This is a genomic window from Actinoplanes sp. DH11 (assembly GCF_020873875.1).
Taxonomy (GTDB): domain Bacteria; phylum Actinomycetota; class Actinomycetes; order Mycobacteriales; family Micromonosporaceae; genus Actinoplanes.
In genome coordinates, this window is the sequence record NZ_JAHWGU010000009.1 from 1 (window position 1) to 111162 (window position 111162).

Here is a 111162-nt window from a genome sequence, read left to right on the forward strand (position 1 = left end):
TACGCTGTGGCTCTCGGCCACCGCAAGGTCTGATGTTGTGTCCACAACGCACAGACGATCATGCGGTGGCCGTCCTCGTTCCCGCGGGATCCGAGGTCACCTCACGAACGGCGGCTGCCGTACTAGCCGGTGCAGCGCCGGGATCGCGGCCAGGGGATCCATGTATCAAGTGATACAGCCTCGTCCGGCCGAACCACCTAGCCTGCCCCTATGTGGATCATCGACCTTCGTTTCCGGCCGGTCCCGGAACGTCTGGCAGCCCGCCCGGCACACCGCGACCGCCTGACCACACTGCACCGGGACGGCATCGTCCGGATGGCGGGCCCACTGACCGGCGACACCGGAGCGGTGATCATTGTGGAGGCGCCGAGCCGGCCGGCCGTCGACGCGCTCGTCGCCGCCGATCCCTATTTCCGTACTGACGGCGTAGAGGTCACCGGCATCCGGCAGTGGGAACCGTTCCTGCGTTAGCGCGCGCCCCGGGCCGGACCCCGCGCTCCTGGCCCGACCCAGCGCCCCCGGCCCGACCCAGCGCCCCCGGCCGGGCCACCGACCCCGGGCGCCGCGATCTCGGCGGTCCCGCCCGGCTGTGGCCCGGCCGCCGCCACTCGCGGCACGAAGGCCGCCGCATCGGCGCGACCGGTGCCGGCTCGTGCCTACGGTCCTCCAAGACCATTCTCCAACGACCGTGAGCGACAGCCGGGCGCGAGTGGCTGTCACTCACGGTCGTAGGAACGGCTCTCCAGCAACCGTGACCGACAGCCGGGGCCGTGTGGCTGTCACTGGCGGCTGTGGGAGGCGCTTCCCAGCGACCGTGGGTGACAGCTGGGTGTTGGGGCGAGTCCGGCTGTCACTCACGGCTGTGGGAGGCGCTCTGGAGCGACCGTGGGTGACAGCTGGGTGCGTGTGGCTGTCAGTGGCGGCTGTGGGAGCTGCTTCCCGGCGACCGTGGGTGACAGCTGGGTGTTGGGGTGAGTCCGGCTGTCACTGGCGGTTGCGGGAGGCGCTCTGGAGCGACCGTGGGTGACAGCTGGGTGCGTGTGGCTGTCAGTGGCGGCTGTGGGAGCTGCTCCCCGGCGACCGTGGGTGACAGCTGGGTGCTGGGGCGAGTCCGGCTGTCACTGGCGGTTGCGGGAGGCGCTCTGGAACGACCGTGGGTGACAGCTGGGTGCGTGTGGCTGTCGCCCACGGCTGTGGGAATTGCTCTGTGGCGACCGTGGGTGACAGCTGGGCGTGAGTGACAGCTGGGCCGGCGCGATGACCGTGACGTGGAGGCGACGCGCCGGCGGTGCGGGCCGGGTCAGGGGTGGGAGGTGTGCTGTTTCAGGTGGCCGTCGGTGGTGGGGGCCTCGGTGGGGCGGCGGGTGAGCACCTGCGGGCCGGCGTCGGTGATCGCGACGGTGTGTTCCGAGTGGGCTGTGCGGGAGCCGTCGGCGGAGCGGATGGTCCAGCCGTCCTTGTCGAACTTTATTTTGTCGGTGGACTTGCAGAACCAGGGCTCGATCGCGATGGTCAGGCCCGGCTCCAGCTTCATGCCCCGGCGGGCGCGGCCGTCGTTGGGGATGTGCGGTGCTTCGTGCATGGTGCGGCCGAGGCCGTGGCCGCCGAATTCGAGGTTGACGCGGTACCCGTACTCCCGTGCCACCCCGCCGATCGCCGCGGAGATGTCGCCGAGGCGGCCACCCGGCTGGGCCTCCCGGATGCCGGCCTCGAGGGCCATCTCGGTGGCCTCGATCAATTTCAGGTCGGTGGGGTCGGGCGTGCCGACGATCACCGAGACGGCGGAGTCGGTGACCCAGCCGTCGATGCCCACGGCCATGTCGATGCTGAGCAGGTCGCCGTCGCGCAGCACGTACTTGTGGGGCAGGCCGTGCAGCACCGCGTCGTTGACGGAGAGGCAGAGCACGTTGCGGAACGGGCCGCTGCCGAACGACGGCGCGTAGTCCCAGTAGCAGGATTCGGCGCCGCGCTCCTTGATGCGGCGGCGCGCGTGGTGTTCGAGGTCCATCAGGTTCACGCCGACGGCTGCGGTGTCGCGCAGTTCGGCGAGCAGTTCGCCGACGAACTGGCCGGTCACGGCCATCCGGCCGATCTCCTGGGACGACTTCAACTCGATCATGGAAACTCCCCTCGCCGTAGCGGTATTTTTATACCACGACCGGATCTGCCGCTATCCTGCTGGCATGGTTCGCCAACCGCTCACCCCGGAACAGATCGCAGCGGGCCGGCGCCTCGGTGTCGCACTGCGGCTCGCGCGCGCCGACCGCAGCCTCGGCGAGGTGGCCCTCGCGGCCGGGATCTCACCGGAGACGCTACGCAAGATCGAGGCGGGGCGGTTGCCGGCGCCGGCTTTCGGGACCGTGGTCGGGCTCAGCCTGGCCCTGGACGTACCACTGAACGAGCTGGCCGAGGTGTGGCTGGCCGGCATGCCGGTCCGGCAGGCGTCCTGACCACCCCGGCCCGGCCAGCGGAGACGACCGGGCGGGCCCGGCCCGCGGAGACGACCGGGCGGGCCCGGCCCGCGGAGACGACCGAGCGTGGCGGGCCTGCGGAGACGGCCGGGCGGGCCCGGCCTGCGGAGACGACCGAGGGCGACATCGTCGCGGCGCTCGGCGGGAAACTCGTCTCGTCGCAGGTGCTCGCGGGCGGGTTCTCGCACCGGACCACGCTGCTCACGCTCACCGACCGCCGGGTTGTCGCGCGCTTCGGCGGCGCGGATCCGGTGATCGAGGCCGGTGTCATGGCGGTCGCGCGCGAGCACGTACCCGTGCCGGAGGTTCTGCTGCTGGTCCCCGGCCAGGCGATGGTCATCGAGTACGTGGACGGCGTCCCGCTCAGTGCGGTGCTCGACGGCGGTGACGGGTCGGCCGAGCTGGGCGCCGAGGTCGGGCGGTGTGTGGCGCGGATCGCCGCCGTGACGTTCGACCGGCCCGGGTTCTTCACCGGTGCGGACCTCGCGGTCGCCGCGGAACGGCCCTGGTCGCAGCAGCTGGCCGAGATGGCCGGGGAATGCATGGAGTCGGTTCCGGCGGGACGGCTCGACGAGCGTACGCGCCGCGCCTGGGTCCGGTTGTGCGCCGAGCATGCCGGGGTGCTCACGGCGGTGGACGGGCACGCCCGGCTGGTGCACGCCGACATCAACCCGAAGAACATCCTGGTGGCCCGGGCCGGCGCCGGCTGGCGGGTCGCCGCGGTGCTGGACTGGGAGTTCGCCTATTCCGGCTGCCCGTACGGCGACGCGGCGAACATGGCCCGCTTCGGCGCCCGGTATCCGGCCGGGTTCCTCGACGCCTTCCGCGCCGGGTTCGCCGAGGGCCTGCGAGCCGCGGGTCTGCCCGCCGACCTGCGAGCCGCGGGTCTGCCCGCCGACCTGCGAGCCAAGGGTCTGCCGGCCGACCTGCGGGCCGAGGGGCTGATCGTGAGGCAGGAGCCGGCGGACTGGGCCTACGTGGGGCGGGTCCTGGACATGTTCGCGCTCAGCGACCTGGTCACCCGCCCGCCCGGCCACGCCGTAGCCGACGAGGCCGCCGAGCAGATCCGGCTCTGGGTCCGGGACGGTGTGCCGGCCCGATGAGGCAGGCCGCCGTCGTTCGAAACCGCCGTGGGCAAGGGGAGCGCTGATGGACGAGACCGCGAAGGTGCGCCGGGTGTGGGACCGGGCGGCGCCCGACTACGACCGGAAGATCGCGTTCCTGGAGCGGCACTGGTTCGCCGGTGGACGGGAGTGGCTCGGCGCCCGCGCCACCGGCCGGATCCTCGACGTCGGCGTGGGCACCGGGCGGAACCTGCCGCACTACCCGCCCGAGGCCACGGTCACCGGGGTGGATCTGAGTCCGCGGATGCTGGCCGTGGCCCGGCAGCGGGCCACCCGGCCGGTGGAGCTGCGCGAGGCGGACGCCGGGAACCTGCCGTTCGGGGACGGCTCGTTCGACACGGTGGTGTGCGCGCTGTCGCTGTGCACGATCCCGGACCCGCAGGCGGCGATCGAGGAGGCGCGGCGGGTGCTGGTGCCGGGCGGGCGGTTGCTGCTGCTGGATCACGTGGCGAGCAGCTGGCCCCCGGTCCGGGCGGCGCAGTGGCTGCTGGAACGGGTCACCGTGCCCGCGGCGGGGGAGCATTTCACCCGGCGGCAACTTCCCCGGGTACGGGCGGCCGGGTTCACCGTCGTCGAGGTGGAGCGGCTGAGGGCGGGGTCGATCGAACGCGTCCACGCCCAGCGCCCACGGGATTGATCCGCGCGGTCAGCCGGCGCTCTCCGGGGCGAGCGGGTGGATCGCCGGGCCGTGCAGGACCGCGCCGTCGACGCCGAAGCGCGAGCCGTGGCAGGGGCACTCCCAGGCCTTCTCGGCGTCGTTGAAGCTGACGATGCAGCCCAGGTGGGTGCAGCGTGCGGAGACGGCGTGCACGGCGCCGAGCTCGTCGCGGTAGACGGCGCACTGCCGGCCGCCGACGCGGACGACGGCACCGGTGCCGGGTTCGACGTCGGCGACGCTGTCGGTGTGTGCCGGGCGCAGGCGGTCGCCGACGAAGTGGCCGGCCACCTTGGCCTGGGCTTTCAGCAGGGAACCGGCCTCGCGGACCGGGTTGAGCCGGCGCGGGTCGTAGAGGCCGGCCCACGGCAGTTCGGTGCCGGTGATCGACGCGGCGAGCAGCCGGCCGGCCAGCACGCCGGTGCTCATGCCCCAGCCGCCGAAGCCGGTGGCGACGTGCACGTGGTCGGTGCCGGGGTGGAATCGGCCGATGAACGGCACCCGGTCGGTGGAGGTGTTGTCCTGGGTGGCCCAGCGGTAGGCCACCTGCGCGCCCGGGAACCGGGTCTGTGTCCAGGTGGTCAGATGTTGCCACCGTTCGGCGACGTCGGCCTCGCCCGGGGTGAAGTGCTCACCGGTGACGATGAGCAGGCGGTGGCCTTGCCGGTACGGCGCCGTCCGCACCGACCGGGTGTTCTGCTCGGTGGTGAGGTAGACGCCGCCGGGGTCCCGCCCGGCCGGGATGCTCGCGGCGACGACGAGTTCCCGGCGCGGCACCAGGCGGGTGAAGAGCAGCGCCCGGTCGAAGACGGGGTAGTGGGTGGCGACCACGATGTGCCGTGCCGTGACGGTGTGCCCGGCCTCGGTGGTGACGGTGTGGTCGTGCAGGCCGGTGACGCGGGACCGTTCGAAGATCTGGCCGCCGCGCCGGGTGAGGTCGGCGGCGAGTCCGAGCAGGTATTTGCGGGGGTGGAACTGGGCCTGGTTTTCGACGCGGACGGCGCCGCTCACCGGGTACGGCAGGCCGGTCCCGGTGACGAAACTCGCCGGCAGGCCGGCCCGGGCGGCCGCCTCCGCCTCGGCGCGGACCTGATCCGGATCGGACTCGGCGTAGGTGAAGGCCGGTACCCGTTCCAGGTCGCAGTCGATGCCCAGGCGTGCGGCGAGTTCGGCGACGCGTTCGACGGCCTGCTGCTGCGAGGAGGCGTACAGCTGCGCCTTGTCCGCCGGCAGTTCCTGATAGATCAGCGTGTGCAGCGCGGACAGTTTCGCGGTGGTGTACCCGGTGACACCCGCCGCGATCCGGTCGGCCTCGATCAGGGCGACCCGCAGCCCCGCCTCGGTGAGCTCCCACGCCGTGGAGATCCCGGCGATGCCGCCGCCGACCACCGCCACGTCGACGTCGATGTCCCCGGCGAGCGGGGGGTACGACGTCGGCGGCGTGGAGTCCATCCAGTACGACTCTTCGGTCCCTGCCAGCATGCCGCCGGACTACCCGCGCGACGGGTCCTTATGCCATCGTGGCGCGAATATGCTCGACGATCGCCCGGCGGCCCGCTTCCGCCTCCGGCACCGGCAGCAGCGGGTAGACGTGGATCGCGCCCTCCTGCTCGTGGTATGTCAGCGGCGTCCGGGCCGGGAGGCGGTCGCGCAGGAGCCGGCAGTCGGGCAGCGTGATGTCCCGGGTGCCGACCAGGATCTGCGTCGGGGGCAGGCCGCCGAGGTCGCCGTGGATGGGGCTGAGCCGCGGGTCGTCCAGCGCGAGGCCGCCGGTCCAGGCCGCCGCGATGGGCCGCAGACCGGCCCGGAACAGCCACGGATCGTGCGGTTCCACGGCGTCGATCCCCGGGTTCGACATGGTCAGATCCAGCCACGGCGCGATCATGGTGAGGCCGGCGACGGTGTCGGTGGCCTGCGTCGCCAGCAGTGCCAGCCCGCCGCCGGCCGAGTCGCCGGCCAGGTAACAGGGCCGGCCCAGCCCGCGCACCACCGCGGTGACCAGCTCCAGCGCCTCCAGGCCGTGGTGCCGCGGCGACAGGCCATAGATGGGTACGTGCACCTCCAGCCCGGTCCGCTCGGCGAGGTGACCGATCAGCGCCCAGTGCTGGCGCACGATCTCACTGGTGTAGGCGCCGCCGTGCAGGTAGACCACGGCGGGTTGCCGGTCGTTGTCGCCGATCTTGTGCACGGTGAAGCCGTTGACGGTGGTGCTGGTGTGCGGCAGCGACCGCGGCGGCGCCGACGGGCCCTTCGGCCGGTTCAGGGCCCGGATCCCGGCGGCCTCGGTGACGTATCTGCGCCGGTAGAGCACCCGCGTGGCGACCGCGACGCCCCTCATCTGCCAGCTGACCATCCCGGCAGGCTACCGGCGAGGCGTCAGGCGTGACGCGCCGATGCCGGGGTGACGCCGGTCAGAGGTGGCGCACCACGGAACCGGCCATCCGGTCGTGCAGGGTGCGCTGCCCGTCGCCGAGGATCATCAGCGCGTTCACCCAGAAGTAGACGCCGAAGGTGATCATGCTGAAGAGCGTGCCGAGCAGGGCCTTGACGCAGAACTCGCGCAGCACCATCCGGCCGAAGTCGAAGGGCTCGCCGGTCTTCTCGTCGGTGACCACGAAACCCATCAGCCGCTTGCCCGGTGACTGGCCGTCCGACCAGGTGAACAGGGCCCAGACGAACCAGCCGATCCAGAGGGTGACGACCGCCAGCAGGATGTCGAGCAGGACCGCGACCAGCCGGCCACCCGCGGAGACGCGGGGCCGGGCCTCGGCCGCTGGGTACGACGAGGCGAAGCCGGGGTGCGGGATCGCCGGTTGCGGCGGGGCGTACGGCTGGACGGTCGCGCCCGGCTGCGGCGGCGGGCCCGCCGGGGTGCTCTGCCCGGACCACTGCGTGGGGTACTGCGGTGTGTAGCCCTGCGGGGCGACGGCCTGCTCGGCGGGGTACGCCGGGTGCTGGTCGAATGATCTTCCGTTGTCTTCCCACGCCATGGGAACCGCCGATCAGAAGTTAAGATCACAATGGACATCCCGTTGTGCAGGCCCAGGTTCGCGGAATCCGGGAATGGTGACAATCGGGCGCACGGGTGGCCGGAGCATACGGTCGGGTGGGCGGGCCTGAACGTTTTCCGCGAGACGATTTCACCTCCAGGATGACGATCAAGGACCGGCTGACCTGGTACGGGCGACCGGCCGGTTGACTGTGGAGCGTCATAGTCGTCTATCCGACTGGGTGTGGGCCGTAAATCGGATGTGAAGCCACGGCACCTGGCGTGACCATGAGGCGTGGAATTCGACCGGGAACGAGTGGAGGCCTCCGCGGTGCGGCTGCGCGAGTGCCGCAAGCGGATAGAGCCGGACGTCGGCGAGATCGTGAACGGGTGGACGCCGGCCGAGAAGGAGATGGCCGAGGCGTGCCGCGTCCCGCCGGAGGACATCGCCGGGGTGGTGGCGCGTCTCAAGCTGCTCCAGCAGATCCTCGACGAGATGCCACCGAGCCCGAAGGCGCACCGGGTGGCGGCGTTCAACTCGCTGTACCTGACGATCACCGAGCGGGTGGCGGCGCATCTGGACGGCAAGGACGTCGTCGACCGGCAGTGGCTCGAGGTGCTCGACGTCGAGTTCGCGCGGCTCTACTTCACGGCCCTGTCGTCCTGGGGCGTGCCGGACCGGGACACCCCGGACGCGTGGGAGGTGCTGTTCCGCCGGGCCCAGGACTCGGGGGTGAGCGGCCTGGAGGCGGCGGTCCTCGGCGTCAACGCGCACATCAACCACGATCTGGCGTTCGCCGTGATGGCGACCTGGCGCCGGCTGGGGCACCCGGGCGACGGCCCGCAGCACCCCGACTACCTGCTGGTGAACCGGATCTTCTACGAGGAGATCCCGCCGCTGCGGCGCCGGTTCGCGAACGCGTGGCAGCTGGAGATCGACCGCTGCGTCGGCGAACTCGACGACTGGAGTCAGCGCGTCCTGGTGCGCACCACCCGGGCGATGGCCTGGGAGCAGGCCGAGCGGTTGTGGGAGCTGCAGGACGACAAGGAGGACTTCGCGCGGGCCTGCATGGTGATCGACCGGGCGGCGGCCATCGCGGGCGAGACCCTGCTCAGGGGTACGGGCATCGTGCGCGTGCTCTGGCTGACGATGCGCGCGGCCGCCGCCGACGTGTGGCGTAAGGTCCGCGGCCGGCGCACCGTCCGTCAGCTGGCGAAGGCCTAGACCCCGCGGCGTGGATGAGCGGGATCGGTCAGGAATGGAGAAGGCGTGGCCGGTGGCCCGCGTCTAACGTGGGCAGCATCCCGACGGACCAGAGAAGGGGGTACCGAGTGAGTCCTGCGTCCCAGTCCTCCGGCACCGGCATGTCCGCGGCCGAGCGCGCCGCCGTCAAGAACCGCGCGGCCGAGCTGCGGGCCGAGGCACGCCGCGGCAAGAGCGCGGGCAAGGCGGCCGCCGACGCCGCGGACGTGCTGGCGAAGATCGCCGAGATGGCGCAGCCGGACCGCGCGGTGGCCGAACGGCTGCACGCCCTCGTCGCGGAGACCACCACCGAGCTGACGCCGAAACTCTGGTACGGCCAGCCCGCCTGGGCCCGGGACGGCAAGGTGGTCTGCTTCTTCCGCAGCGGTCAGGGCGACAAGGAGCGCTACTCGACGTTCGGCTTCTCCACGGCGGCGAACCTGGACGAGGAGAACGGCATGTGGGCGACGTCGTTCGCGATCACCGAGCTGACCGAACAGGCCGAGACCCTGATCAAGAAGCTGGTCCGCAAGGCCGTGAGCTGACCGGCCGGACTGTGGTCGACCACAGGTGAGGTCTGTGTCGTGCCCCATGGGAGTGACAACCGCCGCTGCCTAGCGTCGGAGCCATGACTTCTGCTGACGAGGGCGGCATCACCGGCTGGGTCGTCGACCTGATGGAGACGCTCGGTGGTCCCGGTGCCGGGCTGGCGATCGCCCTGGAGAACCTGTTCCCGCCGCTACCGAGCGAGGTGATCCTGCCGCTGGCCGGGTTCGCGGCCAGCCGGGGTGACCTGAGCCTGGCCGGGGCGCTGTTCTGGACGACGTTCGGCTCGGTCACCGGTGCGCTGCTGCTCTACGGGTTCGGCGCCTGGTTCGGCCGGGACCGGATGCGCGCGGTCGCCGAGCGCCTGCCGCTGGTGCGGCTCGCTGACGTGGACCGCACCGAGGCCTGGTTCGCCCGGCACGGCGGCAAGGCGGTGTTCCTGGGCCGGATGATCCCGATCTTCCGGAGCCTGATCTCGCTGCCGGCCGGGATCGAACGGATGCCGCTGGGCCGGTTCCTGCTCTACACCACCGCGGGCAGCCTGATCTGGAACACCGTCTTCGTCGTCGCCGGCTACCAGCTCGGGGAGAACTGGGCGGCGGTCGAGCGGTACACGGGCCTGCTGCAGCGAACGGTGATCGTCGTGGTGCTGGCCGCCGCGGTCTGGTTCGTGGTGTCCCGGCTGCGGCGGGCCACAATAGACCGATGAACTCCTGGTCACGCCACCCGCAGGCGATCCTCGGTGTCGCGCTGGGCGCGGTGACCTGGCCGGTCGGCGCGGCGTACCTGGTGATCGCGATGCTGGCCGCCGTGGTGCCGGGCCCGCGCCGCCCGCTGCTGGACGGGGCCCGGTGGCTGGCGGTGCTCGACCGGCGGCGGGTCAACCGGTGGCTGGGCGCCGGGGCCGGCGGTGCGGTGGACGGCGGCCGGGCGATGATCTATCTGGTCGCCCGGGTCGCGGTGGGGCTGCTGGGCGCGCTGCTGTTCCTGCTGCTGTTCTGGGGCGCGGGCACGGCGGTGGCGGTGGTGGCCGGCTGGGTCGCGGGCCGGCCCGTCGACGGGATCGCGGCGGAGCCGTTCACCGTGACGTACCTCGCCGGCGCTGCGGCCGTGCTGCTCTTCCTCGACGTGCAGGGCATTCTCGCGGCCGGGCGGATGGACTGCTCGCTGGCCCGGCGGCTGCTGGTGCCGGACCGCCGGGCCGCCTACGAGTCGCGCATCGCCGAGCTGTCGCACGCCCGGGCGGAGGTGGTGGCCGCGGTCGACGCCGAGCGCCGCCGCATCGAACGGGACCTGCACGACGGTGTCCAGCAGCGGCTCGTCGCCCTCGGCATGCTGCTCGGGCAGGCCAGCCGGTCGGCGGCGACCGTCGACCGGGAGCGGCTGGTCACGCTGGTGCGGCAGGCCCACGACGAGGCCGCCGACGCGCTCGTCGAGCTGCGGGAGGTGGCGTGGCGGGTGTTCCCGGCCGCGCTGGACGCCGGGGGTCTGCCGGCGGCCCTGGAGATGGTGGCCGACCGGTCGGCGGTGCCGGTCACCCTCGACGTCGACCTGGGTCCGCAGCCGCTGACGGCGGTGGAGACGGTGGCCTACTTCGTGGTCTGCGAGGCGGTGACGAACGCGGTGAAGCACGCCGGTGCCGGCCGCATCGCGGTGCGGGTGCACCGGGCCGGGGCGGATCTGCGGGTGTCGGTCCACGACGACGGCGGGGGCGGCGCCGACCCGGCCGGGGGCGGGCTGACCGGCCTCGCCCGGCGGGTGGCGGCGCTGGACGGCCGGTTCCGGGTGGACAGCCCGGCCGGCGGCCCGACCGTGGTCGAGGCGGTGCTGCCGTGCGCCTGATGCTCGCCGAGGACTCCGCGCTGCTGCGGGCCGGCCTGGAACGGCTGGTCGCCGACGAGGGACATCAGGTGCTGGCGTCGGTCGGTGACGCCGGCGCGCTGCTCGCCGCGGTCGCCGCCGAACCGCCCGACGTCGTGGTGGTCGACGTGCGGATGCCGCCCACCCACACCGACGAGGGGCTGCGGGCCGCCCTGGAGATCCGGCGCCGCTGGCCGGGTACGGGCGTGCTGGTGCTCTCGCAGTACGTCGAGCGCCGCTACGCCGCGGAACTGCTCGGCAGCACCGCCTCGGGCGTCGGCTACCTGCTCAAGGACCGGGTGGTGCGGGTCGACGAGTTCCTCGACGCGCTGACCCGGGTCGGCGGGGGAGGTGCCGCGTTCGACCCCGAGGTGGTGCGCCAGCTACTGGCCCGGCCCGCGCACGCCGACCCGCTGAGCACGCTGACCCGCCGGGAACGCGAGGTCCTGGACCGGATGGCGCAGGGCTGGACGAACGGCCGGATCGGCCAGGAGCTGTTCATCTCGCAGAGCGCGGTCGAGAAGCACGTCAACGCCATCTTCGACAAGTTCGGGCTGACCACCGAGGGCGGGTACATCAAGCGCGTCCTGGCCGTCCTGCGACACCTGGGTTCGTGACGCGCCCCGGTGCGGCGGCTGCGGCTAGCCTGCCGTGCATGGGGAGAGCCGAACTGCCGGAACTGATCGTCGCGGACGCCGGGGAGTTGCGTGCGTGGTTGTCGGAGCACCACGCCACGTCGGCCGGGGTGTGGCTGGCCCTGACCAAGAAGGGCGGCGCCGTCACCACGCTCACCTGGCAGCAGGCCGTCGACGAGGGCCTGTGCTTCGGCTGGATCGACGGGCAGGCCCGCCGGCGTGACGAGGCCAGTTCGTGGATCAGGTTCACTCCGCGTACGCCGCGCAGCTCCTGCTCGCAGCGGAACGTCACGCACGTCGCCCGGCTGGAGGCGGCCGGGTTGATGATGCCGTCCGGCCGGGCCGCCGTCGAGGCGGCGAAGGCCGACGGGCGGTGGGCCGCCGCCTACGCGCCGCCGTCGGAGGCCGAGGTGCCCGCCGACCTGCTGGCCGCGATCGCCGCCGAGCCGGCCGCCCAGGCCATGTTCGACGTACTGACCAAGACCAACCGGTACGCTCTGATCCATCGGCTCGGTGCCGTCAAACGGGCCGAGACGCGCGAGCGGAAGATCGGCGAGTTCGTCGCGATGCTGGCCCGCCACGAGACGATCTACCCGCAGAAAGCCAGGCCGGCGCCGCCGCAGTGATCGGACGCTGGCTTTCCGGCAACCGCGAGGCGTTTACTGGCATCTATGCCTGCCCCTGGGGTAGGTCCTCCACCACACCGACGAAGTTGTAGGAGGAGACATGCTGGTCCGCTCCGCCCGCTGGCTGGCCGCACCGGTGGCCGCCATCAGCCTGTTCGCCCTGAGCCCGCTCGCCACCGGGGAGAAGGGCGACTCCCGGCCCGCCGTCCGCAACGTCATCTTCATCAACGGTGACGGCATGGCGGCCGCGCACCGCGAAGCGGCCCGCCTCTACTACGCGGGCCTCGACGGCCGGCTCACGATGGACCGGCTTCCGGTGTCCGGCCAGCTCACGACGAGCCCGCACGACCCGGAGTCGGCGATCACCGACTCGGCCGCCGGCGCGAGCGCCTGGGCGACCGGGGAGCGCACCTACAACGGCGCGATAAGCGTCGACGTGGACGGCAACCCGTTGCCCACGCTCGGGGCGCAGGCCAAGGCCGCCGGCAAGGCGACCGGCCTGGTCACGACGGCGCAGGTGACCGATGCGAGCCCGGCGGCATTCTTCGCCAACGCGGTGGACCGGGCCGCGCAGGACGACATCGCCCGGCAATACCTCGAGGTGTCGAAGCCGGACGTCATCCTCGGTGGCGGCGAGGACTGGTGGCTGCCCGCGGGCACTCCGGGGGCGTACCCCGACAAGCCCGCCGAAGACCCTGCCGAAGGCAGCCGCGGCACCCGGGGCAACCTGATCGACCAGGCCCGGCGCGACGGCTACCAGTACGTCTCCACCCCCGCACAGCTCGCCGCCGCGCGCCCGGGCAAACTGCTCGGCCTCTTCGCCAACCAGGAGATGTTCCAGCAGCGCCCGGAAGGCGAGGGCGACGTGTACGACCCGGTGGTCGACCTGTCCACGATGACGAAGAAGGCCCTGGCGAACCTCTCCACCGACCGGGACGGCTTCTTCCTGCTGGTCGAGGAGGAGGGCGTCGACGAGTTCGCGCACAACAACAACGCCCGCCGCACCCTGCAGACCATGGGCGAGCTGGACAAGGCGGTGGCGGTGGCCCGCGCCTACGCCGCCAACCATCGCGACACCCTGGTCGTGGTGACCGGCGACCACGAGACCGGCGGCCTGGCCGTGGAGGACGTCGACGCCGAGGACGAGTCGGGCAGCGGCGAGTCGGCGGAGGACGGGCCGTTCCCGGTCAAGGGCACGAACTTCCAGTTCTTCATCGACTGGACCACCACCGGCCACACCGGCCAGAACGTGCCGGTCAGCGCGTACGGCCCGCTCGCCGAGCGGTTCACCGGCGAACACCCCAACACCTACGTCCACGAGGTGCTGCAACCCCTGCTGACCCGCTGACGCGCGGCCCTCAGCACCGCCGGACGGACGTGTTCCCGCTCGCAGCGGACACCCGTGACATGATCCCCGCGTGGATGCGGTGAATACAGCGGATGCCTGGGCCTACAACGAACGTCCCGCCGGTCTCCGGTTCCTGCCGGAGCGGATCGCCGAGCCGGCGCGCGCCGAGCTGGAGAGCGAGATCTGGGACTGGGTGGTGCTCGGCGACGACGACGCCGCGGAGTTCGTGGAGTACCTCGACGACGACGAGGAACGCCACGGCCTCACCGATGAGGAGCTGGCGGCGGCGTACGAGAAGGCGCTCGACGCCCGCCGCGCCCAGCAGCGCGGTTTCGGCACCGTGCGCAGTAACCTGACGGCCGCGTTCGACGAGCTCAACGCGGCCGGGGTGCTGGCGCGGGAAAACTTCAGCTGCTGCGGCACCTGCGCCTCCGCCGAGATCCACGACGAGCGCGACGACTCCCGGCACTGGAGGGGATACGTCTGGTACCACCGGCAGGACACCGAGTCCCTGATCTCCAGCGAGGGCGGTTCGGTCTACCTGGGGTACGGCGTCTACCCACCGGCCGGTTTCGACGAGGACGCCTACGCGGCGCTGCCCGAGGCGGAGCAGCAGGCGTCGTACCAGAAGGATCTGGAACTGCTCCTGGACGAGACCGTCTTCCCGGCGCTGCGCCGGCACGGCATGAACATCCAGTGGAACCGCAGACAGACCACCCGCATCCTGGTCACCGGCGCCCGCTGGTACGCGCCGCTGACCTGAGAGCCGCTCGGGACAGGCCCTCCCGGTGCGCTGCCCGGGCGTACCGTGATCGCGGGGCGAAAAATCGCCGGGCCGCGGCAGTCCGGGGCCGGCTCGGCGCCGAATGACCTTCCGGACGAGTGATTCCGGGAGAGCGGAGAGCCATGGCAGAGCAGGGCCGGCGCGACCATCTGACCCCGCTGCCGGGCGGGGCCGGGGCGCCACCGGATGCGGGTGCGCTGCTCAAGGCCGTCGCCCGCGGTGACGAGGCGGCGTTCGGGAAGCTCTACGACCTGGTGGCGCCGCGGGTCTACGGGCTGATCCGGCGGGTGTTGCGCGACCCGGGGCAGGCCGAGGAGGTCGCGCAGGAGGTGCTGGTCGAGGTGTGGCGCACGGCGGCGCGCTTCGACCCGGAGCGGGGGTCGGCGACGGCCTGGGTGTTCACCATCGCGCACCGGCGGGCCGTGGACCGGGTGCGGGCAGAGCAGGCCGCCACGGACCGGACGGTGCGGGTGGGTGCGGCGTCGGTGGACACGCCGTACGACGAGGTCGCCGACGAGGTCACGGTCCGGCTGGAACGCCAGCAGGTGCGCCGCTGCCTGGACGACCTCACCGACCTGCAGCGCCAGGCCGTCACGCTCGCCTACTACCAGGGTCACACCTATCCGCAGGTCTCCGAGCTGCTCGACATCCCGCTGTCCACGGTCAAGACGCGGATGCGGGACGGCCTGATCCGGTTGCGGGACTGCCTGACGCCGGGGGTGGCGGCGTGAGCGCGGACATCCACGCCCTGGTCGGCGCGTACGCCCTCGACGCCCTGGACGAGCTGGAGCGGACGGCTTTCGAACGGCATCTGCGTGACTGCGAGCCGTGCCGCCTGGAGGCGGACGACCTGGGGGAGACGGCGGCGCGGCTGGCCGACGGCGCCTGGTCGGTGCCGCCGCCGCGGCTGCGGGAGAACGTGCTGGCCGCGGTGGCGACCACCCGGCAGGCGCCGGTGGCGGTGCGTTCGGCGCGCTCGGTGCGGCCGGCGCGCCGGCTGCGGCTGGTGGCCGCGGCCGCCGTCGTGGTGGCACTGGCCGGGGCGGGTGCGGCAGCGATCACGGTGCAGGAGCAGAGAGTACGCCGGGCCGAAGCCGTCGCCGAGGCTGCCCGGGACACGGAGTCCCGCATCCGGGCGATCCTGACCGCCCCCGACGTGGTGCTGCGCGACGAGCCGCTGACCAGCGGTGGCCGTGTCACGGTGGCGAGTTCCCGGCTCAGCGGCGCCGGCGTGATCATGCTGGCCGCGGACGGTGCGCCGGCCGCGGACCGGGTCTACCAGCTGTGGACCATCCGGGCCGGTGCGCCGCGGTCGGAGGGCCCGCTCGCCACCGGTCAGTCGACGGTGACGCGGGTGGTGGAGGGCCTGCCCGGCGCGTCCGCGGTGGGTGTCACGGTCGAACCGGCGCCGGGTTCGGCCACCCCGACGACCCCGCTCGATGCGCTGGTGACGATTACCTGAGCCGCGCACCCGTCCGCCGTCGTCCCCGCTCCGAATCCCCGTCAGTCGATGGATCGGGGTGGGGCGATGACCGGCACGGACCTGGTCGGTGGCCGGTACCGGCTGCTCGAACTGATCGGTTCGGGTGGCATGGGCCAGGTCTGGCAGGCCCGCGACGAGCTGCTGCAACGCACGGTGGCGGTCAAGGAGACCGCCCTGCCGGCGAACGGACAGACCATGCGGGAGGCGCGGGCCGCGGCCCGGCTGGAGCATCCCGGCGTGGTGAAGGTGTACGACGTGGTCGAGTACGACCACCGGTCGTGGATCGTCATGGAGTACGTCGATTCGCGGTCCCTGCACCGGGCGGTGCGCGACGACGGCCCGTTGCCGCCGCGCGAGGTGGCCCGCATCGGCCTGCACGTGCTTGCCGCGTTGCGGGCCGCGCACACCGCCGGGGTGCTGCACCGTGACGTGAAACCGGACAACGTGCTGCTCGCCCGGGACGGCCGCGTGGTGCTCGGTGACTTCGGGCTGGCCACGATCGGTGCGGCGGCGCCCGGGCACGACGGCGGGCCGGATCCGCGGCTGGGTTCGCCGCACTACATCGCCCCGGAGCGGCTGCTGTCGCAGGACTCCGGGGTGCCGGCGGATCTGTGGTCGCTGGGCGCGACCCTGTATGCGGCCGTCGAGGGGCGGGCGCCGTTCGCCCGTACCGGTCCGGAGTCCGCCCTGCGTGCCCTGCTGTCGGACGCCCCCGGCGTGCCGGAACTGGCCGGCCCGCTGTCGCCGCTGCTGCTGGACCTGCTCGAGAAGGATCCGGCACGCCGGCCGTCGTCGGCGGAGGTGGAGCGGCGGCTGCGCGCGGTCCTGGCCGGCGACGGCCGGTTCCGTGGCCGGGCACAGGTCGCGGTTCCGCGTACCCGATCGAGGTCCCGTCTCTCGCCTCTCGCCGTGGCAGCCCTGCTCGCCCTGGCCGCGGGTGGCGCCGGCGTCGCCGCCGCCGCCCGTTTCGGCCTCCAACCGCCGGTCGCCGCCGCCTCGCGTCCCTCCCCGCCGGCGTCGCTGTCCGAGCCGTCCCTGTCCGAGCCGCCCCTGTCCCGGCCGTCCCCGCTCGTGCGGGTCCCGGCCGCGCAGCCGCCCGTCCTGCCCGCCGCGCTGTGCGGATCGGGCACCGGCTCGGTGACCGGACCGGTCGTGGCCGCCACCGGCAACGTCCCGCCCGGTCTGCCCGGCGGCTGGGTCTGGTTCCGCGACCCGGCCGGGTTCGCGCTGTCACTTCCGGCCGGCTGGCAACGGTCCACCAGCGGCAACGTCGTCTGCTTCACCGATCCGCGCGGCCACCGGGCGTTCACCGTGAACATCGCCGCCGTCGTCACCCGGGAGCCCTTGGCCTACTGGCAGCGCCGGGAGAAGGCGGAACGCGCCGACGGCCGGCTCCCCGGCTACTCCCGGATCAGCATGGGCGTGCTGCTGCTCGGGCGCGGCGGCGCCGACTGGGAGTACACCTGGCGATCCGATTCGGACACCACCCGGCACGACCGCCGGGTCCTGATCGCGGTCACGGATCGCAGCTCGTATCTGCTGCGGTTCTCCACCACCGACGCCGACTGGCCGGCGTCGGTGCGGTCGCAGCGCCAGCTGGTCGACCTGTTCGGCTCCGCCCGCTGAACCGCCCGTCTCCCGTCTCCGCCCGCTGAGCCACCCCGTCTCCGAGGAGAAATCTCATGAGAGCATCCCGCATCCTGCTGGCCGCCCCCGCCGCCGCGATCCTGCTGCTGACCACCCCCGTCGCCGCCCGGGCGAGCGAGTCCGTGCACGTCCGGCTCCTGGAACTCAACAGGTCCCAAGCCACCGGCACCGCCACTTTGACCGCCCTGGACAACGGCGACCTGCGGGTACGCATCCGGGCGGCGGGCCTGGTCCCGAACTCCCCGCACGCCCAGCACCTGCACGGCTCCAGCGACAGCATGAACTTCCACTGCCCGCCCATGTCCGCCGACGCCGACGCCGACGGCTATCTCACCACCGAGGAGGGCTTGCCGTCCTACGGCGACATCTTCATCTCCCTGACCACCCGCGGTGACTCGTCGCGCGCCAGCGGCCTGGCCGTCGACCGGATGCCGGCCGCCGACAAGAACGGCGACCTCGCCTACGACCGGACCATCGCCGCCGCGGACCTTCCGCCCGGCACCATCACCCACCTCAAGGACCTGCACATCGTGCAGCACGGCATCGACGTCAACGGCAACGGCAAGTACGACCTCGGCGGTCGCGGCGAATCCACCTTCGCCGCCGCTGCGGGCCTCGACGGCATCCCGCAGGAGGCCACCGACCCGGCCCTGTGCGGCATGGTCACGGGGGCGGCGGCCGGTTCGGTGCCGGTGGGCGGGGTGGCGACCGGCGACGGCAGCGCCCGCGAGGACCGGAACACCTGGATCGGGTACGGGGGTCTGGCCGCGCTCGCCACCCTGGCCGTCCTGGTCGTCACCCGCCGCCGCGCCTTCACCCTGCCCGGCCCGCCGTCCGCCCGCCGCACCGGCCGATGATTCCGGTGCCGCGCCCGGCTCCGGCCCGCATCGTGCGCCGCGGCCTGGTGATCGCAGTCCTCGTCGTGCTGGTGGTCGCCGGGGCCGTTGCGTTCCGCGGGACGCGCGACCACAGCAGGCCCGCCGCCACCCCGGCCGCCGCCACCCCGGCGGTCCCGCCCGGCAGTTCCGAGGCCGTGCCCGAGCTGACCACCGGCGAACTGCTGCCCACCTCGGTGCCGACCCGCGTGGCGATCCCGGCCCTGGACGTCGACGTGCCGGTGATTGGCCTCGGCCTGCAGGCCGACGGGACGATGCAGGTTCCCGGCGACGCCCGTACCGTCGGCTGGTTCACCAAGGCACCGACACCGGGTTCGCTCGGCCCGGCCGTCCTCGCCGGCCACGTCGACTACCGCGGCGCCGCCGGCACCTTCGCCCACCTGACGAGGTTGCGCCCCGGCGCCGAGATCCGGGTGACCCGCGAGGACGGCCGCACCGCCGTCTTCGCCGTCACCGCGTCCGACCGCTACCCGAAGGACCGGTTTCCCTCGGACGCCGTCTACGGCCCGATCGACCACGCCGGCCTGCGCCTGATCACGTGCGGGGGCGATTTCGACACCGGAACCGGCCACTACACCGACAACGTCGTCGTCTACGCCGCCCTGCGTGGCACAAGATGAGCACGACGGTGATCACTATGCTGCGGGCATGGAGGACACGGGGGAGCTGACCTTTCAGGCTCAGGGGGATGCCCGGCTGACCAAGGCGTTCGTGGTGCGGCTGTTGCTCCGCGTCTGGGGCCCGATGACGCTGGGCGTGCTCGCGGTGGTGGTCGTCCTGGTGCAGGCCGGGGTGGTCACGACGGCGAGCGCTCTCACGTTCGGCGGCGTCTGGCTGGGCATGGTCGCGTACCAGTTGTGGCGCACGCCGCGGCAGACCGTGGAGCAGAACGCCCACAAACTGGGCCGGCCGACCGCGTACCGGATCGATGCCACAGGCGTGCACGCCGCGACCGCCTTCGGGACCGAGGACCTGGCCTGGTCCACGATCACCGGAGTCGGCCGGACGGGCGGCCAGATCGTGCTCTGGCTGGGCTGGAACAAGGCGTACGGCATTCCGTCCGGTGGTCTCACCCCGGCGGAGCAGGACCGGGTGCTCGACGTGCTCCGGTCCCGGGGCCGGAGCCTCGGGGACCGACCGGCGTCACCGCCGGACTGACGCGCCGTCGATGCGGCGGGTGACCCAGAGCAGCAGGATCGCCAGGACCACTTCGAGGCCGAGGCCGGTGCCGACGCCGAGGGCTTCGACAAGCGAGAAGGTGTCGAAGTGGGTGACGTGGAAGGTGAAGTGCGTGCCGGCGTAGACGAGGTACCCGATCAGCGCGGCCGTCGACACCCGGTTGTCGCGGGTGATCGCGGCGTAGAAGAGGACGGCGCTGATCGCGAGGCCGAGGCCGCCGACGTCGGTGACGAGGTGCTCGTTGTAGGGCGGGTCGAGGCTGACGGTGGGGAAGTTGTCGTAGAAGGAGCGGGGCAGCACGTACTGCCAGAACGAGACGAACGTCTGCAGGCCGGCCAGGACGAACAGGCCCACCCGAAGCTGCTTTGTCAGCGCGGTGACGGCGGGGGCGCCGGTGGTGTCAGGGGTCATGCTGGAGAAGACTGGCCAGCCGCCCGTTCTGTGACAGCCGAGGCGTAAGGATCACCAGCGGGATCTGCCGGGTGGTCGCGGCCTGGTAGTCGCGGTACACCGGCATCGCCGTGATCAGCCGCTGCCACAGGCGTGCCCTCTCCTCTTCCGTGGCCGGTCGGGCCCGCGCCGGGACGGTGTCGGTGCCGACCTGCACGGTGACGTCCGGGTCGGCGAGCAGGTTGAGGTACCAGGCGGGGTGGTGGCCGGCGCCGCGGTTGGAGGCGGCGACGATCCAGGTGGTGCGGTCGCCGGTGTCGTCGCGCAGGTGCAGCAGGGCGGTGCGGCGCAGCGTGCCGGTGCGCCGGCCACGGGTGGTCAGCAGCAGGTCGTCGAACCCGGGGCGGGGCCGGCCGCCGGTCTGTTCGAAGCGGCGGATGTGGCCGGCGACGAAGGGCAGCGGACTGTCGTGCACCTGCTCGGGCATCAGGCGGCCTCGACGCCCAGGTGGGTGCGGTGGTGCTTCGGCCGCTCGATCTCGTCGAGCAGCGCCACGGCCAGGTCGGCGTAGGTGATGCGGCTCGCCGCGTCGCCGGGCGCCGTGCGGTAGCGGCCGGTGCGGGCGCCGGTGTGGTCGAAGTCGCCGGCGGGACTGAGGAACAGCCAGTCGACGGTGGTGCCGGCGGTGGTGAAGACGTGCAGGCCGGCCGCGTGCGCCAGGAAGAAGGACCGATACTCCTGCGGGTAGCCGGGGGTGTCCATCAGCGGGGTGCCGTCGCGCGCCGGCAGCAGCGAGGCCAGGCCGACCACCAGCAGCCGTGGCACGCCGGCGGTGCGCAGGCCGTCGAGCAGGGCGCGGGCGGCAGTGGTGTGGAAGACGTGCGGATCGGCGGCCGGGTCGTGGACGGCAGCGATCGCGGCGTCGTGGCCGGCGGCGGCGCGGGCGATGCCGGCCGGGTCGGTCACGTCACCGGCGATGGCGCCGGGGTGCGCGGCGGGGTCCCGGACCACGGCGGTCACCTGGTGACCACGGTCGTGCGCTTCGGTGACGGCCGCGCGGCCGGCGCGTCCGCCCGCGCCGAAAATGACGATTCTGCTCATGGCGGCGACGGTACCGAGGGTGCCGGTATCCGATCGGAAACCCGCGATGCCGTCGTGACCACCACCGGACGGCACCCCTGAGGCCGACGAATCCGTGCCGGACGATTCCGAGGACTTGATGATCCTCAGCCCGGAGCAGTACGAGGAGCTGGCGCGGAGACCCCGCCGCGCAGGGTGAGACTGAAGCTAGGCTGGCGGTGTGCGGACGACTCTGGACCCCGACATGTTCGACCCGGTGTGCCCGTCCGGCCTGTCGCCGATCCGGGTCGGCGACAAGTGGGCCGGCATGGTGGTGCGGTGCCTGGAGGACGGGCCGCGGCGGTTCTCGGAGCTGCGGGTCCCGTTGCGGGGCGTCACCGCGAAGGCGCTCACCAAGTCGTTGCGGCTGCTGGAACGGGACGGGCTGGTCGAGCGGGTGGTGCGGGCAGGTGCGACGGCGTACGCGTTGACGCCGCTGGGGCGCAGCCTGCTCGCGCCGATGGACGCGGCGTGCGCCTGGGCCCGGGACCACTGGGACGAGTTGCTCGACGCGCGCGAGGCGAGCGCCTGATGGAGATCACCTCGGGTGGTACGCCGGGGCCGCGCCTCGACGGTGAGCTGGCGGTTCTGGACAACAACGTGTACGGGCTGCTGCGTGACCTGCCGGACGCCTCCCGCATCGCGCAGCTGTTCGCGGGCTCCGGCTGGCGGGCCCGGTCGAGTTCCTTCACCGCGTACGAGGTGGAGCGCGAGTGGGCCTGCCTGGAGTTGCAGCAGCTCCCCGACGGGGTGATGTTCAGCGGTGTGGTGGACCCGGCCCGGGTCGATGAGCTGGGTGGGGTGCTCACCGGCCTCGGGCTGCGGTACACGGTCGAGTTGTGGGATCCCGCGGGCACCGAGATGCTGCGCGAACTGGTGGGCTGACCCGGGCCGACCGCCCGGGTCAGCCCACCCCCGGCTGACCGCCCGGCGCTCACTCCTCGGTGGGCAGCTGGGTCTTCGCCTCGTCGTAACCGGCGGGCGCGGGCGCCTCGGCCGGCGTGTAGATCACCCGGATCACGCCGGTCGGGAAGGCCTCGGTCGTGGTGACCTTGAGGTGGTACGCGGTGTCGCCGTCGTCGAAGAGTTTGCGCCCCTTGCGTGCCGCGACCGGGTGGATGAGCAGGCGCAGCTCGTCGACGAGGCCGGCGGCGAGCAGCTGCTGCACGATGGAGATCGAGCCGGGGATGAGGATGCCCTTGACACTGTCGTCGGCCTTGAGGGCGGTGACGGCGTCGACCAGGTCGCCCTGGAGCAGTTCGCTGTTGCGCCAGGTGAACTCGAGGGCCTGCCGGGAGGCGACCACCTTGCGCATGTCGCCGATCTGCTTGGCGAACGGGGCGTCGTCGCCGCCGGCCTGCTCCCGGTCGGGCCAGGCGCCGGCGAAGCTGTCGTAGGTGTCGCGGCCGATCAGCAGGGTGTCGGCGGTCTCGTAGTCCTCGCTGACGGCGCGGCCCATGTTGTCGTCGAAGTACGGGAAGTGCCAGTCGGGGTCGATCTCGGCAACGCCGTCGGCCGAGATGAACAGGGTGGAGATGACCTTCGCCATGGTGGTGTGTCCTTCGCGTTCGGGTGTGTCGCGTTCGTCGGTGTCGTCAGGTAGACCGGGCCGGCCGGCGGAACTCATCGGCCGGAGGGAAATCAATTCCGGCGGGCCAGGTGGGCGATGATGTCGGCGTCGATCTCGACGGTGGGCGGCAGGGCCCGCTCGATCGCCCGGTAGGCCTGTTGCTGCTGCTCGGCGGGGAGTTGCAGGTAGGCCGAGACGGTCGACAGCTGGCCCACGTAGTCGATGGCGGTCACCGTGATGCGGCGCGGGATGACGTGCTGCTGGACGTCGGTGAACAGTGCGGACTTCTCGAGTTCGGTGCCGGGCCACTGCATGGCGCTCTCCGGCGGGGTGCCGTCGGGGGAGGGGAATTCGTCGGTGGCCAGGAACGGTTCCCGGGCCGCGCGGACCGCTTCCCGCACCGCCGGGTCGGCGAGTTCCGCGGGGCCGCCGAAGCTGGCGACGACACCGCCCGCCTCGAGCAGGGCGGCGATGCGCGGCCAGCGGTCGTGCGGGTCGGTCCAGTGCAGGGCGGCCGCGGCGTAGACGAGGTCGTAGGTCTGCCCCGGCCGGAGCTCCTCGAACGGCGCCTGAACGGTCCGCACCGACGGGGGTACGTGCCGGCGCAGCTCCGCGAGCATCGCGGCGTCCGGTTCGCATGCCGTCACGGCGATCCCGCAGGCGGCCAGCAGGCGGGTCGCCTTGCCGGTGCCGGCGCCGATCTCCAGGGCGGTGCGGATCGGCCGGCCCGCATAGTGCAGGAGCAGTTCGGCGACGGCCGCCGGGTAGCCGGGCCGGTAACGTTCGTAGGCTTCCGCCACGGATCCGAAGGTCAGGGCGCGAATGGGCATCCGGAGATCCTGGCACGCCCGGCGTCCGGCCCGCACCGGATTACCGGGGCGCGCCGGCGGCCGCGGCCTGGAAGCGGATCTCGTGGACCGGGCGGAAGCGGTCGTCGAGCAACGTGATCAGGCTGAGCAGCAGGACGAAGAAGAAGGCCACGCCGGGGTCGAGGTCGCCGCCGGCGCGGGGGAGCAGCCGGTCGGCGAGCAGGACCAGGCCCAGGTTCATCACGACCCGTCCGCCGAATGCGAGCGGGGCGCTCTCCACGCTGCGCGACGACCGTGCGGACCAGAGGCTGATCGCGGTGTTGGCGGTGACGAAAGCGGCGGTCACCAGCAGCCGTTGCGTGGTGGTGAAGGTGGCGCTGGGCAGGATCTGGGCGTACACCACCCAGATCAGGCCGACGAGGGCGACCTTCTCCAGGGTGGCCGGTGACCAGATCCGGCCGTGCTCGGCGACCCAGCGGTTGCGGTCGGCGACGCGCCGCGCGCCGTCGGGCAGCGGGTCGGCGGCGACGTGCCAGGACCAGTCCGGGGCGGGTTGGCGTGGCCGGATCGCGAACCAGTAGGTGAGGGCGGCGCCGACCAGGGCGACGACGACCAGCGGGCCGAACCAGGGCACGTCGGCGACCGCGTCGGTGAAGTCCAGCTGGGCGACGTGGATCCACCATTCCTGCGGGAGCTTCACGAACACCCAGATGACGGCCGCCGTGGCGATCCAGGAGCGCAGGGTGACGCGCGCCGGGTTCCAGAAGAGCCGGTAGACCTCGTACGCGATGAAGAAGTATTCGAAGGTGTTGGGGAAGATCAGGAGCAGCGTGCGCCACTCGGTGAGCTCGAAGGCGACGACGCCGATCAGGCGGTAGAAGTAGAGGAACCGGGCCACCAGCACGGCGGGTCGGCTGCTCCAGTTGCGCATCGTGGACAGGTAGGCGATCGCCAGGTAATAGACGTCCATCGCCTTGTCGTAACCCTGGTAACCGGGCGGGTCGAAGCCGAACGACTGGAACACGGTCTGGTCGACGGCGTCCAGGACCAGCGCGGCGACGATGGCGGGCAGCGGGAAGCGCGGGATGAGCAGGGGTACGAGGAAGCGCGCACCCACCACCGCGAGGAACACCAGTGTTGCGGTAGTCGTCATCGAAGTCCCTTTCCCGCCGGACCCCATGACATCAGCTCACCGCATGGCGCGGATCATCCGTGCGGTATGAGGCCCGCCCGGGTGAACGGTGGCGCGGAGCCCGGTGGAAGCCGGGCCCCGCGCCGGAGCGTCACGTGGCGGTCAGGCCGGCAGGGTCACCTGTGCCGGGAGGGGCCGCTGGGTGGTGGTGCCGTCGCCCTGCTGCCCGCTGTTGTTGCTGCCCCAGCACCACAGGGTGTCGTCGGCGCGGACCGCGCAGGAGTGGTAGCCGGTGCGGTGGTCGTCGGTCCAGGTGGTGGCGGTCCCGACCCGGGTGGGCACGGACCGGTGCACGGTGCTGCCGTCGCCGGCCTGGCCGGCCTTGTTGTTGCCCCAGCACCACAGGCCGCCGTCGGTGCGGCGCGCACACGCGGTGTTGAAACTGGCGTCGACGCTGGTCCAGGTGGCGGCGTCGCCGACGCGGACCGGCGCGTTCGCGTACGTGGTGCCGGTGCCGAGCTGGCCGTACCCGTTGTCGCCCCAGCACCAGAGGGTGCCGTCGGTGCGGGTGGCGCAGTTGAAGGCATACCCGGCGGTCACGCCGGACCAGGTGGTCGCGGTGCCGACCTGCGCCGGGCTGGTGGACGGGGTGAGCCGGCCGAGGCCGAGCTGTCCGTCGCCGTTGTCGCCCCAGCACCAGAGCGTGCCGTCGGTGCGGGTGGCGCAGGTGTGCCCGAAGCCGGCGGCGACGCCGGCCCAGGTGGTCGCGGTGCCGACCTGGATCGGAGCGGTCGCGGTGTAGACGGTGGAGGGGTCGGTGCCGAGCTGGCCGAGGCGGTTGAAGCCCCAGCACCACAGGGTGCCGTCGGTGCGGGTGGCGCAGGTGTGTGCGTCGCCCGCGCTGACCGAGGCCCAGGTGGTGGCGGTGCCGACGCGGACCGGGCTGGTGCGGTTGGTGGTGCTGCCGTCGCCGAGGCCGCCGCGCAGGTTGCTGCCCCAGCACCACAGCGTGCCGTCGGTCTGCACGCCGCAGGTGTAGCTGGTGCCCGCGTCGATGCTCGCCCAGGTGGTGGCGGTGCCGACCCGGACCGGTGCGGTGCGGCTGGTGGTGGTGCCGTCGCCGAGCTGGCCGGCGCCGTTGCCGCCCCAGCACCACAGACTGGCGTCGGCGCGGATGACGCAGGTGTGCGAGTAACCGGTGGCGACGCCGGCGCTCACCGGGGCCGCCGATGTCACCGGAGCCGCTGGCGTGGTCGCCGGGGCCGCGGTGGCGACGCCGGCCATGCTGCCCAGGGCGAGGGCGATCGTCGCGGCCGCGGTGGCGGCGGCTGCCGCGGCACGCCGCCAGGGGGATCGCCGGCCGTTCGGGAGTTCACTCATCTGCGCGCCTCTCCAAGCCACATCGAATTGTGGGAGCGCTCCCACAGTGTTACAGAGTTCTTACCATCCGTTGTCGGTATTGAAAAGCGGCGATCCGATGTGCGGTCTGCCGACCGAATGAGACTCAGATCAACAGCAGCGGGGGTACGGGGCACAGTACGGTGGGAGCGTGCCCTTGAAAGAAGCTCTGACCAGCGCAGACATTGAAGAGATCCGGCAGTCCGTCCTCGGGCAGGCTGATCCGCTCGGCGTCGCGGCCGAGTTGGCCGCCGCCGCGGAGGCCGGTCGCCTGGCTGACCCGCAGGACGCCGGCCAGGCGCTCACCCTCGCCGCCGAGATCGCCGAAAGCCGTGCCAAGCTCGACGCCGCCCTGCGGTACGTGGAGTCGTCGCTCGCCGTCTCCGGAACCCGGGACGACAACCAGGTGATGGCCGCCCACGCGGTGCGTGCCCGGATCCTGTTCCGGCTCGGCCGCGCGGACGAGGCGATGGCCGAGCTCGAACCGCTGCGCCCGTCGCTCAACCAGCACGCCGACGCCCCGGCGTACGTCAGTGCCGCCCTCGCCGTCGGCGGCCGTCACCGGGTCGCCGAGGAATGGCTGACCGAGGCCGTGAAGACGGCGGTGGCCGAGCGCGGCGGGCCCGACCCGGCCACCGCGGACGAGGCCGGTCTGCTGTTCTTTCTGCTCCAGCAGCGCCACCGCATCCGGCACGCGATAGGCGCGCAGCACGACGCCTACGACAACATGGCCGAGCGACTCGAGACCCGGCTCGCCAACGCCTCCGCCAAGGCCGCCGGCGTTGCGACCGACCTGCTGTTCTGGCCGCAGGCCGAGTTCGGCCGGCTGGTGGAGCGGTGGCCCGCGCTGACCGAGGCGTACGGCGCGACGTGGGACGAGCACCGCGCCCGCCTGGAGACCGAGCTGGTGCGGCTCACCGGCACCGGACGCAGCAACCTCGCGGTGCTGCCGGCCACGGTCGACGGCCTGGTCGCGTTCGCCGGCAGTGACGGCGACCCGGCCGACCCGCAGACCCGCACCGGCTACGCGCAGCGGCCCGGCGCCACCACCGGCCAGATCGGCTGGCCGCCGGAGCGCAACGGTGCGTGCTGGTGCGGTTCCGGCAACAAGTACAAGAAGTGCTGCCTGCCCCGGTCGCGCCGCTGACCCCGTACCCCTTCGTGGCCTGGCCCGGTGCTCGCCCCGCCTCCGGGCCGGCCTCCCTCCTGCCTTCGGCCCGGTCGCCGCACCTCGGTGACCGGGCCGTGGCGTAGCCGGATCAGGCCGGTTCGCGCACCCTGGCGACGGGGTTCTCCGCCGGCTTGCCGCGCCGGCTGCCGATCAGCGCGTCCACCGAGAAGGAGCCGGCGCCGAAGACGGCGATGAGCAGGAACGTCCAGGCGTAAAGGGCCGGCGTGACGCCGCCGTTCTCGATCGGCATCAGCCCGTCCGGCTGGTGCACCACGAAGTAGGCGTAGGCCATCGAACCCGAGGCGAGGATCGCGGCGGGGCGGGTGAACAGCCCGGCGAGCACGAGCAGGCCGCAGACCAGCTGGATCAGGGCGGCGTACCAGTTCGGCCAGGTCCCGACGGGGATCGCCTCGCCGGTGCCGCGGCTGCCGCCCAGCAGTCCGAACAGGCCGGACAGTCCGTGGCAGGCGAACAGCAGGCCGACGACGACGCGGAACGCCGGCCAGGTGAAGTGGGCGAAACGTGCGGAAGACAATGGACACCTCCGTCTGAGTGGTTGATCCGGAAAACGACATTAGGTGCGTCGCGTGTCGGCATCCATCGACGGACGTAAGTCTTCTCTAAGAACTGCGTGGGGGTTCTCTTAGGGGTGTTGTCACCGGGCCGGGGGCGCCGAACGCGCCGCCCATGGCGAGATGTTGATCTGCTGGCGCTACGAAATCGCTGTGATCAAGGGGTCAAAACCGCGATTCCGCACCGCTAGCAGATCGACACCGCCCCGCCGGATCCAGCGCAGCGACCGCGGCCACTTGTCCAGGGACCGCACCGGAGCAGAGGTAGGTAACACCTCGCCGAACTCCTCTGCCTCGCCGCCGCACCGACATCCGGCGCGCCATGCGCCAGCCGCTCAGGCCGGGCTGGCGATTGTCGTTGTGCTGGTGGGGCAGTGGCAGCCACCAGCACAGACCGCTCGGGCACGCCTGCGGTTCCGGTTCAGCGGACCGGCCCGACCGCCCGCCGGCGCTAGCTCTCCTCCGACTGCGCGGCCATGACGCGGCGCATCGCGGCGGCTCCTTCCTCCTGTGTGATCAGGCCGGCCTGCTGTTGCCGCACCAGCTCCTCCAGCCGTGCCAGAGGCGAACCCGGCGGTGGCGGACTGTCCGTGAGGTGCGCGCCCGTCATCTGTTCCATGAAGATCAGGCCCTCCCGTTGCTTGGCGGACAGGCCTTCCCAGAACTGATCACTGAACTCGAGCGGCATGCCGGCACACTATCCCCGGGGTACGACATTCCCGGCCGAGGCTGTCCCGCCCATGGATGCCCCGGGGGGTGGGCCCGGGCCGGGCGTGATCGATATGTGCCCGCTACAGTGACCCGCTCCGGCGCTTCGACGGGGGCGCACAGGTGACGGGGAGCATTGTGAACAAGCGGATGACGCGTGGTGGGCTGGCATTGACCCTGGCTGTCGCGCTGGCGATGAGTGGCTGTGGTGGCGACGGCGAGGCCGGTGGCGGCGCCAAGCCCGCCGACGCGCCGAAGGACGCCGCCGCGGCGCTGGCCAGCGCGGGCAGCAAGATCCAGGAGCAGTCCTACAAGAGCGTGATCGACATGGGTGCCGCGGGCACCATCGACGGCGTGATGGACCCGAAGCGTAAGACCGGCGAGTTCGTCATGTCGGCCGAGTCCGAGGGCACCAAGGTGAAGACCGAGACGCGGATCGTCGACGGCGTCAACTACATGAAGATGACCATCCCGGGTGCGGACATTCCCGGCATGGACGGCAAGACGTGGCGCAAGATGTCCGGCACCGGCGGCCCGGGCACGCTGGGCAGTTACGACCCCACCGACACGGTGAAGGCCCTGGAGGCGGCGGCCGAGGTCAAGTGGGCCGGTGACAACGCGGTGACCGGCAACATCGACCTGGCGAAGGCGGGTCAGCAGCTGGGCATGGGCGCCGGCGACGCGGCCAAGCTGCCGGTGGCGACTGTGCCGTTCGAGGCGGCGTTCGACGGTGAGGGCCGGCTCACGAAGTACACGCTGACCATCCCGGCGATCGGCTCCGAGCCGGCGACGAAGATGACGATGACGTACTCGGACTTCGGCACCCCGGTCGACGTGCAGGCGCCGACGGGTGCGGAGCTCGCCGGCGAGTAGGACGCGCTGCCCGGCCATGCGGGAACCGGCCGGCGCCGTACCGTTGCCGGCCCGGTTCTTGATGGTGCTGAGATGCAATCGGGTGGTACGCGGTTGCGGAAAGGTTTTTCCCTCGCCCGGCATGGTGCCGTGCCGATGGGCGGGCCGTGATCGAACAGGCGGAGCGATTCCCGCTCACCACGGGCCCCGACGGACGGGCGTTGCTGACCCTCGCGCTGCGGCCGCACCCGCGGATCAGTGCCGACAAGTTCGCCCGGGCGCGCCGCTACTGGGCGTGCGCGCCCGGTGGCGGTCAGCCGCGCTGGCTGGCGCTGGCCGGGCACGCCCAGCACGCGCAGCACGCCGACGACGCGCGGGAGGTGGCGGAGGTGCACTCCGCCGCGGCCGCCTACCTGCCGGGAGTCTCCTGCTCCGGGTGCGGTGACCGGCTGTGGAAGCCGATGAACCGGCGGGCGGTGACGCAGTACGTCCTCACCGGCTTCACGGACGGCTGCACGACGTGCCGGACCCCGTCGAGCGTGACGGTGGCCGCTCCTGCGCCGGCGACTCCGCCCGTACCCAAAGATCTCGCGCCCCCGCAGACCGTCCAGGCCCGCAGTCTGCCCGCCGTGACCCTGCGCATCGACGGCCCGGTGGCGGCGCTGCTGTGGAGCGCCACGGGTGGGGACGCGGAGACCATGTCGACGCTGGTCACGGATCTGCTGTCGCGCAACTTCGGCATCCGGCGTCCGGTCGGCGACCTTTCCTGAAACGCCGGGCGCGCTCTTTCGAGGCGCGCGGCGAGCATGATGGGTGAGTGCGGATCGAGGATGTCAGTGCGGAGACGGTACGGCCGGTGCGGCGCTCGTTGCTGGTGCAGCGCTGGGTGGACCTGAGTTTTCTGCACTGGGCCGTCGATCCGGCCCTGGTCGCGCCGATGCTGCCGGCGGGAACCGTCCCGGACACGCTGGACGGCGTGACCTATGTCGGGCTGATCGGGTTCCGGATGGTGGGGCTGGGCTTCCTGCGCGGACCCGGCATTCCCTACCTGGGCACGTTCTGCGAGACGAACGTGCGCCTCTACAGCGTCGACGGCCGGGGCCGGCGCGCCGTGGTGTTCCTGTCGCTGGACGCGGAGCGGCTGCTGCCGGTGCTGACCGCGCGGGCGTCGCTGCGGCTGCCCTACATGTGGTCGCGAATGCGGCTGACCCGCCGCGGCGACGTGCTCTCCTACACGAGCCGGCGCCGGTGGCCGGTGCCGCGACCGGCGGTCAACCGGATGCGGGTCCGGGTGGGGGAACCGGTCGCGGAACCGACCGCGCTGGAACACTTCGTGACCGCCCGGTGGGGCCTGCACACCCACGCGTGGGGACGTTCGCTGCACCTGCCGAACGAGCACCCGCGCTGGCCGTTGCGGCGTGCCGAACTCCTCGACCTCGACGACACCCTGATCACCGCGGCCGGGTTGCCGGCGCCGTCCGGTCCGCCGGACAGCGTCCTCTACTCACCGGGTGTCCCGGTCACGTTCGGAGCCCCGGACGTGCTGACGGCTCACGGGGGCGAGTCGGCTCGACTCGGCTCACGGGACGACTCGGCTCACGGGGGCGACTCGGCTCACGGGGACGACTCGGCTCACGGGGTTGGCTGACGGTGATCCGGCGCCCGGGAGCGGCCGCCGAAACGGCTCCAGGCCACCGCGCCGATCATGAGCAGCAGGCCGGCCGCGCCGACGAGGTACCACGGCCGCCATTCCGAAGGGCCGGACCAGGCCTGGAACGCCAGGTAGGCCGCGAAGACCAGGTCGGCGACGAGGACGACAGCCGCCACCGCATCGTTTCTGATCAGCGGCTGCCGGTCGCCGGGGGACGGGCGGTGCCGCGACTGCGGGTCAGTCACGGAGGAGCCGCCAGCCGTGCCGGTACATCCGCCAGGTCCAGACGGCGGCCATGAGCACACCGGCCACGGCGGCGACCGGAGCCGGCGGCAGGGATTCAGTCCGCGGGCCGACCAGATAGATGACGGCGAACGCGACGGCGCCGGCCACGATCCCGACCGCGAGGGCCAGCGGAAGACTGCCGGCACCGGAGGGGCGCACCGGAGGGTTGGTCATGACTACCGTCGATACCCGCATCGGCCCGCGGTGACACGGACGCATCGTGCCGCCGCGGCGGGGCCGGTGAACAGCGAGTGCCTCAACCTCGGGGCGGAACGGCAGTGATGGTGATGTTCGAAGAGCTCCGGGCTTCCGATGAGGTCGTGGCGGCCTGGCACGATGTGGCGCGGCGGGTGGGTGAGGCGTTGGACCGCGCCGGGATTCCGCACCATCCCGAGGACAGCTACCCCCGGCCGGCCGGCGCCGTGATCGGTGTCGACCCCATGAATGACGAGATGGGCGGGGTGATCGTCGACTGGAGTCCGGGTGCGGCCCTCGTCGGCGCTGTCATGGAGTCCACGCGGACCGGTGATCGGGATGTCTCTGCCGAACAGCTCTACATCGCTGTCACCACGGCGATGCGTGACGCCATGCTGGACATCCTGCGTGCCTCCGGGTTCGAGGTGGCCGCGATCGACGACTCGCAGCGGCCGCCCGCCGTCCATGTCCTGCGCGGACCATAGGGCATGGTCGCGGGTGGCGCGGCAGCGAGGCACGGCCTGACGCAGCGGCGGGCGCGACCGACTCGGTCGCGCCCGCAGATGCTTGCTCCGATGGTGCTCGCGCTGATGATCAGTGGGTGCGCGGGTCGACGTCGCTGCTGCGGCTGCCGGCCTTGGCCAGACCGCGACTGATCATGTATCCGATGGTCAGCAGAGTGATGTACCACCATGCCTTGTCGGCGGCGAAGTAGTCGGCGCCGTTGTTCGCGGACCCGTCACCGACGGTGTACGACGCGATGAGTACGCCGATGACGGCGAGCACATAGACGACCAGTTCCGTGGTCTTGAAGGAGGGTTTCGTCTCCTCACCGCGGAAGCGCACGTTCTTCGCGGGGACGTGCTCGTGGGTGGTGTGAGTGCTGGTAGCCATCGTATTCTCCTTGGGGGGCTTGCTGATCGACTGTCCGGCGCCGGTGAGAAGTGACTACCCGCCCCGACAGCACCGCACTCCAAAAATCCTCAGCTCGTTTTCAGACCGTTATCAGGAAAGAGCGGATTCATGTTTGTCGGCCGACCATCGGCCGAGGGGCCCGGCAGGCTACTTTGCTCGGATGAGCCTTGAGGATGTAGGCAAGCGCGACGGCTGGCGATGCTGGGTGTGCGACGAGCCCGTCGATCCGGACATGTCCGTGAACGATCCGCGTGGTCCCAGCGTCGACAGCCGTACCGCCGACCGGAAGGCGAAGGTGGCCGAGCGGCTGGCGCACCGCGCCTGCAACACCCGCAAGGGTGCGGTCAAGGTCGTCATCGCCTGGCCGGATCGGCTCAACGTCGTGGAACCCGCGCCGCTGATCACCGTCGCGGACCGGCTGGAACGCAAGGGCGGCCGGGAGCTTGTTGCGCGCTGCCCCAGCAAGAAGGACGCGCAGGAGGCGGCGGACTGGCTGGTGGACCGGTTCTCCCGGCTGGTGCCGGGCCTGCCGGTGACAGCGAGCGTCGACGCGGGCGGCGGCCAGTTCCTCGTCGCCCTCTCCACCGGGCGCCGCTGACCGATCCGGCGCCGCCGCCGCCCCTTCCACCGCGCGCAGGCGTCGCTGCGCGGGCACCGGCGTACGCGCTGATCGGTCTACGGTGGATCGGTGGTTCTTCCGCGTTTCGCCGCGATCCGCCCGTCCGCGATCCTGACCTGCGCCACCGCGGCCAGCCTGGTGGTGACCGCGCCACCGGAGCCGGCACGGCCGGCCAGGGTGACAGTTTCCGGTGCTGCGCCGGCCGACGCCACCGGTCAGTCGCCGCCGGAGCCACCCGAATCCGCGCCGCCGCTTTCCGCCAGGCCGGCCCAGTCGGTCTGCTCCGGCGGTCCGGTGGTCCGGCGGTACGGCGCCCGTACCCGATCGGCGAGGGCGACCGAGGCGATCAGGCTGGCGATGCAGGCCAGCATGAGGGCCAGTCCCGAGAGGAACATGGCTGTCCACGGTGGCTCGGTGGTTCCCACGCCGAGCAGGTAGAGCAGGAACGCGCCCGGGAGGAACTTGAAGATCCACGAACCGCAGACGACGAGCACCGCCATGCCCTGATGACTCTCGGCGTCGTCGGGACCGCCCCCCCGGGGCCCACCGCCGCGATCAAGGAGATCGCCTGGCACAGCAGGCAGGCCAGCTGGACGATGACGTAGGCGGCGAACGAGTACGGGCGGGACCAGAAATACACCAGCGCGACGACGGCGGTGATCAGGGTGCCCACGTTGCCCGCCACCATGACCATCGAGCGGGACCGCAGGTAGTAGCCTACGTTCCTCCAGAACCAGGGATTGGTGATCCATCGCAGACGCTGGTGGTTCCTGATGCCGTCGAACATGTGGCGCCCCCGCATGCCGGTACCATCTCTGGCTTGCATCATGGCCGGGGCGGTCAACCCCGCCTTCCCGAGTGTGATCGGCTCCGCCCCGCCCTAGGATCGCGGGATGCGCAAGCGGCTGCGGTGGGTGCTGGGCGGCGTCGTCGGCGTGGTGCTGGCGATCGGTGGGTTGGCCTGGGCCTACCCGTCGGTCGTGGCGACCACCTGCCCCGGCTGCTACGGATTGACGCAGGTGAGTGACGGCGTCTACGGCGAGCGGGGCCTCGACGCCTCGCAGGAGGAGGGGTTGACCGGACTCGCGGTCGACGCGCGCCGGCGGGTCGAGACGTTCTACGGTGAGCGCCGGTCCGATCCACGCCTGGTCGCCTGCGCCACCGACGGCTGTTACTCCCGGATCGGGGGCGGCGGTGAGAAAGGTGTCGCCGTGCTCAACCGGGCGGTCATGCTGTCCCCGCGCGGGCTGGACGCGGTGATCGCCTCGCACGAGATGGCCCATGTGGAGCTGCACCGCCGGCTCGACGGCGAGGTCCCGCAGTGGTTCGACGAAGGGCTCGCCGTCGTCGTCTCCGGCGATCCCCGGTACCTGGGTGCGGCCTGCCGGGTGCCGTTCGACGGCGAACTGCCCGGGACGCTTCCCGGGTGGCTGGACGCCGCGAGCGCCGACGAGCAGGTGTACGCGAAGGCGGCGTGCCGGGTCCAGCGGTGGCTGGACGCGAACGGCGGTCGCGACGCGGTGCTGACCCTGATCGATCAGCTCAACGACGGGGCGGCCTTCCCGGCGATCAAGTGAGGGCAAGGGGTACGCCGGTCGGCGTACCCCTTGATCAGAGGTGTGCGGAAAGGTCCAGGCCGACCAGGTCCGCCGCGTGCTACGGGAGCTGGCAGCCCGGGCCGTGACCGTGCCCCGGCGATCGCCTCGGGAGGGCGCTCAGCGAGGGGTGTCGGTCCGTTTCGCCTTGCGCATCTCATGGATGCCGATAGCTGCGGCGATGCCGACGGCCGGGCCCAGGGCGAGCCCGATACCGATGTTGTCGAAGAGGACCAGTCCGACGATCATGCCGAGGGTGATGCCGAGCGCCACGCCCAGGCCCAGCAGCCGGTCACGCTCTTTGTTCTCCGGGTTCGACATGATCCTCCTACCGCCGACGGTCCGGTCCGGTTCTCGTACCCGTCCGGCTGGTCCGGAAAACGGCGGCGAGATGCCGAGCAGCCTCAGCCGGCCCGGCCGAGGCGCGCGAGCAGACGTGTGGTGCGGTAGTCGTCGGCCGCGGTGAGAGGCGACCGGCACATGCCGTCCATGTGCAGGGCGTCGCCGAAACTGTCGGCGCCCCGCTCGATGCGGCCGGGAGAGCTCCGCGTGCTGCAGCGGGACCAGCACCCGGCGGACGGCTGACACACCGGCGAGGACGCCGGGTGTGGGGGTGCACCCGGCGGGTATGCGGAGGCTTCAGCTCGACGACGATGCCGAACGGGGTGAGCCGATGACCACCGGACAACAGGACGCCGGACTTCGCCAGATCGGCGAGACCGTCGCGCGGTCCGGCGTACACCTCCAGTTCGTGCCGCAGCCGGCGCTGCTGGAGACATGCTGGTACACGATCGGTCTGACCGGCCACGATCACCCGGAGCTGATCCTGTTCGGCATGCCCCCGGATCTCGCCCGGCCCGTCCTGCACGACATCGCCGGTGACGTCATCGCCCGCCGGCGGACGTGCACGGCGGGGCAGTTCGCCGGCGACGTCCTCGGCGGGCACCAGGCCCAGTTCGTCGCGGTGAGCGAGCCGGATCGCCACCTGCCGGTGGCGGCGCAGTTCTACGCCACGACGGGTACGGCGGTGACAGCGCTGCAGATCGTGTGGCCGGACAGGTACCAGCGCTGGCCCTGGCAACCCGGTTCCCGCGTGTCGGACATGCCGGTCCTGGGCCGGCCCGCGCCGCCCACGTGACGAGCTGTGCTCGCCTATTCGCGCCGATCCCCGGCGAGCATGGCGTACGTGTATCCGTCCACCCACCCCAGCTCCGCGTGCCAGGAGTCCCCGACACCGTGCTGCTCGCGCCGCATGCCGACCTTCTCCAAGATCCGCACCGAGGCCAGATTGTCCGCGAAGCAGCCGGCGGTGATCCGCCGCACGCCGAGCCGGTCGAACGCGTACGCCACCATCGCGGTGACCGCCTCGGTGGCGTAGCCCCGGCCGCCGTACGCCGGGTCGAAGGTGTAGCCCAGGTCCGCCTCCGTCCGGGGCGGCATGTCCGGCTGCCCCATGCCGTCGAGGACGGTCAACGAGACCGTGCCGATCACCAGGCCGTCGAGGGTCACCGCCACGCTGTGGTCGTCGGGGTTCTCCGCCGCACGCCGCCACGCCGCCCGCAACGAGGCCGCGTCGACCTCGGTGGTGAGCAGCCAGCGAGTGACCGCCGGCAGGTTGCGGTACTCCAGGATCCGGTCGACGTCCTCGTCCCGCACCGGCCGCAACTCGAGACGTTCGGTGCGCAGATTTTCGCTCGGCATGGTTTCGCTGGGCACGGTTTCGCTCGGCATGGAGCTGCACTGTAGTGGAGGAGCGCAGCTGTGGTGTCCCTCCCGGATCATGGCAGGGGTGAACGCTTCTTCGGGCGGGCCGACGTCGAGTCCGCTGGACGTACCGCCGCTGTTCGCCGCTCTGCACGGAGCTCGCCGTGTGCTCCTGGCCGGCCTCGTGACCCCGGATGCCAAGGGCCCGGACGACTATTTCCCGGAACGGACCCTGGCCCGCCGGCTGGCTGCCCACGAATTGCCGCCGACGCTCAACGGGCGACTCCGATGCGGCCCAGCATCGTGCAGGGGCAGATCGCCGCGGCCACCGAAGGCGCTTTCGGCGACGTCCAATTCACCCGCCGGACGGCCGGCAGCACCCTGTTCGTCAACCCGCTGATGGCCGCCTATTTCACCGTCGACCTCGCCGCACTCGCCGCCCGATGCCTCTACCTGGACCGGCTCGAGAACACCGTCGGCATGCGCCAGGTGGCCACCCGGGTCGAGGCCTTCCGGAACGAGATCATCACTCGTACGCCTCGCGTCTTCCCGCACTGACAACAGCGCTGTCCCTCGGTCGCCGGCAGCAGCGCTGTCCCTCGGTCGCCGGCAGCAGCGCTGTCACCCGGTCGCCGGCAGCATCCCCGGTGCGGGGTTGCTGACCTGCTGGAAGATGACGGAGGTGCGGAAGCCGGTGACCTCGCGGCGCTTGCTGAGCCGGTCCAGCAGGAAGGCGTGCAGGGCGTCGAGGTCGGGCACGCCCACGTGCAGCAGGAAGTCGTCGCCACCGGCGAGGACGAAGACGTGCAGCACCTCGGGCATTTTCGCGGCGGAGGCCTTGAAGGTGTCGATGACGGCCCGGCTCAACGGCCGCACCTGCACGGAGACCATCGCCTGGACGCTGCGGTTGAGCGCGGCGGGGTCGATGTCGGCGTGGTAGCCGCGGATCACGCCCCGGCGGGTCAGGGCCCGGACCCGTTCGAGGCATGTCGACGGGGCGATGCCGAGTTGCCGGGCGAGCTCGCGGTTGGAGAGCCGCGCATCTGATTGGAGAAGGGCGACGATTCGCGCATCCAGTTCGTCCATCCACCCATTCTGGCGGCAGATTCCGACCGTGCGTTCGGTGAGCCCATCATTTGACCGAACGGCTGCTTAGCGTCGGCGCATGACAGGGCATCGTTTAGGGGTGTGGCAGGGCACCGCAACCGTCCTCGGCGGCGTGCTCGGGCCAGGCATGCTGGTGTTGCCGCACCTGGCCGCGGAGGCGGCCGGGCCGGGTTCGGTGCTGGCGTGGGCGGCGCTGCTGATCGTCAGCGTTCCGGTCGCGTTCACGTTCGCGCTGCTCGGGTTGCGTCATCCCGACGCCGGCGGGGTCGCACATTTCGCCGGGATGGCGGCGGGCCGATGGGCGTACGCGATGGTCGGCTGGTGGTTCTTCGTGGCCGTGCCGATCGGCACGCTCGCCGGCGGGCTGGCCGGTGGCCTCTACGCGGCGGACGCGTTCGGCTGGGACGGCCCGGCCGCGGCGGCCATCGCCTGCGGTCTGCTGGCGGCGGCGTTCCTCACCAACGCGGCCGGACTGCGCACCAGCGGCCGCACCCAGGTCGTGATGGTGAGCCTGCTGCTCGCGGTCCTGACCGCGGCCGTCGTGGCGAGCCTGCCGGCGGTGCGAGCGGAACGGTTCGAGCCTTTCCTGCCGCACGGGATCGGCGGCGTCGGCAGCGCCGTCGGTGTGCTGATCTTCGCGTTCGTGGGCTGGGAGGCGGCCAGCCACCTGTCGGCGGATTTCGAGGGACGGCGCCTGCTGACGGCCACCGCCCTGACGCTGGCGGCGGTGACCGTGATCTACGTGAGTGTGGCGGTCACGGTCGTCGGTTCCGGGGCGGCGTTGTCGCCGGTACCGCTGACCGCGATGATGGCCACGACCATCGGCACGGCGGCCGGACCGGTGACCGGGGTCGCCGCCCTGGTGCTGGCGTTCGGGGCACTCAACACCTACCTCGCCGGCGCGTCCCGCCTCGGCGTGGCCCTGGCCGAACAACGGCTGCTGCCGCACCGGTTCGCGGCACCGCACCGCATCCTGATCCTGCTCGGCGCGGCGATCGCCACGCTCGGCGCGGTCACCGTCGCGCTGCCGATCAACCTGGACCCGCTGCTGCGCGCCACGTCGGCGTGCCTGGGCGCGGTCATGTTCGTCGGCGCCCTCGCCGCCGTGCGGCTGCTGCCCGGCGGCCGGATGCGCGCGGTCGCGGTCGCCGGCACCGCCCTGACCGGCGTGACACTGGCCCTCAGCGGCATCTACCTGCTCGTGCCCGCGGTCATCGCGCTCGCCGGCTTCACCACCCGAGCCGCCCACTCCCGGCGCCGGGCCCCACGCGCCCTCACGCGGCCAACTCCGCCAACTCCCGGCGCCGAGCCCTGCGCGCCGCCGCGCCCGCTCCTGGCGCCGAGCTCTACGTCTCCGCGCCGGTCGGTTCCGGTTGAAGCGGGCGCCACTCGCCGAGGTCGCCGGCCTGCCCGGTGCGAGTGAAGGCCTGCACCACGTCCCAGGCGCGATGGACCTCCAGGACGACGTCGCCGGTGAACCGTGCCAACTCGTCCCTGACCGGTACCTTGACGTAAGCATCGGCGGGCACGCTGCCGTCCCCGCCGAGCACGAAGAACCGCGGGACGGGGGCCGTGACGACCATGTGGACGACCGCGTACTCGCCGCGGAACCCGATCGTCACCCGCGATGACCCGCCGCCCGGGATCTCGACCTCGACGTAGCCCCGAATCCGGCGGCGCCGCAGCCGCCGGAAACGGTCCTCCAACTCCGCCGGCTCGGATCGCACCGGGGTGGGGCAGAAACGGCGCGACCCGAGTTCCGTCGCGGACCAGACCACATGCATCGCCGGAGTGTAGAGGTCGCACCGCCTGCGGCCGCAGCTCGCGTCCCGCCGCACGCCATCCCCCTGGAGGGCCGTCGGCTATTCCTCGGAGGGTGGCCTGTCCTCGGAGGGTGGCCTGCCGATATGGCCGAGGCCGTCCAGCAGCCGTTCGCGAGCGTTGTGCAGGCGGTCGGTGTAGTCCGGCATGAAGATCTCGACGAGCGTCCTGTCGAGCGTGCCGGCGATCGCGTACAGCGGCGACCAGACCGCACGCTCCTGGTTGACGAGGTCGTCGAACGGTGCCGTGCCCATCATCCGGTAGAGCCAGTCGGACAGCACGAACGCCTGGTCCCTGCTGAGCTTGATCGTAAGGTCGTCGTCGGCCACGCGGCGAAGGCTACGGGGATCCGGTATCCCCGTCATGCCCGCTCAGGGTCGCGGTAGAAGCTATGGGGATCCGGTATCCCTGTCATGCCCGCCCGGGGTCGCGGTAGAGCCGGACGACCAGGTCCCCTGTTCCTCAGCGGCCGACGACGGCCCGTCAGCTGTGCGGGCGGGGTGCCGAACCACCTGGACGAGGTTGCCCACGCCCACGGCGGACAGGGCCGTGATCGCGATCCAAAACCCGTATTCGTAGCTGAGCAGGTCGCCGACCTGGCCGTAATGCTCCCATCCGCGCAGCTCCGAGACCGTTGGCGCGGGTGTGGAGGCCGGGGTGGTGACCCTGCTCAACACCGTCGCCACCGCGTCCGTCGCATCACGCCGTGCCAGCATCGTCGCACCGAACAGGACAACCGCCGCGGGAATGGCAAGCCCCGCGGTGCCCGTCGCACGCCAGTTACGCGACGGCAGCGCCGTGCCGGCGAGCGCCGCCGTCATGAGAGCGGCCGCCAGCCAGGCCATGGGCCGCCGCGGCAGGGGCGGAGGCGGCTCACCGAGCACTTGCCGTTCCCCGGCGTCGTCAAGCCGGTGAACCGGTCGCCGGCCGACGTCGTCGGTGAAGGCGATATCAGGCCGTCCACCAGTGAGTATGTCAGCGCCGGTGTAGGTGACCCGCCAGTGCACAGGTGACTGCTCGCTCTCGCACGACGCGCTCATGAACGGCAGCAGCAGGCAGAACCCCGCCATGATCAAGCCTGCGGGACTGGCGAGTCGCCGCGTCAGCGGTCCCGCGAATCTCCGCGCCCGTGCCGGCCCGCGGTGCGCATCGTCATCACCCACCGGGTCAGCCTGTCCCAGATCCGGGCCGGGCGCCACCGTGCCCCAACGCCGCCCACCGCCGTCCACCAGGCATCACCGGATCGCCACTGCCTCCGTTCATCGATCGAACAAATCCAGCCGGCCTACGTGGCGGGTCCCAACGGTCTGATCCGCGTGTTCTGGAAGGACGTGTAGAGCCAGCGGCCGTGGCGCTTCACGGCGACGTTCGTGTTGACGGAGAGAGCCTCCTCGGTGCAGGCCGTCTCACCCGGCCAGAGGACACAGCCGGTACGCACGATGACGGCCAGATCGGGCTCGGGGAAGCGGATGCGCTGGTCCCGCTGGAGAAGACGCGTGCCGCGCAAATACGTCGTGAAGTAGTAACCCATGCCTTCCTCGATGCCGGCCCGGGTGCTCAGGTGGTCACCGTTGAACGTCACCACATCGGCATCGGAGGTGTAGAGCGCGGCGTAGGCTCGGGCATCGCCGCGCGCCCACGCCTGGTCCTGGCGCTGACGCAGCTCCTGCAACGCGACGAGATCTCTGTCCTGGATGGAGCTGGCCGAGGGCTCGGCAGCCGCGGGGCCGGCCGCGGCGCCGAGGGCGATGGAGGGCACGGCGACCATGGACACCAGGGCTGCCCGCCACCGCGGAGCGCGCCGGGCCGTGCTGATCATACGGTTCAGGTATCGGCTCATGTGAGAACCGTAGGAAGCGCGAGCCCTTCGCAAAAACCCTCTTCGGAGGCATCTCGTAATCCTCCTCAAGAGGTATGGACGTGGATGGCTCGCAGGCTTTTCGATGGACGCACAGATAACTGCCGGATCACCCCTACCAGTAACCCGTTTCAGGATCGACCTTGGAGAGGAAATCACGAATGGCATCCTCATGCTCCCGCATCGTCGGTGTCCGGCGATCCGAGAAGGCCGAAGTGAAGCCATAGTCGGGGTCTCGGCCCGAGATCCAGTTGTAGTGGTAGGCGCCCGGGTTGTCATCCTCCCCTGCGACCACTTCGAACACTTCACCGTCGACCTCAACGCGCACTGACGCTTCCACCTCTCAAGACGGGACGTAATCTCATCAGGCCGGACGTTTTAGGTGTCGTATTCGCCGAGGTCCCAGGGCGGCGAGAAGGCCATGTAGTCGCCCGGCTCGGCGGTGACCCACCAGATGTCATCACTGTTCTCCGGCTCATCGCTGATGAGGCCGGAGGTCTGGTCGAACCGTTCGACCTGGAAGGGACCGACAATGATTTGATCGAAGGTCGCCGGGTTCAACTCTGTGAGCCGGCGTTGGTAGAGCTCCTCGGCGAAGGAATCGATCTTCGCCTCGAGGTCATTGCGATCGATGGCGATGCGCTCCGGCCGCCCCTCGAGTGGGTAACCGAAGCTGGCGCCCTGGGCACGCTTCGCCTCGCCGGCCGTGACCGGCGACCCGCAGCCGGCCAGCAAACTGGCCGCCGCGATGACCAGCACCAGTTCGGGCCGCCTTCTGAACACCATGATCCATAAGGGTAGACGCTCGGTTGAAGCGGAGGTGCGAGCCGGCCGGGGCGCCGAAGGGTGCTCCTTCAGGCCGCCGAGGGTGGCTTCGGCAGGCACCTCGATGCCACCGTGGAAGCTGCGGTCCTGACCATCCCACTACGATTCGCGGCGCGAGAAGCGGGAGCCGGTTCACCCGCATGCGATGTCACGGAGTGGAGACTCAGCGGGCGACCAGTTCGCGGCGGCGGACCTGTGCGATCAGCGGGGAGATCAGGTAGGCGCCGCCCAGTGCCGTTGTCACCACTCGCACCGGCAACGCCACCGACGCGAGCAGTACCTGCGCGATCAGATCAGCCCCAGGGAGCAGGACCGCGCCGGTCAGGGCGGCCGGCACCACCGGGATGCCGGGTCGGCCGGCGGCGACGACGCGGGGCAGGCACCATTCGAGGACGACGACGGACAGGCCGCCGCGCGCGGGCGTTGCTGCGGGATCCGGCGGATGCGACGAGCCTGGCCGAGTGGGCGGCGCGGCTGCACATCAGCAGCAAGACGTTGCATCGGGACTTCGCCCGGGAGTACGGCTGCACTCCCGGCGACCGCTACCGGCGGACGACAGCGGTCGGTGGCGTACGCCCGCCGCGGTGACCAGGGGCCTCGCACTTGGCGGCCTTCTGCGCGTACATCGCCAGGTCCGCCTCGTGCAGCAGAGCGTCACCGGTCTGCCCGTCCCGGCCCAGCGCGATGCCGATGCTCGCCCCGACCCGGAGCTCCTGACCGAGAACGGTCATCGGCAGCTCGATCGCGGCGGCCAGGTCCGCCGCCCGGGCCCGGGCCTCGTCGCCGGTGAGCGCGGCTCGGCTCAGCAGCGCGAACTCATCACCGCCGAGGCGGGCCAGCACATCGTCCGCCCCGGCGCCCGCCCGCAGCCGCACCGCCACCGCGACGAGCACGGTGTCACCGGCGGCATGGCCGTACGTGTCATTGACCGGCTTGAAACCGTCCAGATCGATCAGCAGCACCGCGCCCGCGCCGCGGTGTTCCGCCAGGTGGCGCTGGAACAGCGCCCGGTTCGCGAGCCCGGTCAGCGCGTCGTGGAACGCCAGGTGCTCCAGCTCCGACGCCAGCCGGTCCCGTTCGGCGAGCGACCCGTGCAACTCGGCCACCTTCGCGTCGAGCAGCTCCAGCAGGCGGGCGTTGTCCGCGAACGCGGTCCACTGCCGCACCACCACCAGCGCCGAACTCACCGCCGAACCCGCCACCACGATCCACGTCGCCGGCTGCCAGCCGGTCACCGCGAGCACCCCGATCAACATCACGAAGGTGCCGACGACGGCGGCATAGGGCAGCAGACTGTACGGGCGGCGTTGCGGCCGTGACCGTTCCCGCCCACCCGAGCGGAGCTGCAGGTATTGCACCCGGGTCCCCGCGGCCAGCGCCGCCACGGCGACGACCGTGGCGGCCTGCTGCCAGGAGACGTGCCCGTGGGTGATCAGCAGCGGCCGGAACCCGGTGGCAGCGCCCTCGATCCCGGCGGCCAGCGACAGCAGCGCCCCGGCCAGCGGGCGGAACGGCTTGACCGGCATCAGCAGTAGCTTGACCAGCGCGAACACCGCCACCATGTAGATGGCCGGCCCGAACAGCAGCGAGATCACCCGACCGGCCCCGGCGACGCCTGCCGCGCCCGCCGTCACCGTGAAGTAGCAGCCCAGCGTCGCCGCGAACGCCAGCACCGTGGCCGCGTCCAGCAGGAACCGTCCCCGCTCGGCGCGGGTGGCGAACCCCAGCGGCATGGTGAGCAGGGCGAGCACCATGCAGAGCGAACCGAGGAAGATACCGGCGCTGTACACCGGCCCGCCGATCGCCGAGTCCATGCTCGCCGGGGCGCGCAGGTAGACGACGAACTGCCAGACGTCACTGAGTAGGAAGATCGCCCCGGCGAGGCCCACCGCACCCCACATCCGCCGGTCATCGGCGTCGGCCTGCGGGTTGCGCCACGTCCAGAAGCCGTTGACCGCCGTCACCCCGGCGAGCACGACCAGCACCGGCCAGGCCACCGCGCCCACGACCCGCCCGCCGGTGTCCACGACCGCGGTCACCACCATCGCCGGCACCAGCAGGCAGAGCGCGAGCAGCACAGGGTCACGACGCAGCGGCGACGGCACAGGTGTCACAGCGTGTCTATCGGCCCGCCCCGGTGGCCCATGAGGGTCTTGGCCACGCGAGCGTCAGCTCGCGCCGGCGCAACCCGCGCGCCTGCTCGCGGTCCACGGCGTGCCGTCGAGGGCTACCGGTGAGACGTGCCGGACCTGCTCGTCGGCCGTCTCCGCGGTGACGGAAGCGGCGAGGGTGGGGGGCTGGTTGGCGTCGCAGTACCACTCGATGACCACGTCGACGGGCAGGGCCGTGCCCGGCGCGATCTGGCGTTCCCTCTCGGCGCTGCGTACGGTGACGCCCGGCTGGTCGACGCGGACGGCGACCACGTTCACCGGTTGCGGGCCGGCGCTGACGACCGTCACCTGGGACTCGACGGTCACCCGCCGCTGCTCGCTGCGGACCGCCGTCGCGTCGGAGGCCGCGAAGAGCAGCACCGACACCGCTGAGTTTCCGGCCTGGTCCGCCTTCTCCGGTACTGAGCCGGCCGGTCCAGATCGATCACTGCCTGCACCTCCTGGCGACACCCGGCCGCAGCCTGCGGCCCGGCGGCCGGCACTGGTGGCCGTCGCGCACGGGCGCAGCGTACCCATCGACGTCAATTCTTGCCGCTGTCAGGCCGAAGCCGTGGAGGTGCTGGAGTCCCGTCCCGGCGCTCGCATCGGCCGGTAGGCGGTGCCGTTCTGTGGATCCCAGATGGTCAGCCCGTACTCGATCGCCAGCTCATGGATCGCCTGCAGGGCTGGATCGCTGCGCTCGCTGTAGCTGAGCAGCATGAACACGTGGTCGATGCCGATATCCAGCGGTGTGCTCATCCATGGGTTCTTCGACGGGTCCGTGATGGGCGGGTGGTCCGGGAACTGCGCCCGCAGCCGCTCGTAGAACCCGGCGATCCGGTTGTCGAGGTCGCCTTCGACATGGTCGTCAGCGTGGCAGCGATCGACCATCGCGAGGACGTCGGACACGTCGGTCCACCCGTCGATCGCCAGGACACCGAGACCAAGACTCACCTGGACCCCTCCCCGAAGCTGTTCAACGGCGGTATCCCATCACACCGCGTCCGTGGTCACGGGAAGAGGTACAGCTCGGGGGAGAGTGCCAGCTGGACGGCCTGCTCCGCGGAGAGTACGGGCATCGGCCGGGTCGCCACCGGGGGACCGTCGCCGACCGCCTTCCGGTCGGTGTTCGACGCCTGCACGGAGATTTCGCTGTGACCGCGGTAGACCCGGACGACGAAGTTTCGCGGTTCCGTCGCCGACAGGCTGTCGTCCTCGGTGCTCAGCAGCACGATCTCCCGGTTCGGTCCGGTCCGGACGGAACAGGGAAACCACTCGGAGCGCCGGCAGTCGTCCGCGGCTTTGGCGCCGAGCGACCGGTCCACCACCCCGACCGAGACGGACAGGTCACCGGTTCCGGCCGCGTCCCGGATCAGGGCCATGGCGTCCACCCGGTTGCCGATCGGGGGTTCGCCGCCGAGGCTGAACCCGGCCAAGGGCGCGGCCTCCACGCCCGGGGCCTGCGCGTACTCGGCGGCCGGCAGGAGCCGTGGCACCTCTGTGGTGAGGTGGCAGGTCACGCTGGTGGCGGCCCACTCCACCAGTTCCGGCGGGAGCGCCCGGTCGGCGGCGACAGTCCCGGCGGGGCGTGACCCGGGCGGGCTCGGGCACGGGCTCGCGGCCGCGAAGTTCGGGCCGAGAAGGCCGGTGCCGGTCACCACGGCCGCTCCCGCGCCGGCCAGCGCCACCGCCAGTCCTGCCCCGCCGACGCCGGCCAGCCGCCGGGTCCGGCGCGACCGGCGTCCGGCCGTGAGCATCGCATCGGCGGTCAATCCCATCGCCGGCTCGCCGTCAGTGACGTACTCCTGGAGGGCGTGCCGTACGTCCGTCTCCTGCATCGCCTACTCCTTGGTGAGCGTGGTGGCGCGGAACACGCCACGCATGGATTGGACGGCTCGTGCGGTCTGGCTCTTCACCGTGCCCTCGGTGACCCCGAGAATGGCGGCCACCTCGGCCACCGGCAGATCCTCCAGGTACCGCAGCACCACCGCGGCTCGCTGCCGCGGTGCCAGAGCGGCGAGCGCGCGGCGCAACTCCAGTCCCGCGGTGGGGTCGGCGCCGGTCGCTGCCCGCTCGGGCGGGTCGGCCATCAGGGACTCACGCCGCCGGGCCCGCCGATGTGTCAGGAACGCGTTGACCACCATCTGCCGGGCGTAGGCGTCCACCGATTCGTCGCGGAGGCGAGGCCAGCGCCGGTACAACCGGACGAAAGTGAGCTGCACCAGATCCTCGGCCGTGTGCCAGTCACCGCACAGCGAATAGGCGAGTCGGCGCAGCGGTTGCGCTCGTACGCAGAAGTATTCGACGAACTGGTCTTCCCAGTCTGCTCGGACCACCACGCCCCCTTTCCGTCGGCCACCCGTACTACTCCTCAGCAGGCGGAAAGGTTGCATCCACCGGCGGAAATAATTGGCGTCGGCCACCTTTGAGGTAATCCGCCCGGCCCGGACTGCCCGCCATTGCGGCGAATGGTCCGCTGTGCCGTTGTGGTCTTGATTGGTCCTCGAACAGGCTGATCGCGTCACCGGAACGCCTCACACCTGGGAGATCGCGATGAGAAAAATCGGCATCGGCATCGTCGCCGGCCTCCTCACGGCGGGGGCCGCGCTGAGCGGTTCACCGACGGCTGCGAGCGCCGCACCCCAGCATCAGAACGCCCACCTGTACGCGTACTGGAACTTCCACGGCCGCACCGGGTTCTGGAACGTCGACCAGCAGGTGCGGGTCGCGAAGAAGGCGCCCGCCAGTTACTGGGCCATGAACTTCGGGTTCACCGCCACCCCGAACGAGGGCGGGTACATGGGGTTGCAGACCAACGGCCGGCGATTCAACGGGACATCCGGCGACACCGCGATCTTCTCGCTGTGGAACGCGACAGCCACCCGGGGGCCGAACTGCGGCCGGTTCGGTGGTGAGGGCACCGGCATGAGCTGCCGGGTCGGGTTCACCATCAACACCGGGACCTACTACCGGTACCGGGTGTGGCGTCTCGATGCCGACTCGCGCGGCCAGTGGTGGGGTGCCTGGATCGCGAACCCGGTCACCGGCAAGGACACGCCGATCGGGCAGATCCGGGTGCCGCGGAACAAGCGGCTGATGACCACGCCGATGAACTTCAGCGAATACTTCGGGCCGGCCAGGACCTGCAACACGGTGCCGGTGTCGAAGGCCTACTTCACGCAGCCGGCGGCGAACTCGCGCGGCGGAGGCTCGTACGAGCACGGCTCGGTCTTCGCCTCGTCGCACCGAGGTCAGTGCACCGGTGGCTCGGTGCGGGTGGTCCGGGTCGGTTCCACCAAGGCCGCCGCGATCACCATGGGTGGCCGCCGGTAGCGCTGGTGATCAGAGAACGACGTACCCGGCCCGTCGGCACGTCACGACGGTGCCGGGTGCGTCGTTCGTCAGGTCGTGCACGCCCGGATCAGTAGCGGCGCTTGCTCTGCAGCCGGGTGAAAAGCCCACGCAGCCGGCGCTGGTTCTCCGGCTTGGCCAGCTGGCGACGGCCCTGGTCGACCAGCCGCCGACCCTGCGGGCCCTGCAGGAACGTACGGACACGGTTGGCGAGAGTTGTCATGTTGGTGCCTCCTCATCAGCTGTGTCACTGCTTTACCCATTCACCGCGTACGGGAATCCCGCTGTGACTTACCGTGCCCGGGCCGCGCTGTGCGAAGGTGCTCAGCTCTGCATGACCGACAACTGACCGGCGCCCGGCCGGATCAGGTGTTTCGCCAGGTAGACGACGGTGTCCTCGAGCCGGGCCGTCTGGGTGAGGATCAGGGCGGGCTCGTCGGCGTCGGCACCGAGGGCGGTCGCGCGGGACTCGCCGAGGATGCCGGCGGTGAACCGTACGACGCCGGTGCCGAGCGCGGGCCCGTACCGCTCGATCAGCAGCGACAGCAGGCTGCCGGTGACCGGGCCGTCGGTCATCCGCGCGGTGACGGCGGCGGTCTGTTCCGGGTCGAGCGCCCCGGCGGCGGCGAAGTGTTCCTGGCTGAGCGCGATGGGTTCGCCGTCGCGGCGGATCACCGTCTCGAAGAACCAGGAGCCGTCGTCCGGGGCCAGGCCCAGCTCCTCGATGACGAACGTGGACGTTCTCGGTTGCAGCATCGCCAGGGTGCGGTGCAGTCCGACGATGCTCCCCGGGGTCTCGAGCAGCTGCTCCAGGGGGCGGATGCGTTCCAGCCCGATCTGCGGCAGGGTGTCGGCGACGAACCGGCCGATGCCGCGTCGCGACACGATGAACCCGTCCTCGTCGAGGAGCATCAGCGCTTCGCGGACGACGGTACGGCTGACGCCGAGCAACCGGCCCAGGTCGGCTTCGGTGGGCAGCATCGAGCCCGGGGTGAGCCGGCCGGTGCGGATGCCGTCGAGGATGCGGCTGTGCACCTGCGCCCGCAACGGCATGGTGCGGTCACGCGTCAGTGGCGCGGACAGGAAGGAGAGCCGGTCGGCCACGTCTCTGATCGCTTCCGTGGGGCGGTGTTCGGTCGTACGCATCGTAGGTGCCTCAACGCAGGACCAGCTCGCGTGCCTCAACCGGCGCGGCGGGCCGCAGCACCGCGGGCCGCGCCATGATCGCGCCGGCCGCGGTGAGCACGGAGGCGCCGATCACGGCCGCGGCGGTGCCCGCGTTGTGCCAGTGGTCGGTCATCAGCCCGGCCACGTAGGTGCCGGCGCCGATCCCGACACTGAACGCGCTGACCACCCACGCGTTCGCCTCGGTCGCCAGCTGCGGCGGCGAGGTGCGTTCGACGACGGTGAAGACCAGGGTCAGGTACGGCGCCAGGCAGATGCCGCTGACGAAGGCGGCGCTCAGCCAGTAGACCGGCGGGGCCTGCACCCACGCGGTCGGCAGGTACAGCAGCGCGAGCAGGAACATCGCCGGGCGCACCAGGCGTTCCGGCGGGGTCGCGAACGGATGGCGGGCGACATGCACCGCGCCGGCGAACGCGCCGAGGCCGTTGAGGGCCAGCCCCCAGCCGGACAGCGCGGACACGCCGGCGTCGGCGGCGTGCGCGGTCGCGGTGATCGCCAGCAGACCGACCGGGACACCGGCCGCGACCTGCGCGCCGACCAGGGTGCGGATGGCGGCGACCCGCAGCGGCGACCCCCGCTTGCCGGTGTGCGTGGTGACCGGCGCGGCGTGCGCGAGAATGCGGTGCGAGCAGAACAGCACCGTACCGATGAGACCGAAAACGCCCATCGTGATCAGCGCACCCCGGGCACCGAAGACCGCGATGCTGATGGCACTGGCGAGCGGCCCCAACACGAAGATCATTTCCTGTACGGCGGCGTCCGCGCTGAACGCCTGCACCAGCTGCCGGCCCGGCCGCATGATCCGCGGCCAGAGGCTGCGCAGCACCGGCTCGACCGGCGGCGCCGCGAACCCGGCGATCAGTGCGAAGGCCGCGGCCGCGAATCGCATGCCGGGGGCGGTGAGCGCGATGCCCAGGAACGCGACGCTGGAGACGGCCGCGGAGGCGAGCAGCACCCGGCGGGCGTGGCCGGTGCGGTCGATGATCCGGCTCAGCCACGGCTGCCCGACGGTGCCGGCGAGGATGTAGAACGAGGTCAGCAGCCCGGCGAACGCATAGTCACCGCCGGCGTCGAGCACCACCCGCAGCAGTGCGAGGGAACTCATGGCCTGCGGCATCCGGGAGATCAGCGACGACGTGAGAAGCGTCCCCGCCAGCTTCACCTGCCGCGGACTCATCGTCTCCGGTTCGCCCATGGTGCCCTGCATCCCGCGCCCTCGTGTTTCAGTCATCGGTTGTTATACACGTGAAGAGTACTTGCCTGTCCGATGCGATGTCGCGGCGGTTTTCGCGTTGCCCATCACCACGGGACAGCCGGGTATCCCTCCTGCTGGCTGGGTGACCGGTAGCCCGTACTCCGGTGTTTGTCGGCCGCAAGAGGGCAGCCCTGAGCGCTCCGCGCGATGCTGCAGGGGTACGGGTGCGCGCCGAACAAGCGGCAGCCAGGAATGCGTTCGTGGACGGCCAGTCGCCGTCCTCGACCGCGCCGATCTTGCTGATGTCGAACGGCTCGTCGTCCTCGCGGCCGTGGCCGCTGCCGTATTCAGGATCGGCCGGGTTGTAGGAGGCATGCCGGACATCGACCTTGCGTGCCTCACCGCAGGTGCGGGTCGTGGCGATCGCGACGATTTCCCGTGCCGCCGGGGTCAGACGTCTGCCGGGAAGTTCGCCTTGGCCGCGCGACCGACCAGGGCGGTGAGGGTCGCGTCCACACCGGCTCCGATGAGGCCTCCCGCGATCGGGATGCCCTTGGCCAGGGTGAGCGCCGACCGCTGCGTCCCGTACTTGGCGATGAGCATGAAGCCCACCCGCGCATTGATCTTCCGGATGACGGCGATCGGGATGGCCGCGATGACCTGGGCGGTCAGCTTCGTCCCGACCTTGACGCCGACGCTGTGCAACGTGCTCGCCAGGGTGCCGCCCGCCGTGGCCAGGGTGACCACGGTCTGCACGTGCGGGTCGGAGATGTCGTAACCCCGCAGGTACGCGATCGCCCCGACAAGTCGCGCGTTGATCACCAGTGCTCCCGCCACGTTCGCGGGGAGCGTGACGGGCATGGTCACGAAGCCACCCAGGCCGGTGAGGAACCCGTTCGTGGAGGAGGCGGCCACCGACTCCTTGATCAGTCGATCGATCACCTGGTCGATCGCCGCCTCGCTCACGTGATCACGCAGCGGCCCGCCGTCAGCGGCGGCGAGCGGGCCACGCATGTCCGCGGCGACCCTGCCGAGGCGGGCCTCCGCATAGGCGATCGAACCGGTGATCGGCCCCACGCCGTCCTCGGTGACCTTGACGACCAGATTCTGGAAGTAGCGGACCAAGGCGTGGGAAGCGCCCTCGCCGTTCCCGGCATTGTCCGTCTCGTTCGTGTCCATGCTCATCTCCGTTCTCAGTACTTCCACGTGAGCTGTCGGATCGCTCAGGCGCTCTTGCGCCCGAGCCGCTGCCGCGCCACCTGCAAGCGTGCTCATCGTCTACCGGGCCTCGATCGAGTCGACACTGAGCCGCGGTGCCGTGGTGTTGCCCCCGACCTGTGTGTCGTAGCTGTAGCTGCTGAGGGTCCGGACGGTCACTTGAGGCTCACCGTCACGCCGCCGGAGAAGATCGAGTCGTGCAGCTCCAGTGAGGTGAGCTTGGTGCCCGCCGGCACGTCGAAGATCAGCTTGCCCTTGGCGGTGTTACCCGGATTGATCTCCTCCAGGAACAGCTGGCTCTCGCCGTTGACGTAGATCGCGGCCGCCGAGTCCACCGAGTACTCGACCTTCTCGGCGTCGAAAGCCTTCTGCGCCGAGTCGGCGAAGGTCTGCGCCTCCTTCCCGATGTTCTTCACCTTGACGTCGATCAGGCAGAACTCGCCCTGCGCCTTCTCGCCGACGAGGTCCGAGCCGACCTTGCCGACCCCGCACTTCACCTTGCTGACCGTGAACTCGAACTTCCCGTCCCGGGCACGATCCCCAATGCCGGGCGCCTTCTCCTTCTTCTCCTCCTTGGTTTCGGTGGTCTCGGCCTTCTCGGTCTGCCGCTGGGCGGCGGTCGCGGAGCCGCCCTCGGCGGTGGTCGCGGCGTCGTCGCCACCGCCGCCGATGGCGGCGACACAGCCGACCAGGACGAGGGCGACGGCGCCGCCGGCGATCCAGGGGAGTTTGCGCTTGCGCTTGGCGGGAGCGGCGGCGGGTGCGGGGTTCGGGGGGTACGTCACGGAAGCACTCCAATACGAGATGAGTTGTACACAGCGGGTCAGCCCTGCAACGCCGACAATGAAAGCACTTCCAAAGAACAGTGTCAACAAGCGCTCCCGTGAAGGGCTGTGTACACTCCAGGTGTGCAGCAGAAAGCGAGAGTCACCGCAGCCGACATCGCCCGTCTGGCCGGCGTCGGAAGAGCTGCGGTGACCAACTGGCGTAAGCGGTACAACACGTTCCCGGCCCCGGTCGGCGGCACTGCCGCCAGCCCTCAGTTCGACCTGGACGAAGTTGAGCACTGGCTGGCCCAGCAGGGCAAACTCCCGTCGGTCACGGAGGAGGACCGCCTCTGGCGCAGCCTGCTCGCCACGGCCGGTGATCCGTCGGAGGCGTTGGCGCTGGCCGGCGAACATCTTCTCGGCAACCGCCGACTGCCGTTCGAGGCGTTGCGCGGCGATCTCGACGTGCTGGCCGAACGACACGGTGTCCGTGCCGCCCTGGAACAGCTGTGGACGCGCTTCGCCGACCTGCCCGGCCAACGCTCCGCCAGCACACCGGACGCCCTCGCGGACTTGATGGCCTCCCTGGGCAGGGTTTCCGGCGGAGTGGTCCTCGACCCTGCCTGCGGCACCGGACGGATCCTGCGAGCCGTCGCTCGCGCCGGTGCGGCCGCCGTCTACGGCCAGGACAACGATTCCGCGGCCACCCGTCTGGCGTCGCTGTGGATTGATGCCAACGGCCTGACCGGTGAAATCCGTACCGGCGATTCGTTGCGCCACGACGCTTACCCCGACCTTAGCGTCGACGCCGTCGTCACGAACCTCCCGTTCGGTCTCGCCAACTGGGGCCAGGACGAGCTCGGCTACGACGATCGTCGTTGGGTCTACGGCCTGCCACCGCGAACCGAACCGGAACTGGCTTGGGTGCAACACGCGATCGCGCATCTGAAACCGGGCGGAACAGCCGTGCTGCTCATGCCCCCTTCCGCAGCCGGCCGGCGCGCGGGCCGGCGCATTCGCGGCGATCTGCTCCGCGGTGGGGCGATTCGCGCGATCATCGCGCTACCCCAGGGAGCTGCCGCGCCGCATGCCGTCGGCCTTCATCTCTGGGTCCTGCAACGGACGGGCAAATCAGTCCAGGATGTGCTGATCGTCAACGCGGGCGAGCTGGAACTGGAGGCCGCCTATCGGCAGACGAAGGAGGCCTACTCCCGGTTTCTCGCCGGGCAGGACCCGGCCGGCGGCATCGCGGCGGCGGTGCCAGCGATCGACCTGCTGGACGAGGACATCGACCTGACTCCGGGCCGCCACCTGCAGGGCCGCATGGTGTCGGCTGATTCCGCTGATGATCTGCGCGAGACCCGGGAGCGGCTGGCCCACATCGTCAACAGCCTTCCCTCGTTGCTGCCCTCCCTCAGATCCGAGGTTCCCGCTGCTGTGGATCATCCGATGATCTCGCTCGGGGAACTCGCCCGTACCGGAGCGCTGGAAATCCTCGGTCCTGTTCGTGGAGGTGCGGAATCGGGTGCGGCCGGCCGGATCTTGACCGCTCAGGATGTGTTCCTCGGGCGCCCGGCGACGGTTGTCACAAGTGCCGAGGACCGGGTGAATCAGGAGATTCCGTTGCGCGCCGGTGATGTGGTGCTGCCCATGATCTCGCGGGAGTTGCTCGCTCGGGTGCAGACCGAGGACGGTGTACTCCTCGGGCGCCAGCTCTGTCTGCTACGGCCCGTTCCCGACCAGCTGAACCCTTGGTTCCTGGCGGGACATCTGCGCACGTCCGCGAACGAACGGCTGGCAAGCAGCCTGTCCGGCTCCATGCGGCTTGATGTCCGCCGGGCTCAGGTGCCCCGTATCCCGATCGCCGAACAGATGGCGCACGGCGAGATCTTCCGGCAGCTGACCGAGCTGAATGACGCTGTGCGGCAGGCCGCCGCACTCGGTGCGGATATGACCCGGCTGACGGCGGACGGACTTGCCTCCGGCCGGCTACGTCCCGTGGCTGAGGAAAAGTAGGAACAACCCCACTGTTCGTGCCGGACGACAGTTCCCGGATGATCAGTCCTCCCGCGAAGCGCGGGGGCGTCCGGCAGCCTGCGCACCGCGGACGGGGAGGGACAGTGGAACTCGGTGATGGTAGGTACGAGCTGCAGCCACTGCCGCTCGCCCGCGGCGGAATGGGGGACGTCTGGCTCGGGCGCGATATCCGGCTGGATCGGGAGATCGCCGTCAAGTTCCTGCGCTTCCCGAACGGTGTCCCGGACGACGGACTGGTACGCCGTTTCGATCGGGAGTCACGCATCACGGCCAGACTCGAACACCCTGGTGTCCCCGCGGTGTACGACGTCGGTGTCCACGACGGCCGACCGTTTCTCGTCATGCAGCGCATTCACGGCATCAGCGTGGCCGACCTCATCGCGGAGCAGGGCCCGTTACCGATCGGCTGGGCAAGCGCCGTCGCCGCTCAGGTTTGCGCTGTGCTGATGGCCGCACACGGTGCCGCGCTCGTGCACCGGGATCTGAAGCCGAGCAACCTCATGCTGGAACCGGACGGCTCGGTGAAGGTTCTGGACTTCGGGCTGGCCGTAGCGCCGACACTTGCCGACTTCTCCACGATCACCAATACCCACCAGTCGTTGGGCACACCCGCCTACATGGCGCCGGAGCAGGTGGAGGCAGGTACCAGTGAGGCCGCCACCGACCTGTACGCGCTGGGCTGCACTCTGCACGAGATGCTCAGCGGCGAACGGGTCTTCAGTGCGCCTACCTCGTTCTCGGTCATGATGAAACAGGTGCGGGAAACTCCGCCGCCGCTCCGGTCGCTACGCCCTGAGGTTCCGGTCGAGCTGGAACAGCTCATTCTCGATCTGCTCCGGAAAAGGCCGCGGGACCGCCCTCGCAGCGCCGACGTCGTCTACCAGCGGCTGCTGCCGTTCGTCGCCGGTCTTGTCCCGTTACCCGGCGCCTTGCACCCCGCCGGAACCTCGAGCCCGGCTCGCTCCTATGCCGGCGTCCTCGCGAAGATCCCGGACAAGCCGGCCGTGACATCCGGCGACACGAGCGATCCTGACATGCTCCTGTTCCGGCATCACCTGGCCACCACGATGATGTCGCCGGAATGGCGCGAGATGATTCGGCACGCGGAGCAAGGGTTTCCGGATGTCGTCGAGTTGCTACGCGACCTGGCAGTACGGGAACTTCCCGTCCCCGTTCCCGGTCTCCGGCGGGACGGCAACTCCCGCCAGCCGGCACTGGCCTGGCCGGATCGTCAGATCGCGATGGTGCTGCCGCCCGGTGCCAACGCCGTCTGGGACACCCTCGCGGCAGTGGTCACCGTCGCCGCCGATTGGGACACGCGGCCCGCGGGCGCCTGGACGGCCGAAAGCCTGGAACAGCGGATCTCCCTGTGATCGACGCGGCCATCCGGCGTTCTCGGACACCGGATGGCCGCCTCCACGGTTACTGCCGCTTGACCACGGCGAGTTCGTCCCGGGCCCGCGTCGCGGCCACATAGACCAGGGAACGGGCACGCAACTCGGCATCCTGGCGTTCGATGTCGTCCAGCATGCTCAGCCGGGCCTTCTCCCCCGGCGACTGGAATCCGACATCGGCCAGCACGACCTTGGAAAACTCCATTCCCTTGGCCCGGTGCATCGTCATGACGAGCACCCGGTCCCGGCCCGGCGGCTCGCGATCGACCGCGCGGGCCCGCACACCGCGCTCGTTGAGTGCGGTGACGACGCGTTCCCGCTGGAACTTGTCCTGCACGAGAACCGCGATGGTCTCCGGTTTGGTGCCCTGCTCCAGCCACGTCCTGGCGTGCTCCGCGATGACGTCGAGCTCAGAGATCAGGGAGTCGGCGTTCCGGACCGTGGGGCTGGGACCGGAACGCGCCGAACGGTAGCCGGTCGCCTCCGGCTCCTCCTCCAGATCGACGTAGTTGCCACCTTCGAGGACCGCCATCGCGTACCGCAGGTTCTGGGCTGTCGTCCGGTAGTTGAGCGTGAGCCGCCGGGAACGCCCTACGATCCGGATGCCGTACCGGCTCAGCACGGTCCGGCTGCCGTAGATGCGCTGATGAGAATCCTCGGCGATGAAAAGGTCGTCCCCGCCTTCGGCGACCATCGCCCGCAGCATCTGCCAATGCGTGGGGGAGAGGTCTTGTCCCTCGTCGACGAGCACATGGTCGGCCTGGCTGCCGGTGGCGCTGAGGTGTGCGGCCGCCACAGCCGCGGCCTCGGCGAAGTCGAGCGTGCCGTCGAGACGGCTCTGGGCGCGGTATGCCGCGATCAACGCCCAGACCGCGTCCCGCTTCGCCCGGTCGAGCGCCACCCCGCGTCCGGGACGGCGCACCCGGCGATACTCAGCCTCGTTCGTCACTCGGTTCGGCAGGATCACCAGGGCATATTCGGTGCTCAGGAACGCTTCGTTGGCGATCTCCGGCGGCAGGGAACTGCCCGCCGACTCGACGATCTCCCGCCAGCGAGTGGTCGAGGTTCGCGCGGTGGGCGCAGAACGCGTATCACCGAGAACGGCCCGCACCGCGTCGGCGACCGACGCGCCCGCGGAGCGGATGATCGCCGAGGCCAGGGCGTCGACACCGGCTACGTACACGCCCGGCTGGCCTACCGCGGTGGACTGGGTGACGTGGGGGTCGAGCAGCGCCAAATTGTCCCGTAGCGACTCGGCGAGGTTCGTGGTGAACGTGGTCAGCACGATCCGAGCACTCTCCTGCGACGTCGCGAGAGCGCGAGCACGGTGGATGAGAACCACCGTCTTACCGGTACCGGCGCCTCCGGAGAGCCGGAACGGCCCGCTGTACGCCCGCTCGACGTACTGCCGCTGCTCCGGATGAAGGAAGACCCGCCAGGCCGGGAAGTCGTCCGCCTCGATCACACGACGCAGCTCGTCCTGGCCTTCGATGAACGCGAACTGTGCCCGCGCCGCTGGTTGACGCAGCGACTGCAGCAGGTCGACATCGTCGTCACCGGACTGCTGTGGCGCCTGCAACTGCATCCGAGCGGCGATGTCCTCGATCGAATCGTGAGTGGCGAGATCGACCAGCAGCAGTCCGAGCCAGCCGTCGTGATGCTGCGCCAACTCCAGCACGGCGTCGTCGTCGGGGGCGGCCATGGCCTGGTCGGCGACCTCTTCGGGGATGCCGAGGCGCTCCACCAACTCCTCGCGCGTGCGACCGAGCTGGACGAGCCTGGGCTCTACCGGCGCCGGTGTGACCGGTGGCGGGATCACCGGTGCCGGTGCCGGAGTGGTCTCCTCGATCTGCGGCAGGCCGTTGATCGGGTTGACCTTGAGGCGGACCCGGCCGGCCACGGCGATGGCGTCGTCATGGGGCCACACCCCGTGGATGACGTAGTGGCTCTCACCCTGTCCCTCGAGCCGGAACATCACGGCACGCCAGAACTGGTCGACACGGCCGGTACGAACCCTCGCATCCGCGGCATTGCTGATCGGCTCGACGTGCAACCCGGGAGTGGTGTCGTCGGCAGACAGTTTCTGCAGGAAGGTCATCGCCTTGGCCTTGACCGACCCGTCGAGCCGGACGGGCCATTTGGTCATGATGATGGTCGGCATCACAGCTCCCCGCTGTCAGTGTTCGCTGGGTTCTTCACCTGGTCCACCAGTGCCGCGGCGACGGCATCCGGATCAGCGGCCATCACCTGCCATCCGGCGGCGCCCAGGTCGGCGCGGTCCTCGTCCGGCATGCCGGCAACGGCCACCGCGATCCGCAGCGCCGGCCACGAGATGTCCAACGGGATGCCGTCCGGGCCCTCCGCGCCGATGCGTGGTGCCCGCAGCCCGCCATGCGTCGCGAGCACCCGGAGGAACGCCCGCTCGTCACCCGGCGCCGCAGCCTCGTACGCGGTGACCCAGGCGACGTCCAGCCCCTCGGGCAGAGCGTCGCTGCCCGGCTGCTCTGCCGGTCGCGACACCGTCGGCTGCCCCACCCGGCTCGTCGTCGTGATGACTGTCGGCCAGTCGCGAAGGGCAAGCGAGTTGGACAGCTGCAACCACATCCGCCAGGCGGTCGCATGCGAGGAATCGAGGACACTGTCGCGGTCGTCGAGTACTACGGCCACGTCCAGCCTGCCGTTGACGGGCTCCACGACGACCGCGAGGGCACCGAACTTCTGGATGACGATCGTCCGGCCGCCGGTGGGCAGCGCCTCGCCGAGCAGCGCGGCGCGCCCGGCCGCAGCAAGTGACATGCCGTCAGCGCACCGGTGCTGGTGTTGCTTGCCGGCGAAGAACATTGGCACGGCTCGCGCCACCACACTCAGGTCCCCCGGTTTCGGCGCGGCAACCCAGTTGAGCAACCAGGAGATCGGACCGGCGCGCAGACCCTCATAGGCGCTCGGTGCGGTGAGGAACCGCGGCATGGTCAGAAGCCGGGTCACCAAGGCGGGGGAGAACCAGGGCGGGTCGGTGGTGACCCGGCGCTCCGCCTCGGTGACATCCTGGGCGGTGACAGCCAGCACGATCCGCCCGGTGCCACGGAGGATCTCGCGTTTGTCCGCGTCGTCGGCGAGCCTGTTCCGGGCCGCCACCGCGTGGAAGGCCCGGCCGTCGGTGAAGATGGCAACGGTCGGGACCGTCGTGTCGTTGGACTCCAGGACGAAGTCGGGCCGCGAGTTCTCCAGATTCACCTGTGGTGTCAACGTCCACTGGCGGTGGGTGCCCGGAAGGGTGAAGCGGAGGGCGTTGCCCCATGCCTTGGGCACCTCGGTCAGTGCCGCACCGGCGGCTTTCAGCCGCTCCACGATCAGCTTGCGGAACCGTTGTTCCAGGTGCGACTCAGGATCTTCCCGCGGAGGGACCTCGGTAACGGTCCACGGCGGCCCGTCCGCGTTCTCCGCGTCGTCCGGTAGTCCCAGAAGCCGCGCGAGGTGCCGCACCGCCGAGGCCCGTGACGTCCGGTTGACCGCCGAGTAGGGCGCGAACGGCAGCAGACACCGGTGACAGGCGAGGCGTTCCTCGAATTGGCATTCGCAGGCCGTCACGCGTTTCCAAGCGAGAACGAGCAACTCTCGTAACTGCTCCGGAGAGGAGAGGTCAGCCAGGTAACCGGTGCCGCCGGGCACCACGTCGTGCAGCAGCAGCGCCTCATGATTGTCCGTGCCGTCGCTGCGGGTGGGGTCGACGACGTGCTCGATCCTGATGTGATCCGGATGCCCGCCGATCTGCTCACGAAGGCCGAGCAGCAGTGCGGCGCCCAGGCTGGGCACCGCGAAGTCGTCGCCCAGGGTGATCGCGTGCGGAAGCCGCACCAGCAGACCCTGGGTACGCAGGGTCCGCGACAACGCCACAGTGGTGGTGTTCTCGTCGGCCGACGTCCGGTAACGGCACCACGCCCGGTGTTCATGGGCCCGGTTGCGTCCGGAGTCCGTGTCGAGTTTCCCGCAGCCGCTGCACACCCGGAACAACGCGCCTGCCCGCTCGTCCGCCGAGATGATCCGCGACGCGCCGTGCCCGGGCACCCCGATGTTGATCCAGCGCAGGTCCATCATCCGCAGATACGTGCAACCCAGCCCGGTGCCCTCGACGAACCACTGCCGCCCGACGTTCGCCGGATCGATGTCCGCGGCGGTGATCACCTGGAACGCGATGCGATCGCGCTGATCCCGCCGGTCGGAGATCATCACCTCGTCACGTCGCACCTCGGCGGAGACGTGTGCCAGTTCGACCACGTCCAGCCGCTGGCCCGTGTCGGAGATCCCGGGGCTCCCGCAGCGCTCGCAGGCGTCGATCTGCTTCTCCTGCCCGGACGCGGTGAGATCCGCAGCGAAACCGCAGGCCGGGCAGAACGCCCACGGCCGGATCGACTCGCCGTCAATTCCCAGGTCGATCGCGTCGATCGCGATCTCGAAGCCGCGCGCGTAGAACGTCGCACCCGGAGCGAACTCACGGATTGCCTGAGCGGAACCCCGCTGGAACTGGGCGTGCTCGCTGCGGAACTCGCTGGTGTCCGGATCGATCCAGCTGATCCCGACGTCCAGGGTCACCGTGTCGTCGAGCAACGTGTAGTTGGGCAGCAGCCCGTATTCCTCCAGGACGCCGATCCAGTACTCGCCGCGCAGATGGGCCAACTGACCACGGGTCAGCGCCAGGGTGGCCTTGGCCGACCGCCATGCCCGCTTGTCGTCGTCCGTCGCCGCCGGCGACTCCTTCTTCGCCTCGAGCTCGGGAAGCACCTTGCCGATGTCGGCTTCGCGTCGCTTCAGCGTCTCCACGGTCTGCTGCCACCGACGGCTGGCCGCGTGGACATGGGCGGCGAACAGACTCGTCCCCGCACCCGCGACCGGGCGGACCCAGGTTTTCAGGCCGTTCACGACGTCGGCCGGCAGCGGGCCGAGAGTGTCCGCGAACTGCTTCACAGCCTGATCACCGCCGGCTTCGGCCGCGCTGATCAGCTCGCCGAGGAACGAGTCCGGGTCACTGGACCCGATCGCTGTGCCGGCGCTGTTCGGATGCTTCGCCCGGTAGTCGCGCGCCATGCCGTCGGCCAGCGCGGCCGTGAACTGGCGACGCAGGATCTCGTCGGCCTGAAGATAGGTGGCCGGTGGGCGGACCTCGCCGTTGATGACCGACAGCGGATCGCCCAGTTTGGGCAGCTGGTCTCCACGCCCGGTCAAGTAGGCCAGATTGAGGGCGTTACCGGTCAGGCGCCCGGCGCGGCCGACACGCTGCAGATAGGACGCGACGGTTCGTGGCAGTGAGGAGAGGAACACGGCCGAGAGATCACCGATGTCAATACCCATCTCCAGAGTGGGCGTGGCGACCAGTACGTTCGGAAGGTCCGGCTCGGTGGTCGCGCTCTTGAAGCCCTCCTCGTACCTCAGCCGGGTTGCGTCGTCCAGCAGGCTGGTGTGCTCGCGAGCGACGATCCGCCGCGCCTCCGCCGACGAGTAGAGCCGCCGGTAGAAGTTGTCGGCCAGCGGTTCACGCACCAGCCGCCCACCGCAGCGCACCAGCATGCAGGGGGCGCCTTCGAGCTGATCGACGACGGTCACCGAGCCCGGGGTCAACGACCGGCAGGTGTTGCAGGTCAGCAGATGCCGGCCGGCCTGAAGATCCTCGATCCGGGTCGGCGAGACGACGATCCCCGACGGCGGGATGGCGAACACGGTCGCCCCGCTCTGGCTGGTGGTGGCGGTCATCACCCCGTCCTTCACCAGCCGGTCGAGCAACAGCCGGGCGAGCCGGCCACCATCCGCCGGACTGACCGGAAGCACCCGCGAGGTCCACTGGGCGTACCAGGACTGAGCGGATGTGATGGCATCCAGGCTGCTGTCCCGTACCGGGTTGGCTGATCCGCCGACGCGCGGGTAACCGGGCGCCGGACGCCCACGAGGGAATGCCGGCATGCCGTCCGCCCGCGGGCGGCCGCCCCAGATCGACCAGCGGTTCCCGTCCTCCTGCCGATAGGTGACGAACCACGGGTGATCGATGGCGCCTTGCGCCCGCATCCGGTCAAGCACGCCACGGACCCACTGCACCAGCGATTCGTCGTCCGGCTCCGTGTTGTCGGAGCCCAGCGTGTTCTGCACGCCGAACCCGCGGAGCACGGTGCGTGCCGCACCGGCCATGCGTGCCGGTGAACCGGCTTCGACCCCGGCCGCCACCGCACCGGTCAGTTCGAGCGTGCGGCCGATACGCGAGTTGAGGCCGAACTCCAGGGCCACATCGAGAGCCAGGCGCTTGTGCACCCGTGACATGACCGGGATCTCCCCGCGCAGCGTCGGAGACTTCCAGAAGGCGCTGAACGACTCCCGGTCGGCGCAGTCGGGTGCGAGAAGCATGTACCGCTGGAAGGGGTCGGTGCCGGTCTGCCGGATCGCCTCGTCGACCAGCCGGTCCAGCGTGATCGGTCCGGGTGCGACAGCCGTGTTCAGCGCCGCGCGCAACGTCAGCGTGTGTGAGCGGGCCTGCACAAAACCCGCCCGATGCGCGGCGTCCTGCACGGAGTCGGTGAAGACCAGGGCCTTCTTCTCCCGTACGTCCAGCGCGGCCGATCCGAACAGCGTGGACAGCGACACCGACAGCAGGGTCGCGATAGCGCTGCCCAGGAATCGGATGCCGTCCGCCTGTGCGCACGAGGGACAGGTGTCGTCCCGTGCCGCCTCGTCGGCATCGCGACCGGACGTGGTCAGCACCGGCAGGATCCAGCCGTCCCGCAGGTCCGGGTCGTCGTCCGGCGGAGGCCCGTTGAGCAGCTCCCGCCCCCGGACCGAGAACCAGGCCAGACCCTCCGTCCGTTCGTCACCGTGGTAGACCGCGTCGGCTTCGGCCGGCGCGTACAGCAGCGCCCGGAAGCGACCCTCGCGGGAGGCGTGGTTGCGGCGGATCGTCTCGTCGTTCACGGAAAGGCTGGAGCCGACCGGCGCGAGAGCCACACCCCAGCCGGAGCGGCCGCAGTGCCGGCAGTAGATCGCCGGGAACGACGGCCTCAGGTCCTCACTGTCGCCGCCGCCCACGGGCGGGCCGTCGTCACCCCACCGGAACCTGGCGGTCGTGTCGGCGGCACGATCGATGCGAGTCAGTTCGCGAACCCACATGTGCACGTCCACCGAAAGCGCGTCACGCCCGGCGACCGCCCGCACATGCCCGAGCATCGCGACGATCGCCGAGATGGCCTGCCGCCATTCGTCGTCGACACCGCCGGCGGCGACGCTCGACGTGGTGCGCCTGCTGTCCCGCCCCACGATCCGGCGAACCAGATCGTCGATGCTGACGGCGTCCCGTGTCTCGAAGGCGAGTTCCTGCACCAGCGGGTGAGCCTTCGTCAGCGCCAGCAACAGTTCCGGGCCGGCTTCGTCGACGGCGCTTTCCGCGCCGGCCCAGAGCCAATCCATCACGGTACGGGCCAGGCGTGCCCCGTCCGGGTCGGAGCCCAGCGCCCGAACCCGCTCACAGACATCGGCCACGTGGAAATCGTCGGGAAGCGTGAATCCGGCGGCCCCCACCAGGGCATCCGCGTCGCCCACCCACTCCTCGAGGTCCTGCCGCGACTCGGTGACCACCGCGTCCGCCGGGAACGACTCGCCGAAGACGGTCTCCGCGAACTCCAGCATCACGGCGGGGTCACCCCTGTCACCGAGGGTGGCCGAGGTGGCGATCGGCGTGATCCGGCCCAGCGGCCGGCCCCGGTCCTCGCCGGTCAGAATCGGGTCGTCCGCACGCCAGTGACTCTTGAGTGTCAGCCCGAGCCGGCGCAGCAGCATGGCAACGTCGGTGCCTTGCGCGCCGTCGTAGGTGTGGAATTCGTCCAGGACGAGGTACCGCAGGCTGGTCGCCGACCTCTGCCAGAGATTCTGGTCCTGGTTGCGCAGCAGCAGCTGGTCGAGCATTTTGTAGTTGGTGAGCAGGATGTCCGGTGCCGAGTCCCGGATCACGCCCCGGTCGGTGATCAGCCCATCCTTGCTGACCATGGTCCGCGGCGCGCCCTTCTCACCCGTGTAGATCGCCGCCGTGATCGACGCCAGCTCCGGATGGCTGGTCAGCATGTCAGCGAGACGTTTCGCCTGGTCGTTGGCGAGCGCGTTCATCGGGTACAGGATCAGCGCCTTGGTGCCGGTGACACCTTCCAGCCGCGCCCGGCGCACGTGATCCAGGATCGGGTAGAGGAATGCCTCCGTCTTACCCGACCCGGTCCCGGTGGTGACAAGCGTCGGCTGCGGGCGCCGCCCGCCCATCGACGACAGCCTCGCGAAAGCCGCGGCCTGATGGCCGTACGGCGGAAAACCCGCGTACCAGCCCAGGTGCTCGCGCCAGCCGTCCGCCGCCGGCCGGAACGGCAGCCGGAGCCGAACATACGGGCCCTTGAACATCCCGGTCACCGGGTCGGACAGGAACTGGTCGAGCGCGTCGCGGGCGTCGGTGTCGGTGAGCGCGAACGTCGTCGTCAGGTAGGCGGTCAGACTCTGCCGGACGTTCCCCGCCTGAACAGTAGGCAGCAGCTCCGTCACGAACGCTCCCGCAGCCGCTGCTCGAAGAGCGCATACGCCTGCCGCATGTCCGCCTCCCGATCCAAAGTGACGAACGGCAACTCGTAGGTCGTTGCGGAGTCCGCCACGGTCTGTTCCTCGACGGTGATGCGGCCCCCCTTCTTTCGCCATGTCGACAGGATGCTCTGCGGAACGATCCTGCCGTTCTGGTCGAAACGGGTGACCCGGCGGTCGTATTTGGCCAGGACCGAGAACTGGGTCCGGTACAGCGCGCACAACTCGTCCACGGTGATGTCCGCCAGGATGGCCGTCAGCACGTCGATCTCGAGTGCGGCCTGCCGCCGATCGGCCGCGACCCGCAGCGGCACGTCCGCCGACCACTGCCGGGTCACGGCGGCCAGAGGCGTGCGTGACGGATGGTCGAACCCGCCGGCCCAGGAGCATCCGAGCAGCGAGTCGTCGAAGGCCGACTGCCACAACTCCGCGTAGGCGTTCGTGACGCAGTTCAGCCGCATCACCCTGAGCCGGATCTCCGCGGTGAGCGGGCTGTCGGTCACGCAGGGTATCCGGTTGACGATACTGCGCGGAATGCTCGACTTCGGGGCGGCGCGAACGAACGAGTCGGCCAGCAGGCTGCCCATCCAGCCGGCCACGTCGATCAGGTTCCGGGCGTCACCGTCCGGGAAACCGGCGGCATAGACACTCTGCGTCAGGTGCGTGGGTCCCGGCGGGATGATGCAAGGGATAAGTGTTCTCTCGTTCCCCGGGTCGGCCATGCTCCGCCAGGCCACCCGGTAGAAGTCAGCGGCCGACACGGTCGAACCCGCGACGGTCCACTGGGGATAGGCGGCCTGGAGGGTGGATCCCCGCCCGGCGCCGAGCGCGAACCGTGACGCCGGGACAAATCCAGCCGGCAGCGACTCCAGCGGGAGCGGCGACCAGTCGTGGCTGCCGAGCATCGTCTGGTTGGGAACCTTCGCCAACGGCGAGTGCACCCAGAAGTGTGGTCCCTGCAGGACCACGCTGGGCCAGGACGCGGGCTGGTGCCAGCCCTTGAGGATTCGCCCGCGCTTGGCGTCCGCCGTCTCGTCCCATCCCAGCGAGTGACTCGGGCCGAGGTCGCCGATCCGCGGAAGCCGGGTGATCTTCTCCAGTACCAGGGCGGAGGACTCGTTGACCGTGTAGATCATTCGCGGCGCCCCGCTGCCTTCGCCGTCGGACTCCAGCAGCTCGCTCCAGGTGTCGAGCATGTGCGCGTCGACGTTGATGATCCGTCGGCGGTGAGGGGTGACGTCCCAGCGATCCTGGTCGTCCTTGAGCCCCGGCTCGGGACCGGAACCGTCGTGATGGAACGAACGGTCGACGGTCACCGGGCTGTACAGCGCTGCTCCCTGGATGAAGCCGACCGTGCCGGTGGGCGGGGCGTAGATGTGCACACCGAAGCTCACGTGGTGATGGACCTCGAAGAGGTTCAGTTCGTTGCGGAACTGCCAGTGGCGCCTCAGGCGGTCGTAGGTGGCGGCTCGCAGGTCGCCCGCCTTCTCGTCGGTGAAGTGGGTCTCGGGATGGATCAGGCCGGCTCGCCCGCCGCTGTTCATGTGGCGCCACACCTGTTCCATGAAGCACCGGTACAGGTCGGGGCGCAGTGCGCGCAGGTGAGGGTACAAGGCTGACGAGGTCAGGGTGGCCCGGAGCGCCACGATCTCCCCGAACTCGGAGATGTACTGGTCCTGCTCGGCGACGTCGAGCGCGTCGAAGTCGCGGAAGGCGGCGTTCTCCTTGCCCGGTCTCGCCAGCATCCATCGCGGGTCGAACTCGCCGAGGGTTTCCGACGGCTTCCAGTCCGGGCGGACCCAGGGTGGGTTACCGACCTGGAGGTCGAAGCCGCCGCGGGCGAAGACGGTGGCGAAGTCAAGGTTCCAGTGGAAGAAGCCCTGGCGTTGGGCGATGCGTTCGCAGACGACGAGCCACGGGTGCTCGCGGAGAACCGTTCTGATCTCCTTGGCGCCGGCGAAGCCGATCTCCATCTTTTCGGCGTTGCCGAGTTCTTCCCACTCCATGGCGGAGATGAGCGTCTGTCCCGGCGCCGTACGTTTGCGCACGTCGGGATTGCGGCCGAGCAGTGCCTGCAGGCCTGCGATCCACTGTGCGGTCGTCGGTGGGGCTATCACCTCGCCGTCGACGGTGGCGGACGCGTCGGTGAGCGGCCAGAACCACAACGCCGTCCAGGCGTCCATCGCGCGGCGCAGGCGGCGGTAGGCGCCTTCCTCGTCGGCCAGCGCCTCCTCGATCTGTTCGCGCGTGACCTTTCCGCCCACCGGTAGCTCGCCCGCCTCCCACAGGGGAATCTGCCGGCGGACCTGCTTCTCGGCGATGTCCAGGCGGCGGAAGGCGATCTGCCACACCGACTCGACGCGGTGCGCCAGTTCGGCGTACGCCTCAATGGTTTGCTTGGTGGGTTTGGTTCTGGTGGAGCTTCGCCAGGCCTTGAGCTTCTTCGCCGCCTCGGGGGCGAGGGCGGCGGCTTCCTTGGCGTCGGCGGCGGAGCCCCAGCCGTCGGCCGGGAGCAGGAAGTGATGGATGCCGTCGGTGGCTACCCGGTCTGCCTTCATGTCCTCGACCAGGGAGGTCAGCGGGACCTCGGTGGGTACAGCGCCGAACCACGACTTGTCGGCTACCTGGCTGCGACGGTAGACGGCGCGGCGGGCGCCGATCAGGGAGTTGCCGCGGCGCAGGTGCAGGCCGAACCACGGGGCGGACAAACCCTCGACCATGGTGTCGAGCCAGAGGGAGATCTCGGCGAGTTCGACGGCAGTGGCGTTCAGGTCTACGCCGTAGACGTTGTGCAGCGCGAGGTACGCCTTGACTTTCTGCAGCTCGCGCGGGTAGTCGTCGGGGTCGATGCGCTTGCCCTCGTGCTCCAGCTCCTTCTGGCGGCGCTTCAGGTACTGCTCGGCGAGCTGGCGGACCGCTTCGATGGCGAACGCACCGGAACCCAGCGCCGGCTCGCAGATCGTCATCTCGAGGATCTCTTCGGCGCGGGTGTCCTCGGTGAGTAGCTCCTCGAGGGCCTGGCCGACGGTGAACTTGGTCAGTACCTCGGGGGTGTAGTAGGACGCCGACTGCTGGCGTTCGCGACCGGCCAGCCGGAACACGAACGAGCCCTGCTCGTGCAGGACCGGGCGCATCTCGCCGGTCACCTTGTCGGGCAGCCGCACGAAGTCGTTCTCGTCGATGCCATCGGCGCGGTCGACCGGGACGACCCAGGAGCCCTTGCTCCCGTCGCCGCCCTTGGCCACCTCGTACAGGTCGGTCTCGGCGAAGAAGCCGGTGTACGACATCAGCCCCTCGTAGACCGCGCCGAGCTGGTTGATGCCCAGTTCCGCGTACGAGATGAAGCCTCTGTCCTTGCCCCTCTTCTCCTTGCTGAGCAGCAGGTGCGTGAGCACCTCCTGCAGCGCGGCGTTGCCGAGCCCGACCTCGTCGATGTGCGTGGTGGCGCTCGGTTCGAAGAGGTCGGCGCGCAGCGGGTTGAACCGCAGACCCTCCGCCGCGACGCTCTCCTCCTCGCCGATCCCGGTCGGCAGGTGCCCCTCGTCGACCAGGCGGAACAGGGTGCTGAGGGACTCGTAGAGGTGGGTGCCGCCGCGGGCACGCGGGGTGGCGAGCTGCACCTGGACGAGTTCGCGCAAGCGGTCGAGGCTGTAACCCTGGTCGTAGGCGGGTTCCCCGATGGGCAGGACGCTCAGCTCGGGGGACGCTTCGGCGTACAGGAGGAAGAGGATGCGGTAGAGGAAGCGCAGGGACTGCTTGGCCAGCGGCTGCGCCTCGGAGCCGGGCAGCGGCTCCAGGCCTTTCGCCCGGCGCCGGGCGACGACCTCATTGGCGATGATCTCGATGGAGAGGCGTACGCCGTCGCGCAGGTCCTTGGAGACGCCGACCGTGTGCTTGATCGATTCTTCGAGGACGCCGCTCCACCACAGGTTGCCGTCGGCGTCCGGGGCGACCGAGGCGGCGCTGAGGCAGGTGAGGGCCCGGTCGATCTCCCCGCCGCGCTTGGTGTCGTTGCGCTCGCAGATGAGCTGCAGATCGATGGCCAGGTAGCGGCCTTCGGCCCAGCGCGAGGCCTCGGTCAGAACAACCCAGCGGCCGGCCAGGATGAGCACCAGGTCGGGTGCGTCGTCGTCGACGAACAGGGCGGAGACGAGCCGGGCAGCCGAGGTCAGCTCGTCGCCGTCCTCGTGGAGGCGCACCGGCCGGGCCAAAGTCGGGGCGTCCTTCGCGATGACGTCTTCGACCCCGCTGACCGGCTGGGCGAGGACGACGACCAGAGGCGAACGATCGGTGATGCCAGGCGCGGAGATGCGCAGCACCGGTCCCTGACTGTCCGGGTTCTGTTCGTCCGGCACCTGTCCGTCAGGCTTCGGTGTCCGGACGGACAGGCCGTGACCCCGGAGTTCCAATATGTCGATGATGCGTTCGTAGATCGATGCGACGGCGTCGGCCATCGTGCGCGTGTCGGTCGCGCCGACGCCGGCCTCCGTCTCGGCCAGCTCGGTCAGTTTCGCCAGATCGGCTTCCAGTTCCTGGCGAGCCTCGGTGAACCGGCTGCGCGGCGTCGGGCGCTTCTCGGCCGCCTCCGCGTCCCACTCCTTACGGCGTGCGAGCACGCGCGCCTGAAACGACTCCTTGGTGACGTCGGTCGTGAAGTAATGCTCGGAGATCCAGCCCTCACCGACCAGGATCGCGTCGGAAACACTCATGCCTGCACCCCCGTGGTCGGCGTGACGACCAGCAGCGGGCGCACCAGCTGCCGGTCAGGATTCATCTCGGCGACCAGCTTCTGTTCCTGCTCGATGCTGACCCGGCGTTGTTTGAGGTCCGGGCGCTGGGCCTGTTTGTCGGCGGCCTGCTGCCATGCGCTCAGCCGTCCCGACCACTGCTCGATCCGCTCTGCGACGTCCTTCTCCGCGGCGGTGAACACGCCTCTCATCTGTGCGCGTGACCGTTCCACCGCCGGCTCGATGAAGGCACGCAGCGTTGCGGCGTGGGGCACTGGACCGGGATTCGCCCGAGTGGTGTTCCAGCCGAGGTGAGCGAGTGCCGCAGCCGCTGACTGATGCACCTCCATCAGCGCGAACGACAAGTCGTCCGGCATCGGGAAGGCCGCGGTCAGCCAGGTCGCCGAGACCACCTGGCCGCGCCGGTTGGTGAGGGTGCCCAGCAGCAGGACCGTCAGGTCCTCCATGTCGCCGCGAACGGCGAACACCTGGTTGCGGCCGAGTCCGGCCAGCGCGCGGTCGGACGCCCAGTCGAGCACCGGGTGCAGCGGGCTCAAGAAATGTGCGTCCGGCCAGCTCGACCCGTTGTCGTCGCGCAGCGCCTCGCTCAGCCGATCCTGGCCTCGCGCGAACGTGGTCGCCAGCACCAGCTTCTCGATGACCCGCCGGTCGGCGAGATAGCTCTGCGGCAGCACGTCGAGTCGTTGCGCGAGGTCGGGTGGCGGTGTCAGCTCGGCGGTGCCGAAAGCGGCGTTCCGGCGCCAGGAGACACCGTTGTTGCTCAGCGGCTTCGTCGGATCGATGAACGCCGCGTGCAGTGCCTCGTCGAGGTAGGAGATGTCGTCCGGGTAGAGCCCTGAGCCGGCCGTTTCCGTCTCCGGCGCCGCTGGTTCGTCCTCGCTGTCCTCGCCGCCTTCGTAGCTGAGGAACATCGCAGTGAGGTCGTCACCGTCCAGTACGTCGTCCGGTGCCCGGACGACCTCGTCGAGCTTCCGTTGTCCGGCAAGCACGGCCCGGATGGCTTCCTCCTCGCCCTTGACGTCGTACTTGCCCATCAGGGAGGCGACGTCGCCGAGCGCCCGGTGTGCCTCGTTCTCCTTCTCGACCAGCTTCGCCAGGACCCGGATGTCGCCGGCGAAGTTCTCACTCGTGGGCTCCAGAAGGAGCGCGGTGATGCGCGGCGGGAACTTCTGCCCGTACCGGTCGATGCGGCCGTTGCGCTGCTCGATCCGGATCAGGCTCCACGGAATGTCGAAGTGGATCAGCTCATGGCACTGGGCGTGCAGGTTGACGCCTTCCGAGGCGACGTCACCGGTGACGAGGACGCGTACCGGGGTCTGCTCCTGCTTGAACGCGTCCACGATGCGTTGTTGTTCGTCGTCGGGAAGGCCGCCGTGCAGCATCTCCACGGCCCCGGGCGGCATACCGAGCGCCTTGGGGAGCTGCTTGTGCAGGGCGGTGAGAGTGGCGACCCGCTCGGCGAAGACGACCACCCGCTTGGGGGAGCCGGCTGCCACACCCATGGTTTTCAGCTGTTCGAGCAGGCGAGCGAATTTCGCGGAGCCCTGGGCACCCACTTCCTCGTTCAGCGCTGCCAGGCGTTCGAGTGCGGCACGCTCGGTTTCCCCGGCCGCGTCCTTACCCAGGCGGTCGATGCGCTGCCGGATCGTCTCGGCGAGTGCGGCCGGTGATGACAGGAATGCCTTCGCCAACGTCCAGGGGAACAGCGACGCGTTCTGTCCGGAGTACGGCGTGCGGTGGCCTTCCGGCCACAGCCACACGCTGTCGAGTTCGTGCGCGACCGCGTTCTCGGCAGGTGTCGCCGGAATCAGGATGTTCTCCGGTTCCAGCCGCTCGGCCCAGTCGGCGCCGACCGCGCCGGCGACCTCAGGGCTGTGCCGGTGCCGCCGGATGACCAGGCGCTCGACTTCCGCGGGCACGAGATCGCCGCTCGGCGGAATGGCGGACGGGTCCAGCAGCCGAACCAGTTCCGCGAAGGAGTCGGCGCGGCCGTTGTGTGGCGTCGCCGACGCCAGGATCAAGGCCTCGGTGTTGCGCGAGAGAAGACGCGCCAGCTTGTTGTTCTGCGTCGACGCGTTGGCCAGATTGTGCGACTCGTCGATGACAACGGCATCCCACCGCTGCTTGCGCAGGCTGGCGACGTAGCGCTCCGACTTCAGCGTGTCGATCGAAATGATCGCCCTGCGGAAGTAGGTGAAAGGATTGCGGTTGGCCGGAAGCTTTTGGCGTACGCGCTGGATGCCGGCCGAGTCGAGCCGGACGAAAGGCAGGGCGAACCTCGACCACAACTCCTGCTGCATCTGTTCCAGCACGTGGCGTGGAGTGACGATGAGGATACGGTCACCGCGACCGCGCCGCACGAGTTCCGACAGGATCATGCCGATCTCGAGCGTCTTGCCCAGACCCACGGCATCGGCCAGCAGGATGCGCGGCCGGAGATTGTCCGGGTCGAGCGCCTTGCGCACGGCGGTCTGCTGATAGCTCAGCGGCATGGCCAACGCCTGCGTGGAGACGGCCAGGGAGCGGTCACCGAGGGGTACGGCTGTCTTGCGGAAAGTGGACTCCAGCCAGAGCCGGGCCTTGCGGTATTGCGGGCTGTCGTCGGCGACCACGTCGGCGGACGCCGGATCCAGTGGCTCGATGTCGTCGAGGCTGTCGAAGAAGCTGGCAGTGGTGTCACGGACCAATTCACTCAGTCCGCGAACACGGACCAGCGGCCCGTCCGCGGTTTCCTCGACCGCATCGACCAGCCATTCCTCGTCACGGATGACGACGACTGACCCCGGCGCCACATCGAGCTTTGCTCCGGAACGGACGTCTTCCATGGTCGTCCCCGCTCTATCGAACCGCTGAACCGCGCGGCTGATCGTATACTGATCGCCCCGCTTGGATGAATGCGCACGCACTATCGGTGAGTGTTTCCGGAAACTTGATCGGCCTATTTTTCAGACTTTCGGATATGTGAATCTGGCCGATCGGAGGAAGTTGGAAGTCGCGGCGGGAACTGCCCGAAGCGTCGTCGTCAGTGAGTGTCCTGTCTGGACTGCGATTCTTGGCTCGCCTCTCTTCTGAGGATCGTCCGGACGGCCGACTGTGCGATTCCGCCACCGCATCTAAATTCGAGCGGATCTACATGGACGCACCGTCATGCCGAGCGAACGTCGCATCACAGCGCACCTCCGCGAAATGGCGGTGAGTCGTCCGGTAATCGCCACCGGTCATGACGACCACCACCTGAGACACATAGTAAGGATGGAGACGCTGGATGGCCGGCACGACCGAGAATTCCGCGGCGCAGGATCGGCTACTGCAGGCCACCATTCATCAATGGCGGGACAGCCTGATCAATCTCTCCGGTACGAACCGCCTGCTCAACTTCCGGCTGAGCAAATCGGGCGCGGTCCGGCTGCTCGCCCCCGCGGCGGCCGAGATCCTTGCCGGGCTGGGCGCCGACCGCTACTTCCGATTCCGGCCCGCGGCGGACGACGACGAGCCCGGTGAGCCCGCCGTGCTCACCGGGCGTCCCAGCAGGGCGCGGCCGGTCGAAGTGCTCCAGACCGACAAACCGATCGCCGACCTCAGCGGCGCGCTGCGCAATCTCCTGCGCCGGTCGAACCAGGAGTTCCTGGACCGTGGCCTGTGGATCCTCTATCTGGCGTTCGGATCGCTGACCTGGACCGATGCCGACAAGAAGCAGTACACCAGCCCGCTGCTGCTCGTCCCGGTCCGGCTCGTGGCGACCGCACCGAAGCAGCTGCCTCTGCTGCAACGCGCCGACGAGGACCCGGTCGTCAACCCCGCGCTGTTGCTGAAGCTCACCCAGCTCGACGTCGGCCTGCCGCCGGTCGACGATCTGGAGGATTTCGACTACGCCGACTATCTGTCCGCGGTGCGGGCGGCCGTCGCCGAGCACCGCGCCTGGCGGGTCAACGACGAGGTCACACTCTCCTACTTCTCCTTCGCCAAGGAGGCGATGTACCGGGATCTGCTCGACAACGAGAGTGCGGTCGCCGGCAGCCCGATCGTCCGTGGCCTGGTCGGTGGGGGACGGGGAAACGGCGACAGCGGCTTCCTGTTCGACGAGCTCACCGAGGACCGCGTCGACGAGGAGATGCCCGCCGAGCGGATTCCGCTGGTCCTCGACGCCGACTCCTCCCAGCGGGCCAGCGTCGCCGCCGCCCTCACCGGACGGTCCTTCGTCATGGACGGGCCGCCCGGTACCGGCAAGTCGCAGACCATCGCCAACATGATCGGCGCGCTGCTGCACGCCGGTAAGCGGGTGCTCTTCGTCTCCGAGAAGGCGGCAGCACTCGAAGTGGTCCGGAACCGGCTTCACGACGTGGGACTCAGCGCCTACCTGCTGGAACTGCACTCACACAAGGCGACCCGCAAAGAGGTCGCGGCCGCTCTCGGTCAGGGTCTGGAAACCGTGCCGGTCGCGCCGGCCGGGATGAGCGACATCGACATCGACCGGGCCCGGCGCAGGCGGGAGGAACTCAACGCGTACGCCGAGGCCATGAACCTGCCGCGGGCGCCGCTCAACCACTCACTCCACGATGTTCTCGGCATGATCGCCGGCCTGCAGCACGTGCCCGCCGCGCCCAGCAGTGGCATCGCCCCGGTCGATCTGACCGTCGAGACGTTCGGGACCGTACGCGCCACTGCCGCGGCCTTGTCCCGCGCCTGGCGTCCCGCAGCCCAGGGCCGATCGTTCGTCTGGCGCGGCGTCACCCATCGCGGGTCACTGGACTCCCGTCTCTACGCCGCCCAGTCGGCGCTCGACACACTCGCCGGGATCACCGACGTCCACGCACCCCTGGCGACGGCGTTCGACGTGGGCCGGCTGTCCCAGGTGAGCGAGCTGGTCCGCATCGTCGCCCACCACGGTGCGCGCCCGGCGGACGTGCCGCAGCACTGGCTGACCGCCACCCGGCTCGCCAAGACGATGAAGACCGCCGACCGTCTCGCCGCGAACCTGCGGACGCTCGCTGAGCGGCAGACCACCGCAAGCGACGCCGCAGGGGTGCCCTGGTCCCAGATCCCTGCCGCCGCCGACGTGCCCGACGTGGACACCTCCGAGCTGGCGACGCTCACCGTCGCCCCGCTGAGCATCGATTCTCTGACCGCGCGGCAGGCGACTGTTCTCGCCGACACCTTCCACCTCGACGCCGAGATGCTGAGGGCAGCCGGTCGTTCGCTCAGTGGCGTGGCCGCCATGCTGGGGCTGCCGCCGGTCGTGTCGTTCGAGGACGCCGAGGCGACCCTCGACGTCGCGCTTCTCGCCCGGGCCGAGGACCGTCCCGAGCGCGCCTGGCTGTCGGCGGCGGGGCACACCGCCGCGTCCGAGGCCGCACAGGCCCTGCGTCAGGCGATCGCCGCCCTCCGGGAGGCCGAGGACACGGCCGTGACCCACTACACCGATGGCCTGCTCGTCGCCGACGTCGAGAACCTGACTCATCGCTTCACCCACGAGCACCGGGGACTGAAGAAGCTCACCGGCGCCTACCGCGCCGACAAGCGGGAGCTGGCGTCGTTCACCCGGGAGGGGATCGACAAGCAGCAGGCGCGCGGGCACCTTCCCCAGGGCATCGCCTGGAAGCGCGCGGCTGCCGCCTTCACCGAGGCAGAGAAGAGGTACGCGGCGACGCTCGGCACCTACTATGACGGCCGCGCCACCGATTTCGACCGGTTGTCCCGCGCACTCGCCACTGCCGCCACCGCGCTCGAGCATGCTCGGACCACGGAGTTGGGGAAACTCGCCGACCACATCGCTCAGGACGCGACGCCCCATGAGGCCGTCCTCGGCGTTGTCGATGACACCCGGACACGGCTGCGGGAGTGGCGGTCCCGCCTGGCGCCGGAGCCGCTGCCCGCGGCGCGGCCGGAGATCGCCTTGCTCCCGATCACCGAGGCGGCCGGATGGCTGCACCACCACCTGGATCCACTGCGACAGGCCGCGACCCTGGCCGCCACGGTCAGCCGGGCGGTCAGCCGGGAATTGACCGTTACCGAGGCTCGTCACCTGGTCGAACTCCGGGCCGCCGTCGACGCCGTCTACGACCTGCTCGCCAAGCACGAGGAGCGCGACTCCGCAGTGCTGGGAGCCCTCTATCGGGGTGAGTGGACCGACATCCCCGCAGTTCAGGAGGCACTGGCCTGGGCGGCGACAACGCGTACCTTCGCGGAAGGCGCCGACCAGCCGTTGACCCCGGCCCAGTCGGTGGCGCTGGACCACGTCGTGCCGACACCGCAACTGGACGAAGTCGCTCGCCGATGGGCCGAGGCCCGATCCCGTCTGCTCGCCGCCTTCGGGCCGGACCGGCAGGCTGAGCTCAGCACCGAGCTCGACGACTTCGAGGAAGCCGCCGACCTCATCGCAGCGCTGCGCGACGACAGCGCGGGGCAACAGGAATGGTTCGCGTACCAGAGCGCCCGTGCCGATCTTGTCGCCGTCGGCCTCGAGACCGCCATCGACTTCTGTATCACCGAACGTGTCGGCGCGGCGCAGGTGCCGGAGGTCCTCACCCGTGCCCTGTTGCAGGAGTGGGCCGACCACCACCTCCAGCGCGACGCCGCCCTCCGTGTCGTTCGCGCCGAGGACCGCGACTCGCTCGTGGCGGAGTACCGCACCCTGGACCGCGGGCTCATCGCCGCCGCGACCTCGCGGATCATCACCGCTTGCAATCAACGGCGGCCGCGTACCCATCTGGGTGAGTCGGGCATCATCCGGCGGGAGGCAGGCAAGAAGAAGAAGCACATGCCGGTACGGCTGTTGCTGGAACGCACTCGCAACGTCACTCAAGCCATCAAGCCGTGCTTCATGATGTCGCCCCTGGCGGTCAGTCAGTACCTGCCGTCGGACATGCGGTTCGACGTCGTCATCTTCGACGAGGCGAGTCAGGTCGCTCCGGCCGATGCCATCAACTGCATCTACCGCGGCGACGCTCTGATCACCGCCGGCGACCAGAAGCAGCTGCCGCCGACCAGCTTCTTCACCGCCGGCGTCGCCGACGACGGTGACGAATGGGACGAGGAGGCCGAGGACGGCGTCGACTTCGAGTCGGTCCTCGACCTGATGAAGGGTTCCGCGGCGTTCCGGGCGCTAACGTTGCGCTGGCACTACCGATCCCGGCACGAGGCGCTCATCGCCTTCTCCAACACCTCGTTCTACAAGGGGCGGCTCATCACGTTCCCGGGCGCCGAGGACGTCGGGCCCGACGTGGGCGTGGCGCTGGTGCCCGTCAACGGCGTCTATCGGCGTGGCTCGTCGCGGGACAATCCGGTGGAGGCCGCCAAGGTGGCCGAGCGGGTCATCCACCACTTCACCACCCGGCCGCACCTCAGCCTCGGCGTGGTCAGCTTCTCCGAGTCACAGGCCGCGGCCATCGAGTACGCGGTGGAACAGGCTCGCCTGGAACGGCCGGACCTGGACGAGTACTTCACCGATGACCGGCTCGGCGGCTTCTTCGTCAAGAACCTGGAGTCGGTCCAGGGCGACGAACGCGACGTCATGATCTTCTCGATCGGGTACGGCCCTGATGAGACCGGCAAGACGACGATGAACTTCGGCCCACTGAACCGGGCCGGCGGCTGGCGCCGGCTCAACGTGGCGATCACTCGGGCGCGGTTCCGCAACGAGGTGGTCACCAGTGTCCGCGCCTCCGACATCACCGCGTCGGCCGGCAGCGAGGGTTTGCGCCACTTGCGCCGGTACCTGGACTATGCCGAGCGCGGCATCGCGGCCCTGGCCCTGGACACCAGCACCGGTGGTGACGCCGAGTCGCCGTTCGAGGAATCAGTGATCTCGGTGATTCGCTCCTGGGGGTACGAGCTGACACCGCAGGTCGGTGCCGCCGGCTACCGGATCGACATGGGCGTACGCCACCCGGATCGTCCCGGGGTCTACGTGCTGGGCGTCGAGTGCGACGGCTTCCAGTACCACTCGTCCCGAGTCGCCCGAGACCGCGACCGGTTGCGCGACCAGGTGCTGCGTGGCCTGGGATGGCGCCTGCACCGGATCTGGGGTACCGCGTGGTATCGCAACCGGCTCGGCGAGGAACAGCGCCTCCGTGCCGCGATCGAGGAAGCGGTCGCGGCTCCGATCCGCGGCCTGCTCTCCAGCGTCGACGACATCATCGAGCGGCCCGCCGTCAGCACCGAGACCGCGGCCGTCGATCTGCGGCCGGAATGGGTGACGCCCTACCGGATCGCGGCCGTCGACCGCCTGCCGTACTGGGTGGACCCGGGTGAGCGCGGAAATTCGCACTCCATGAAGGGCGGAGTCGCGGAGATCGCCGCGGTCGAAGGGCCCGTGCACATCACGGTTCTTCATCAGCGGCTGCGCGACAGCTGGGACATCGGCCGGATCGGCGCACGGATCCGGGACAACATCGACGCCGCGATCCGCGAGGCCGGCCTCGAGCGCGACGGCGATTTCGTACGCCTGCCCGGCACCGCCATCACCGAGGTCCGCAGTCCCGTCGACGAGTGTCAGCGCACCGTGGAGCAGGTCCACGACGACGAATTGGTGCTGGCCCTCACCAACCTGGTGCGGGATACCGGGGGAGTGTCCCGTGACGAGCTGAGCGCTCACGTCGCCAAGCTTTACGGGTGGACTCGGCGCGGGGCTGACATCGCGCGCCGGCTCGAACGGCTCATCGATCGCCTTGTCCGGAGCGGTGCCCTGAGCGGGAACGGACTCAGCCTGACTCTCGGCCCGCATACGCGGTAGCGGCTCGCAGGCCCCCCGTAGCGTTGATCGATCGCGGAGACCCGGACTGTTCCGGCCGGGTCTCCGCGCCGGTGCGAGACGGCAGTGGTCACGGCGGGCCGTCGGTGCCCGCGCCTCCGGTGAAGCGCTCCGGACTTTCCGGTTCGCCGTCCTTCTCCTCGTCCGACACCTCGGTCAGTTCGTGCTCCTCGGCGAAGTCGCCGACCTCTTCGTCCGGGTCTCCGATGGGCTCCATGTCCTCTCTGTCCCCGCGCGGCGAACCGGCAAACGCCCACGTCTGTCCCGCGGCGGACGGCCGCGCTTGTCCTGCGGACCGACCTGTGAACGCCCGCGCCTCTCCCGCGGGAAACTGCGGACGCCCGCGCCTGTCCCCGCGGGACCAACCGGCGGACGCCCACGTTTGCCCGCCCGTGCCCGGGGAAGTCGCCGGGCATGACCGACAACACGAACCGCCCCGAGGACTCCATCGAGCACGGCGCCGCCGAGGACGCCACCGGCACCCCGGTGACCCCGACGGACGTCGAGACGAGCCGGCGGCCGGCCAGCGAGCCTGCCGACGCCGGCGACGACGACCGCGAGACCGGGAGGGAGTGACGCTGTGAGCGACCAGGAGGCCGCCGGCAACCCGATGTTCGAGGGCAGCGAACCCACCGGCATCGGCACCGGGGACGTCGGTGAACGCAAAGCCGGTGCCGACCCGACCGCCCAGGACGCCACGCGGGCCGGCGGCAAGGATGACGACGAGCTGGCCTACGACCCGGCGCAGGAGCACCGGCCGCAGGCCGGTGAGCAGGGCGGCCAGCCGAACCTGTCACCCGATCCCGCGGTCGCGGGCCGCCGCAGCAATCTGGGTCAAGGCTCCACCGACGACAGCCCCGGCACCCCGTCCGGAATCTGACCACGGCGAAGAGATCGAGCCACGGCAAAGGGGCCACGGCAACGACGCCACGGCAACGAGGCCCCGGCAAAGGGGTCCCGGCAACGAGGCCCCGGCAAAAGGGATTTGACGAAGGCGGAGGGGAACATGGGCAGAACCGTCGTGATCACTGGCGCGTCCTGTGGCATCGGGCTGGCGACCGCCCGCGAGTTCGCCCGCCGCGGCGACAACGTGGTGCTGGTGGCCCGCGGGGCCGAGCGCCTCGCCGAGGCGGCACGCCAATGCGAGCGGGTGGCACGCGACCGCGACGACACGGCACTGGTGTACGGCGAGTCGCCGGTCCTCGCCGTACCGGGTGATGTCACCGACGCCGCGCGGATGCGTGAGGTCGTGGCGCGGGCCGCGGACCGGTTCGGGCGCGTCGACGTGTGGGTCAACAATGCCGGCACCAGCCTGTGGGGGCCGTTCGAGGACATCCCCGCCGACGCCGACCGGCGGCTGATCGAAATCGACCTGATCGGGGCGATGAACGGTGCCCACGCTGTCATTCCGCATTTCCAGGCGCACGGTGGCACCGGCGTACTCATCAACGTGGTCTCCATCGCCGGGCGCATCCCGACGGCCTGGACCACCGGGTATTCCGCGGCGAAAGCGGGGCTGGCCGGCTTCACCGACGCGTTGCGCGCCGAACTCGGGATCCGGTCGAAGATCGCGGTCTGCGGCGTGTACCCGGCGTTCGTGGACACGCCGACACCGATCAATTCCGGTAACTACACGGGGCGTACGCTGCGCCCCGTCCCACCGGTGGTCGCTCCCGAACGGGTCGCCACCGTCATCGCCGGCCTCGCCGACCGGCCGTGCCGCGCCACCCGGGTGGGCGCGCTGAACGCCGCTTCCGCGCTGTACGCGCTCGCCCCCGGCACGGTGGGCCGGTTGGCGGCGCGGGGCGGGCGGCGCTACTTCCTGCACGCCGGGGACCACGCCGAGCACACGCCGGGCGGGTTGTTCGACAGCCGGCCTGGTCCGGCGGCGAGTCGCGGCGATTGGGGTCAGCCGGGACGCACCGTCGCGCGGGCCGCCGTCGGGGTGCTCACCGCCGCGGCGATGATCCGCTGGTTGACCCGCTGAGCTGGGCCCGGGCCTTGCGCACGTCGGCGAGCTGTAACGCCAGCTGAACGGCGAACTCGAGGCCGGCGATGCGCACGGCCAGGGCCCGGGTCGGGTGCGGGTGACCGTTCTGGGTCAGCCGGGCCAGCCACCGCTTCTCCAGCTGGCGGCGCCCGGCGATCGCGGCCACCGACAGGGCGACCACGCCGGCGCCGATCAGGGCCTTGCGCTTGTCGAACGGAACCTGCGGCGCGTCGTCGCGCACCGCGCCCTCGGCCGCCGGGAACGGGTTGGCGCCGACGACCAGGTCGACCTCGGCCTCGGCGTCCGACTCCTCCGTGGAGGGCGCTGTCAGGTACCCGGCGGTCAGCACCGCCGCGACCGTGCCGGCCCGGGCGAGCCGCCGCTTGGCGGGCGAGAGTTCCCGGGCGACGATCCACGTGCTGCTGAGCGCCGCCTGCAGCGCGGCCGTCGCGACGGCTCGGGGGTACGAAGCAGAAGCCATGAAACGACCGTAACCCGGCACGTCAACAAGATCAGTCCGACGAGGGTGTACGGGGGATGCGGCCGTTTCGTACCTTTGGTGTCGTGACGGCCCGGCCGAGGCGCCGTCGAACCCGACTTCCGGAGGGCGCCGTGATCAAGAAGTCCGTGGCCGTTCTGATCACCACCGCGGCGCTCGCCACCGCCTGTTCCGGTCCGTCGACGCCGGCACCCGAAGCGACCGGGCAGCCCGGCCCGCCGTCGGCGCCGGTCACCGCCCCGCCCTCAACCGCGCCGCCCTCGATCGCGCCGACTCCCACCGCGCCGACCGAGCAGACCACGACCGCAGTCCCGACCCCGACGCGACCGACGACGGCACCGCCCCGGAAGATCGGCGGCAAGGACCTCAGCTCCTGCCCCAACGCCGGCCAGAAGACCCAGGTCCAGGAGCAGATGACGAAGGACGTGACAGGCGACGGCGTACCCGACACGCTTGTCGCCCGCACCTGTGAGGCCAGCACCTCCTACATCCCGAGCACCGTCGAGGTCTTCGACGGCGCCGCGGGCACCGGGAGACCGCGGCGCATCGGCACCCTGCTGAAGGATGTCGGCCCCACCGACCTGCCCTGGTACCGGTCGATGACGGTGGACGGCGAAACGATCACCATTGAGGCGTACGGGGTGAGTGAGGGCGGCGTTCAAGCCTGTGCCGACCTGAAGTTGACCTACACCTACGCGTACGCCGGTGACTCGTTCCGCCGCACCGCCCGGAACGCCGCCAAGGTCGACGACCTGTGCCTGCCGGTCGGCTGACCTCGGCGGACCGCTCAGACGCCGGAGGCGCGTACCCGATCATGCAGTTCGGACGCCTTGTCGATCAGTTCGCCGACAGTGCGCACCGCTGCCGGCAGCGTCACATACACGTGGTCGGCCCCCGCCTCCGCCAGCGCGGCCACGTCCTCGGCCAGCTGGGCCACATTGCCCGCGTACGCGGGCCGCGGCGACGCCGTCGACTCGGTCAGGTCCAGCGTCCCGATCTGCACCGTGCAACTGATCGACTGCGGGTCGCGCCCGGCCGCTTCCGCCGCCGCCCGCAGCCCACCCAGGGTCGCCTTCACCTGCTCCGGCGTGACACCGCTGGCCACCCACCCGTCGGCCCGGCGCACCACCCGGGCCAGCGCCTTCTCGCTGGCGGCGCCGAGCAGGACCGGGATCCGGTGCGCCGGCTTCGGCCCGATGTCCGCACCGGACACCTCGAACCGGCGGGTCTTGAAACTGACCGGGTTCGGGCCCCACACCTCGGCCGCGATGTCCAGGAAGTCGTCCAGGGCGCGCCCGCGCCCGGTCAGCGGCACCGCGCCCACCGCGGCGAACTCGTCGGGTGACCACCCCGAACCGAGCCCGGCGATGAGCCGCCCGCCACTTGCCGCGTCGAGCGTCGCCAGTTCCCGGGCCAGCCGCATCGGCAGGTGCAGCGGAACCACCAGCACGCCGGTGCCGAGCGCGATCCGCGACGTCACCGCGGCGGCCGTCGCGAGCGTGACCAGGGCGTCGGCGACACCGCGGTACTGTTCCGGCCAGGGCAGGCCGGGCACCCCGTACAGCCCGTGCGGTCCGCTCTGATCTTCCGGTACGAGCACCCGCTCGAACACCCACAGGCTGTCGAAGCCGATCTCCTCCATCGCCCGGGCCGCCGCGACGACGTCCTTGCCCGGGGTGAAGTGCTGGAACTGGGGCAGACTGACACCGAGTTTGAGCATGCGTCCCAGAATTCCACATTCGACAGTGCCGGTGGGGTGAACCTGCGGGCCCCGGGACGCGGCGCCGCGGGGTAGGGGTTGCGCTCCCTCCTGGGACCGGGGAAAGCTACACGCAACCGCCAGTCCGGACCCGTGTGTGACCTGCTTCGAAGGATTCCCGTGACACATACCGCAGACGACCGCGTCGCCCTTCCCGCACCGGGCGGTTACACCATCGACGCCGGACGCAGCACTGTCACCTTCGCCACCCGCCACTTCTTCGGTCTGGGCGCGGTGCGCGGAACGTTCTCCCTCTCCTCGGGTCAGGTGCACGTCGCCGCCGACCCCACGCAGTCGTCGGCGACCGCCGTCATCGACGCCGGCAGTTTCGCGACCGGCAACGACACCCGTGACAAGGTCGTGCGCTCGTCCAAGTACCTCGACGTCGCGACGTACCCTCGGATCAGCTTCGTGTCCACCGCCGTGCGCGAGGCGGGCGCCGGATACGTCGTGCTCGGTGAACTGACCGTCAAGGCCGCGGCGCGACCTGTCGAACTCGCCGTGGAGAAGCCGGCGCCCGAGGCCGGGGGCATCAGGTTCAAGGCCACCACGAGGATCGACCGGTACGAATTCGGCATCACCGCCGACAAGGGCATGACCGCCCGGTACCTCACCCTCTCGCTCGACATCCTCATCGCGCCTGCCGCGGCCTGAGCCCTCCGTCGCGGTGAGGTCATCCCCGCGGCGGGCTTGACTCTCCAGTGGCTGGAACGTCGAGGATTCAGCCATGGACGACGACATCGACCTGCTCACCATCGGCCGGCTGGCGCGCCGCACCGGCATCGACGTGCGCACCCTGCGCTTCTGGTCGGACGAGGGAGCTGTCCCGCCGGCCGGTCGCTCGGTGGGCGGATACCGGCTCTACGACGCGGCGGGTGTGGCCCGTGCCGAGCTCGTACGCACGTTGCGGGAACTCGGTTTCGCGCTCGACGAGGTGTGCCGGGTGCTCGACGGCCGGACCACGATGGCCGACGTCGCCGAGACGCACGTGGCGGCGCTGGACGCGCGGATCCGTTCCCTCAAGGTGAGCCGGGCGGTGTTGTCGACCGTGTCGAAACGTGGTTCCACGGCTGAGGAGACAGCACTGATGAACCGATTGGCGCGGCTGTCGGCCGCCGAACGGGTGCAGATCATCGACGATTTCAAGGCGGACGTGATGGGCGGCCTCGGGCTCGAACCGCCGCTGCGGGAAAAGGTGCGCCAGCTGCGGATCGAGCTGCCCGACGATCCCACGCCCGAGCAGGTGGACGCCTGGGTGGAACTGGCCGAACTGATCCAGGACCCGGACTTCCGCGCGCGGATGCGGGTCTTCCTGGAACTGAACACGCCCGTACCGGGCCGGGCCAAACCGGCCGGGTCGAACATCTGGTGGACCAGGCAGGTGGTCGAAGCCGTCGCCGAGGCCCGGCAGGCCGGCGCCCGGCCGGACGGATCCGTCGCGGCTCAACTGGTCGCCGACATGTTCGGCACCACGGCCCTGACCGCTGCGCTCGCCTCCCTGGAGGCGGGAATCGAGGCGGACGCGGACAGATACTTCCGGCTCGTCGCGCGCGTGCGCGGACACCGCCGCGCGCCGGACTCCACGGAGCATCTGCACTGGCTGGCGGCGGCCCTGCGGGTTGCCGGCGCGGGAGCGACCGGCCGGCGCTGACGCGCGGCGGTCAGCCCGGCGGCCTCCGGAGATGACGGAGCTGCGGCGCTTGACCTTGTCACTGTGTCAGGGTCTTCACTGGTGGCCGAGGAGGTGGTCACAATGACCGGTCTGACAAGCGACAACCCGTCGGTGCGCCTGCAAGCGGCGCTGGCGGCGGGCACGACGGGAGGCCCCGAGATGGTGGGTACGCTCATCGAGAGGTGCGCCGCGGAGTCCGATTTCTTCGTGCGCGACATGCTGACGTGGGCGCTCACCCGGCACCCGGCGGCGGTGACGGTTCCGGCGCTCGTCGCGGAACTGGGTTCGGCCAACCCGCAGGCCCGCAGTCAGGCGCTGCACACGCTGTCCAAGGTGGGTGACCGGCGTGCGTGGCCGGCGGTCACCCGGGCGCTGCTGACCGACGCGCACGACGAGGTGGCGCGCTCGGCGTGGCGGGCGGCGGTGGTGCTGGTTCCGGCGGGGGAGGAGGCGGAGCTGGCCGGGGTGCTCGTCACGCAGCTCGGGCGCGGCGACCGGGAGACGCAGCTGAGCCTGAGCCGGGCGCTCGTCGCGCTCGGCGAGGCGGTCCGGCCGGCGTTGCAGGCCGCGGCGGACGACCCGGAGCCGCGGGTGCGCGGGCACGCCCTCGCCACGCAGCGGTTGCTGCGGGACCCGGACGCGAGTTTCGAGTACGCGGTCGAGCAGGCGAAACGCATCGTCGCCCTCGGCGGGGACGACGCGGAGCAGGCGAAACGCGCGGACGAACCGCACGGCGCGGACCAGGTGGAACGCGTGGCCGAACCGGGCGACCGGGAAGGGGACGACGCCGACCGTGTTGATCGGTGAGGTGGCGCGACGGTCCGGGGTGAGCGCGCGCATGCTGCGGCACTACGAGGCGCTGGGGCTGGTGCGGCCGTCGGGGCGGACCGAGGGCGGCTACCGGGCGTACGGCAGCGACGACATCCGCCGGATCTTCCACATCGAGAGCCTGCGATCGCTCGGGTTGTCGCTGCGGGAGGTCGGGCGGGCCCTCGACGACCCTGCCTTCGCGCCGTCGGAGCTGGTCGGGGACCTCATCGCCCGTACCCGGGAACGCATCGCCGCCGAAACCGACCTGCTTCGCCGGCTGCACCGCATCGGCGCCGCGGAACCCGCCGACTGGGCCGACGTCCTGCAGACCGTCGCGCTGCTGCAGGCCCTCGGCTCGGACAGCGCCGGCCGCCGGCAGCGCGCCGCCCTGTCCACGGTCGCCGAGTCACCCGTACCCGTGGAAGCCCTGGCCGAGGCCGCACTCACCGAGACCGACCCGAACGTGGCCGGTGCCCTGCGCTGGGCGCTGGCCCGGGCGGGTGCCGGTGGGCTGGCCCGGCTGGTGCGGGGCCTGGACGCCCCCGAGGCGGCGGTGCGCGAACGGGCCGTCCAGGCCATCGCCGAACTCACCGACGAGACGGCGACATCGGTGCTGCAGGACTGCCTGACCAGCGCCGACGTGGTGGTCCGGCGGGGTGCGGCGCTGGCGCTGGGTGCGCGGGGCGGTGCGGCGGCGGTACCGACCCTGATCGACATGATCGTCGAGGAGGCGAACGACGTCGACGCGGCGGATTGCCTGAGCACCCTCGCCGAGGATCCCGCCCTCACCGAGCGCATCGCGACCGGTCTCGTCGACCGCCTCACCGCCGGCGCCGCGGGCTCGGCGGCCGTTGGTGACGGCATCGCGGGTTCATCGGCCCTGGGCGGCGGCATCGCGGGTTCGCCGGCGCGGCGGCGGCTCACCCAGGCGCTCGCTGGGATTCCGGGGGACAGGACGACGCAGGCCCTGGTACGGCTGGCCGAGGACGACGACCGTGGGGTGGCGCTCACCGCGACGTACCTGCTGCGGCTGCGGGGGCACGGCGACCGGCCTTGACACCCTATATAGAGTACGAGCATGCCTCGGATGACGTTGCAGGTGCGCCTGGTCCTTCATGCTCTGGCCGCAGAACCCGACCGGCAGCTCTACGGCCTGGAGATCATCGACGCGACAGGCCTGATGCCCGGCACGATCTACCCCATCCTGGCCCGGCTCGAACAGGCCGGCTGGCTGCGCAGCGAGTGGGAGGCCGTCGACGAGCACGCCGTGGGCCGGCCCCGGCGGCGCTACTACGGGCTCACCGCTGACGGCGCGACCGCAGCCGTTGCCGCGAAGACGACCGCGGCGCAACGCCGGACGTCTGCCGCGGTCGGCGACATCCTCCCCGGCGGGGCGTACTGATGCGAATCCTGCGCACCCTGCTCGCCGTCGCCGCGCTCACCCTGCCGGCCGCGCACCGGGCCCGCTGGCGTGAGGAGGCCCTCGCCGTGCTGGCGGACGTGCCCGGGGCGCGGCGCTGGTGGTACGCCCTGGACACGGTTCTCAAGGTGCCGCTGCTGGCGCACCAGTTCCGTACCCCGGTGGCGCCGCCCCGCCGCTGGCTGTCGGCCCTGACCGGCGCCGCCCTGATCGGCACGTCGGTCCTGCTGGTGGCGGCCGTCCTCGCGCCACCGCTGATCGGGGAGGGCGCCGCCGAGTTCCTGTTCCTGCTCGCGCCCTGCGGTCTGCTCGGCGTCGTGGCGGTGCGATCTTTCTGGACGGCGAAATCGTACGGTGGCGGTCTGTTGCCGTACCTCATCGCCGCCTTCCTGACCGTCTTCGCCGGCACCGGACCGGTCGCCGCTGGCGCGCTCTCGGTTGCCACCGACACCGCCGCCGTCGCGATGATCGGAGCCGTCATCCCCGGTCTGTGGCTGATCCTGATCAGTGGCGCCGCCCTGCTGCGGCACACCAGCCCACCCGCCCTGGCCGTGACCGGCATGCTCTGCGGCGCCGGATTGCTCGCCGCCCTGATCGGGCTGCAGCTGGTGACGCACGTGCCGGCGCTGCGAGGACCGGGCTCGGCGCTCACCGCGATGTCGGTGATGCTGCTCGTCCCGGCCTGGCCGGTGTGGTCGCTCTGGACGGGCGTCCGGCTCATCCGGGCCGACACCCCGCACCGCCTGATCTGATCCGGTCGGGCCCGCTGATCTTGGGCGTAGCCGATGACCTGGCCCGGGCGTAGCCGATGACCTGGCTGAGGGCGTACCCGATGAGCTGGCCGAGGCGTGCCGAGCCCTGCCATCAGCTCGGGCGATCTGTTGCGGACCTTGCAGTTGGTGTTGTGTATACGCAACAATCGGAGCGTGGTGGACAAAGATCCGAAGGGAAACCGGCGGGGCGGGAACCTGCACAACCGGCTTCCGGTGCTGCGCGCCGAGCGTGGGGTCTCGCGCAGCGACCTTGCGAAGGCGGTCGGTGTGAACACGCAGACCATCGGGTTTCTGGAGCGCGGCGACTACGGGCCGTCGCTGGAGTTGGCGTTGCGCATCTGTGCCTACTTCGAACTGCCCGTCGAGGCGGTCTTCTCCCTGACGCCGTTCACCCCGATGTCGGCCCAGCTGTATTCCCCGAAGACAGGAGAACCCCGGTGAGCACCGAACGGAGCACGGCAGCCGAGGACCGCGCCGCGCAGCTGAGCCGGCTTTTGGCCGAAAAGGATGACCAGCTCCGGCTGCACCGGGAGCGCCCCCTGCCCGGCTGGCTGGCCGACCGCCGCAGCCGCCGCGCCGCGGCCCTGTTGCCGGTGCTGCCGCTGGCGGGCGGGCTGTTCGCCGGCACCCTGCCCGACACCGTCTTCCGGAGCACGCTGATGACGGCCGTGGCCGCGCTCAGCGTCGCCGGCATTCTGCTGCTGCGCCGCGCCACCCGGCTGCTCGACGCCGTACCGGACCGGCTGCTGGACGAGCGCGAGATCACCGAGCGCAACGCGGCCTACCGCCTGTCCCACAACGTGGTCCTGGCCCTGCTGAGCGTGCTGGCGCTGATGGCCGTCGCGGACGGCGCGATGCGCAAGGTCGCCGACTCGGCGCTCATCGAAGGCGACGGCTGGATTCCGATCATGGTCACCGCGGTCCTGGTCGGCACCATGATCCCGGCCGCCGTGCTGGCGTGGCGCTACACCGAGCCGCTCGACGACACCGACGACTGACATGCCCGCCGGGCCGGACCGCGCCGCCCTCGGCAGAGTCGCGGACCGGTCGCCGACCGGGCATTGCCGAGGCCTGCCGGGCCGCATCGCGCCGCCTGCCGCAGAGGCGCGGACCGGGCGTTGCCGAAGCCTGCCGGGCACGTAGGCGGATATCCTCGCGTCCTGCGCTGAGACGTGTTCGAAGCGGGGAGCAGGCACCACCGCAGGGGGTCTTCGAGGCGCCTGCCAACCCCGGCCGCGACCCTGCGCTCCCGTGACTGTCCCCGCTGGACGAGGAGCAGCCACCGCGGTTGATCGAGGCCGCCGAACCGGAGCTGCTCGTCCGGCCGACGTCCTGGGCGAAGCGGCCCGACGCCCGCCTCCGGTCCGACGGCGCTCACGGCACCCTGCTGCGCTGGACCGTGCCTGTCGAGGAACCGCTGCCCGATCCGTCGCTGCTCAGGCAGCACGTCGACGTTCAGGCAGCACCAAGAGCGGGCGGCTGTCACCCACGGCCGTTTTCGGGCCCGCCAAGCAGCCGTGGGTGACAGCTGGGAGTGGGCGGCTGTCACCTACGGCTGTTTTTGGGGCGGCTGGGCAGCCGTGGGTGACAGCTGGACGCCGGGGGTGACAGCTGGGAGCCCTGGGTGACAGCTGGGAGTGGGCGGCTGTCACCCACGGCTGTTTTCCGGGCGGCCGAGCAACCGTGGATGACAGCTGGGCAACCGGGGGAAAGGAACCGAGGAAGGCCGCCGTCAGCCCGCGAGGAAAGGCCCCAGGGACGCGGCCGGGATCAGCAGCTCCGCGACGGAACCGTCGGTGAAGATCAGGCGCAGCCGCCCGGCCCGGTCGGTGGCCGAGTTCAGGTTCGCGCGCGGGCATTCCCAGCGCGGGTGCAGCGCCGTCAGTGGACCGGAGCCTGCCCGGAACCGGTCGAGCCAGGACTGTGGGCTCCGGGACAGCACCAGCAGGCGGCGGTCGGTGCGGGCCAGCACCCGGGGTTCGGTGACGAGGCGCAGGTGCTGCTCCAGGCCGGCGGCGAGGGTGCGTTGCGGGCCGGGACGATCGGGTACGCGTCTGCGGAACCGCAGCGGCGACAGCTCGGCGCGGGTCAGGGTGATCGGCGCCTGGTCGTCGGGCCGGCTCACCCACGCGGCGGCGTGCAGGGTTTCGCCGGGTTGCAGGTGGTCCCGCACCCGGGCCTCCACCTCCATGTCACGTTCGGCACCGGATTCCACTGCTGCTTTCCCATCGTCGGCGCGAGGTGCGGTGACCCGACAGTCGATCATGCGACCGGCCGCGTGCCGCCGCCGGGGGCCGGGCCGCGCGCCGCCGCCGGGGGCCCGGCCGGCTCGGCTGGCTCGGCTGGCTCGGCTGGCTCGGCTGGCACGGTCCGCCAGAGTGGATGGACCACGTTGTCCGGTTCAAACCTGATGTGGTTCACCCCAGAGCGTAAATGACCAGGTTCAGCCGGATAGGCACCATTTCTGAGATCACCATGAGTGCGACCTAGCACGCCAACGACGAGGCGGCCTGACCTGGCCGTCGGGGGTGAACGGCAATGCTCATCGGGGCCACCTTCAAGAAGTCCGAGATTTCGCACTGGCAGCCGCGGCTGACGAAGAACGAGATCTTCCGGATCTTCCCCAACGCTGACGGGCTGCCGCCGGCCTGGACGGATCCTCGGTACCAGTACTGCAAGGAAGTGGGCGCCATCCCGTTCATCTCCAGCAAGGTCGACGGCGACCCGGGCAAGCTGGGGGAGCTGCGGGAACTGCTCGCCGGCATGCCGTCCTGGGTCAAGGTCCTCTACCTGACGGACCGGCACGAACCCGAGGACGACACCACCGCGGACGGCACGAAGCTCACTCCGCAGGGCTATCAGGACAACTTCAACGCCGTGCTGACCATGGTACGGACAGAGCTCCCGCCGCCCGTGCGGTCCCGCGTCCGGTGCGGCCCGGTCCTCACCAAGCAGTGGACCGAGAACCACCCCGATCGCACCTACCGGACCTGGGACCCGGGGACGGGTGACTTCTTCGGTGTCGACGCGTACGTCAACTCCTGGTCGGCGGAGGACGGCAGCACCGTGTTCACCCGGTACCCCGATGCCGGCACGTGGCTCCAGAAGGTCAAGACGTACCGCTTCAACGGCTCTGACGCCCGGCCGCGCATCCTGCCCGAGCTCGGCGCCATCCAGCCGCACTGGGACCGGGACGGTGCGGCCCGCGCCGCGTTCATGCAGGACGTGCACACCGAACTGTCCAGCTGGAACCCGAACACCACCGGCTGGGCGTTCCAGGGTTGGATCTGGTGGAACACCGAGGGCACCAGCGGCCGGGACATCAGGACTGTCGGCAAGCACCGCTGGTTCCAGCTGGACCACCGGCACAACGGCAAGCCGCTGATCCAGCGCGGTCGCGTCGTCGACCCGCAGGGCGGTTACGAGGTGCTCAGCAGCGAGGCGCTCCGGATGTTCAACACCCTGGCCCTGCTGGACCGGCGCACCGAGAGCCTCGAGATCAGCCCGGCGGACTGGCCGCACATCACCCTGCCCGTGGCAGGCGTCCCGGTCGCCCCGGTGGTGCAGCCGTGACGGTGGTCACCGGCTCCGATGTGACGTGTCGGGGCCGGTGACCGGCCGGGTGCTCTCAATCCTGCAGCGGCCAGACCTCGACCACGCCGTAGGCGACCGCGCACGGCGTCCCGGACGCGATCTGGACGGCCTCGGCCGCCGTTGCCGCCTCGATGACGGCGAACCCGGCCACCGGCAGCGATGCCGACAGGAACGGGCCCTCCTGAGTGGTGACGCCGGCCGCCGCGTGGTTGCGCACCTGCACCGGGGGGCCGGCGATGCCCATCACCACACTGTCCCGGCGCAGCAGCTCGTCGTGCTCGTGGGCGGCGTCCCGCACACCCTGTTCGGTGCGGTCGTAGCCGTCCCGGTCGCCGTACCCGATGGTCACGAACTTCGCCATGGCTCACTCCTCTAACCGATTGCACTCTGCAATCAGTCTAGCCGGGTTGCCGCCCGGCCGCTGACCACGCGACGAGCCGGGCTTCGGGCCGTACTGTCGCTCACGACGGCGCTAAGATCCGCGCTGTGCCGTTCGACGACCTGACGCCGGACCAACGTGACCTGATCGGCCGGTGGCTGCCCGGTGCGACGGTCGAACGCGACCACAGCTGGGGCGTGGTGCAGACCACGGTGCTGGAGATGGCGTACGCCGGATCCCGGGTCATCGTCAAAGCCGGCGGCCCCGACGATCACCACATCGCCCGCGAGATCAACGCCCACCGGAACTGGACGCGCCCGTGGACCGCGCTCGGCCGCGCCCCGGTGATGCTGCACGGCAGTGTCGCGGCGAAACTGCTCGTCGCCACGTACCTGCCCGGCTCCCTGGTCCTCGGCAGCGGGCACGCCACCGACCCCGGCGCCTACCGGCAGGCCGGCGAACTGCTGGCCCTGCTGCACCACCAGCTCGGCGACACCGACCCGGACTACGAGCGGCGCGAGAACGAGAAGTGCCTGGTCCATCTCGACGGCCCGCACCGCATCGACGCCGGCACCACCGCACGGCTGCGCGCCGCGATCACGTCCTGGCCGGCGCCGCCTTCGCGGGTCGTGCCGACCCACGGCGACTGGCAGCCCCGCAACTGGCTCGTCCACGACGGCGTGGTCAGCGTCATCGATTTCGGGCGGGCGGCGATGCGGCCGGCGTACACCGATTTCTCCCGCCTCGCCGCCCAGGAGTTCCGCACCGATCCGCGGCTGGAGGCGGCGTTCCTCGAGGGGTACGGCTCCGACCCGCGCGACACCCCCGCCTGGCACCGCGGCCGGGTGCGCGAGGCGCTCGCCACCGCGTGCTGGGCCTACCGCGTGGGCGACGAGCCGTTCGAGGCACAGGGCCACCGCATGATCGCCGAAGCGCTGCCGGCCTGACCGCGGGCCGGCCGCCCGCTGTCGTCGGCTCGTTGCCGGCCTCGATCTCGCCCTGCCTGCTCGCCGTCGTCGACGCCCTGCCGCTGCCACCACTTCCGGCGCCCGGCTGCTCATCGACGGCGGCGACCCGCTCCGCGAACTCCGCATCCCCGGGACTGACCGCCGCTCACCAGGACCCGGGGTCGTTGACGTCGTCCGCCGGCGTGTAACCGCTCAGCACCGCCACGGCGTCCGTCTCCGCGTACCCCTCGCCCAACCCGTCGAAGAAGACCTCCACCTGGCCGGGGTGCACGAACGTCTCCAGGATGCCGCTGCCCTGCCGCCGGGCCGTCCACGGCCCGGCCGTGATCGTGCCGGCCCGTCCGTCGCCGTGCTCGCTGCGCTGCGCCCGCACCGTGAGCCACCGCCCCTGGTCGTCGCCGACCACCAGCGAGCCCTCCGAGAACGGCCCGGACGCCCGGTCGAAGCCCACCGAGCACTGCCGCACTCGCGCGCCGGCGGGCAGCACTGTCAACCGGAACGGCACCGCGCAGCGCAGGCCCCCGTCGAACCGCACCTCGCCCGCCGCCGCCATCACCGCGGTGCTGTCGGCGGCGTACATGTCGAGTCGCGCCCGCACCCCGCCGACCGGCTCCCATCGCAGGATCCACAGGTCCGGGCCGCCCACGCCAGGGTCGCGCGTCACCGTTCCCGCCCGGCCGGCCACCGCGACCTCGGCCGGCGCGCCGGGCTGCCCCGACGACGCCAGCGTCTGCCGCAACCCGTCGAGCGCAGCCGCGTCCCGGGCCAGCGTGAGCCGTCCCTGCCGGTCCGGCCCCCGGAATTCCACCGTCTCGGTGCCACGCCCGGCACTCCACGACACGGTGTCCGCACCGGCGACAAGCGCGTCCGCGGTGAAGTGCAGGACACCCGGGTCGGTGCCGACCGCCGCGGGATGCTGCTGAGCGCCCTGCCCCGGCAACGCCACCGGCAGGGCGGACGTGGCCCACTGATGCGTGGTGGCCGGCCGGCTGAGCACCGCCACGCCCGCACACACGCCGAGAACGACGGCGCCCACCCAGCCCAGCGCCCGCCGCCGCCGAATCCCGGCACCTCGGCGCCGCGCCCCGGCGACCAGCGCCGCCGCGTCCACCGCACCGCCGGCGTGCTGCCGCAGTGTCGCGGCGAGCCGGTCATCGAACTCCACACTCACCTGTCGGCCCCCGTCAGCTCGTCCCGCCGGCGCCGCAACGCGGTGAGCGCCCGCTTCGCATGCGTGCGCACCGTCCCCGTGGAACAGTCGAGGATCGCCGCGATCGCGTTGTCGTCCAGGTCCTCGTAGTACCGCAGCACCACCACCGTGCGCTGCCGCTTCGGCAGCGCACACACCAGCCGCCACATCTCGTCACGCCCCGCCACCTCGGCCGCCTCGTCGGTGACCCGCGGCCGGTCCGCCACCGCGGGCACCGGGACGTCCCGGCTGCCGCGACGACGCCACCAGGAGTGGTGGGCGTTCACCAGCATTCGGCGCACATACGTGTCGGGCTGCTCCAGGCGCGAGATGCGCCACCACCGGGCGTAGGCGCGAGCCAGCACGTCCTGCACCAGATCCTCGGCGCGGTGCTCGTCACCGCACAGCAACCGGGCCACCCGCACCAGCCCCGGCCCGCGCGCGAACGCGTACTCCTCGAACGTCACACCCTATTCAACGCTCCTGCCCACCCCCGGCGTAGACAGCGATCAACACCAAAGATGCGGTACGGGTCCGGCGCACCCACCCACCCCGGCATCCCGCCCGTCCCGTGCCGCTGGGCAACGCGATACCGCCACCCGGCCGCGCCACCGCCACCCGGCCGCGCCACCGCCGGCAGAGCGCGCCGCCGCCGGCAGCTCAACGACGCTGCACGGGGCCAACGCGGCGGATCGCGAGGAGTGGAATGCCGGAGGAATCAGAGGCGCGGCCGTAAATTGGTACAAAAGCTACTCAAGGGACGGTAAATGAACAAGCTTCGCGTCACCCTGCCCGCTCTCGCCGCCCTGACGGCCCTCGCCGCGCCGTCCGCGGCCCTGCTCACCGCCAACCCCGCTCCGGCGGCGCCACTTACCGGCAGCCCCGCAGCGGAGCCGCTCACTGGCGACCCCGCCCCGGCCTCGGCCGGCGCCGCCGTCAAGCCTGCCGCGGAAGTCACCGCGAAGCCCTCGTCGAAGTCCACCGCCAAGCCCACCGCCAAGCCCACGGCGAAGGCCGCCGCGAAGCCCGCCGACCACAACCGGGAGAGCGTCCTGGTGACCGGTCAGGGTCAGGTGTACGGGCAACCCGACACGCTCACCGCGAACTTCGCGGTGGAAGCGGCCGCCGCCACGGTCGACGCCGCCCTGGAGCAGGCCACCGCGGCGGCCACCCGGATGCGTGACTCGCTGGCCCGCGCCGGTGTGCCCGCCGCCGACCTGCAGACCACTGATGTCCGCGTCAGTTCCACCAAGGACGAGAAGGAGAAGATCACCGGCTACACCGTCAACCAGGGGCTGACCGCGAAGATCCGGAACCTGCCCAAGGCCGGGGCGACGATGGCCGCGGCCATCGCGGCGGGCGGGGACGCCGCACGGCTCAACGGTGTCTCGTTCGCGATCGAGGACGACGCCGCCCTGCTTGCCGAGGCGCGGCGGAAGGCGTTCGCCGACGCCCGGGGGAAGGCCGAACTGTACGCCCGCGAGGCCCGCCGCACCCTCGACCGGGTCGTCATGGTCAATGAGGGGGCGCCCAGCTACCGGCCGTACGAGCAGGACCGGGCGGCCGCGATGCTCGCCATGGCGGACTTCGCGATCCCGATCGAGCCGGGCCGCCAGCAACTGTCGGTGACGGTCACCGTGGAGTGGGCCTTCGGCGCCGCCGACGGTCGCTGACACCTGTCGTTAAGCTGCGAGGATGGTCCGGGACGAGTTGTTGCTGCTGCGCGCGCGGGCGGAGGGTGAGGCGGCGACGCTGGCCCGGGACCTGCAGGCACTGTTCGCGGCGTCGCGGGATTCGAACGCCGACGACGAGCACGACCCGGAGGGCGCCACCATCGGGTTCGAGCGGGCGCAGCTCACCGCGCTGCTGGTCGCCGCGCGCGAGCGGATCGCCGAGGTCGACGACGCGCTGCACCGGGTGGAGGCGGGGGCGTACGGCACCTGCGAAGGCTGCGGCCGCCCGATCGCCGCCGAACGGCTCGCCGCCCGGCCGTTCGCCCGCCGCTGCGTGGCCTGCGCCTGACGGCGGCGCGGGGCTTGCGGCCGATGTCAGCTCGGGCGTGCGTGGCCTGCGCCTGACGGGGGCGCGGGGCTCGGCCGATCTCAGGCCGGGCGCACCGGGGCACGGCGGCCGGCTCGGAATCCGCGCCCTCAGGAAGACGCCGGCGGCTTGCGTGCCACCAGCAGCTGGACCCGGACACCGGGCAGGGCCAGCGGCACCAGCCGCACCGCGAACCCGGCCGCCGACAGGTCGTCGCGGACGGCGCGCAGCGGCGTGGTCCGGTAGTACATGACGAAGGGCGGCCGCCACAACGCGTTGCGCACCCGCATGACGGCGTCGAAGCCGAGCGCCGCCCAGTGCGCCACCGACGTCACCGGGGCCGCCGCGCCCAGCGGGAAGGCGAACAGCCCACCCGGCCGCAGGGCCCGGAACACCCCCGCGAAGACGGCGGGACGTTCGGCGGGCAGGAAGTGCCCGAGCGCGCCGAACGTCACCGCCACGTCGAAGCCGGCCGTGAACGGCAGGGCGCGGGCGTCGGCGCGCACCCAGGTGGCGCCGGGGTGCACGGACCGGGCCTGGGTGAGCATCCCGGTGCTGAAGTCGACACCGGTGACCCGGTCCGGGCACAGCTGCCGCAGCACCCGCACGCCCGCCCCGGTGCCGCAGCACACGTCGAGGCCGTCGCGGAACGGCCCGAACCCGCCCAGCGCCTCGATGGTGGCGTCGAGCAGGAAGTCCGGGGTCCGGAACGGCGTGTGGTCGAATTTCGGCGCCAGCAGGTCGTAGCCGCGTTCGACCGAGGACAGTGCCTGCACGGTCAGTTCACGCAGCGACGGACCCTGTGGCGAGAACACGACCCGAGCCTATCCGGCGGGTTCGAGGAACTCCGGGCCCTCGTCCTCGGGGTCCTCGGTGACCAGCTCGGGCACGGTCGTCTCGTCCTCGACGGCGGCGGCCACCTCCGGTGACTCCTCCAGCGGTTCCCAGTCCTGTTCGGTCATGATCACTCCTCGACGTGGCTGCGACGTACCTGACAGGCGCTGTACCCGCAACCCGCCGAAGATCAACCCGTGGGCGCGGACAACTCGACGAGCAGTTCGGACAGCGCTGCCGCGTCGGCGGCACCCATCGGGACGACCCGCGCGGCCTGCCAGTGATCCGACCAGTGGCGATCCAGCCAGACCTCGGTGACCTGCTGGTAGCCGGTCGGGTCCGACGCCGAGGAGGTCGTGCCGGGCGAGATCTCGACCACCAGCGTCAGGTCGCCCGGCAGGTCCCGCGCCAGCCGCGTGTGCACGCGGCCGGCCGTGAGGTACCCGTTGCCGCTCCATCGCCCGCCCAGCAGGCGCACCACCCGGTCCGTCGGCACCGGCCCGAAACCGGTCAGGCTCGTCGCCGCCCGCTGCTCGTCGGCAAGCGTCACCACCGGGCGGTTCACCTGCGGAAACGGTTGCAGGACCTCGTAGTCGGCGAACGTCTGCGCCCACCCGGCCAGCTCGTCACGCAACTCGGCCGGATGCAGGATCCCCAGCGACGCCCCCGGATCGACGGCCGCGGTCGTGTCGTGCCGGTCCGCGAGACTGCCGTCCTCCGCGATCCGCAGCGCCCGCACCAGCCGGCCCGCGTCGTACTCGCCCCACAGGACCCGCCGCACGATCGGCCCCAGCACCGGATGGGGGAGCAGGACCGTCGTCAGGTCACGCGCGGGCCGTACCCGACGGGTGAGCATGTCGCGTTCCAGGCGCGCGATCTGCGCCGCCGCGCCCGCCCGCAGCTCCATTGAATCGCAGGAACCACTGGTACGCCTCCGGCCGCGTGTCCTTCACCCCCGGCTTCGGGGGTCGGGCCAGGCGTCGCCCGCCGGCACCCACGACGTACGGGGTCAGATGCTCGTCGGTGCCCACCCGGAACACCCGTGACCCGTAGTCGAGGGTCAGCCCCGCGTCCAACCCGTGCGTGCTCGCCAGCCGGTCCGCGAGCTGCGCGACGGACAACCCGCGCCGCGCCGCCGCCTGCCGCAGATAGTCGGCGGCCCGCTCGTTCGTCGGCCCGCCGGACATGCCCTCCTCGATCGACAGCAGGTGCCGCAGTGCCACATCCCCACCGCTGGTGGCAAGCACCGCGAAGCCGTCGGCGGCCCGTGCGTAGCGGCCTTTCGCCGGCCACGACCGCACCAGCGGCGCCAGCCGGTCCATCGTGGTGTCGTCGCCGACGTGCGCCTGCGCCGGGACCACCCAGGACTCGGCGGGCGGCATCCCGTCGGCGATCCACGCGTCCAGCAGCGCCCGCCCGAACGCGGCCACGCTGCCCCGGTCGGCGTCCGCGATCAGCCGCGCGGCCGGTGCTTGAGCAGGGACGGCTTCTGGATCAGCGCCCGCGCCGGCGCGTCCGGCCCCTTGGCGATCAGCCAGGACACCTGCGGTGCGGTCAGGTCGGCGAGCCGGTCGGCGCCGGTGGCCGCGGTGCCCCAGTCCGGCTGCTCCCGCCCGTGGTCGAGGGCCGCGGCCCGGGACAGCCAGCGCTCGCGCTCACCGTCCTGCCACACCACGACTGTCGGATCGGTGCAGACCAGACCCTCCACCACGCCGTGCCCACGATGCCGCCCCGCAGCCATCCACCCGCCTCCCGCTCGCACCCGGCCATCCCGGCACCGGCATCGTGCCATCGGCCACCGACATTCCTCGTGATAGGTGCGAGCCGGTATGCCCGTACCCATTGATGTTCATCTTTTGAACCGGGCATCGTCGAGGGGTCCCTTCCCCTCATCCCCGGAGGAAGTCAATGCTCCGCAGACTCGCGGCGGCCATCATCGCCGCCCTCGCCGTGACCGGCGTGCAGGTGGTCACCGCCGCCCCCGCCAGCGCCGCGCCGCGCATCCTGTACTACGACGCCAGCCAGGCACAGGAGTTCCGTTCCGTGGTGGACCAGGGCGCGCAGATCTGGAACAGCCGGGTCGCGAACGTCCGCCTGCAACCCGTCACCGCCGGACGCACCCCCAACATCCGCGTCTACGCCGACAACGGCTGGCCCCGGGCCATCACCACGTCACTCGGCAACGGCCGCTGGTACATGGGCCGGCAAGCCGTGAACCAGGGCTACTACCAGCCCCGCATCGCCGCACACGAGTTCGGCCACCTGCTCGGCCTCCCGGACCGCCGCACCGGCCTGTGCGCCGACCTGATGTCCGGCAGCAGCGCGCCGGTGAGCTGCACCAACCCCAACCCGAACAGCCGCGAGGCGTCGACCGTCAACGCCAACTTCGCGACCACGGCGGCGACCGCCGAGACCCGCACCTACACCTGGACCGTCGCCGCCTCCTGACGCGGCCTCGTCGCTCGGCGGGACCCTCGCGGCCCCGCCGAGCCGGCGACGGTTCCGGCTGCTACGCCAGGTCCTCGTAGTCGAGCAGGCCGTTGACGAGTACGTGCTGACGAAACCCACCCGGCCCGAACGGCAGGAAGTACCTACTCTCCAGCAGGTCGTCCGCCAGCGCCTCGACCATCACGGTAGTCAGCTTCTTCGCCCGGATCGCCTCGCACAGCAAGGGCACCGTTGCCGTCACTCGAAGCCCTTTCTCTTCCGCGATCCGGCGCGGCGCCGCGTCGTCCAGCACCATCTCGCATTTGTGCAGCTGCCCCATCGCGAGAACACCGCACTCGCCGCGGTTCTTGCCCCCGGCGACCAGCCGATCGGCGTACTGGGCGAACGCCTCGACGAAGCGCATGTCGGTCGACCGGTACACCTGGATCCAGTCGGCGTCGAGAACCGCACGAGCCGCCGGTACGTGTTCGGTGGCATTGCCGAGTTCTCGCTCGACGCTGTCCGGGATGTAGACGGGGCGCCCGTCGGCGAGGAACCGCAGAACTCCCAACCATCCGTTGATCGCGAAACTCCGCACCGGGCCGGTGTCGAACACCCAGGCATTCTCGGGCACGGTCACGACACGAAATTCCAGATCTCGTCCGGTCGGCGGTCTCGGACGGGTGGTAGATCCGCTTCGTCGATGGTGCCCTGCAGCAGTTCCAGCGCGCGTTCCCGGCTTATCCGCTCGTCGCGGAGCAGCCGGAGTACCGCCCGCGCGAACGGCCGGGGAATCGTCGTCTGCCGGAGTTCCTCGGGGCCGACGTTCAAGTTCAGTTCGATGATGTCAGCCTTGGTGGTGCGGTACTGCCGCACGGCGGCGACCGCCTCGCTGTCGGCCAGGCTCAACTCCTTCACCCGGGTCGCGAGGGTGGCCATGTCGACGCGGAACTCGCTTGCCAGCACGATCGCCGTCTCGCGTTCGCCGAACCGGGTCGTCTTCTCCTGCCAAAGTTGCGTTACCGCGGCCTCCGGTAGGAGCAACGCACGTGCGAACCGGTCGAGCCGTGACTCCATCGGGACGGCCCGGTCCGAGTGGTCCGCCACCCGCCAGTCGACGGTGTAGTCGTCAGCGACCAGGTAGTGGCCCAGTTCATGAGCCAGCGCCAGCCGTCTGCGGCCCACCTTCATGTGGCTGTTGACGAGACAGACACCGCCGCGGCGCAGCAGGACGGTACCGGCGTCAGCGGTGTCCCTGCCGATGTCACGGGAGAACGCCAGAAGCCCGACACCGGAGACGCATTCGGAAAGCCGCCGGAGCGGTTCCTGGGCCCCCACACCCATCAGCGTGCGTGCTCTCCCCGCGAGAGCTTCGGCTTCGGCGTTTGTCGACGGGTGCGTGATGCCGGCATGTGTGACCGCGTCAGCGGCGTCGAGCCCCAACTCCTCGACGCCCAGCGAGGCGACGAATTCGACGTCGTGAGCGAAGCTCGCCAACAACGCGTCGATCTGTGAATCCGCAGTATCGAGGCCCTGGCTGGATCGATGCGCCACCAGGGCGGGAGTCGGTTCCTCGAAGAACACGGACATCCGCACACCGAGCGCCGCCGCTATGTCCGACAGTTCCAGCGCGGTCACCTTGCGGACGCCGCTCTCAACCTTGTTCACCGCGGTCCGATCGAGCCCAGCCTCCCGGCCGAGCTCTTCCTGACTCAGATCCGCACGCTTGCGAGCTTCCCGGATCCGTTCGCCCAGCGTCCGTGCGTCAATCTCCGCCACAGTGTGCGATTCTCGCACATCATATGGCAGCAGCGCAGGAGTCCTTACCTTCTCGGGGCCGGCCGGCCGGCCGGCAGGCAGGGGCAGCCCCTTGCCCGGCGCTCGCACGGCCCAGACTGTCGTCCCCGGCCCCAGGGATAACCGTGAGCCCGGAGCTATCCGTTTCCGCGCACCGAGACATACAAGCCGAGCACCACCAGCAGCACCACCGCCGGTATCCAGCCGACAACGATGCCCGCCAGCGCGACAAAGCGGCCACGCCCACCGGCCCGCCGGATCTGCCGCCTGGCGATGTGACCCACCACCGCCCCGGCGGCGCCGACCGGGACGGCGACCAGGATGTTGGTGTAGCGCGAAAGCAGGTACGCGGCAAATGAGATGGCCAGTGACGCGATCGCCATCCGGTTGAGCCGGGAAAGGCCGCCGACCCCCGTCGGAGGTGGGTAGGCGGATGAGGCGGCGACGGTGCCGACATGACCGGCTGCCGCAGGTTTCCGGACGCCCGGTGGCGGCGGGTAAGGAAACCCGGGCACCTGCGGGGAAGCCGGGGAGGCGGGCAAGCCGGACGACTGATGGCCGGGCGGCGGTGGCACGTTGCTCATGGAAACCCCTCGCTGTGGCGACTCGCTGAGAGTAGCCACGGTCCATGCCTGCGGAATTGATCACGAACCGGAATGCCCCCGCGCCGGTACACCGTTCCGAGACCGCCGACGGGGAGGGGCACGCCGTGACGAGCCACCTGGTCGAGGACGCCCGCGAGATCACCGCCGGCATCCTCGGCCAGGGCTGGGTGGACGGCACCCTGGGTGGCGTCGGCTCCACCATGGACGGCCTCGCCGTGGCCGTCGACCCGCTGGGCAGCGTGGCGAGCTGGGGCGTCGGCTGGCTGCTCGACCACGTCCAGCCGCTGCGAACCGCCCTGGACGAGCTGGCCGGCGACCCCGCCGAAATCACCGCGCACGCGACCACCTGGCACCGCGTCGCCGCCACCACGGAGGTGGCCCGGCACGACTACGAGCAGCGGCTGCTCACCGAGACGGCCACCTGGTCCGGCGCCACCGCCGACGCCTACCGCGCCCACGCCGCCGAGCACCTGACGGCCCTGACCGGCCTGAGCACCGCAGCCACCGGCATCGCCGCCGCCGTGGAGGGTGCCGGGCTGCTGATCTCCCTGGTGCGCGGCCTGGTCACCGACCTGATCGCCGCCTTCGTAGCCACTTTGGCAGCCCGCCTCCCCCAGTGGCTCGCCATGGAGGGCCTCACCCTCGGCGTCGCCACGCCGTTCGTGGTCGCCCAGGTGGCGGCCCTGGTCAGGACGTGTGCCGGTGCGATCCGACGGCTCGTCCGTGGCCTGTTGAGCAGCTTCCGCCGCCTGGACGCGATGGTGGACCGCCTCAAGAGCGTCCTCGACCGCCTGCTGGAACTCGTCCACCGCATCACCCGCACACCGCCGGGCGGCGAATCCAGCCCGGGTAAGCCGCGCGAGGCGGCGGGTCCGTCCTTCACTCCACCCGCCGCCTACCTGACCAGGCACGGTGAGCTGACGAACGGGACGTACACGGTGAGCAGCAGCGCGATGGCAAAACACCTGCCGCTGACCGCCATCCCCGGCCGCAGTGTCTTCCTGAGCGGTGTCGATGCCGAGAAGGCGGTTCTCGATGCCGCCGCCTACGCTGATGCACACGACCTGTGGGTGCTGAACAAGGCCAAGGTGCCGGTCGTGAACGGCCCGGTTGGCGTGCTCGGCGGGACCGGCGAGCTGACCCGATACATCAACGTCTACCGGAACGACCGCGGCGGCGTTCACGGCAGCCCGGGAGGTGCCTCATGATCGACTTGGCCCGGATTCTCGCGGCGAATCCGCCGCGGTCGTCCTGGACTCCGGAGGTCGCCCACAACGTCGCAGCCGCCCTGGTCGAAGGCACGGCGGTCACGCTGGACCGGGACGTGGACGCCGGCGAGGAGTGGATCAGCCTGGTCAGCGGCACGCAGCGTGTCGGCATCGTGTCCGTGTCCCGCCCTCTGGCGGTCCTCGCACAGACCGACCGGACAAACGTGGAACGCGCGGCCGATCTGCCCCTGGCGGCGGTGCTGGTGCCCTCTTTTGACGCCCCTGTCCTCGTCGCCGACGCCGACACCTTGCGTGCGGTCTTCGGCACCGTGATCGACGTGTCACCCTTCTCCGCCGAAGACCTGTGGTTCTTCACGATCTGACCGCGGCCACGTCAACCGTCTCGGCATGTCGGGCATCGGGCGATCTGCGATCGTCGAATTCCTCGAGCGTTGGAGTTGAGGTCGCATGAATGCCCGTACCGTGCCGGCGACCGCCGACCCGTCCGCAGGGGATGAAGCCCTTGCCGCGCAGCCCATCGGTTACTGGAGTGGGGCCGTGCACAGGGCGGTCGTCGAACGGCTCCGTGACGCGATGGCGACCATCGATGTCACGCAGCCGCAATGGTGGACGCTCACCCGGGTGGATGCCGGTGACGGCCTCACGCGCGGGGACGTCGCCGCGCAATGGGGAGACGTCGCGGACGGTCCGTACGAGGTGCCTCGCGCCATCGACCAGCTCCTGCACCGCGGGTGGATCGTCGCGGACGAGGCCGGGCGGCTGCACCTGACCGATGCCGGCCGGGCGGGTCAGGGCCGGGTGCGGGAACTGGTCGCCGAGCTGCGCGAGCGCATCCATCACGGGATCCCGGACGAGGAGTACGTCGCCGCACTCGAAGTCATCCGGCGGATGATCGCGAACAGTGATGCGGTCGCCGGCGAAGCGGCCCGCACGCCCTGACCGACGCGGGGCTCCGGGAAGCGTGCGGCGGCGGGGTGAGCAGCGCGTACGACATGGCTGGATCAGCGCCCGCCGGCGAGGGCTTCGCTCAGCGGGGTACGGGTGTGCAGCACCCGGGTTCCCGCCCGGCGGCTGTCCACCAGGCCGGCGTTGCGCAGCACGGCGAGGTGGTGGGAGGCGGTCGAGGCCGCCAAACCGGTCAGCCGGGCGCACTCGGACGTCGACAGGGGCTGCTGGAGTTCCACGACGAGGCGGGCCCGGGCCGAGCCCAGCAGCGCGGTGAGCGCGTCGAGGACGTCGGCCGCCGGGCGGTGCCAGGTCTCGGAGATGCCGTGCGCCGGATAGAAGATCGTCGGGTGGGTGGGAGGTTCGTCGAGGACGAAGCAGCGCCGGGTGGCCATCACCGACGGGACGAGCAGCAGCCCCGTACCCCCGCAGTCGACGGAGGCCTCGTAATGCGGCAGTTGGACCCGGACCGCGTCGTTGTGCCAGGTCACGGTCGAGTGCAGGGTGGCGATCATGTCGGCGAGTCCGGCGTCGCTGATGCGCCGGGCCCGTACCCCGATGTCGGCCCGCAGCAGACGCAGCATCTGGGGCCACACGGGGTCCAGCAGCGCCTCCCACACCTCCTGCCAGGCCTCGACGATCGCTGCCCGGGCGCGCGTGGGATCGGCGATCAGTTGGCGGATCTCCCGCTGCCGGTCACCGCTCGACCGGATCACCATCTTCTGCAGATCGGCCCGCAACCGTTCGTCGGGCACCTGGCGCAGCCGTTCCAGCTCCTGCTCGGGGGTCATGTCGCCGGCCGGGTCGGTGGTGAGGAAGTCGGGCATGTACCCGTCGACACCGCTGATCACGGCCATCAGGCGAAAGCCTTCACCCATCTGTTCGTTGCGCAGGGTGCGGAACCAGCCCCAGTGCAGCGGTACGCTCTGCGGCCGCAACACGGCGCGTACCGCATGGACCAGCTCGTGCCCCGGGGAGATACCGAACCGGATCGCGGAGATGTCGGTCGAACCAAGCCGGAACTCCACTATCTTTCGATCCACATCGAAAGGGTAGTAGCCGCGGGTGTCCCTGTTGGAGGGTAGATCGCACCGGAGCCGCGACAGCGCCCGCCGGTTCGACCCACCCGACCGCGACAGAACAGGAACCGTGCCATGACGCAGTACTTTCTGACCGTCCCGCACGACACGTCCGAGGCGCCGACGATGGCGTCGATGGACCCGGCCGAGCTGGAGGCCGCGATCGCCGCCGTCGGCCGCTTGAACACGGCGCTGCAGGAAGCCGGCGCCTTCGTGCACGCCGGCGGGCTGCACCCGCCGGCGACCGCGGTCACCGTCGACGCCACCGGCGCCGAGCCGAAGCACATCGACGGCCCGTTCGTGGAGGCCTCGCAGTACGTCGGCGGCTTCTGGATCATCAACGCGCCGGACCGGGAAGCGGCTCTCAACTGGGCGGAGCAGTGCTCGGCCGCCACCGGGTCGCGCATCGAGGTCCGCGCGCTGCAGGACGGCCCCGAGTAACGCACCATCTCTCGGGCAAGGGCCTCGGTGCGGCACACCCGCGGACGTCGCCACCGACCGGGACCTGGACCACTGGCGGAGCTGGAGCCCGTCGGCCTATGAACCGCACCCACACCCAGCTGTCACCCACGGCTGTTGGCCGCCCGTTTTGTCCAGCCGTGCGTGACAGCCGGGTGCGGGGGTGGCTACGGCGTCACGAGACGGTGAACCCGGCCAGGGAGCGCTGGCTACGCCTCCGTCGGGCAGGTCCGGGCCGTTCCGCCGGCGGGGTGGTATTCCACCGACAGCACGTCGCGGCGGCGCTGGTTCAGATACCAGTCGCCGGCCTCGGACAGGTCGATCTCCTGCCGCAGCAGGCCGGGCGCGCCCGGCGGGAGTTCGCCGAGGACCTCGCCGCGGGGTGACACCACCATGCTCGGGCAGTGCTGGTCCGGATCTGCCACGTTGGACGCCACCACGAACCGCTGGTTCTCGGCGGCCCGGCTGATCAGGTGGCTGCGCCAGACGCCCGGCACCTCCCGGGTGTTCGCCGCGTTGGTCAGGTAGACGAACATCTGCGCGCCGGCCGCGGCCAGGTGCTGCCACTGCTCGGGGAACCGGATCTCCCGGCACAGTTGCACGCCGGCCACTCCGGCGGCGAGCGGGAACGTGGGCAGGGATGTGCCGGGTTCCAGCAGGCCGCGTTCGTTCATCGCCAGGTTGATCTTCTGGTAGACGCGATGGGCGCCGGTGGCCGGGAAGTGCAGGGCCGCGTTGCACCAGCCGCCCGGCACCGGCAGCAGCGAACCGCAGAACACCTCCACGCCGGCGTCCCGGGCGAGCCGCCCGACCCGGGTGACGGCGTCGTCGACCACGGCGGGCGGCAGTGACGAGAGGGGCGTGAGGCTTTCCCCGTACCCCGAGATCATGCCCTCCGGAAAGACCACCACGTCGCCGGGCCGCGCCGCGGCGAGGACGTCGCGCACCTGCCGCAGGTTCGCGTCCACATCCCACACCACCGGCACCTGAGCCACCACCATCGAGATCCGCATCGGGACATCTTGGACCACGCATCGATGGCACCATGTCGCGATGCGGAAAATTGTGCGACGGCTGGGTGTCCCGCTCGCGGTGCTGCTGGCCGCCTCCGCCGCCCTGTGGGCCGGCAACAACTCCACGCTGACCGGCACCGACGGCCGGGAGCCGCCGCTGGTGCTGGCACACCGGGGTCTCGCGCAGACCTTCGACGTGGCGCGGGTGGCCGCGGACACCTGCACCGCGCAGATCATCCACGAGCCCGAGCACCCCTACCTGGAGAACACGCTTGAGTCGATGCGGGCGGCGTTCGACGCGGGCGCGGACGTCGTGGAGTTCGATGTGAAGCTGACCCGGGACGGGCAGCTCGCCGTCTTCCACGACACCACGCTGGAGTGTCGCACCGACGGGCGTGGCACCGTCGCCGAGTACACCATGGCCGAGCTTCGTGAACTCGACCTGGGTTACGGGTACACCGCCGACGGCGGCGCCACCCACCCGTTCCGCGGCCGTGGTGCCGGGCTGATGCCGTCGGCGCCGGAGGTGCTCGCCGCGTTCGGCGACCGGGAGCTGCTGATCCATCTGAAGAACGACCAGGCGGCCGATGGGCAGGCCCTCGCGGCGCTGCTGGAGCGGGAGCCGCAGCAGCGCCGTGACCAGCTGACCGTCTACGGCGAGGACCGTGCCGTCGCGGCGTTCACCGCGGCGCTGCCCGGTGTGCGAGCCACGTCGAAGGCGATGATGGAGAGCTGCCTGATCCGGTACGCGGCCATGGGCTGGACCGGTCACGTCCCGGCGGCCTGCCGCAACACGCAGCTGCATCTGCCGGCGCGTTACGGCCGCTGGTTGTGGGGCTGGCCGCTGCGGTTCACCGACCGGATGTCCGAGGCCGGAACCCGGGTGATCCTGGTTGCCGACGGCGGCGACTTCTCCGCCGGGTTCGACGCGCCCGCCGACGTCGCGGAGATCCCGGCGGGCTGGTCCGGCGGAGTGTGGACGAACCGGGTCGACGTGACGGCGCCGCTGCTGAAGAGCTGAGCCGGTCAGCGGCCGCCGGAGAGCTGAGCCGGTCGGCGGCTGCTGGAGAGCTGAGCCGGCCGGCGCCGGATCGTGGCGAACGCGACCCCGGTCAGGCACAGCGCCCCACCGGCGAAGGCCAGCGGCGCCGGCACCTCGCCGAGCAGCGTCCAGGAGAGCAGGACCACCAGGGGCGGGATGGCGTACGTGGTCGCGGCCAACCGGCCGGCCGGGAAGTGGGACAGCGCGTACCCCCAGGTCAGGAACGCGATCGCGGTGGGGAACACGCCCAGGTAGAGCAGGCCCAGGGTGGACGAGGCGGGCGCGTCCGGCAGCGTACCGATCAGGTCCGGGGCGAAGGGCAGGCAGAAGACCGTGCCGGCGACGCAGCCCAGCCACGTCATCGTCATCGGGTCGACCCGGGTCAGCAGCCGTTTCTGCGCGGTCGCGCCGACCGCGTAGAGCAGCGCAGCCGCCAGCCCGAGCAGCACCCCGGTGAGGTCACGGTGGCCGGAACCGGTGGTCGTGGCGATCAGCAGCACGCCGGCGAACGCGATCCCCATGCCTATCATCAGCCGCCGCGGGAAGCCCTCACCGAGCAGCAGGCCGGCGAGCACGCCGATCAGCACCGGCGCCAGGTTGACCAGCAGGGCCGTGGTGCCGGCGTCCAGGTGCCGTTCCGCGGTGTTCAGCGCCAGGTTGTAGAGCCCGAACCAGGCCACGCCCCAGGTCAGGACCCCGGCCAGCACACGCCCCCGTGGCAGCGCGGGCCGGGACGGTCGCAGCAGCACGACCAGGGTCAGCGCGGCCGTGCCGGCGAGTTGTCGGCCGAGCGCGAGCGCGCCGGGGGAGTAGTCGTGGCCGACGGCGCGGACACCGACGAACGCCGAGGCCCAGAGCAGCACGGTGATGCCGGCCGCCACGAACGGGAGTGATCTGGGTGCGGGAACCATGATGACATCCTCGGCACCAGGACTCTTCAGCACCAGTTCGCATTTCTTCCGTACTGTTCAGTCGCACTGTATGGTCCGGTCATGCTGGATCTGCACCGACTGCGCATCTTCCGCTCCGTCGTCGCGAGCGGCAGCGTGCACGCCGCCGCCAGCAACCTCGGCTACACGCCGTCCGCGGTCAGCCAGCACCTCACCGCCCTGCAGCGTGAGACCGGCCTCACCCTGCTCGAACGCGCCGGTCGTGGCCTGCGTCCCACCCCGGCCGGCCTGGTCCTGGCCGCCGAGGCCGACGGTCTGCTCGCCCGCCTCGGCGCCACCGAGACCCTCGTCGCCGACCTGCGGTCCGGTCGCACCGGCTCGCTGTCGATCGCCTACTTCGCCTCCGCCGGCACCGTCTGGCTGCCACCGCTGGTCCGCCGGCTCACCCACGACTTCCCGGGGCTGCGGCTGGACCTGCGCCTCAGCGACGACGCCCCGGACCAGCTCGACGAGCGCGCCGACATCCACCTCACCGTCGCCCGCGGCGACCTGCTCGCCGGCCCCGGCGTGGCGGTCCACCACCTGCGCGACGACCCGTATGTCGTGGCCGTCCCCGCCGGCCACCGGCTCGCCGGCGCGGCCGGGACCGAGCTGGCCGACCTGGAGTCGGAGCGCTGGGTCGACAACGACTTCGCCCGCGGCTGGTGCCGCCGCGTGCTGCTCGACGCGTGCGCCGCCGCCGGCTTCCGGCCCGCCTTCCACGTCGAGGCCCACGACTACCGGGCGGCGCTCGCCTTCGTGGCCGCCGGCATCGGCATCACCGTCCTGCCCAGCATCGGCGCCGCCCAGCCGCCACCGGGCGTCGCCGTCGTCCGGGTGGTCCGCCCCACCCCGATTCGGTCCATCTACGCGGTTGTCCGCGAGGCCGTCGCGCACACCGAACCCGGCCGCACCGCCGTGGAGATGCTCAAAACCACGTCGGCGGGCTGACCGGCGGCCTGCCGACTACCGGCGGGGGCGGGCAGCGGCCATAGTCAGGGCATGGACAGTGACGACAGCCGCCAGGACCTACCGTTCGACGATCTGGCGAGGACCGCGGAGGCGATCGCCCGCACCGCCGAGATCAGCGCCCGCGTCCACGACGAGGTCGGCGAGCATCTGCCCAGCGCGGCGGAACACGCCGCCCGCGACCGGATGTTCGCCGCTGCGGAACGGGAGGCGGCCGAGGCGTACCGGGCGCGCCGGATCCCGCCGCCGCACGTGCGCGAGGCCATCAAGGCCAGCGGCAGCGCCGAGGAGGCCCAGGCGTACGCGGAGAAGCAGCGGCAGGAGCAACAGCGGGAGGCCGCGCAGCCCGGCCCGGGGCCGGAGCAGCCGCCCGCAGCCGGCCGCCACGACTGACCTGCGGAGGCCGGGCCGCCCGAGCCGGCCGGCGGCGGCATAATCGCGGCCATGCCCACGTGGACCTTGAGCGAGATCGAGACGGCCGTGCGCGCCGGCTGGGCCGCGGACACCTGCTCCCCGGACGATGTGGAACGTGCCGCCTGGGAGCCCGGCAACCCGGCCTGGGGGCACTGCGACATCACCGCGCTGCTGCTCAACGACCTGCTCGGCGGCGACCTGGTGCTCGGGGAGGTGCACCTGGACGGCGAGCGGCACGGCTTTCACTGGTGGAACCGGCTGCCCGGCGGTCTGGAGATCGATCTGACTCGGGAGCAGTTCCGGCGCGGGCAGACCATCACGGCGGCCCGGGTCGTCGAACGGCCGCCGGGTCGGCCGCGGCGGCGCGCCGAGGAGTACGAGCTGCTGCGCTCCCGGGTCGCCCGGCATCTGGGGCCGCTGCCGGGCTGAGGGCGCGTGGCCTCAGGACACCGCGTCCAGGAAACGCTCGCCGGTGCGCTGTTCCCGCTGTTCGCCGCGCCACGAATACCAGGCCGCCAGGGGCCAGAGCACCACACCGAGCCAGGCCCACGGCGTCACGGCGAACCCGAGCCAGATCGAGAGCACGACGAAGAACCCGAAGAACAGGGCGTGCGGTACGGGTCGCAGTCGCGGCCTGGCCCAGTGCCGCGCCACCCGGGTCGCCGCGTCACCGAGCCGCGGATCGGCCGGCGGCCGTGCGGTGCGGACCGCCTCGATCACCGTCTCCCGCTCGGCGCCGCTGAGGTCGCCGAACAGCCTGCGCACGTGCACCCGGGTGACACCCCAGAGCGCCAGACCGAACACCACGCCCATGACCAGGTACGGCCCGACCCCGAACCAGGTGTGCGGACGGTCGCCGCCGAGGCCGTACATCAGGCCGCTCCAGAGGAAGCCGGTGATCTGGCAGCGTAGCCACAGCGGCCAGCGCAGGGGATTCATGACCGGATGGTATCCACCGATGTCTCTCCCGGCCCGGCCGCCGGATCGGCCGGGGACGCCCGCCGGGTGACCAGGAACCCGAAGGCGGCGGCGGTGAAGAACATGACGATGCCGTACACCGCCGCGGGGATCGCCATCTCGGTGCTGTTGAGCAGGGCGGGGCTGACGGCGATCGCGATCGCCAGAGTGCTGTTGTGGATGCCGATCTCCATGCCGACGGCGATCGACTCGCGCCGGCCCACGCCCGCCGACCGCGGCGCGACGTACCCGATGGTCAGGCTGGCCACGTTGAAGACGAGGACCGCGATGCCGACGGCGACGACGTAGTCCGCGATGTTGTCGCGCTCCTTGAGGACCGTCCCGGCGATCACCGCGATCAGCACCACGACCGACAGGATCTTGACCGGCCGCGCCAGCCGGTCGGCGAGGCCCGGGAAGCGGGCCCGCAGCGCCATGCCGGCGGCGACCGGGAGCAGCACGATCGCGAAGACCTGCAGCACCTTGTCGAACTGCAGGCCGATGGACCCGCTGCCGGCGAGGAAGTGCGCGGCCGACAGGTTCACGATCACCGGCAGGGTGACGACCGCGAGCACCGAGTTGACGGCGGTCAGCGTCACGTTGAGCGCCACGTGCCCGCCGAACAGGTGACTGTAGAGGTTGGCCGTGGTGCCGCCCGGCGACGCCGCGAGCAGCATCATGCCGACCGCGAGTTCGGGGCGCAGGTCGAGCGCGACGACCAGTCCGAAGCAGAGCGCGGGGAGCAGCAACACCTGGCAGCCGAGCGCGATCAGGGCCGCCCGCGGATAGTTCACGACGCGGCGGAAGTCGGCGACGGTCAGGCCGAGACCCAGGCCGAGCATGATGATCCCGAGCGCGACGGGGAGACCGACGGTCGTCAATGACGAGTCCATGGCGCAGGATTCTGCCCCCGCGACCGGACGCGAGGAATCCTCATTTCAGCCGATGGGAGGCCGGGTCGGAAGAACCGATGCGGCCCGGGTCGGAAACCGGCGCGACGGCCGGGTCAGAAGAACCGGCGCGGCGGCCTCGGCTCGGTCCGGTTCTGGGCGATCACCTGGCGACAGTCGGCCAGCAACTGCTCGTCCACGTTGATCTCGGACGGGGAGAGGCCCAGGTTGCTGGCGTTGTGCCGCACCGGGATCGCCAGCTCCGACTCGGCGTGCCGGACCGCGTAGCCGGCGTTGCCGATCTCCACCCAGAGCCGGGCGATGCGCGGCCGGATCCGCGGCGACTCCTCCCAGACCCGGCCCAGCATCCGGGCGCCGCTCGGGTTGCCGACCACCCGCCACAGCGCGCAAGCGGCCGCGGCCCGCACCTCGTTGCCGGACCGGCCGGTCAGCCGCTTGGTGAGCCGGGTGGCGTGGCCGGCGGCGCGGATGCCGAGCGCGGCCAGCCCGTCGATCGCCGCCACCGCGTGCGCCGGGTCCTCGAAGTAGCGGTCGTAGACGGTCACGGCCGCGTTCGAGTCACCCGACACCAGCCAGATCGCCCGGGCCGCCGCGAGCGCCAGCACGGCGTCCGTGCTGTCCAGCGCGGTGTGGATCTCCGGTATCCGGGCGGCGGCGGTCCGGCCGGCGCGCGCCAGCAGCTCCAGACCGGCCACGTCGATCGGCACCCCGGCGAGGTGATCGGCCGCCTCCTGCGGCGCCACCGCGACAAGCGCCTCCAGCAGACCGGCCTGCGACGACCCGGCCGACGACGACCCGGCCGGCAGACCGGCTGGCGGCGACCCGGCCGGCAGCGGGCCGGGGGAGGAGGTGGCGCGCAACCGGCGCCGCAGGGTGAAGCCGAGCCGGCGCGCCCGGATCCCGTACCCCGCGATGTGCTGATGCAGGTCCCGCGCGTCCGGCGCCTCGTCGAGCAGCCGCTCCAGAATGGGCAGGACCCGTTCGTCGCGCAGGATCGCCAGGATCTCGATGGCCGGCGCGATCTCGCCCCGCACCACCCAGCGCTTCGGGTCCGGCAGCACCGCGTGGACGGCGTCCGCGGCCGGCCGGCCCACCTCGCCGATGCCGAGCAGCAGCCGCATCGCCGCCGTGCGCACCACCGGGTCGGGGCCACCCAGCAGCGCGGCGGCCCGGTCCACCAGGGGCGTGTACGGCCCCCGCAGCCGCTGCACCACCGACCGTGCCTCGTAGAGCGCGTCCTGCCACGCGTCCCAGGCGTCGATGTCCAGCATGTCGTGCAGCAGCGACAGCTGGGCGC

General features: G+C 71.1%; 120 protein-coding genes and 1 pseudogene (1 of these 121 only partly in view). 59 read left to right on the top strand and 62 right to left on the bottom strand.

The genetic code is table 11. The features are described from left to right. The first annotated feature begins 210 nt into the window (after positions 1 to 210). A complete protein-coding gene (locus LPA41_RS14705; RefSeq protein ID WP_229070929.1) occupies positions 211 to 471 on the top strand; it encodes a YciI family protein in 261 nt (86 codons plus the stop codon). A gap of 829 nt (positions 472 to 1300) precedes the next feature. Here the strand turns inward: LPA41_RS14705 and map are convergent. Further along, positions 1301 to 2119 carry a type I methionyl aminopeptidase gene (gene map / locus LPA41_RS14710; protein ID WP_229070930.1) on the bottom strand — a complete coding sequence of 273 codons (819 nt, stop codon included), beginning with the start codon at positions 2117 to 2119 and terminating at the stop codon, positions 1301 to 1303. Positions 2120 to 2183: 64 nt separating this feature from the next. On the opposite strand from map, the gene LPA41_RS14715 reads away from it, so the two are divergent. The 3 genes from LPA41_RS14715 to LPA41_RS14725 are packed head-to-tail and all read left to right on the top strand — an operon-like array spanning position 2184 to position 4232. Beyond that, entirely contained in the window at positions 2184 to 2450 is a 267-nt protein-coding gene (locus tag LPA41_RS14715) for a helix-turn-helix domain-containing protein (RefSeq protein WP_229070931.1), read from the top strand. After that, positions 2414 to 3574 (top strand): phosphotransferase, encoded by a 1161-nt coding sequence (locus tag LPA41_RS14720; protein ID WP_229070932.1) that lies wholly within the window; start codon positions 2414 to 2416, stop codon positions 3572 to 3574. The genes LPA41_RS14715 and LPA41_RS14720 overlap by 37 nt, the downstream gene beginning before the upstream one ends. 46 nt (positions 3575 to 3620) lie before the next feature. Beyond that, positions 3621 to 4232: a class I SAM-dependent methyltransferase gene (locus LPA41_RS14725; RefSeq protein ID WP_229070933.1), complete on the top strand. Its 612-nt coding sequence runs from the start codon at positions 3621 to 3623 to the stop codon at positions 4230 to 4232. Positions 4233 to 4241: 9 nt separating this feature from the next. Here the strand turns inward: LPA41_RS14725 and LPA41_RS14730 are convergent, their stop codons facing one another. From LPA41_RS14730 to LPA41_RS14740, 3 genes are read right to left on the bottom strand one after another with little or no spacing between them, the layout of a single operon-like run. Beyond that, complete coding sequence (locus LPA41_RS14730; protein ID WP_229070934.1) at positions 4242 to 5732, bottom strand: FAD-dependent oxidoreductase; 1491 nt, start codon at positions 5730 to 5732, stop codon at positions 4242 to 4244. Between the two features lie 28 nt (positions 5733 to 5760). Beyond that, positions 5761 to 6603: an alpha/beta hydrolase fold domain-containing protein gene (locus LPA41_RS14735; protein WP_229070935.1), complete on the bottom strand. Its 843-nt coding sequence runs from the start codon at positions 6601 to 6603 to the stop codon at positions 5761 to 5763. 58 nt (positions 6604 to 6661) lie between these two features. After that, positions 6662 to 7240 carry an RDD family protein gene (locus LPA41_RS14740; protein WP_229070936.1) on the bottom strand — a complete coding sequence of 193 codons (579 nt, stop codon included), beginning with the start codon at positions 7238 to 7240 and terminating at the stop codon, positions 6662 to 6664. Between the two features lie 294 nt (positions 7241 to 7534). Here LPA41_RS14740 and LPA41_RS14745 point away from each other — a divergent pair, with 294 nt between their 5' ends. From LPA41_RS14745 to LPA41_RS14810, 14 genes and pseudogenes are all read left to right on the top strand, one after another. Next, on the top strand, positions 7535 to 8464 hold the full coding sequence (locus tag LPA41_RS14745; RefSeq protein ID WP_229070937.1) for a DUF5995 family protein: 930 nt from the start codon (positions 7535 to 7537) through the stop codon (positions 8462 to 8464). 140 nt (positions 8465 to 8604) lie between these two features. Next, positions 8605 to 9027 carry a DUF1801 domain-containing protein gene (locus LPA41_RS14750; protein ID WP_229071205.1) on the top strand — a complete coding sequence of 141 codons (423 nt, stop codon included), beginning with the start codon at positions 8605 to 8607 and terminating at the stop codon, positions 9025 to 9027. Between the two features lie 83 nt (positions 9028 to 9110). Further along, positions 9111 to 9722: pseudogene (locus LPA41_RS14755) on the top strand (DedA family protein); the annotation flags it as partial. Positions 9723 to 9733: 11 nt separating this feature from the next. After that, positions 9734 to 10870 carry a sensor histidine kinase gene (locus tag LPA41_RS14760; RefSeq protein ID WP_229070939.1) on the top strand — a complete coding sequence of 379 codons (1137 nt, stop codon included), beginning with the start codon at positions 9734 to 9736 and terminating at the stop codon, positions 10868 to 10870. Further along, entirely contained in the window at positions 10861 to 11505 is a 645-nt protein-coding gene (locus LPA41_RS14765; RefSeq protein ID WP_229070940.1) for a response regulator transcription factor, read from the top strand. Before LPA41_RS14760 ends, LPA41_RS14765 begins: the two co-directional genes overlap by 10 nt. A 38-nt stretch (positions 11506 to 11543) precedes the next feature. Then, positions 11544 to 12149: a YdeI family protein gene (locus LPA41_RS14770; RefSeq protein ID WP_229070941.1), complete on the top strand. Its 606-nt coding sequence runs from the start codon at positions 11544 to 11546 to the stop codon at positions 12147 to 12149. A 100-nt stretch (positions 12150 to 12249) separates the two neighbouring features. Beyond that, positions 12250 to 13497, top strand: a complete 1248-nt coding sequence (locus tag LPA41_RS14775) for an alkaline phosphatase (protein ID WP_229070942.1) — start codon at positions 12250 to 12252, stop codon at positions 13495 to 13497. Positions 13498 to 13567: 70 nt separating this feature from the next. Further along, positions 13568 to 14260 (top strand): hypothetical protein, encoded by a 693-nt coding sequence (locus LPA41_RS14780; RefSeq protein ID WP_229070943.1) that lies wholly within the window; start codon positions 13568 to 13570, stop codon positions 14258 to 14260. Positions 14261 to 14403: 143 nt separating this feature from the next. Then, complete coding sequence (locus LPA41_RS14785) at positions 14404 to 15012, top strand: sigma-70 family RNA polymerase sigma factor (RefSeq protein ID WP_229070944.1); 609 nt, start codon at positions 14404 to 14406, stop codon at positions 15010 to 15012. Then, positions 15009 to 15743 (top strand): anti-sigma factor domain-containing protein, encoded by a 735-nt coding sequence (locus LPA41_RS14790; protein ID WP_229070945.1) that lies wholly within the window; start codon positions 15009 to 15011, stop codon positions 15741 to 15743. Before LPA41_RS14785 ends, LPA41_RS14790 begins: the two co-directional genes overlap by 4 nt. 66 nt (positions 15744 to 15809) lie before the next feature. Then, positions 15810 to 17390 (top strand): serine/threonine-protein kinase, encoded by a 1581-nt coding sequence (locus LPA41_RS14795; RefSeq protein WP_229070946.1) that lies wholly within the window; start codon positions 15810 to 15812, stop codon positions 17388 to 17390. Between the two features lie 56 nt (positions 17391 to 17446). Then, complete coding sequence (locus tag LPA41_RS14800) at positions 17447 to 18268, top strand: hypothetical protein (protein ID WP_229070947.1); 822 nt, start codon at positions 17447 to 17449, stop codon at positions 18266 to 18268. A 5-nt stretch (positions 18269 to 18273) separates the two neighbouring features. Further along, the gene (locus tag LPA41_RS14805) at positions 18274 to 18927 is read left to right on the top strand and encodes a class F sortase (RefSeq protein WP_229070948.1); all 654 of its coding nucleotides are present in this window, start codon (positions 18274 to 18276) and stop codon (positions 18925 to 18927) included. Between the two features lie 28 nt (positions 18928 to 18955). After that, positions 18956 to 19465 carry a hypothetical protein gene (locus LPA41_RS14810; RefSeq protein ID WP_229070949.1) on the top strand — a complete coding sequence of 170 codons (510 nt, stop codon included), beginning with the start codon at positions 18956 to 18958 and terminating at the stop codon, positions 19463 to 19465. Here LPA41_RS14810 and LPA41_RS14815 read toward each other — a convergent pair. Genes LPA41_RS14815 through LPA41_RS14825 form a run of 3 tightly spaced genes read right to left on the bottom strand, consistent with a single transcriptional unit; the run spans position 19451 to position 20977 of the window. Next, positions 19451 to 19897, bottom strand: coding sequence for a hypothetical protein (locus LPA41_RS14815; protein WP_229070950.1), 447 nt, complete (start codon positions 19895 to 19897; stop codon positions 19451 to 19453). The genes LPA41_RS14810 and LPA41_RS14815 overlap by 15 nt on opposite strands. Continuing rightward, entirely contained in the window at positions 19887 to 20363 is a 477-nt protein-coding gene (locus tag LPA41_RS14820; protein ID WP_229070951.1) for a nitroreductase/quinone reductase family protein, read from the bottom strand. The genes LPA41_RS14815 and LPA41_RS14820 overlap by 11 nt, the downstream gene beginning before the upstream one ends. Then, positions 20363 to 20977 carry an NAD(P)-dependent oxidoreductase gene (locus LPA41_RS14825; RefSeq protein WP_229070952.1) on the bottom strand — a complete coding sequence of 205 codons (615 nt, stop codon included), beginning with the start codon at positions 20975 to 20977 and terminating at the stop codon, positions 20363 to 20365. Before LPA41_RS14825 ends, LPA41_RS14820 begins: the two co-directional genes overlap by 1 nt. A 199-nt stretch (positions 20978 to 21176) precedes the next feature. On the opposite strand from LPA41_RS14825, the gene LPA41_RS14830 reads away from it, so the two are divergent. Then, positions 21177 to 21527, top strand: a complete 351-nt coding sequence (locus LPA41_RS14830; protein WP_229070953.1) for a helix-turn-helix domain-containing protein — start codon at positions 21177 to 21179, stop codon at positions 21525 to 21527. Continuing rightward, positions 21527 to 21880: a hypothetical protein gene (locus LPA41_RS14835; RefSeq protein ID WP_229070954.1), complete on the top strand. Its 354-nt coding sequence runs from the start codon at positions 21527 to 21529 to the stop codon at positions 21878 to 21880. Before LPA41_RS14830 ends, LPA41_RS14835 begins: the two co-directional genes overlap by 1 nt. 49 nt (positions 21881 to 21929) lie before the next feature. Here the strand turns inward: LPA41_RS14835 and LPA41_RS14840 are convergent, their stop codons facing one another. The 4 genes from LPA41_RS14840 to LPA41_RS14855 all read right to left on the bottom strand — a co-directional run bounded on the left by LPA41_RS14840 (position 21930) and on the right by LPA41_RS14855 (position 25886). Continuing rightward, positions 21930 to 22544, bottom strand: coding sequence for a dihydrofolate reductase family protein (locus tag LPA41_RS14840; protein WP_229071206.1), 615 nt, complete (start codon positions 22542 to 22544; stop codon positions 21930 to 21932). Between the two features lie 92 nt (positions 22545 to 22636). Continuing rightward, the gene (locus tag LPA41_RS14845; protein ID WP_229070955.1) at positions 22637 to 23395 is read right to left on the bottom strand and encodes a trans-aconitate 2-methyltransferase; all 759 of its coding nucleotides are present in this window, start codon (positions 23393 to 23395) and stop codon (positions 22637 to 22639) included. A 40-nt stretch (positions 23396 to 23435) separates the two neighbouring features. Next, a complete protein-coding gene (locus LPA41_RS14850) occupies positions 23436 to 24527 on the bottom strand; it encodes a hypothetical protein (protein ID WP_229070956.1) in 1092 nt (363 codons plus the stop codon). Between the two features lie 141 nt (positions 24528 to 24668). Next, complete coding sequence (locus LPA41_RS14855; protein ID WP_229070957.1) at positions 24669 to 25886, bottom strand: RCC1 domain-containing protein; 1218 nt, start codon at positions 25884 to 25886, stop codon at positions 24669 to 24671. Between the two features lie 169 nt (positions 25887 to 26055). On the opposite strand from LPA41_RS14855, the gene LPA41_RS14860 reads away from it, so the two are divergent. Beyond that, positions 26056 to 27051 carry an SEC-C metal-binding domain-containing protein gene (locus tag LPA41_RS14860; protein ID WP_229070958.1) on the top strand — a complete coding sequence of 332 codons (996 nt, stop codon included), beginning with the start codon at positions 26056 to 26058 and terminating at the stop codon, positions 27049 to 27051. A 112-nt stretch (positions 27052 to 27163) separates the two neighbouring features. Here the strand turns inward: LPA41_RS14860 and LPA41_RS14865 are convergent, their stop codons facing one another. Both LPA41_RS14865 and LPA41_RS14870 read right to left on the bottom strand, forming a co-directional pair. After that, positions 27164 to 27610 (bottom strand): DoxX family protein, encoded by a 447-nt coding sequence (locus tag LPA41_RS14865; protein WP_229070959.1) that lies wholly within the window; start codon positions 27608 to 27610, stop codon positions 27164 to 27166. Between the two features lie 488 nt (positions 27611 to 28098). Then, a complete protein-coding gene (locus LPA41_RS14870) occupies positions 28099 to 28335 on the bottom strand; it encodes a hypothetical protein (protein WP_229070960.1) in 237 nt (78 codons plus the stop codon). A 143-nt stretch (positions 28336 to 28478) separates the two neighbouring features. Here LPA41_RS14870 and LPA41_RS14875 point away from each other — a divergent pair, with 143 nt between their 5' ends. The 3 genes from LPA41_RS14875 (at position 28479) to LPA41_RS14885 (ending at position 30855) form a co-directional block, all read left to right on the top strand. After that, positions 28479 to 29228, top strand: coding sequence for a hypothetical protein (locus tag LPA41_RS14875; RefSeq protein ID WP_229070961.1), 750 nt, complete (start codon positions 28479 to 28481; stop codon positions 29226 to 29228). A 146-nt stretch (positions 29229 to 29374) separates the two neighbouring features. Then, a complete protein-coding gene (locus LPA41_RS14880) occupies positions 29375 to 29977 on the top strand; it encodes a hypothetical protein (RefSeq protein ID WP_229070962.1) in 603 nt (200 codons plus the stop codon). A 47-nt stretch (positions 29978 to 30024) separates the two neighbouring features. Continuing rightward, positions 30025 to 30855, top strand: coding sequence for a YqjF family protein (locus LPA41_RS14885; protein WP_229070963.1), 831 nt, complete (start codon positions 30025 to 30027; stop codon positions 30853 to 30855). On the opposite strand, the gene LPA41_RS14890 is transcribed toward LPA41_RS14885, so the two are convergent. Next, positions 30840 to 31034, bottom strand: coding sequence for a hypothetical protein (locus tag LPA41_RS14890; RefSeq protein WP_229070964.1), 195 nt, complete (start codon positions 31032 to 31034; stop codon positions 30840 to 30842). The genes LPA41_RS14885 and LPA41_RS14890 overlap by 16 nt on opposite strands. Before the next feature lie 61 nt (positions 31035 to 31095). Next, the gene (locus LPA41_RS14895; RefSeq protein ID WP_229070965.1) at positions 31096 to 31317 is read right to left on the bottom strand and encodes a hypothetical protein; all 222 of its coding nucleotides are present in this window, start codon (positions 31315 to 31317) and stop codon (positions 31096 to 31098) included. A gap of 113 nt (positions 31318 to 31430) precedes the next feature. On the opposite strand from LPA41_RS14895, the gene LPA41_RS14900 reads away from it, so the two are divergent. Then, positions 31431 to 31823 (top strand): hypothetical protein, encoded by a 393-nt coding sequence (locus LPA41_RS14900; protein ID WP_229070966.1) that lies wholly within the window; start codon positions 31431 to 31433, stop codon positions 31821 to 31823. 109 nt (positions 31824 to 31932) lie between these two features. Here LPA41_RS14900 and LPA41_RS14905 read toward each other — a convergent pair whose 3' ends face one another. Further along, positions 31933 to 32232: a hypothetical protein gene (locus LPA41_RS14905; protein WP_229070967.1), complete on the bottom strand. Its 300-nt coding sequence runs from the start codon at positions 32230 to 32232 to the stop codon at positions 31933 to 31935. A gap of 181 nt (positions 32233 to 32413) precedes the next feature. Here LPA41_RS14905 and LPA41_RS14910 point away from each other — a divergent pair, with 181 nt between their 5' ends. Continuing rightward, positions 32414 to 32851, top strand: a complete 438-nt coding sequence (locus LPA41_RS14910; RefSeq protein WP_229070968.1) for a hypothetical protein — start codon at positions 32414 to 32416, stop codon at positions 32849 to 32851. 236 nt (positions 32852 to 33087) lie between these two features. On the opposite strand, the gene LPA41_RS14915 is transcribed toward LPA41_RS14910, so the two are convergent. Next, positions 33088 to 33372, bottom strand: coding sequence for a hypothetical protein (locus LPA41_RS14915; RefSeq protein WP_229070969.1), 285 nt, complete (start codon positions 33370 to 33372; stop codon positions 33088 to 33090). A 393-nt stretch (positions 33373 to 33765) separates the two neighbouring features. Between LPA41_RS14915 and LPA41_RS14920 the strand changes: the two genes are divergently transcribed. Next, positions 33766 to 34449 (top strand): hypothetical protein, encoded by a 684-nt coding sequence (locus LPA41_RS14920; RefSeq protein WP_229070970.1) that lies wholly within the window; start codon positions 33766 to 33768, stop codon positions 34447 to 34449. A gap of 138 nt (positions 34450 to 34587) precedes the next feature. On the opposite strand, the gene LPA41_RS14925 is transcribed toward LPA41_RS14920, so the two are convergent. Beyond that, the gene (locus tag LPA41_RS14925) at positions 34588 to 34788 is read right to left on the bottom strand and encodes a hypothetical protein (protein WP_229070971.1); all 201 of its coding nucleotides are present in this window, start codon (positions 34786 to 34788) and stop codon (positions 34588 to 34590) included. 352 nt (positions 34789 to 35140) lie between these two features. Between LPA41_RS14925 and LPA41_RS14930 the strand changes: the two genes are divergently transcribed. Further along, complete coding sequence (locus LPA41_RS14930; protein WP_229070972.1) at positions 35141 to 35605, top strand: DUF4262 domain-containing protein; 465 nt, start codon at positions 35141 to 35143, stop codon at positions 35603 to 35605. Positions 35606 to 35619: 14 nt separating this feature from the next. Here the strand turns inward: LPA41_RS14930 and LPA41_RS14935 are convergent, their stop codons facing one another. Further along, complete coding sequence (locus LPA41_RS14935; protein WP_229071207.1) at positions 35620 to 36168, bottom strand: GNAT family N-acetyltransferase; 549 nt, start codon at positions 36166 to 36168, stop codon at positions 35620 to 35622. Between the two features lie 291 nt (positions 36169 to 36459). Here LPA41_RS14935 and LPA41_RS14940 point away from each other — a divergent pair, with 291 nt between their 5' ends. Next, a complete protein-coding gene (locus LPA41_RS14940; RefSeq protein WP_229070973.1) occupies positions 36460 to 36729 on the top strand; it encodes a hypothetical protein in 270 nt (89 codons plus the stop codon). Between the two features lie 63 nt (positions 36730 to 36792). Here LPA41_RS14940 and LPA41_RS14945 read toward each other — a convergent pair whose 3' ends face one another. Then, a complete protein-coding gene (locus tag LPA41_RS14945) occupies positions 36793 to 37257 on the bottom strand; it encodes an Lrp/AsnC family transcriptional regulator (protein WP_229070974.1) in 465 nt (154 codons plus the stop codon). Positions 37258 to 37336: 79 nt separating this feature from the next. Between LPA41_RS14945 and LPA41_RS14950 the strand changes: the two genes are divergently transcribed. Further along, a complete protein-coding gene (locus LPA41_RS14950; protein WP_229070975.1) occupies positions 37337 to 38701 on the top strand; it encodes an APC family permease in 1365 nt (454 codons plus the stop codon). Here LPA41_RS14950 and LPA41_RS14955 read toward each other — a convergent pair. The 12 genes from LPA41_RS14955 to LPA41_RS15010 all read right to left on the bottom strand — a co-directional run bounded on the left by LPA41_RS14955 (position 38625) and on the right by LPA41_RS15010 (position 46271). Continuing rightward, positions 38625 to 39062 (bottom strand): hypothetical protein, encoded by a 438-nt coding sequence (locus tag LPA41_RS14955; protein ID WP_229070976.1) that lies wholly within the window; start codon positions 39060 to 39062, stop codon positions 38625 to 38627. The genes LPA41_RS14950 and LPA41_RS14955 overlap by 77 nt on opposite strands. 78 nt (positions 39063 to 39140) lie before the next feature. Beyond that, positions 39141 to 39428, bottom strand: a complete 288-nt coding sequence (locus LPA41_RS14960; RefSeq protein ID WP_229070977.1) for a hypothetical protein — start codon at positions 39426 to 39428, stop codon at positions 39141 to 39143. Between the two features lie 60 nt (positions 39429 to 39488). Continuing rightward, positions 39489 to 40262 (bottom strand): hypothetical protein, encoded by a 774-nt coding sequence (locus LPA41_RS14965; protein ID WP_229070978.1) that lies wholly within the window; start codon positions 40260 to 40262, stop codon positions 39489 to 39491. A gap of 122 nt (positions 40263 to 40384) precedes the next feature. Beyond that, complete coding sequence (locus tag LPA41_RS14970) at positions 40385 to 40939, bottom strand: SgcJ/EcaC family oxidoreductase (protein WP_229070979.1); 555 nt, start codon at positions 40937 to 40939, stop codon at positions 40385 to 40387. Positions 40940 to 41072: 133 nt separating this feature from the next. Further along, positions 41073 to 41285: a hypothetical protein gene (locus tag LPA41_RS14975; protein ID WP_229070980.1), complete on the bottom strand. Its 213-nt coding sequence runs from the start codon at positions 41283 to 41285 to the stop codon at positions 41073 to 41075. Positions 41286 to 41335: 50 nt separating this feature from the next. Then, complete coding sequence (locus LPA41_RS14980) at positions 41336 to 41743, bottom strand: hypothetical protein (protein ID WP_229070981.1); 408 nt, start codon at positions 41741 to 41743, stop codon at positions 41336 to 41338. A 202-nt stretch (positions 41744 to 41945) separates the two neighbouring features. Continuing rightward, the gene (locus LPA41_RS14985; protein ID WP_306469516.1) at positions 41946 to 42188 is read right to left on the bottom strand and encodes an iron chelate uptake ABC transporter family permease subunit; all 243 of its coding nucleotides are present in this window, start codon (positions 42186 to 42188) and stop codon (positions 41946 to 41948) included. Between the two features lie 136 nt (positions 42189 to 42324). Beyond that, positions 42325 to 43896 (bottom strand): GGDEF domain-containing protein, encoded by a 1572-nt coding sequence (locus LPA41_RS42715; RefSeq protein WP_229070983.1) that lies wholly within the window; start codon positions 43894 to 43896, stop codon positions 42325 to 42327. A gap of 54 nt (positions 43897 to 43950) precedes the next feature. Continuing rightward, a complete protein-coding gene (locus LPA41_RS14995) occupies positions 43951 to 44319 on the bottom strand; it encodes a hypothetical protein (RefSeq protein ID WP_229070984.1) in 369 nt (122 codons plus the stop codon). Between the two features lie 171 nt (positions 44320 to 44490). After that, positions 44491 to 44886 carry a hypothetical protein gene (locus tag LPA41_RS15000; RefSeq protein ID WP_229070985.1) on the bottom strand — a complete coding sequence of 132 codons (396 nt, stop codon included), beginning with the start codon at positions 44884 to 44886 and terminating at the stop codon, positions 44491 to 44493. A gap of 56 nt (positions 44887 to 44942) precedes the next feature. Beyond that, on the bottom strand, positions 44943 to 45770 hold the full coding sequence (locus LPA41_RS15005; protein ID WP_229070986.1) for a hypothetical protein: 828 nt from the start codon (positions 45768 to 45770) through the stop codon (positions 44943 to 44945). A 3-nt stretch (positions 45771 to 45773) separates the two neighbouring features. Next, positions 45774 to 46271, bottom strand: coding sequence for a SigE family RNA polymerase sigma factor (locus LPA41_RS15010; RefSeq protein WP_229070987.1), 498 nt, complete (start codon positions 46269 to 46271; stop codon positions 45774 to 45776). 214 nt (positions 46272 to 46485) lie between these two features. On the opposite strand from LPA41_RS15010, the gene LPA41_RS15015 reads away from it, so the two are divergent. Next, positions 46486 to 47265, top strand: a complete 780-nt coding sequence (locus LPA41_RS15015) for a DUF3472 domain-containing protein (RefSeq protein WP_229070988.1) — start codon at positions 46486 to 46488, stop codon at positions 47263 to 47265. 88 nt (positions 47266 to 47353) lie between these two features. On the opposite strand, the gene LPA41_RS15020 is transcribed toward LPA41_RS15015, so the two are convergent. From LPA41_RS15020 to LPA41_RS15040, 5 genes are all read right to left on the bottom strand, one after another. Then, positions 47354 to 47506 carry a hypothetical protein gene (locus LPA41_RS15020; protein WP_229070989.1) on the bottom strand — a complete coding sequence of 51 codons (153 nt, stop codon included), beginning with the start codon at positions 47504 to 47506 and terminating at the stop codon, positions 47354 to 47356. 101 nt (positions 47507 to 47607) lie between these two features. Then, the gene (locus tag LPA41_RS15025; protein WP_229070990.1) at positions 47608 to 48429 is read right to left on the bottom strand and encodes a GntR family transcriptional regulator; all 822 of its coding nucleotides are present in this window, start codon (positions 48427 to 48429) and stop codon (positions 47608 to 47610) included. A gap of 10 nt (positions 48430 to 48439) precedes the next feature. Beyond that, the gene (locus LPA41_RS15030; RefSeq protein WP_229070991.1) at positions 48440 to 49699 is read right to left on the bottom strand and encodes an MFS transporter; all 1260 of its coding nucleotides are present in this window, start codon (positions 49697 to 49699) and stop codon (positions 48440 to 48442) included. A gap of 414 nt (positions 49700 to 50113) precedes the next feature. After that, a complete protein-coding gene (locus LPA41_RS15035; RefSeq protein ID WP_229070992.1) occupies positions 50114 to 50842 on the bottom strand; it encodes an EcsC family protein in 729 nt (242 codons plus the stop codon). Positions 50843 to 51036: 194 nt separating this feature from the next. Next, a complete protein-coding gene (locus LPA41_RS15040; RefSeq protein WP_229070993.1) occupies positions 51037 to 51666 on the bottom strand; it encodes a DUF4352 domain-containing protein in 630 nt (209 codons plus the stop codon). 123 nt (positions 51667 to 51789) lie between these two features. Between LPA41_RS15040 and LPA41_RS15045 the strand changes: the two genes are divergently transcribed. Beyond that, positions 51790 to 53664, top strand: coding sequence for an N-6 DNA methylase (locus tag LPA41_RS15045; RefSeq protein WP_229070994.1), 1875 nt, complete (start codon positions 51790 to 51792; stop codon positions 53662 to 53664). Positions 53665 to 53768: 104 nt separating this feature from the next. Beyond that, positions 53769 to 55058 (top strand): serine/threonine-protein kinase, encoded by a 1290-nt coding sequence (locus LPA41_RS15050; RefSeq protein WP_229070995.1) that lies wholly within the window; start codon positions 53769 to 53771, stop codon positions 55056 to 55058. 49 nt (positions 55059 to 55107) lie between these two features. Here the strand turns inward: LPA41_RS15050 and LPA41_RS15055 are convergent, their stop codons facing one another. From LPA41_RS15055 to LPA41_RS15070, 4 genes are read right to left on the bottom strand one after another with little or no spacing between them, the layout of a single operon-like run. Next, entirely contained in the window at positions 55108 to 57240 is a 2133-nt protein-coding gene (locus tag LPA41_RS15055) for a UvrD-helicase domain-containing protein (protein WP_229070996.1), read from the bottom strand. Next, complete coding sequence (locus LPA41_RS15060; RefSeq protein ID WP_229070997.1) at positions 57240 to 63632, bottom strand: DEAD/DEAH box helicase; 6393 nt, start codon at positions 63630 to 63632, stop codon at positions 57240 to 57242. The genes LPA41_RS15055 and LPA41_RS15060 overlap by 1 nt, the downstream gene beginning before the upstream one ends. Next, positions 63629 to 68374: an Eco57I restriction-modification methylase domain-containing protein gene (locus LPA41_RS15065; protein ID WP_229070998.1), complete on the bottom strand. Its 4746-nt coding sequence runs from the start codon at positions 68372 to 68374 to the stop codon at positions 63629 to 63631. The genes LPA41_RS15060 and LPA41_RS15065 overlap by 4 nt, the downstream gene beginning before the upstream one ends. Further along, positions 68371 to 71238, bottom strand: a complete 2868-nt coding sequence (locus LPA41_RS15070) for a helicase-related protein (RefSeq protein WP_229071208.1) — start codon at positions 71236 to 71238, stop codon at positions 68371 to 68373. Before LPA41_RS15070 ends, LPA41_RS15065 begins: the two co-directional genes overlap by 4 nt. 440 nt (positions 71239 to 71678) lie before the next feature. Between LPA41_RS15070 and LPA41_RS15075 the strand changes: the two genes are divergently transcribed. Further along, positions 71679 to 77144 carry a DUF3320 domain-containing protein gene (locus tag LPA41_RS15075; RefSeq protein ID WP_229070999.1) on the top strand — a complete coding sequence of 1822 codons (5466 nt, stop codon included), beginning with the start codon at positions 71679 to 71681 and terminating at the stop codon, positions 77142 to 77144. Between the two features lie 88 nt (positions 77145 to 77232). Here the strand turns inward: LPA41_RS15075 and LPA41_RS15080 are convergent, their stop codons facing one another. Continuing rightward, the gene (locus LPA41_RS15080) at positions 77233 to 77379 is read right to left on the bottom strand and encodes a hypothetical protein (RefSeq protein ID WP_229071000.1); all 147 of its coding nucleotides are present in this window, start codon (positions 77377 to 77379) and stop codon (positions 77233 to 77235) included. Between the two features lie 197 nt (positions 77380 to 77576). Here LPA41_RS15080 and LPA41_RS15085 point away from each other — a divergent pair, with 197 nt between their 5' ends. The 3 genes from LPA41_RS15085 to LPA41_RS15095 all read left to right on the top strand — a co-directional run bounded on the left by LPA41_RS15085 (position 77577) and on the right by LPA41_RS15095 (position 79149). Beyond that, on the top strand, positions 77577 to 77738 hold the full coding sequence (locus LPA41_RS15085; protein ID WP_229071001.1) for a hypothetical protein: 162 nt from the start codon (positions 77577 to 77579) through the stop codon (positions 77736 to 77738). A 4-nt stretch (positions 77739 to 77742) separates the two neighbouring features. After that, a complete protein-coding gene (locus tag LPA41_RS15090; RefSeq protein WP_229071002.1) occupies positions 77743 to 78042 on the top strand; it encodes a hypothetical protein in 300 nt (99 codons plus the stop codon). 126 nt (positions 78043 to 78168) lie between these two features. Then, positions 78169 to 79149 (top strand): SDR family NAD(P)-dependent oxidoreductase, encoded by a 981-nt coding sequence (locus tag LPA41_RS15095; RefSeq protein ID WP_229071003.1) that lies wholly within the window; start codon positions 78169 to 78171, stop codon positions 79147 to 79149. On the opposite strand, the gene LPA41_RS15100 is transcribed toward LPA41_RS15095, so the two are convergent. Continuing rightward, entirely contained in the window at positions 79112 to 79633 is a 522-nt protein-coding gene (locus LPA41_RS15100; RefSeq protein WP_229071004.1) for a hypothetical protein, read from the bottom strand. The genes LPA41_RS15095 and LPA41_RS15100 overlap by 38 nt on opposite strands. Positions 79634 to 79764: 131 nt before the next feature. Between LPA41_RS15100 and LPA41_RS15105 the strand changes: the two genes are divergently transcribed. Then, positions 79765 to 80424: a hypothetical protein gene (locus tag LPA41_RS15105; protein WP_229071005.1), complete on the top strand. Its 660-nt coding sequence runs from the start codon at positions 79765 to 79767 to the stop codon at positions 80422 to 80424. Between the two features lie 14 nt (positions 80425 to 80438). Here LPA41_RS15105 and LPA41_RS15110 read toward each other — a convergent pair whose 3' ends face one another. Beyond that, positions 80439 to 81371 (bottom strand): TIGR03619 family F420-dependent LLM class oxidoreductase, encoded by a 933-nt coding sequence (locus LPA41_RS15110; protein WP_229071006.1) that lies wholly within the window; start codon positions 81369 to 81371, stop codon positions 80439 to 80441. Between the two features lie 159 nt (positions 81372 to 81530). Between LPA41_RS15110 and LPA41_RS15115 the strand changes: the two genes are divergently transcribed. The 8 genes from LPA41_RS15115 to LPA41_RS15150 all read left to right on the top strand — a co-directional run bounded on the left by LPA41_RS15115 (position 81531) and on the right by LPA41_RS15150 (position 87083). Further along, a complete protein-coding gene (locus LPA41_RS15115) occupies positions 81531 to 82064 on the top strand; it encodes a YceI family protein (RefSeq protein ID WP_229071007.1) in 534 nt (177 codons plus the stop codon). Positions 82065 to 82137: 73 nt separating this feature from the next. Further along, positions 82138 to 83061, top strand: a complete 924-nt coding sequence (locus LPA41_RS15120) for a MerR family transcriptional regulator (protein WP_229071008.1) — start codon at positions 82138 to 82140, stop codon at positions 83059 to 83061. 102 nt (positions 83062 to 83163) lie between these two features. Further along, positions 83164 to 83889 carry a HEAT repeat domain-containing protein gene (locus LPA41_RS15125; RefSeq protein WP_229071009.1) on the top strand — a complete coding sequence of 242 codons (726 nt, stop codon included), beginning with the start codon at positions 83164 to 83166 and terminating at the stop codon, positions 83887 to 83889. Next, the gene (locus tag LPA41_RS15130; protein ID WP_229071010.1) at positions 83876 to 84949 is read left to right on the top strand and encodes a HEAT repeat domain-containing protein; all 1074 of its coding nucleotides are present in this window, start codon (positions 83876 to 83878) and stop codon (positions 84947 to 84949) included. Before LPA41_RS15125 ends, LPA41_RS15130 begins: the two co-directional genes overlap by 14 nt. A gap of 30 nt (positions 84950 to 84979) precedes the next feature. Beyond that, complete coding sequence (locus LPA41_RS15135; RefSeq protein WP_229071011.1) at positions 84980 to 85294, top strand: PadR family transcriptional regulator; 315 nt, start codon at positions 84980 to 84982, stop codon at positions 85292 to 85294. Continuing rightward, positions 85294 to 86064 carry a hypothetical protein gene (locus LPA41_RS15140; protein ID WP_229071012.1) on the top strand — a complete coding sequence of 257 codons (771 nt, stop codon included), beginning with the start codon at positions 85294 to 85296 and terminating at the stop codon, positions 86062 to 86064. Before LPA41_RS15135 ends, LPA41_RS15140 begins: the two co-directional genes overlap by 1 nt. 177 nt (positions 86065 to 86241) lie before the next feature. After that, positions 86242 to 86526 (top strand): helix-turn-helix transcriptional regulator, encoded by a 285-nt coding sequence (locus LPA41_RS15145; protein ID WP_229071209.1) that lies wholly within the window; start codon positions 86242 to 86244, stop codon positions 86524 to 86526. Then, entirely contained in the window at positions 86523 to 87083 is a 561-nt protein-coding gene (locus LPA41_RS15150; RefSeq protein ID WP_229071013.1) for a hypothetical protein, read from the top strand. The genes LPA41_RS15145 and LPA41_RS15150 overlap by 4 nt, the downstream gene beginning before the upstream one ends. 734 nt (positions 87084 to 87817) lie before the next feature. On the opposite strand, the gene LPA41_RS15155 is transcribed toward LPA41_RS15150, so the two are convergent. Next, the gene (locus LPA41_RS15155) at positions 87818 to 88300 is read right to left on the bottom strand and encodes a hypothetical protein (RefSeq protein WP_229071014.1); all 483 of its coding nucleotides are present in this window, start codon (positions 88298 to 88300) and stop codon (positions 87818 to 87820) included. 323 nt (positions 88301 to 88623) lie between these two features. Between LPA41_RS15155 and LPA41_RS15160 the strand changes: the two genes are divergently transcribed. After that, entirely contained in the window at positions 88624 to 89658 is a 1035-nt protein-coding gene (locus tag LPA41_RS15160) for a hypothetical protein (protein WP_229071015.1), read from the top strand. A gap of 55 nt (positions 89659 to 89713) precedes the next feature. Here LPA41_RS15160 and LPA41_RS15165 read toward each other — a convergent pair whose 3' ends face one another. Further along, positions 89714 to 90040: a YciI family protein gene (locus tag LPA41_RS15165; protein WP_229071016.1), complete on the bottom strand. Its 327-nt coding sequence runs from the start codon at positions 90038 to 90040 to the stop codon at positions 89714 to 89716. A 125-nt stretch (positions 90041 to 90165) separates the two neighbouring features. Here LPA41_RS15165 and LPA41_RS15170 point away from each other — a divergent pair, with 125 nt between their 5' ends. After that, positions 90166 to 91005, top strand: a complete 840-nt coding sequence (locus tag LPA41_RS15170; protein WP_229071017.1) for a phosphotransferase family protein — start codon at positions 90166 to 90168, stop codon at positions 91003 to 91005. Positions 91006 to 91171: 166 nt separating this feature from the next. Here LPA41_RS15170 and LPA41_RS15175 read toward each other — a convergent pair whose 3' ends face one another. Further along, positions 91172 to 92191, bottom strand: coding sequence for a hypothetical protein (locus LPA41_RS15175; RefSeq protein WP_229071018.1), 1020 nt, complete (start codon positions 92189 to 92191; stop codon positions 91172 to 91174). A 2-nt stretch (positions 92192 to 92193) separates the two neighbouring features. Further along, complete coding sequence (locus LPA41_RS15180; RefSeq protein ID WP_229071019.1) at positions 92194 to 92682, bottom strand: SigE family RNA polymerase sigma factor; 489 nt, start codon at positions 92680 to 92682, stop codon at positions 92194 to 92196. A 300-nt stretch (positions 92683 to 92982) separates the two neighbouring features. Between LPA41_RS15180 and LPA41_RS15185 the strand changes: the two genes are divergently transcribed. Together LPA41_RS15185 and LPA41_RS15190 are read left to right on the top strand one after the other, a co-directional pair. Further along, complete coding sequence (locus LPA41_RS15185) at positions 92983 to 93888, top strand: SIMPL domain-containing protein (RefSeq protein ID WP_304523766.1); 906 nt, start codon at positions 92983 to 92985, stop codon at positions 93886 to 93888. 22 nt (positions 93889 to 93910) lie between these two features. Then, positions 93911 to 94237, top strand: coding sequence for a TraR/DksA C4-type zinc finger protein (locus tag LPA41_RS15190; protein WP_229071020.1), 327 nt, complete (start codon positions 93911 to 93913; stop codon positions 94235 to 94237). A 128-nt stretch (positions 94238 to 94365) separates the two neighbouring features. On the opposite strand, the gene LPA41_RS15195 is transcribed toward LPA41_RS15190, so the two are convergent. The 5 genes from LPA41_RS15195 to LPA41_RS15215 all read right to left on the bottom strand — a co-directional run bounded on the left by LPA41_RS15195 (position 94366) and on the right by LPA41_RS15215 (position 96830). Further along, a complete protein-coding gene (locus LPA41_RS15195; RefSeq protein WP_229071021.1) occupies positions 94366 to 95070 on the bottom strand; it encodes a class I SAM-dependent methyltransferase in 705 nt (234 codons plus the stop codon). A 9-nt stretch (positions 95071 to 95079) separates the two neighbouring features. Next, positions 95080 to 95217 carry a hypothetical protein gene (locus LPA41_RS15200; protein WP_229071022.1) on the bottom strand — a complete coding sequence of 46 codons (138 nt, stop codon included), beginning with the start codon at positions 95215 to 95217 and terminating at the stop codon, positions 95080 to 95082. 62 nt (positions 95218 to 95279) lie between these two features. Continuing rightward, positions 95280 to 95996 carry a DUF4132 domain-containing protein gene (locus LPA41_RS15205; RefSeq protein WP_229071023.1) on the bottom strand — a complete coding sequence of 239 codons (717 nt, stop codon included), beginning with the start codon at positions 95994 to 95996 and terminating at the stop codon, positions 95280 to 95282. Continuing rightward, on the bottom strand, positions 95914 to 96519 hold the full coding sequence (locus LPA41_RS15210) for a hypothetical protein (protein WP_229071024.1): 606 nt from the start codon (positions 96517 to 96519) through the stop codon (positions 95914 to 95916). Before LPA41_RS15210 ends, LPA41_RS15205 begins: the two co-directional genes overlap by 83 nt. A gap of 23 nt (positions 96520 to 96542) precedes the next feature. Then, complete coding sequence (locus tag LPA41_RS15215; RefSeq protein WP_229071025.1) at positions 96543 to 96830, bottom strand: hypothetical protein; 288 nt, start codon at positions 96828 to 96830, stop codon at positions 96543 to 96545. Positions 96831 to 96997: 167 nt separating this feature from the next. Here LPA41_RS15215 and LPA41_RS15220 point away from each other — a divergent pair, with 167 nt between their 5' ends. Continuing rightward, positions 96998 to 97537: a snapalysin family zinc-dependent metalloprotease gene (locus LPA41_RS15220; RefSeq protein WP_229071026.1), complete on the top strand. Its 540-nt coding sequence runs from the start codon at positions 96998 to 97000 to the stop codon at positions 97535 to 97537. A 61-nt stretch (positions 97538 to 97598) separates the two neighbouring features. On the opposite strand, the gene LPA41_RS15225 is transcribed toward LPA41_RS15220, so the two are convergent. The 3 genes from LPA41_RS15225 to LPA41_RS15235 all read right to left on the bottom strand — a co-directional run bounded on the left by LPA41_RS15225 (position 97599) and on the right by LPA41_RS15235 (position 99696). Continuing rightward, positions 97599 to 98156, bottom strand: a complete 558-nt coding sequence (locus tag LPA41_RS15225) for a nucleotide-binding protein (protein ID WP_229071027.1) — start codon at positions 98154 to 98156, stop codon at positions 97599 to 97601. Beyond that, positions 98153 to 99295, bottom strand: a complete 1143-nt coding sequence (locus LPA41_RS15230; protein ID WP_229071028.1) for a helix-turn-helix domain-containing protein — start codon at positions 99293 to 99295, stop codon at positions 98153 to 98155. The genes LPA41_RS15225 and LPA41_RS15230 overlap by 4 nt, the downstream gene beginning before the upstream one ends. 155 nt (positions 99296 to 99450) lie before the next feature. Continuing rightward, positions 99451 to 99696: a DUF4190 domain-containing protein gene (locus tag LPA41_RS15235; protein WP_229071029.1), complete on the bottom strand. Its 246-nt coding sequence runs from the start codon at positions 99694 to 99696 to the stop codon at positions 99451 to 99453. A 326-nt stretch (positions 99697 to 100022) separates the two neighbouring features. Between LPA41_RS15235 and LPA41_RS15240 the strand changes: the two genes are divergently transcribed. From LPA41_RS15240 to LPA41_RS15250, 3 genes are all read left to right on the top strand, one after another. After that, positions 100023 to 101126, top strand: a complete 1104-nt coding sequence (locus LPA41_RS15240) for a WXG100 family type VII secretion target (protein WP_229071030.1) — start codon at positions 100023 to 100025, stop codon at positions 101124 to 101126. Beyond that, positions 101123 to 101509, top strand: coding sequence for a hypothetical protein (locus tag LPA41_RS15245; RefSeq protein WP_229071031.1), 387 nt, complete (start codon positions 101123 to 101125; stop codon positions 101507 to 101509). The genes LPA41_RS15240 and LPA41_RS15245 overlap by 4 nt, the downstream gene beginning before the upstream one ends. Positions 101510 to 101594: 85 nt before the next feature. After that, entirely contained in the window at positions 101595 to 102086 is a 492-nt protein-coding gene (locus LPA41_RS15250; RefSeq protein ID WP_229071032.1) for a MarR family winged helix-turn-helix transcriptional regulator, read from the top strand. A 62-nt stretch (positions 102087 to 102148) separates the two neighbouring features. On the opposite strand, the gene LPA41_RS15255 is transcribed toward LPA41_RS15250, so the two are convergent. Then, positions 102149 to 103135, bottom strand: coding sequence for a DUF5937 family protein (locus tag LPA41_RS15255; protein ID WP_229071033.1), 987 nt, complete (start codon positions 103133 to 103135; stop codon positions 102149 to 102151). 111 nt (positions 103136 to 103246) lie between these two features. On the opposite strand from LPA41_RS15255, the gene LPA41_RS15260 reads away from it, so the two are divergent. Continuing rightward, entirely contained in the window at positions 103247 to 103612 is a 366-nt protein-coding gene (locus LPA41_RS15260) for a YciI family protein (protein ID WP_229071034.1), read from the top strand. Positions 103613 to 103839: 227 nt separating this feature from the next. Here LPA41_RS15260 and LPA41_RS15265 read toward each other — a convergent pair whose 3' ends face one another. Next, entirely contained in the window at positions 103840 to 104643 is an 804-nt protein-coding gene (locus LPA41_RS15265) for a carbon-nitrogen hydrolase family protein (RefSeq protein WP_229071035.1), read from the bottom strand. Positions 104644 to 104683: 40 nt separating this feature from the next. Here LPA41_RS15265 and LPA41_RS15270 point away from each other — a divergent pair, with 40 nt between their 5' ends. Then, entirely contained in the window at positions 104684 to 105664 is a 981-nt protein-coding gene (locus LPA41_RS15270; protein WP_229071036.1) for a glycerophosphodiester phosphodiesterase family protein, read from the top strand. Between the two features lie 5 nt (positions 105665 to 105669). On the opposite strand, the gene LPA41_RS15275 is transcribed toward LPA41_RS15270, so the two are convergent. Then, positions 105670 to 106596, bottom strand: a complete 927-nt coding sequence (locus LPA41_RS15275) for a DMT family transporter (protein ID WP_229071037.1) — start codon at positions 106594 to 106596, stop codon at positions 105670 to 105672. A gap of 81 nt (positions 106597 to 106677) precedes the next feature. Here LPA41_RS15275 and LPA41_RS15280 point away from each other — a divergent pair, with 81 nt between their 5' ends. From LPA41_RS15280 to LPA41_RS15290, 3 genes are read left to right on the top strand one after another with little or no spacing between them, the layout of a single operon-like run. Next, positions 106678 to 107565, top strand: a complete 888-nt coding sequence (locus LPA41_RS15280; RefSeq protein WP_229071038.1) for a LysR family transcriptional regulator — start codon at positions 106678 to 106680, stop codon at positions 107563 to 107565. 51 nt (positions 107566 to 107616) lie between these two features. After that, positions 107617 to 107976 carry a hypothetical protein gene (locus LPA41_RS15285; protein WP_229071039.1) on the top strand — a complete coding sequence of 120 codons (360 nt, stop codon included), beginning with the start codon at positions 107617 to 107619 and terminating at the stop codon, positions 107974 to 107976. Positions 107977 to 108027: 51 nt separating this feature from the next. Next, positions 108028 to 108426, top strand: a complete 399-nt coding sequence (locus LPA41_RS15290) for a hypothetical protein (RefSeq protein WP_229071040.1) — start codon at positions 108028 to 108030, stop codon at positions 108424 to 108426. 12 nt (positions 108427 to 108438) lie between these two features. Here the strand turns inward: LPA41_RS15290 and LPA41_RS15295 are convergent, their stop codons facing one another. The 3 genes from LPA41_RS15295 to LPA41_RS15305 form a co-directional block, all read right to left on the bottom strand. Next, on the bottom strand, positions 108439 to 108936 hold the full coding sequence (locus LPA41_RS15295; RefSeq protein ID WP_229071041.1) for a hypothetical protein: 498 nt from the start codon (positions 108934 to 108936) through the stop codon (positions 108439 to 108441). Beyond that, on the bottom strand, positions 108933 to 109847 hold the full coding sequence (locus tag LPA41_RS15300; RefSeq protein ID WP_229071042.1) for a bile acid:sodium symporter family protein: 915 nt from the start codon (positions 109845 to 109847) through the stop codon (positions 108933 to 108935). The genes LPA41_RS15295 and LPA41_RS15300 overlap by 4 nt, the downstream gene beginning before the upstream one ends. Before the next feature lie 113 nt (positions 109848 to 109960). Beyond that, positions 109961 to 111162: the 3' portion of a HEAT repeat domain-containing protein gene (locus LPA41_RS15305; protein ID WP_229071043.1), read on the bottom strand. It continues 772 nt past the right edge of the window; only the last 1202 of its 1974 coding nucleotides appear in the window; the start codon falls outside the window, past its right edge; its stop codon occupies positions 109961 to 109963.

Coding starts and splice junctions, on each gene's coding strand:
- LPA41_RS14750 (WP_229071205.1), top strand. CDS start 8,605: ATGTCCGCGGCCGAGCGCGCCGCCGTCAAGAACCGCGCGGCCGAGCTG.
- LPA41_RS14980 (WP_229070981.1), bottom strand. CDS start 41,743: ATGGTGTTCAGAAGGCGGCCCGAACTGGTGCTGGTCATCGCGGCGGCC.
- LPA41_RS14715 (WP_229070931.1), top strand. CDS start 2,184: ATGGTTCGCCAACCGCTCACCCCGGAACAGATCGCAGCGGGCCGGCGC.
- LPA41_RS14940 (WP_229070973.1), top strand. CDS start 36,460: ATGCGGCCCAGCATCGTGCAGGGGCAGATCGCCGCGGCCACCGAAGGC.
- LPA41_RS15025 (WP_229070990.1), bottom strand. CDS start 48,429: ATGCGTACGACCGAACACCGCCCCACGGAAGCGATCAGAGACGTGGCC.
- LPA41_RS15015 (WP_229070988.1), top strand. CDS start 46,486: ATGAGAAAAATCGGCATCGGCATCGTCGCCGGCCTCCTCACGGCGGGG.
- LPA41_RS14795 (WP_229070946.1), top strand. CDS start 15,810: ATGACCGGCACGGACCTGGTCGGTGGCCGGTACCGGCTGCTCGAACTG.
- LPA41_RS14905 (WP_229070967.1), bottom strand. CDS start 32,232: ATGGCTACCAGCACTCACACCACCCACGAGCACGTCCCCGCGAAGAAC.
- LPA41_RS14820 (WP_229070951.1), bottom strand. CDS start 20,363: ATGCCCGAGCAGGTGCACGACAGTCCGCTGCCCTTCGTCGCCGGCCAC.
- LPA41_RS14910 (WP_229070968.1), top strand. CDS start 32,414: ATGAGCCTTGAGGATGTAGGCAAGCGCGACGGCTGGCGATGCTGGGTG.
- LPA41_RS15275 (WP_229071037.1), bottom strand. CDS start 106,596: ATGGTTCCCGCACCCAGATCACTCCCGTTCGTGGCGGCCGGCATCACC.
- LPA41_RS15290 (WP_229071040.1), top strand. CDS start 108,028: ATGCCCACGTGGACCTTGAGCGAGATCGAGACGGCCGTGCGCGCCGGC.
- LPA41_RS14935 (WP_229071207.1), bottom strand. CDS start 36,168: ATGCCGAGCGAAAATCTGCGCACCGAACGTCTCGAGTTGCGGCCGGTG.
- LPA41_RS15285 (WP_229071039.1), top strand. CDS start 107,617: ATGGACAGTGACGACAGCCGCCAGGACCTACCGTTCGACGATCTGGCG.
- LPA41_RS15295 (WP_229071041.1), bottom strand. CDS start 108,936: ATGAATCCCCTGCGCTGGCCGCTGTGGCTACGCTGCCAGATCACCGGC.
- LPA41_RS15085 (WP_229071001.1), top strand. CDS start 77,577: ATGACCGACAACACGAACCGCCCCGAGGACTCCATCGAGCACGGCGCC.
- LPA41_RS15260 (WP_229071034.1), top strand. CDS start 103,247: ATGACGCAGTACTTTCTGACCGTCCCGCACGACACGTCCGAGGCGCCG.
- LPA41_RS15250 (WP_229071032.1), top strand. CDS start 101,595: ATGAATGCCCGTACCGTGCCGGCGACCGCCGACCCGTCCGCAGGGGAT.
- LPA41_RS14930 (WP_229070972.1), top strand. CDS start 35,141: ATGACCACCGGACAACAGGACGCCGGACTTCGCCAGATCGGCGAGACC.
- LPA41_RS14895 (WP_229070965.1), bottom strand. CDS start 31,317: ATGACCAACCCTCCGGTGCGCCCCTCCGGTGCCGGCAGTCTTCCGCTG.
- LPA41_RS15070 (WP_229071208.1), bottom strand. CDS start 71,238: ATGGAAGACGTCCGTTCCGGAGCAAAGCTCGATGTGGCGCCGGGGTCA.
- LPA41_RS15200 (WP_229071022.1), bottom strand. CDS start 95,217: ATGACCGAACAGGACTGGGAACCGCTGGAGGAGTCACCGGAGGTGGCC.
- LPA41_RS14740 (WP_229070936.1), bottom strand. CDS start 7,240: ATGGCGTGGGAAGACAACGGAAGATCATTCGACCAGCACCCGGCGTAC.
- map (WP_229070930.1), bottom strand. CDS start 2,119: ATGATCGAGTTGAAGTCGTCCCAGGAGATCGGCCGGATGGCCGTGACC.
- LPA41_RS15160 (WP_229071015.1), top strand. CDS start 88,624: ATGCTCATCGGGGCCACCTTCAAGAAGTCCGAGATTTCGCACTGGCAG.
- LPA41_RS15205 (WP_229071023.1), bottom strand. CDS start 95,996: ATGGAGCTGCGGGCGGGCGCGGCGGCGCAGATCGCGCGCCTGGAACGC.
- LPA41_RS14815 (WP_229070950.1), bottom strand. CDS start 19,897: ATGACCCCTGACACCACCGGCGCCCCCGCCGTCACCGCGCTGACAAAG.
- LPA41_RS14810 (WP_229070949.1), top strand. CDS start 18,956: ATGGAGGACACGGGGGAGCTGACCTTTCAGGCTCAGGGGGATGCCCGG.
- LPA41_RS15095 (WP_229071003.1), top strand. CDS start 78,169: ATGGGCAGAACCGTCGTGATCACTGGCGCGTCCTGTGGCATCGGGCTG.
- LPA41_RS15185 (WP_304523766.1), top strand. CDS start 92,983: ATGAACAAGCTTCGCGTCACCCTGCCCGCTCTCGCCGCCCTGACGGCC.
- LPA41_RS15140 (WP_229071012.1), top strand. CDS start 85,294: ATGCGAATCCTGCGCACCCTGCTCGCCGTCGCCGCGCTCACCCTGCCG.
- LPA41_RS14925 (WP_229070971.1), bottom strand. CDS start 34,788: ATGTCGAACCCGGAGAACAAAGAGCGTGACCGGCTGCTGGGCCTGGGC.
- LPA41_RS14955 (WP_229070976.1), bottom strand. CDS start 39,062: ATGCATGTGGTCTGGTCCGCGACGGAACTCGGGTCGCGCCGTTTCTGC.
- LPA41_RS14770 (WP_229070941.1), top strand. CDS start 11,544: ATGGGGAGAGCCGAACTGCCGGAACTGATCGTCGCGGACGCCGGGGAG.
- LPA41_RS15005 (WP_229070986.1), bottom strand. CDS start 45,770: ATGCAGGAGACGGACGTACGGCACGCCCTCCAGGAGTACGTCACTGAC.
- LPA41_RS15065 (WP_229070998.1), bottom strand. CDS start 68,374: ATGAGTGTTTCCGACGCGATCCTGGTCGGTGAGGGCTGGATCTCCGAG.
- LPA41_RS14705 (WP_229070929.1), top strand. CDS start 211: ATGTGGATCATCGACCTTCGTTTCCGGCCGGTCCCGGAACGTCTGGCA.
- LPA41_RS14845 (WP_229070955.1), bottom strand. CDS start 23,395: ATGCCCATTCGCGCCCTGACCTTCGGATCCGTGGCGGAAGCCTACGAA.
- LPA41_RS15100 (WP_229071004.1), bottom strand. CDS start 79,633: ATGGCTTCTGCTTCGTACCCCCGAGCCGTCGCGACGGCCGCGCTGCAG.
- LPA41_RS15220 (WP_229071026.1), top strand. CDS start 96,998: ATGCTCCGCAGACTCGCGGCGGCCATCATCGCCGCCCTCGCCGTGACC.
- LPA41_RS14785 (WP_229070944.1), top strand. CDS start 14,404: ATGGCAGAGCAGGGCCGGCGCGACCATCTGACCCCGCTGCCGGGCGGG.
- LPA41_RS15265 (WP_229071035.1), bottom strand. CDS start 104,643: ATGCGGATCTCGATGGTGGTGGCTCAGGTGCCGGTGGTGTGGGATGTG.
- LPA41_RS14855 (WP_229070957.1), bottom strand. CDS start 25,886: ATGAGTGAACTCCCGAACGGCCGGCGATCCCCCTGGCGGCGTGCCGCG.
- LPA41_RS15075 (WP_229070999.1), top strand. CDS start 71,679: ATGGCCGGCACGACCGAGAATTCCGCGGCGCAGGATCGGCTACTGCAG.
- LPA41_RS14915 (WP_229070969.1), bottom strand. CDS start 33,372: ATGGCGGTGCTCGTCGTCTGCGGTTCGTGGATCTTCAAGTTCCTCCCG.
- LPA41_RS15080 (WP_229071000.1), bottom strand. CDS start 77,379: ATGGAGCCCATCGGAGACCCGGACGAAGAGGTCGGCGACTTCGCCGAG.
- LPA41_RS15270 (WP_229071036.1), top strand. CDS start 104,684: ATGCGGAAAATTGTGCGACGGCTGGGTGTCCCGCTCGCGGTGCTGCTG.
- LPA41_RS15235 (WP_229071029.1), bottom strand. CDS start 99,696: ATGGCGATCGCGTCACTGGCCATCTCATTTGCCGCGTACCTGCTTTCG.
- LPA41_RS14950 (WP_229070975.1), top strand. CDS start 37,337: ATGACAGGGCATCGTTTAGGGGTGTGGCAGGGCACCGCAACCGTCCTC.
- LPA41_RS14945 (WP_229070974.1), bottom strand. CDS start 37,257: ATGGACGAACTGGATGCGCGAATCGTCGCCCTTCTCCAATCAGATGCG.
- LPA41_RS14760 (WP_229070939.1), top strand. CDS start 9,734: ATGAACTCCTGGTCACGCCACCCGCAGGCGATCCTCGGTGTCGCGCTG.
- LPA41_RS14730 (WP_229070934.1), bottom strand. CDS start 5,732: ATGCTGGCAGGGACCGAAGAGTCGTACTGGATGGACTCCACGCCGCCG.
- LPA41_RS15300 (WP_229071042.1), bottom strand. CDS start 109,847: ATGGACTCGTCATTGACGACCGTCGGTCTCCCCGTCGCGCTCGGGATC.
- LPA41_RS15125 (WP_229071009.1), top strand. CDS start 83,164: ATGACCGGTCTGACAAGCGACAACCCGTCGGTGCGCCTGCAAGCGGCG.
- LPA41_RS14840 (WP_229071206.1), bottom strand. CDS start 22,544: ATGGCGAAGGTCATCTCCACCCTGTTCATCTCGGCCGACGGCGTTGCC.
- LPA41_RS14870 (WP_229070960.1), bottom strand. CDS start 28,335: ATGCCGCTCGAGTTCAGTGATCAGTTCTGGGAAGGCCTGTCCGCCAAG.
- LPA41_RS15215 (WP_229071025.1), bottom strand. CDS start 96,830: ATGGCTGCGGGGCGGCATCGTGGGCACGGCGTGGTGGAGGGTCTGGTC.
- LPA41_RS14800 (WP_229070947.1), top strand. CDS start 17,447: ATGAGAGCATCCCGCATCCTGCTGGCCGCCCCCGCCGCCGCGATCCTG.
- LPA41_RS15055 (WP_229070996.1), bottom strand. CDS start 57,240: ATGCCGACCATCATCATGACCAAATGGCCCGTCCGGCTCGACGGGTCG.
- LPA41_RS15120 (WP_229071008.1), top strand. CDS start 82,138: ATGGACGACGACATCGACCTGCTCACCATCGGCCGGCTGGCGCGCCGC.
- LPA41_RS15020 (WP_229070989.1), bottom strand. CDS start 47,506: ATGACAACTCTCGCCAACCGTGTCCGTACGTTCCTGCAGGGCCCGCAG.
- LPA41_RS14850 (WP_229070956.1), bottom strand. CDS start 24,527: ATGACGACTACCGCAACACTGGTGTTCCTCGCGGTGGTGGGTGCGCGC.
- LPA41_RS14835 (WP_229070954.1), top strand. CDS start 21,527: ATGGAGATCACCTCGGGTGGTACGCCGGGGCCGCGCCTCGACGGTGAG.
- LPA41_RS14900 (WP_229070966.1), top strand. CDS start 31,431: ATGTTCGAAGAGCTCCGGGCTTCCGATGAGGTCGTGGCGGCCTGGCAC.
- LPA41_RS15110 (WP_229071006.1), bottom strand. CDS start 81,371: ATGCTCAAACTCGGTGTCAGTCTGCCCCAGTTCCAGCACTTCACCCCG.
- LPA41_RS15035 (WP_229070992.1), bottom strand. CDS start 50,842: ATGGACACGAACGAGACGGACAATGCCGGGAACGGCGAGGGCGCTTCC.
- LPA41_RS15245 (WP_229071031.1), top strand. CDS start 101,123: ATGATCGACTTGGCCCGGATTCTCGCGGCGAATCCGCCGCGGTCGTCC.
- LPA41_RS14825 (WP_229070952.1), bottom strand. CDS start 20,977: ATGAGCAGAATCGTCATTTTCGGCGCGGGCGGACGCGCCGGCCGCGCG.
- LPA41_RS14970 (WP_229070979.1), bottom strand. CDS start 40,939: ATGAGCCGATACCTGAACCGTATGATCAGCACGGCCCGGCGCGCTCCG.
- LPA41_RS14775 (WP_229070942.1), top strand. CDS start 12,250: ATGCTGGTCCGCTCCGCCCGCTGGCTGGCCGCACCGGTGGCCGCCATC.
- LPA41_RS14920 (WP_229070970.1), top strand. CDS start 33,766: ATGCGCAAGCGGCTGCGGTGGGTGCTGGGCGGCGTCGTCGGCGTGGTG.
- LPA41_RS15280 (WP_229071038.1), top strand. CDS start 106,678: ATGCTGGATCTGCACCGACTGCGCATCTTCCGCTCCGTCGTCGCGAGC.
- LPA41_RS15165 (WP_229071016.1), bottom strand. CDS start 90,040: ATGGCGAAGTTCGTGACCATCGGGTACGGCGACCGGGACGGCTACGAC.
- LPA41_RS15135 (WP_229071011.1), top strand. CDS start 84,980: ATGACGTTGCAGGTGCGCCTGGTCCTTCATGCTCTGGCCGCAGAACCC.
- LPA41_RS15190 (WP_229071020.1), top strand. CDS start 93,911: ATGGTCCGGGACGAGTTGTTGCTGCTGCGCGCGCGGGCGGAGGGTGAG.
- LPA41_RS14725 (WP_229070933.1), top strand. CDS start 3,621: ATGGACGAGACCGCGAAGGTGCGCCGGGTGTGGGACCGGGCGGCGCCC.
- LPA41_RS15030 (WP_229070991.1), bottom strand. CDS start 49,699: ATGACTGAAACACGAGGGCGCGGGATGCAGGGCACCATGGGCGAACCG.
- LPA41_RS14735 (WP_229070935.1), bottom strand. CDS start 6,603: ATGGTCAGCTGGCAGATGAGGGGCGTCGCGGTCGCCACGCGGGTGCTC.